The sequence below is a fragment of the Escherichia sp. E13S3 genome, from assembly GCF_004212325.1.
In the GTDB taxonomy this organism is placed as follows: Bacteria; Pseudomonadota; Gammaproteobacteria; order Enterobacterales; family Enterobacteriaceae; genus Escherichia.
Map to the genome: position 1 here is coordinate 173,015 of NZ_RHJR01000004.1, position 115,343 is coordinate 288,357.

A 115,343-nucleotide genomic window follows, 5' to 3' on the forward strand; every position below is an offset into this window, starting at 1 on the left:
CTGGACGTCTCTGTCCAGGCGCAGATTTTACAGCTGTTGCGCGAACTGCAAGGCGAGCTGAATATGGGTATGCTGTTTATTACTCATAACCTCAGCATTGTCAGAAAACTGGCCCACCGCGTGGCGGTAATGCAAAACGGCCGCTGTGTGGAGCAAAATAACGCCGTTACGCTCTTTGCCTCCCCTGAACATCCTTATACGCAAAAGCTACTCAACAGCGAACCGTCAGGCGACCCGGTGCCGTTGCCAGAACCGGCCTCAACGTTGCTTGATGTTGAACAGCTTCAGGTCGCCTTCCCCATTCGCAAAGGGCTCCTGAAGCGCGTCGTCGATCATAATGTGGTGGTGAAAAGCGTCAGTTTTACGCTACGGGCGGGTGAAACGCTGGGTTTAGTGGGCGAGTCCGGTTCCGGCAAAAGCACAACGGGGCTGGCGCTACTGCGGTTGATTAACTCTCAGGGCAGCATCGTCTTTGACGGTCAGCCATTGCAAAATTTAAATCGCCGCCAGCTGTTACCTATTCGTCATCGCATTCAGGTGGTATTTCAGGATCCAAACTCCTCGCTCAACCCACGACTCAACGTTTTGCAGATTATTGAGGAAGGCTTACGGGTTCACCAGCCGACGCTTTCTGCCGCACAACGCGAAGAACAAGTGATAGCAGTGATGCATGAAGTGGGGTTAGATCCTGAAACGCGCCACCGTTATCCGGCGGAGTTCTCGGGTGGTCAGCGGCAACGTATTGCGATTGCCAGGGCATTGATTCTTAAGCCTTCGCTGATCATTCTTGATGAACCAACATCATCGCTCGACAAAACGGTACAGGCGCAAATATTGACGCTATTGAAATCATTGCAACAAAAGCATCAACTGGCCTATTTGTTTATCAGCCATGATTTGCACGTTGTCCGCGCGTTGTGTCATCAGGTTATCGTGCTGCGACAGGGAGAAGTGGTGGAACAAGGACCGTGCGCGCGCGTGTTTGCCGCACCGCAGCAGGAGTATACGCGTCAGCTATTGGCGTTGAGCTGACGCTTAAAATGGATTGTAGTTTGAGAAGGGTTCGGCAATGGCCACACCAAAATTTTTCAATCGGCATGTTGCAGCAAACTCGTCCTGGCGATTTACAAACAGGCACGGCTCACCTTCACACTCCAGCACCGAACATGGAACTTCGATGTCGCTTAACGCCTGGCTTAGTTTGTACATCACCGACCATGCGTTATCGCCATCCGGGCTAAGTAATTTAAGCGCCACCAGGCTGTTGTCGCCGCACTGTCCATTTTGCGGAATCGGTTCAACTTTCGAACCTGCGAAACCTGCAGACCAACGATAGTTCTGCGGCAGTCGATGGACGATTGAGAGTTGTAATGAAGTCACTTATTTTCCCCGGAAGCACATTTACTTCACAATTTATTTACATTAATTTTAACACATCATCAACAATCTGTCCTTCAACAGATCGTAAAGATTGATGCCTCGCCTGCGTGGCCGCTATTGTTCTGATTTAAATGATATCTGCGGGCGTGGTCACGTTTGCGGGGCTATATGTACCCGTTTCTGCGATCTAACTCAACCTTTTTAACTACAATGATGTGACTTTTTACATAAATTGAGTTTACATAAAATAAACATATATCGGGGGAATGATAGATTTGCGGTTGACATGCATCAACAAAGGAAGCCTTTTAGCTTCCCCGTTGTGCAATAGATCACCGTTTTTTCGGTCGACTGGCGTAAAGACAGAAGAGAATGGAACTGGTCGCACAGAAAGCAATGGACCAGATCATTGGCCATGCAGAGTTAAACGTCGCCAGCGAAAGCAGTGCACCAACAATGGCGCCAATACCAAAACGGAAGGTTCCTGCCAGCGACGACGCAGTTCCCGCCATATGGGGGAACTCATCCAGAATGACCGCCATCGCGTTAGAAGACACCATCGATACGCAGCCCACAAACGCCGCAACGCCAACCACCAGCGACCAGAATCCCAGCCCCAGTAGTGCGCTGATAACCATCCACGCCGCCATAATAAATTGTATCCATAACCCCGAGCGGAACATATTTAACGCGCCAATACGGCGAACGAAGCGGCTGTTAAAGATGGTCATCACGAACAGGAAAACAATGTTTAGCGCAAAGTAATAACCAAAGTTTTCCGGTGCAACGTGGTTAATTTCAATGTAGACAAACGGTCCAGCGCTTAAGAACGAGAACATCCCGGCAAAGCTGAAACCACTGGCCAGCATATAACTCAGGACACGCTTATGGCGGAACAGCGCAGCAAAGTTACCGATAGTGGTACGAATGTGGAACGGTTGGCGACGCTCTGGCGGTAACGTTTCTTTGATCAGGAAGAAGATCATTGCCGAAGCCAGAATTGCCGCCACAGCGAGGATCCAGAAGATGTAATGCCAGCTCAACCACACCAGCACCCAACCGCCAACAATCGGTGCCATCAACGGTGCAATGGTGGTCACCAGCATGACAAACGACATCATCCGCGAGAACTCTTCTTTCGGGTAGATATCGCGCATCAAAGCGTTGATAACCACGCTGGCCGCAGCCGCAGCCAGACCGTGGAAGAAACGCATCACAATCAGCTGATCGATGGTTTGCGCCAGCGCGCACGCCACCGCCGCCGCGGCAAACACCAGCGTACCACCGAGGACAACCGGCTTGCGCCCGAAGCTATCCGCCATCGGCCCGTAAATTAACTGCCCCAACGCAAAACCCAGAATATAAGTACTCAGGGTCATCTGTGTGCTGCCCGCTGGCACACCAAACTGCGCTGAAATCACTGGCAGCGCGGGCAGATACATATCAATCGACAGCGGCATTAACATGGCCAAAAGGCCAAGGATAAAGACAATAGCAAACGACGAATGCTGTCGAGTGGTCACAACGGGCTCCTGAATAAAATGAAAGTGTTAACCGACGCTGGCAATTTCTTCTGCAGTTAATGGACGATATTCACCTGGGGCTAAATCTTCATCCAGAGTAATACCGCCAATGCGTTCACGATGCAGTTCAACCACGTGGTTACCCACGGCGGCGAACATGCGTTTCACCTGATGATAACGCCCTTCACTGATGGTCAGACGGACCTGCGTAGGGGTAATCACTTCCAGCACCGCTGGCTTAGTGAGATCTTTTTCGTTATGCAGCTGTACGCCTTTGGCAAATTGCTCTGCCGTATCGTCAGCTACGGGTGATTCCAGCGTCACCAGATAGGTCTTCTCGCAATGATGACGCGGAGAAGTAATGCGATGCGACCACTGACCGTCGTCAGTCATCAGCACCAGACCGGTGGTATCAATATCCAACCGCCCCGCCGCGTGCAGTTTCCACGCCACAGGTTCATCCAGAAAATAGAGCACCGTTGGGTGATCCGGGTCATCAGTTGAGCAAACATAGCCCTGGGGCTTGTTGAGCATGAAATAACGCGGGCCGTGTTGCTGCGCCAGCGGATTGCCATCATAAGCAACATCGTGTTCAGGGAGCAGTTTGAACGCTGCATTGCGGACGATTTCGCCATCAACGGTGACACGATTGCCGCGGATTTCACGCCCGGCAATAGCACGGCTAACACCGAGTTGCTGTGCGATAAATTTATCAAGTCGCATGTGTGTGATTTTGCCTGTAAAAACGGAGGTCGGGCATAGACCCGAAAATCAGAACTGTTGTCTGCCCAGTATAGCGGTCTAATAACTTCCCTCAAGGGAAAAAGATCCGTGGCATACTATTAGCAGATTAATCTACCTACGCTAAACCATGATTTTTACACTTCGTCCATACCAGCAAGAAGCCGTGGATGCCACGCTCAACCATTTTCGTCGTCATAAAACCCCTGCCGTTATCGTGCTGCCTACCGGAGCAGGTAAAAGCCTGGTGATTGCCGAACTGGCACGGCTGGCGCGTGGTCGTGTTCTGGTGCTGGCACACGTCAAAGAACTGGTGGCGCAGAACCATGCTAAATACCAGGCGTTGGGGCTGGAAGCCGATATTTTTGCCGCCGGGCTAAAACGCAAGGAGAGCCACGGTAAAGTGGTATTTGGCAGCGTGCAATCGGTCGCCCGTAATCTTGATGCCTTTCAGGGTGAATTTTCGCTGTTGATTGTCGATGAATGCCACCGTATTGGTGACGACGAAGAGAGCCAGTATCAGCAAATCCTCACTCACCTGACAAAAGTGAATCCCCACTTACGCCTGCTGGGGCTGACTGCCACGCCTTTTCGACTGGGCAAAGGCTGGATTTATCAGTTCCATTATCACGGCATGGTACGCGGCGATGAGAAAGCCCTTTTCCGTGACTGCATTTATGAGCTGCCGCTGCGTTATATGATTAAACACGGCTATCTGACGCCACCAGAACGGCTGGATATGCCGGTAGTGCAATACGATTTCAGCCGCTTGCAGGCACAGAGTAACGGGCTGTTCAGCGAAGCTGATCTCAACCGGGAATTGAAAAAACAGCAACGCATTACACCGCACATCATCAGCCAGATTATGGAGTTCGCCGAAAAGCGTAAAGGGGTGATGATTTTCGCCGCGACGGTTGAACACGCAAAAGAGATTGTCGGTTTGCTACCCGCAGAAGATGCTGCACTGATTACTGGCGACACGCCCGGCGCTGAGCGCGATGTATTAATTGAAAATTTTAAAGCCCAGCGTTTTCGCTATCTGGTCAACGTCGCGGTACTGACCACCGGATTTGACGCCCCGCACGTCGATCTTATCGCCATTCTGCGCCCTACCGAATCAGTGAGCCTTTACCAACAAATTGTCGGGCGCGGTCTGCGTCTGGCGCCGGGTAAAACAGATTGCTTAATTCTCGATTATGCGGGCAATCCTCATGACCTCTACGCACCGGAAGTTGGTACACCGAAAGGCAAAAGTGACAACGTTCCGGTGCAGGTTTTCTGCCCTGCTTGTGGCTTTGCCAACACCTTTTGGGGCAAAACGACCGCCGATGGGACATTGATTGAACACTTTGGTCGCCGCTGTCAGGGATGGTTTGAAGATGACGACGGACATCGCGAACAGTGTGACTTCCGTTTTCGTTTTAAAAATTGTCCGCAATGTAACGCGGAAAACGATATTGCCGCTCGCCGTTGCCGCGAATGTGACACCATTCTGGTTGACCCGGATGATATGTTAAAAGCGGCGCTACGACTGAAAGACGCCCTGGTATTACGCTGTAGCGGCATGTCTTTGCAGCATGGGCACGATGAGAAAGGCGAATGGTTGAAAATCACCTATTACGATGAAGACGGCGCTGATGTGAGTGAGCGTTTCCGTCTGCAAACGCCCGCCCAGCGTACTGCCTTCGAACAGCTTTTTATCCGCCCGCATACGCGTACACCGGGCATCCCTTTGCGTTGGATCACCGCTGCCGATATCCTCGCCCAACAAGCGTTGCTGCGCCATCCTGATTTTGTCGTCGCCCGCATGAAAGGTCAGTACTGGCAAGTACGTGAAAAAATATTCGATTACGAAGGTCGTTTTCGGCGGGCGCACGAATTACGCGGTTAATGGTAGTTTTGATTGATGTATAAGGCGATTGAGTATAGAATCTCGCCCGCTTTTGCATACGCAAAGCAGATCACTTACCTGTTGCTGGGTCGCCTGTAGCAGGAATCATTTAAGAGAGAAAGAAATGTTTACTATCAACGCAGAAGTACGTAAAGAGCAGGGTAAGGGTGCGAGCCGCCGCCTGCGTGCCGCTAACAAGTTCCCGGCAATCATCTACGGTGGCAAAGAAGCGCCGCTGGCTATCGAGCTGGATCACGACAAAGTCATGAACATGCAAGCTAAAGCTGAATTCTACAGCGAAGTTCTGACCATCGTTGTTGACGGTAAAGAAATCAAAGTTAAAGCTCAGGACGTACAGCGTCATCCGTACAAACCGAAGCTGCAGCACATCGACTTCGTTCGCGCTTAATTGCTGAATAAGTTGAACAAAAGAAAACGGCCTTTACGGGCCGTTTTCTTTTTTAGCGACTGACAAATACCTGCACTACTTAATCTTCACATCAAACTGATGGCAGTTGTTGCAATAGAGTGGCTGTGGTTCCTTCTCATGTGACGTATGGCATACCGTACAGCGAATTTCCCCGCCATGAGAGTCATGGAAAGAAGCAACTCGTGTTTTACCCGACTCCGGATACTCTTTTAACACTGAGTTACCTTCTGAATCCTTCTTACCATGATAATAACGCTCACCAGGCGCATGGCAGCTAACGCACGTTGGCGTCATATTCTTGTTGGCTTTAACATCATCAACATGGCAGTTATTACATTCCAGACCAATGGTCTTGTGCATTTTCATGCCAACAATCTCTTGTGCACTGGCAGAAACCATACCGATAACGGTGCACATTACGCCAGCAAGAATGATTGTGACAATGTTCTTCAATAGCTTGTTCATTTGCCACCTCCCTGTGCCTGCATTCTGGTGCTTATAATATGTTTCGCTGCCATACGTCCCGACGTCAACGCAAAGCCAGAAGCCGATCCTTCAAGTACCAAATCATAGGAGCTGTCATACAGACCGCCCATATCCTGCCCGACAACATACAGACCCGGAATAATCTTCTCATTGGTATCGTAGACCTGCAGATCGCTGTTCATTTTCAAACCACCCAGCGTCAGGAAATAAGCCCGAATACCTTTCACGGCGTAATACGGTCCTTTATCCTGAAATTTAAACAGATGCTCTTTCTTGCGCCCCCAGTCAGGATCGAAACCTTCATCCGTATACTTGTTTACTTTCGCAATCGTCGCTTTCAGATTGTCTGCAGGAACATTGATCTGTTTTGCCAGATCGTCCAACGTTTCACCTTTAAACAACCACCCTTCTTTCATGCCGATCTCGATCGCCTGATCCAGCGCCTTCATCGGTTGCCCTGGCAACACAATGGCGTTAAACGGCGTGACCGGCCCTTCGTTAACCATCTTCTGACGCATTGCGTCATCCCAGACGGAATACATGACTCCGCCATTCATGGTGATAGCGTTATAAACGAGGGTAAAACTGGAACCGAGTGACTCATCAAAGAAACGCTCGCCTTGTCGGTTAATCCACAGGAATGGCTGACTTAATGATGTTCTGGCCTGTTTTTGGTAATCAGCGCCATTAAACTGACGGATAGGAGGGTCTTGATCGACATATGGGCTATTGCCAGCAATGGTTTGCATCCCGGCAGTATCAGCGCCAATGTCTTGCCCCATTTTGATACCATCGCCTTCGCGTCCATCAATCAGGGGGCCACGTAGTTTGACCGGCACCATGTTTTTCTGATTCACATCGGTGATGTATTTTTCAATCATGTCACGGTTGTTGGCAAAACCACCGGTCGCCACAATCACACCTTTACCATAGGCAATGATTTTTTCCCCTGTTACGCTATTAACCGCTTCGACGCCAACGACATCACCGCTTTGTTTATCGCGAATAATCTTCTTAACAGGAGTTTCGGTGTAAATTTGACCACCGCCATCAAGGATCTTCTTGTAAAAGCTTTTAGTAACAGATGCACCGTTATGCTTATACATATGCCAGGTCCATAATGAATCTGACTGAGGATAAATGGTGGTTTTTAAGGTCGTAAACTCAACGCCATTACTGGCAACCCAATCAATGGTTTCGCCTGAGTTTTTCATTAATGCGTGCAATGCACTGGCATTGGCTCGCCAGTGATGGAAATCGATCGCCTTACCAAAGGCTTGATTCAGCGTGGCACCTTTCCCCTCTTTTTTCTGCATAAGGGTGCCAATGCCTAAACTGCCTTCAGGATAAACGCCTGCCCCTCCAAGGCTTGGTAGTTTTTCAAAAATAACAACCTTGGCTCCGCCCTGTACTGCAGTCAACCCTGCGGACATGCCAGAAAGCCCACCGCCAATAACAACAACATCTGTTTGGATTATTCTCTCACTAACTGGTTCGACGGATGGATTCGACAGATTGATATGCGGGATCTTATTCATATTTCTGTCAGCATAGGCGCTTAGGGAAAGCGCCGTTAATACCCCAGCTAATAAGAATCCCCTTTTTAGTTTCCTCATAACATGGTCCTTTTGCATAAAAATTTAAATCAACATGAAACCCTTCTTGTTTTTATTTGAAACCAAACAGACATGACATTCATGTATTAATGACTAATGCACTGCTGTTGCAACTGCTGGTAATTTATGTGCAATGCCGGCATGACAATCAATGCATGTTTTCCCCTCTTTAAGAGAAGCCTCATGGAACGGCGCCATAAATTTTTTCTGTAATTTAGAAATATCGTGGCAGTTTCTGCACTCCTGCGAATTATTTGCTTTCATTCTTGCCCATTCCGCTTTTGCCATTTCACCACGATGTGCATCGAATTTTTCAGCCGTATCAATTACGCCTGTCATATGACCCCAAACCTCTTTAACGGCGTGGGCTTTTCTGATCATCTTAGGGACAAATTCATCAGGAATATGGCAATCGGCACAAGCGACCTTCACGCCAGTACGATTACTGCCATGAATGGATTTTTTGAAGCTCTCGGTGAGGATGTTGTCTTTCATTTCATGACAACCCAGGCAAAAGCTGTCAGTGCTGGTGTTGTGAATGACCGTGTTCATGACGACAAATAAACAGCCACTGAATACAATGAGGGTAAAGATAAAACATACCAGTAACTTTCTGGTTAAAGAGAACGTTTTTTTCGGTCGACAACACTTTTTATCTTCAGGATTTTCTTGCTCCATGCGGTGAATCCTTAAAATCATTCATACGATTAATATAATGAGTCAAACACAACGGCAATAATATTGACATTAAAAATATATTTGCATTTTATATAGGCAAAGCAAATAACAAAATATAACGCCAGGAAACTCAATATAATTAAACAGAATGTTTTTTCCAGTGTTACAGCTCACAAAAAACGGCGGAAATAGTTACCAGACCGATTTATTATCGAATAAAGAGGAAGAGAAAAATATTTACTGCAACACTTAATATGATAACAGAGAAAATATTTTCGAATGAAAGGTCAATCAGCAAGTTATCTTACTCACTGATTGACAAGAATTGTGATTACCCCGCAACTGTTTCTCCGAAAAGAAACATTCGCGTTGGAGATTTAGTTCCCGCCAGACGTCCGGCGCTGCAATTGATCGCGCAGATTCGGCGGCGTACCTTTAATGGTCAGCGTATCGGTCGCTGGATCCCAGAAGATGCGTTCACCTAACAGCATCGCATCAAAGTTAATGGTCAAGCCACCGCCGCTACCGGCAAACTTCGTCAATTGACGCAGCGTGCTGCGGTCTGCCGGGAAGCTCTCTTCCAGTTCGTAGCCTTTTTCAGCCGCAAACTCCGTGAAGCTCACTTCGCTGACGCCCGCCAACTCTTTTGACAGCGATTCCAGTTCGATCTCCTCGCCCGCCTGCAATTGCTCATTACAATAGCTATAAACTTGCTGGCGAACGTTCTGCCGTTCTGCTTTATCCAGTTGCGCTTCTGCGGTGAAGTCGTCGACTGCTTGCAACAGACCGCGGTTTTGCGCTTTGGCGTTCAACCCTTCGCTGGCACCGAGGAAATCCATAAAGAAATCGGCGACTTTGCGTCCTACTCGCCCTTTCAGGAAAGTCAGGTAGCGGGTCGATTCCGGATTGGTTTCCCACTCAGTTAAATCAATACGCGCCACAATATCCGCATGATTGATATCAAGATAATGGGTCGGGTTGATGTCGAGATTTTCGTTGACGCGCATACTGCTTAGATTGCTCAGCACGCAAATCAGCAAATACTCAACTGCCAGATAACGATAGTGGCAAAACAGGACGAAACCGCCATCAGCAAAAGGATATTTCGCCAGTTCGTCACGCAGGCGACCGGTTGCCGCGCGGCTAAATGCCAGAAAGTCCTCTTCGCCCTGACGCTGTAAGCGCAGCGTCTGCGCCAGTTCACTCTCTTCGCTGAACAATCCGTAGGCTTTGTTCTTGGCGCTATAGACCCGATGCAGCTCTGCCACCATCTCAACGACGGTTTCCGTCGGTTCCAGCAATGAATCGCGCAACACCAGCTCAAGGTTCTGCTCATCACGCTTGATAAGCTGGTGCAGAGCAATCTGGTTGATATCCAGACTCATGATAAACTCTCCTTTAAGACCGGGCGGTATTCAACCACCACCGGTAAAGCGACGCAATAAAAGATGGCGGCCATTTTACAGAAGGCTGCGTAAGGAGAATGATTGAAAGCATAAAAAAGCAGAAAAAAAACCGTTGCTACGGTAATATGTTGCCCTTTCATCAACTAACTGATTTCGATTTATGCCACAAATTTCCCGCTACAGTGATGAACAGGTTGAACAATTGCTCGCAGAGCTGCTCAACGTACTGGAAAAACATAAGGCTCCGACCGACCTTTCCCTGATGGTGTTAGGCAACATGGTCACTAACCTTATCAATACCAGCATTGCCCCGGCTCAACGCCAGGCAATTGCCAACTCTTTTGCCCGCGCTTTGCAGTCCTCGATCAACGAAGACAAAGCGCACTAAGGGAAACAGATAACAGGTTATGGTAACTCATCGTCAGCGCTACCGTGAAAAAGTCTCCCAGATGGTCAGCTGGGGGCACTGGTTTGCACTGTTCAACATTCTGCTCTCACTTGTCATTGGCAGTCGTTACCTGTTTATCGCCGACTGGCCGACAACGCTTGCGGGTCGTATTTATTCCTATGTAAGCATTATCGGCCACTTCAGCTTTCTGGTGTTCGCCACCTATTTGCTGATCCTCTTCCCGCTGACCTTTATCGTCGGCTCACAGAGGCTAATGAGGTTTTTGTCCGTCATTCTGGCCACTGTGGGAATGACGCTGTTACTGATCGACAGCGAGGTCTTTACCCGTTTCCATCTCCATCTTAATCCCATCGTCTGGCAGTTGGTTATCAATCCGGACGAGAATGAGATGGCGCGCGACTGGCAGCTAATGTTTATCAGCGTGCCAGTTATTTTATTGATTGAACTGGTGTTTGCGACGTGGAGCTGGCAAAAGCTGCGCAGTCTGACGCGTCGTCGACGCTTCGCCCGTCCGCTGGCCGCATTCTTATTTATAGCCTTTATCGCCTCACACATGGTGTATATCTGGGCCGATGCTAACTTCTATCGCCCTATCACCATGCAGCGCGCTAACCTGCCGCTTTCGTACCCGATGACGGCGCGACGTTTTCTTGAGAAGCATGGTCTGCTTGATGCGCAGGAGTATCAACGCCGTCTGATCGAGCAAGGCAATCCAGACGCTGTTTCCGTACAGTATCCGTTAAGCGAATTGCGCTACCGCGATATGGGCACCGGGCAAAATGTGTTGTTGATTACTGTCGATGGCCTGAACTACTCACGCTTTGAGAAGCAAATGCCTGCACTGGCGGGTTTTGCCGAGCAAAATATTTCGTTCACGCGCCATATGAGTTCCGGCAACACCACCGACAACGGTATCTTTGGCTTGTTCTATGGCATCTCGCCAAGCTATATGGACGGTATTCTGTCGACCCGTACGCCTGCGGCGTTAATTACCGCGCTCAACCAGCAAGGCTATCAGTTGGGCTTATTCTCGTCAGATGGCTTTACCAGTCCGCTGTATCGCCAGGCATTGTTGTCAGACTTCTCGATGCCGAGCGTACATACACAATCCGATGAGCAGACCGCCACGCAGTGGATCAACTGGCTTGGCCGCTACGCGCAAGAAGATAACCGCTGGTTCTCGTGGGTATCTTTCAATGGCACCAATATTGATGACAGCAATCAGCAGGCATTTGCCCGGAAATATAGCCGTGCGGCTGGTAATGTCGATGACCAGATCAATCGCGTCCTGAATGCGTTACGTGAATCCGGGAAACTGGACAACACGGTGGTGATTATCACTGCTGGTCGCGGCATTCCGCTGAGCGAAGATGAAGAAACCTTTGACTGGTCACGTGGCCATCTTCAGGTGCCATTAGTCATTCACTGGCCAGGCACACCGGCACAGCGTATTAATGCCTTGACCGATCATACTGATCTTATGACCACGCTGATGCAACGCCTGCTACACGTCAGTACGCCTGCCAGCGAATACTCACAAGGTCAGGACTTGTTCAACCCTGAGCGCCGTCATTACTGGGTAACAGCCGCGGATAACGATACGCTGGCAATTACCACACCGAAAATGACGCTAGTACTGAACAATAACGGTAAATACCGCACTTACAACTTACGTGGTGAAAGAGTGAGAGACGAAAAACCACAGTTGAGTTTGTTATTGCAGGTGCTGACAGACGAGAAGCGTTTTATCGCTAACTGATTAATTATAAATCAGTTAGCAAAATATCTTACTTGCAATCGGTGTGGAAAACGGTAGTATAAGCAGCCACGAGTCGGCACGTAGCGCAGCCTGGTAGCGCACCGTCATGGGGTGTCGGGGGTCGGAGGTTCAAATCCTCTCGTGCCGACCAAAAATCCCAAGAAAACCAACCGCAAAGGTTGGTTTTTTTATATCTACGTCATACCCCTTCTACCCACACTTACAGTTTTCACTACATGCCCATACATAAAATGGGGTAACATTCACGCGCCTGGTAGCGTAACCAACGCTACGCTCAAACATAATGATTCTAATAAAACCTCAGGAGACTACTATGCCTGAAGCAACGCCTTTTCAGGTGCTGATTGTGGATGATCATCCACTTATGCGACGCGGTGTTCGTCAGTTACTGGAGCTTGACCCTGGCTTTGAAGTGGTCGCCGAAGCAGGCGACGGCGCTAGTGCTATCGATCTGGCGAATAGACTGGATATCGACGTGATCTTGCTGGATCTCAATATGAAAGGTATGAGTGGCCTGGATACCCTCAATGCCTTGCGCAGGGATGGCGTTACCGCGCAAATTATAATCCTGACCGTTTCAGATGCCTCCAGCGATATCTTTGCATTGATAGACGCAGGCGCTGACGGTTATCTGTTGAAAGATAGCGATCCGGAAGTGTTGCTGGAAGCGATTCGCGCCGGAGCAAAAGGTAGCAAAGTCTTTAGTGAACGCGTCAGTCAGTACTTACGCGAGCGTGAAATGTTTGGCGCTGAAGAAGACCCCTTCAGCGTGCTAACGGAGCGTGAATTAGATGTTCTGCACGAACTGGCACAAGGACTGTCCAATAAGCAGATCGCTTCGGTACTGAATATTTCTGAGCAGACGGTAAAAGTCCATATCCGCAATCTGCTGCGTAAACTCAACGTCCGCTCACGCGTGGCGGCCACCATTCTGTTCCTGCAACAACGCGGGGCGCAATAAAAAAATAGCCCGATGGCGTCACCATCGGGCTTCTTCTTATTTACTTTCGTGTGGTGATAAATGCTGCATCGCCTGCGCGATACTGCGTTCAATCACCGCACGGCGAGTATCGTTGGCAGGTAAGAGTTTCAACATCATCTCCCACGCAGCAACGGCTTCGCCAAATCGCTGCTGCTCAAAGGCATTAAACGCATACATACTTAACACACGAATATTGCTGTGGTCGCTTCTCACCAGTTGACGCAACAACTCGCCGCCCAGGCGGTTATCGTTGGGGTCAGAAGAACGTGTTAACGCTTCAGCGTAACCCAGTGCGGCATCGCTGTTCTTTGGATCGAGGCGATACGCAGTGGCGTATGCATCGGTCGCGATACTGGCATTCCCCAGCGCCATCCCAATGCGGCCAAGCATAATCCAGCCTTCAATATCTCCCGGATTTTTTTGCAGTTGAGTACGCATTCCAAGTGCAAGGCGCGACATCTCTTCTTCATTGAGCGGATCGGCTTTCGGATCCAGTGCCCTGTCCAGCAATGCCGGAGCCTGCGCCGTGGCCTGCTGCCAGACTTTTACCTGCTGATAATTGCCAGTCTGGTAGTAGCCGACGCCTGCCACGATCAACGCCACAACAATACCCGGCAGGTAAACAGCAAATCCGGCAGGCTTACCTTCCGGCACGCTTTGTTCAGGAAGCGCTTCTGGCACCACGCGTACCCGACGCCGCGAGCGGGCGTAAATGACCCAACCGCCAATGCCAATAGCCACTACCGGAAGCACCCACAGCAGCACGGTCAGCGGCGTTAACGGCGGATCGTAAGTGACGAAGTTGCCGTAACGCGCCACCATATAATCGACAATCTCTTTCTTACTTTTGCCTTCCTGCATCAGTTCATACACTTTCTGGCGCAGATCGGTCGCAATCATCGAGTTAGAATCGGCAATGCTGTTGTTCTGGCATTTCGGGCAGCGGAGTTCTTCAGTGAGCTGACGGAACTGTTGCTCCTGTGCTTCATCTTTAAACTGCAACACGTCGATGGTCGCCAGCGCTGAGCCGGAGATCATCAGCATCAGCACGCCCAATAAAAACCTCATTGTGCGGCCTCCTTACTGTATTTCTCCCACAGCGGCTTGATCTCTTCTTCCCAGACGCGAGGATTGAGATCGCCCGCATGGCGATAGCGAATGATGCCGTTGCCGTCGATGAGGAACGTTTCTGGCGCGCCATAGACACCGAGATCCAGCCCTAACATGCCGTCGCCATCAAACAGGCTTAGCGCGTAAGGATTGCCCAGCTCTTTCAGCCAGCTGATTGCCTTCTGGCGATCGTCTTTATAGTTCATGCCGACCACGCGAATGCCCTGCGCAGAAAGCTGATTCAGATATTGATGTTCCGCACGGCAGGTCGGACACCAGGTCGCCCAGACGTTAAGCAGCACCGGTTTGCCCTGAGTCAGCACATCCGCCTGATAAAACTGCCCCGGATTGTCCAGTGATTCGAGGCGAAATTTCGGCACAGGCTTGCCAATGAGCGCCGATTCCAGATTGGTCGGATCATCCCCTTCGGCATTACGCGCCAGCTGCCACAGCAACGCCGCGGCAATCGCCAGGAAGATAATCAAAGGAATTAACAATACTTTGCGCTTCATACAGCCTCCGGCGCAGTTTTCTGCGGGCTTACGCGCTTACGATAGCGAGGATCAAACAGGCACAGCAGCCCGCCCAACGCCATCATCAGCCCGCCCGCCCAAATCCAGCGAACAAACGGTTTGTAGTAAAGACGCACAGCCCACGCGCCGTTTTCCAGCTCTTCACCGAGCGCGGCGTACAGGTCACGCGTGATGCCGCCATCAATCGCCGCTTCGGTCATCATCGACCCGGCAGTGTTGTAATAACGTTTTTCCGCATACAGCACCGTTTCCGGTTTACCCTCTCGCGTTACGCCGATAGTCGCCACACCGCCGCGCCAGTTCGGACCAGTCACCTCTTTGACATCACGGAAGGTGAAGCGATATTCATGAATATCGACGCTATCGCCGGACTTCATGCGCACATCACGCTCAACGCTATAGTTCTGGCTAAAGGCAATGCCAACAATTGTCACCGCCAGCCCCAGGTGAGCCGCCACCATCCCCCAATAACTGAAGGTGGTTTTCGTGCCGCGTGAAATACGCAGCACAGCTTCCGCAATTGCCAGCACCGCAATCCAGCAGGCCATTGCCAGGCCGAGCACCGTCATCGCCACAACTTTGCTTTCGAACAGCCACGGCAACAGCAGAGACAACACCAGCGTAGAGATGAAGGCGATAATCAACAAATTGCGGATTTTACGCGGTCGGTCGCGCCCCCAACGCACCAGCGGACCAATGCCCAGCACCAGTGCAAATGGCACCATCAGCCAGGTAAACATGCTGTTGAAGAACGGTTCGCCAATCGAAATACTGCCGAGTCCCAGTTGCTTGTGCACCAGCGGCAGCAGCGTCCCCAGCAATACCACCAGCATCGCGGCGACCAGCAAAACGTTGTTCGCTAACAGCAAAGATTCCCGCGACCACAGCGCATTGTTTACGCGTGAGCGAACTTTGTGTCCACGCGCGGCAAACAGCAGCAGCGAACCGCCAATCACCAGCACCATAAAGGCGAGGATAAACATACCGCGCGCCGGATCAGACGCAAACGCGTGTACCGATACCAGCACGCCGGAACGCACGAGGAAGGTCCCCAGCAGACACAGCGAGAAAGCACTGATTGCCAGCAGTAATGTCCACGCTTTGAAGCTGGCGCGTTGTTCAGTGACCGCCAGTGAGTGCATCAGCGCAGTACCCACCAGCCATGGCATAAACGAGGCGTTTTCTACCGGATCCCAGAACCACCAGCCGCCCCAGCCGAGTTCGTAATAGGCCCACGCGGAACCGAGTACGATGCCGAGCGTCAGGAAGATCCACGCTGCCAGCGTCCACGGACGGGTAAAACGCGCGTAAGTGCTGTCCAGACGCCCACTCAGCAAAGAAGCAATAGCAAAAGCAAACGCCACCGAGAAACCAACGTACCCCATATAAAGCAGAGGCGGATGGAAGATCAGCCCCGGATCCTGCAACAACGGGTTAAGGTCGCGCCCTTCAATCGGGAAGTTCGGCAATGTGCGTGAGAACGGGTTAGAGGTAAAGAGAATGAACAGCAAAAAGCCGACGCTGACCATCCCCATTACCGCCAGTACGCGCGCCACAATATCCAGCGGAATACGCTGGCTAAAAATCGCCACCGCAAACGTCCAGCCGCTCATTAGCAGCACCCACAGCAGTAGCGAACCTTCATGCGCCCCCCACGTGGCCGCCACGCGATACCACACCGGAAGCTGGGTATTGGAGTTACTGGCAACATAGGTGACGGTGAAGTCGTTTACCACAAAGGCGTTTACCAGCACCAGAAACGCGCCAGCCACGCACATAAACAGCAGCCAGGCAAACAGCCGGGAGGAGGCCATCATCCGCGCATCTCCACGCGCCACACCCCATAGCGGATAAACAGACAGCAAAAGTGCAATCCCTAACGCCAGGCACAGCAGTCCGTTACCAATTTCTGGCATCATGATGCGGGATCCTTATAAGCACTTGCCGGGCGACGATGGTTAGCATCCATCGCCTTTTCAACTTCTGGCGGCGTGTAGTTTTCGTCGTGTTTCGCCAGTACTTCTTTAGCGAGGATATGATTGCCTTTTTCCAGCTCGCCCTGAACCACAACGCCCTGCCCTTCACGGAACAGGTCCGGCAAAATGCCTTCGTAAGAGACATCAACTGAACCTTCAGCATCGTAAATGGTAAACGTCACTTTCAGTGAGTCAGGATCGCGCTGCACGCTACCCGGCATCACCATCCCGCCCACGCGCAGACGCTGGCCAACTTCCGGCATCTGCTGCGTTTCACGCTTTCCGTAGAGAATTTCTCCCGGTGTATAGAAAAGATCGATATTAGAGCGCAGCGCATACAGCACCAGACCGATGGTCAGCGCCAAACCTGCCAACACGGCGCAGGCAATCCACAAACGATTTTTACGGCGAATATTCATGCGGCCTCCTGCTGTTGCATGGCACGTAACCGCGCCTCACGCGCCCGCTGTTGCGCCACACCACGCAAAATTGCGCGATGCCGCATCACCGAGTGCACGACCAAAGCCACCAGCGGAATCACGGTCATCACCACCGCCAGCCAGACAAAAAAGGCGTAACCGCCCATTGCGAAAAATTCATTCCAGGAAGCAAATGCAGGGGTCATTTACGGCCTCTTTTCAGTATCAGTTCACTCACCCACGGACGGCGTTTTTCCATCAGCAAAATCAAATTGCGCATCCGCATTAGCGTCAGCGTGGCAGAAAGCAGCAGGAAGCCAAAAATCGACCAGCGCAGCGGCGAACGCATTGCCGGATCGATACTTTGCTGCATCCGCGTTGATCCCTGATGTAGGGTGTTCCACCACTCCACGGAATAATGAATAATCGGCAGATTCACCACGCCAATCAGCACCAGAATACCTGCCGCACGGCCCGCCAGACGGCGGTCGTCGAAGGCGTGCCACAGGGCAATCACACCAACATACAAAAACAGCAGCACCAGTTCAGAAGTCAGACGCGCGTCCCACACCCACCAGGTGCCCCACATCGGTTTTCCCCATGCAGAGCCGGTAACCAGGGCAATAAAAGTAAATACCGCGCCAATAGGCGCCATCGCCGCGACCGCCAGGTTAGCCATTTTCATCTGCCAGACAAGACCGATGAACGCCGCTACCGCCATCGAGGCATAAATACCCATCGACCAGATTGCCGCTGGCACATGTAGATAAATAATGCGGTAGCTATTTCCTTGCTGATAATCAGCCGGAGCAAAGCCGAATCCCCAGATCCAGCCGACGGTGAGCACGACCACACTGGCGATTGCCAGCCACGGTATAAACCAGCCACAGATTTGATATAACCGTGGAGGGATCGCCAGTTGATGTAGTGTTTTCCACATAGTTTCGATACCAGACTCGAACAAAAATCAGTAATCCAGCGTTATTGAATGCTGATTCGTAACGCTGCCGCCGTCGCAAAAGGACTTAATGTCGCGGTGCCTGCCAGCAACGCGCCTAAAATTGCCAGATACCCGTCCACAGGCAAATGCATCGAAGCCGCGTCCATCGCAGCGGTGGCAAAGATGAGTAAGGGGATGGTGAGTGGTAACACGAGAATGCTGAGTAGCACTCCACCGCGCTTAAGTCCGACCGTCAGCGCCACGCCTGGCGCACCAAGAAAGCCAAGCGTGGGGGTTCCCAACAACAGCGTTAGCGCCATCACTTGCCAACCGTACACGTCCATTCCCAGTAGCAATGCCACCAGTGGTGAGAGAATGAGCAGAGGCAAACCTGTCACCATCCAGTGCGCCATCACCTTCGCCAGCACAACGGCGGGCAAGGGTAATGGCAACAACATCAGTTGTTCAAGACTGCCGTCCTGCAAATCGTCACGAAACAGTCGCTCCAGCGCCAGCAAAGAGGAAAGCAGCGCCGCCACCCAGATAATGCCTGGTGCAATCCTCGCCAGCAATTGCGGCTCCGGACCGATACTAAGTGGAAAAAGGGTAATAACAATCAGGAAGAACCACAGCGGGTTAGCGATTTCGGCGCTATGGCGAAACGCCACGCGCAGCTCAAGACGGAAAATGCGCCAGAACATCATGCGCCCCTTGTATGCGTCAGAGAAATGCGGCGGATTTTACTTTCAGCAACGTTGAGCGGCTGGTGGGTGGTCAGAATCACAATTCCCCCCTGCTCCGTATGCTGCGCCATGCGCTGGGTCAGACGATCGACGCCGTTGACGTCAATCGCGGTAAAAGGTTCGTCGAGGATCCACAACGTAGCGCGGGTCAGCCATAATCGCGCCAGCGCGACGCGGCGTTGTTGCCCGGCAGAGAGCTGGTTTACGGGAATATCTTCGAATCCGGCAAGCCCGGCCTGCGCCAGAGCGTCCAGACATTGTGCGGTATCACCGTCACGGTGATAGAAGTGCAGATTTTCTAACGCCGTCAGCCGGGTTTTAATCCCCGGCTGATGGCCTATCCATAACAGGTTTTGATGGTAGCTGTCGCGTACCTGATGCAAGGGCTGCCCTTGCCAGAGAACCTCACCGGCGTCAGGGCGAGACAACCCAGTCAGCAGACGAAGAAGCGTTGTCTTCCCCGCACCGTTGCTGCCGGTGATTTGTACCCACTCTCCTGCGTTCAGCGTAAATGACAAACCACTAAACAAGGTTCGTTCATCCCGCTCGCAGAGCAATTCTCTGGCTTCAAGCATCCCCACGCAATGACATCCTGTTAAAAACCTGGTTCGACTTCACGCATATCGGGTAGCTTGTGCGCGATCCCTTTATGGCAGTCAATACAGGTTTGCCCATCTTTCACCGCTTGATCGTGCATCTTCGCGGCAACACCTTTCTGGGCGGTTAAATCCATAAACTCGAAGTTGTGACAGTTACGGCACTCCTGCGAATTGTTGTCCTTCATTCGCCGCCACTCATTCTGTGCCATAGTCAGGCGATGAGCTTCGAATTTCTGCGGCGTGTCAATAACGCCCAGAATTTTACCATACAGCTCTTTACTTGCTTTGAGCTTGCGTATCATTTTCGGCACAAACTCGTGCGGAACGTGACAATCCGGACAGGTCGCACGGACGCCGCTACGGTTGTTGTAATGCACGGAATCCATGTATTCCTGATACACCGTGTTGCGCATTTCGTGGCAGCTAATGCAAAACTCTTCAGTGTTAGCTTTTTCCATCCCGGTGTTAAAGCCGCCCCAGAAGACGATGCCGCCAACAAAGCCGATCAACAGCAGCGTCCCCAGCGCCAGACGGCTGGGGGTACGCCACCATTTCCACAGGCGCTTAATCAGACCAGGCTTACGGTCAGAATTTCCCATAATAACCTCTTATTTCCCGTAACCTTTTGATGGGGTAAAGGTATTCCCCACGATTGGCGCGGTATCGGCCTGCGGTACGTGACATTGCAGACAGAAATAACGACGCGGAGCCACTTCTGCGCCCACTTTGCCGTCGCTGTCCATAAAGTGAGTAGGACTGATGCGCGGTGCGCCAGTGGTGCGATAGCTTTCAACACCGTGGCACTGTAAGCAGCGGTTGGTATTGGTCGTTACCTGATAACCTTCAACGCTATGCGGGATCATTGGCGGCTGATTCACATAGTTCAGCGGCATCCGATCCTGCTCTTTTGGCATCCGAATGGCCCCTTCCTGCGTCCCGGATACTTCCGGCGACTGGCTAAAATCGACGCCATTTGCCGCCCAAACCGCGCCGCTCACCACCAGGGCCAGTATCGCCGTCCATTGACACAGCGCTTTCTTCAGGTCATGGCTTTTCATGATTTCGCTCCCGAACTCCATCGTGTAGTTATTGTAAATACATCCTCAGAACAGACATCCACGCAGCGACCGCACGTCATGCAATCGCGGCTGGTGACCTGCACCGGGCTTTGTTCATCCAGCACCGGGGCACGTAGCACATGCGGTTCCGGGCAAACATGAAAACAATCCATACAGCGGTTACATTTCTGCCGATCGGTGGCCGCAACGGTAATCACACCTTTGCTACCCAACACGCCATACAGCGCGCCGACCGGACAAATATGCCCGCACCAGCCGTGTTCAACGACCAGTAGATCAAATAAAAACAGCGCGAGAATAAGCAGCGCGCCGCTGCCGAATCCCATTACCAGGCTACGCCCCATCAGAGATACGGGGTTGATCCATTCCCAGATGAGCGAGCCAGTTAAGGCGGATCCCACCAGAATGACCACCAACAGCACGTAGCGAATGTGGCGAGGGATCGTCGCAGACTGATTGAGATCAAATCGTCTGCGTAACCAGTTTGCTAAATCGGTAATCGGGTTCAGCGGGCAGACCCAGCTGCAAAATAATCGCTTTCCTGCCAGGGCGTAGAGTACGGTGATAATCACCGCACCGATCAGCGCCACCGTGGCAGGCAGATGACCGCTGGCAAGGCTTTGCAGCGTCATCAGCGGATCGGTCAGCGGAACGGTGTCGAATAACAGGCTACTGCTGTAGTTGCCATGCAAGATCCACACACCAAACCACGGGCCGCTCAAAAACATTCCCAGCACGAAGAACTGACAAAGGCGACGCAACACCAGCCAACGGTGACTGCGCCACCAGCCTTTCTTCGCCAGCGCCTCGCGCCCGGCGTCACGTTTACGATTTGCCATTGTTCCCCTCCAGCCAACCGAAGCGGTAATGGTGACCTAACTCCCCTTTCGCCAGTGACAGCGGTAACACCTTGATTGCCGGTTGTTCCAGCACGCATACTTTTTCGCACTTACCGCAACCGGTACAGGCGTCGCTGTGAACCGTCGGCAGAAAACGGGCGTGCTTACCGGTACGCGTGTTGCGCTCCAGCTCCAGAGTGATTGCCTCATCAATTTTCGGGCATTCGCGATAACAAACATCACAGCGCAGCCCCTGAAAGTTGAGACAGTTTTCCTGGTCCACCAACACCGCCAGCCCCATCCGCGCGTCGTCGATCGATTCGATCTCACGATCCAGCGCGCCGCTGGGGCATACTTTGGCGCACGGAACGTCCTCACACATTTCGCAAGGAATATCCCGCGCGACAAAATATGGCGTACCCGCCGACAGACCAGAGGCCAGCGTCGCCAGTTTTAAGGTGTCGTAAGGGCAAGCCTGAACACACTGACCGCAACGCACACAGGCACTGGCAAAGGCGTTCTCGTTTATGGCTCCGGGCGGGCGCAACCGCACGCCTGATGCGCGTGCGGTTTGCTGTTGTAACCCCAGCGCCACACCCACGGCAGCCAGACCGCCTGCTGTGCGAACAACATCACGCAGAAAGCGGCGGCGACCATTTTGAGGTTTCGCTGACCGGGACATAATGGCTTACACCTTCTCCAGTTTGACCGCGCACTTCTTGAAATCCGTCTCTTTCGAGAGCGGATCGGTCGCGTCCAGCGTCAGTTTGTTAACCAGCTGTGCGGCGTCGAAGAACGGCATGTAAACCAGGCCCTGCGGCGGACGGTTACGACCGCGCGTTTCGACAATCGAGATCACTTCGCCACGGCGAGAAACCACTTTCACTTTGTCGCCACGACGCAGATCGCGCGCTTTCGCATCCAGCGGGTGAATAAACAGGACCGCTTCCGGGAAGGCGCGGTGCAGTTCTGGTACACGGCGAGTCATACTGCCGGTGTGCCAGTGCTCCAGAACGCGTCCGGTAGAGAGCCACAGGTCGTACTCTTCATCCGGTGCTTCCGCCGCCGGTTCGAACGGCAGCGCGAAGATCACCGCTTTGCCATCCGGTTTACCGTAGAACTTATAGCCTTCGCCCGCTTTCACGTACGGGTCGTTACCTTCGCTGTAACGCCACTGCGTTTCTTTACCGTTCACCACCGGCCAGCGCAGACCGCGCGCTTTGTGGTAGTCATCGAACGGCGCGAGATCGTGACCGTGACCGCGACCAAACCATGCGTACTCTTCGAACAGCCCTTTTTGCAGATAGAAGCCCAGCTCGCGGGATTCATCGTTCAGCTGATCTTCCGCCAGTTCGGATACCGGGAATTTGCTCACTTCGGGGGTGGCATACAGAACTTCGTACAGCGTTTTGCCACGCAGTTCCGGTTTCTTCGCCAGCAGCTCTTCCGGCCATACTTCTTCAGTTTTGAAGCGGCGGGAGAACTGGACTAACTGCCAGAGATCCGATTTCGCTTCGCCTGGCGCCTGTACCTGCTGACGCCAGAACTGAGTACGGCGTTCGGCGTTACCGTAAGCGCCCTCTTTCTCTACCCACATTGCGGTCGGCAGGATCAAGTCCGCTGCCAGCGCACTGACTGTCGGATACGGATCGGAGACGATGATGAAGTTGCGCGGATCGCGCCAGCCCGGCATACGCTCTTCATTAATGTTCGGCCCGGCCTGCATGTTGTTGGTACACATGGTCCAGTAAACATTCAGCTTGCCGTCTTTCAGCGCACGGTCTTGTGCCACCGCGTGCAGACCGATTTTCGCCGGAATGGTGCCGCTCGGGATATTCCACTTCTTCTCGCAAATATCACGATGTTTCTCGTTAGTCACCACCATGTCCGCAGGCAGACGGTGAGCAAAGGTGCCCACTTCACGCGCAGTACCACACGCGGAAGGCTGCCCGGTCAGGGAGAACGGACCGCAACCCGGCTGGGAAATTTTGCCGGTCAGCAGGTGCAGGTTGTAGACCAGGTTGTTGGCCCACACGCCACGAGTATGCTGGTTGAAGCCCATCGTCCAGTAGGAGATGACTTTCTTGTTCGGATCGGCATACAGCTGCGCCAGTTGTTCTAACTGGTCTTTCGGCACGCCGGTCATTTCAGCGGTTTTTTCCAGCGTATACTCAGCAACGAAGGCTTTGTAATCTTCAAAGCTCATCGGTTCGGAGGCGTCAGAACCCGGATTCTTCGCTGCTTTTTCCAGCGGATGGGTCGGACGTAAACCGTAGCCGATGTCCGTCGTCCCTTTGCGCAGGTTAACGTGCTTGCTGAAGAAGTCCTGATTTATCGCATTGTTTTGAATGATATAGTTGGCGATGTAGTTCAGGATCACCAGGTCAGATTGCGGCGTAAAGATGATGCCGTTATCCGCCAGCTCGAAGCTACGATGCTGGTAGGTAGAAAGCACCGCCACGGTGACGTTCTGGTTAGAGAGACGACGGTTAGTGATGCGCGACCAGAGGATCGGGTGCATCTCCGCCATGTTCGCGCCCCACAGCACAAACGCGTCAGCCTGTTCGATATCGTCATAGCAGCCCATCGGCTCATCCATACCAAAGGTACGCATAAAGCCAACCACCGCCGACGCCATACAGTGACGCGCGTTCGGGTCGATGTTGTTCGAGCGGAAGCCCGCTTTAAACAGCTTGGACGCAGCATAACCTTCCCAGATAGTCCACTGACCAGAACCGAACATACCGATCGATTCCGGCCCTTTTTCTTTCAGGGCGGTTTTGAATTTCTCTTCCATCACATCGAAGGCCTGATCCCAGGTGATTGGGGTGAATTCGCCTTCTTTGTCATATTTACCGTTTTTCATACGCAGAAGCGGCTGCGTCAAACGGTCTTTACCGTACATGATTTTGGGCAGGAAATAGCCCTTAATGCAGTTCAGACCACGGTTAACCGGTGCATCCGGGTCGCCCTGACAGGCCACCACACGCCCCTGCTGCGTTCCGACCAGAACGCCGCAACCGGTACCGCAGAAACGGCACGGCGCTTTATCCCATTTAATGGCTTCCTGCTGACCAACAACGGCGCGGGCAACGCCCGGCACGCTGAGACCGGCAGCCGCCGCAGCGGCCGCAACGGCGTTAGCTTTCATAAAGCTACGACGACTGAGTTTCATGGTGTTTCCTCACCTTGCTCTTCCTGCTGGTGATAAACCAGCGACACCGCCAGCACGCCCTCTACGTTGCGTACTGACTCAATGGTTTGGATCAGCGTTTCGCTGTCTTCTGCTTCCACCACCACAATCAACTGACCGCTCGGCGCGTCGCTGACAGCAACTTCACAGCCGGGAAAGGCGTTCAGTTGGGTGCTGATGTCTGAAATTCGTTCGCTTTTGGCCTGCACGACCAGGCTGCAAACTTGCCAGTTAGTGTGCATGGAGATACTCCGCAGTTATGGCTGATACCGGACAGCTGGCTGCACATGCTCCACATCCGTTGCAAAGTTGGCTATTAAGTTGCGGCTGGTAGATCCCGGAGAGCGTCGGGCGAAAGATAATTGCCATTGGCTCACAGCTATCCTGACAGCGGCGGCATTCAACTGACTGATACGCCAGGCACGCGTCCCCAATGGTGAACTGCAAATCCCAGGCCCTGGTGTGGCGCGGAGAAAATAGCGATTCGGGGCAAGCCTGCGCGCAGGCGTAACAGAAGCTGCACTCGTTATTTTTGAAATTAACGCTCGGATAGCCACCCGCGCCGCGTTGCAGAATGTTGTTTTCACAAGCATTAATACAGGCATCGCAGCGGGTGCAATGGGTCAGAAAATGAGATTCATCACCGGACCAGGGCGGACGGATACCGTTACTGGCTTTGCGCCAGCGACCAGTGAGTATGCCCCGACGGGATGCATCAATCTTCACATTGACCTTCCATCATTAACGCGCTCTGAAAATTGAGAGCGACCAAAGAAACCGCGTAATTAATAAGCCATCTTTATAGGCGCTAAGATATTAAAGGATGTGTCAAAGATGCATACCCCGATCGGGGTAAAACCTGTAGCAGGATCAAAAGAGTGGCGGGAAGGCTGGCAAAAATGGGCTTTTATTCACATTTCAAACGGTTATAAACAATTTTACATAGCGATAAATTCACCAAAGATATTTATCCAGCCTTCGCCATCCATCAGCATATAACTCCAAAAGAGAAGGTAAAGTTGTCTGAATATTCTATGCATTATTCATAAAGCAAATTAATAAATCTGATGAATATGTTAACCTTCAGCGACATCATCGGTGAAAACCTATAAATGAAGAAGGAAAGCAAAAATGAAGACTATTCTACCTGCAGTATTGTTTGCCGCTTTCGCCACAACTTCAGCCTGGGCGGCAGAAAGCGTCCAGCCACTGGAAAAAATCGCCCCTTATCCGCAAGCTGAAAAAGGGATGAAGCGTCAGGTGATTCAGTTAACTCCGCAAGAAGATGAATCTACCCTGAAAGTAGAACTGTTAATCGGTCAGACGCTGGAAGTTGACTGCAATTTGCATCGTCTCGGCGGGAAACTGGAAAGCAAAACGCTGGAAGGCTGGGGCTATGATTATTATGTCTTTGATAAAGTTAGCTCCCCGGTTTCCACGATGATGGCCTGCCCGGATGGCAAAAAAGAGAAGAAATTTGTCACCGCGTATCTGGGCGATGCCGGAATGCTGCGTTACAACAGCAAGCTGCCGATCGTGGTGTATACGCCAGACAATGTAGATGTGAAGTACCGTATCTGGAAGGCGGAAGAGAAGATTGACAACGCGGTAGTTCGCTAAACACAGCGTAACGCCCGTCGGTCGGATAAGGCGGTTACACCGCACCGACATGCAACGCCCGAGCCGGTTGCCTGATGCGACGCTGGCGCGTCTTATCAGGCCTACGCCGCGGTTAAGTGCTGCAACCGCCAGGTCGGATAAGGCGGTTACGCCGCATCCGACATCCAACGTCCGAGCCGGTTGCCTGATGCGACGCTGACGCGTCTTATCAGGCCTACGCCGCGGTTAAGTGCTGCAACCGCCAGGTCGGATAAGGCGGTTACGCCGCATCCGACATCCAACGTCCGAGCCGGTGCCTGATGCGACGCTGACGCGTCTTATCAGGCCTACGCCACATCCGGCATACCATGCCGGATGTGGTACATCATTACAATGCAATATCCGCGACTTCTTTTTGAACGGGTTGCGGTTTCAACTGCGGTTTCGGCGTACTGTCTGCCGCCTGCGGCTTGTCGTATTTCAGCCCCAGCACTTCGCTGGTGTACTGCAACTCACGTTCTGTTGCCGCCACATCACCATTCAGCTTACGTCCATAGGACGGAACGATCGCTTTCAACGTAGCCTGCCATTGCGGGCTGGAAACGCGATCGCCAAATACTTTTTCCAGCAGATTCAACATAATCGGCGCAGCGGTTGACGCCCCTGGCGATGCCCCCAGCAGCGCGGCAATGGTCCCTTGCTGGTCACTGACCACTTCTGTTCCCAGACGCAGTACGCCACCTTTCTCGGCATCACGCTTGATAATCTGCACACGCTGCCCCGCTTGCCACAAACGCCAGTCCTCTTTTTTCGCCTGCGGATAGTACTCTTTCAACGCTTCAAAACGATCCTCTTCACTCAACATCACCTGACTCACCAGATATTTCACCAGATCGAAATTATCCAGCCCGACGTGCATCATCGGCATCACGTTTGACGTTGTGGTGGAACTCATCAGATCCCACAGCGAACCGTTTTTGAGGAATTTGGTTGAGAAAGTAGCAAATGGTCCAAACAGCACTACGCGTTTACCGTCCAGAACACGGGTATCGATATGCGGAACCGACATCGGCGGCGCACCGACAGATGCTTTACCGTAAACCTTCGCCAGATGGTGATTAACCACGTCAGGGTTTTCCGAGACGAGGAACTGACCGCCCACCGGGAAACCAGCGTACTCTTTCGCTTCCGGGATACCGGATTCTTGCAAAAGCTTCAGCGCCGCACCGCCCGCACCGATAAAGACAAATTTCGCGCGAATGTTCTGTACTGTGCCATTTTTCAGATCGGCAATGGTGACGGTCCAGGTGTTGTCGTCATTACGTTTGAGGCCGCGGACTTCGCTACTGAGTTGCAGCGAGAAGTTAGATTTCTTCTGCAAGGAGGCAATTAACTGGCGAGTGATTTCACCATAGTTCACATCGGTGCCGATTTCTGTACGTGTCGCAGCCACTTTCTGCTGCGGATCGCGTCCTTCCATCACGAGTGGCGCCCACTCTTTGATTTGCGCGTGATCTTCGGAGTAACGCATACCGCGGAACAACGAACTTTGTTGCAAGGCCGCGTAACGGGCGCGCAGGAAATTGACGTTATCTTCGCCCCAGACAAAGCTCATGTGCGGAACGGTATTGATAAATGAACGCGGGGTACGCAGCACGCCGCGCTCGACCTGGTGCGCCCAGAACTGGCGGGAAATCTGGAATGCTTCGTTAATGGCGACTGCTTTTTCGATACTGATGCTACCATCGGCGTTTTGCGGGGTGTAGTTCAGTTCCATCAACGCAGAATGCCCGGTTCCGGCGTTGTTCCAGCCGTTCGAACTCTCCTGCGCAACACCTTCCAGGCGCTCCACCATTGTCATCGACCATTCCGGTTCCAGCTCCCGTAAATAGGTCCCCAACGTGGCGCTCATAATGCCGCCGCCAATCAACAGTACATCAGTTTCCTGCTCCTCGGACGCTTTCGCTTTTGCCGCCATCGAAACGGCATTAAGCCCCACGGCCATCGAGAAGAGCATGGCAGTCACTTTTTTCATCTTGTTAATGCCTTACTTTTAGTCGCTTTATTGCAGGTGAGATTTGCGCGGCATCAACGGTAACACTTAAGTAACAACATTTAAATAATGTTTATAAATTATCTTCTAATTTTATAAACATTATAATTTCGTTGATTAATTATAGGGTTATTAGAAACGAAGGGATTTTTTACCTGACGGCAGCAGTCCGCCAGGTAAGAGTCAAAACATTATGCCGTCCGGGCAACGGCATCACGAGAAGCAGCGTCACGCTCTGCGCCCGTCAGCTCGCTAAGTTGCCCGTTGCGCATTTCCAGCAGGCGGTCGGCGTGGATAAAGTAATGGTCATCATGACTGATGGCGAAAATAGTTTTCCCCATCTCCTGCATCAGCGGCAGCAGCACCTGATAAAACTCACGGCGGAAATGTGGATCCTGATCCGCCGCCCATTCATCCAGCAGAATAATATCGCGTTCTTCTGCCAAAGCCAGCAACAGCGCCACGCGTTTTTTCTGCCCTTTCGATAACTTCAGGTTAACAATACGCCCGTTACTTAACTCAAGCTTATGACCCATTTTCAGCTGCGCCAGCCACTTCTCAACCAGTTGCGGGTTAGCAGGTTTGCCCTCCGGCCCCAGCAGTTGATCAAATAACCAGACATCGGTAAACACTGCCGAAAACAGTTTGCGATAATCTTCCGGTTTTTCACCGCTGACAGGCTTGCCATCCAGCAAGATTTCACCATTTTGTGGCTGATACAACCCCGTCAACAACATCGCCAGCGTCGATTTGCCGCTACCATTGCCACCAATCAGAAACAGCAGTTCGCCACGTTTAATGGTGAGGTTAATCGGCCCAACGGAAAACGCGTTATCCTGATAAGCAAACGTAACATTACGCAGCTCAAGCGTTTGCCAGTTGGGAAACGCCTGCGGACGCGGAAACTCCGCTTTGAAAGGTGCGAGCGCGAATTTGTTCAGCTTGTTAAACGCCACCTGCGCCGTCAGCAGCGTCGGCAATGCGCCAACCGCCGAAAGCAGCGGCGTACGCAGGAATAATAGCGTCAACGAATAGGTCGCGGCAACGTTGGTATCAGCCCAACCGAGGCTATTTGCCATCCAGAACACCAGGCCGATAGCGCCCAGCATCATGATGTTTGACCAGTTCACGGCACTAAGATGGAAGGTGTCTGCGCGGATAATATGATGACGATACTCTTGCGCATCAGGGATGTAGAGGTTGTTAAACACATACTCGGCGCGCTCGCGATTCAGCGTCAGCTCTTTGCGCCCTTCCAGCACGGTTTGAAAATCCGTGTACAGCTTGTCTTCGGTTTCACGCAGGGTCGCCATATGTTTATACACCCGCGCCACCAGTACAAAACCGCCCCAGATGGTGACTGCCATCCAGATAGCCGTTACCAGCAACATTTTGCCCGACAGCATCCAGAGATACGCCGCTGAACCGATAGTGAGAATGATCCCCTGCACCAGTTCCGGCAGACGCACAAACGCAATGGTGATATTGCGCACATCGCTGGTTAACCCCGCCAGCAACGAGGCGCTACCAAGTTGTTCGATACGCTCGACGTGGGTATCCAGTATCCGCTTAATAAATTCGCTACGCAGTCGGTAAACGAAGTGATGCCCCAAAGTGGTGAGCGCCAGTTGCGATCCGAGAGTAACTGCCATCAACAGCAGCAATAAACCCAGAAACTCCGGCAACACCAGCAGACTGGTATCCGCCGTTTCGATAAGGCGCTGATTGATAAAAGCAATTAAGCCAATGCCTAATGCCGCACTGGCGAGGCTTAGCGCCATCACACTGATAAATGGCCAGCGATACTGCCGCCAGACAAGTACAAGAAGTTCCATGCAGAAAACCCGGACAATGAATTACAGCCCGCAGTTTAAACATCTCCGCGCGCACAGCAATAATAATTCTTATTTTTATTCTTTTTTACCTGCCTGACGGAAGGTCAGGTTGTAGCGGCAGTCGGCGGTGAGTGGATGAAACCCAGCTTTTAGTGGTTGAATACCGTGATAAAACAGCCGTGATTCTCCGCCCCACACCACCACATCGCCATGTTCCAGCAACAAACGTTTGAGCGGATCATTTCGTTTCAGGCCGCCAAATTGAAAAATCGCGGGTAAGCCCAGAGAAACAGAAACAATCGGCGCGCGCAGATCCGGTTCGTCTTTATCCTGATGCAGCGACAGTTTCGCGCCCGGGGCGTAGCGGTTGATAAGGCAAGCGTCAGGCTGGAAATCGGGATAGCCCGCTGCCGTGGCCGCACGCCGACATAAATCATAAAAACTTTGCGGCATGGCGGGCCACGGTTGATTTGTTTGCGGATCAATGGGCGAATAGAGATAACCTTGCCGATGGGTCGTCCAGCCCAGATGCCCGCAGCTGGTCATCGCCACCGACATGGTATATCCGCCAGGCGTGACCATCTGGCGAAACGGCGACTGGCTGGCAATGCCACTGATATCGTGCATCAGTTGTTCCGCTACGTTAAAAGCAAAACGGCGCAAAATCACCGCGCCGGAAGCCAGCGATTCGTGCCACGGTTCAGCATCGGCAAACAGATCCAACATTACCTCTCCTCATGTTCAGCTTCGCGGCGCAGCAGTTGCGCTTTACGCGACACGCCCCAGCGGTAACCGGAAAGTGTGCCATCACCACGTACTACCCGATGACAAGGGATAATAATAGCTAATCTATTGGCGGCGCAGGCGCTGGCTACGGCGCGAACGGCTTTCGGTTTGCCAATCGCGTTCGCCAGTTGCTGGTAACTCACCGTTTCACCACAAGGTATAGTGCGTAGCGCCTGCCAGACTTGTTGCTGAAAAGCGGTGCCGCGAATATCCAGCGGTAACGTCAGCGGCGTATCGCGGTTATTGAGGCTGGCAATAACCTCACGTATATGTTGCTGAAATATCGGATCCGCCGGCGCGTTGTCAGCGGCAGGAAACATCTGACGGAGTTCGCTGATTAATGTCGCGTCATCGTCGCCCAGCAGAATCGCGCAAATCCCCCGCTCGCTTTCCGCCACCAGGCAACGCCCCAGCTCACAATCAGCCAGCGCATAACGCACTGCCAGGTTTTCGCCACCGTGACGAAACTGTTTAGCCGTCATGCCCAACGTTTCGTCGGCTTTGCGGTAGTAACTGCTGCTGTCTGGGAATCCGGCGTTAAGAATAGACGTAGTCACGCTCTCCCCTTTCGCTAACGACTCGCGTAAGCGACGAGCGCGCCAGGCCTGTTGCCACGCTTTTGGCGTCATTCCGGTGGTGGCTTTAAATAAACGATGCAGATGGAATGGACTCATCGCCACCTGGTCGGCTAAGGCTTCCAGCGTTACCGGTGTTTCCTGTTCCAGCAGTCGACACGCGTGGGTGATTTTATCCAACCGATGCTGCTGGGCGTTGGCTTTATCAGGTTGGCAGCGTTTGCAGGGGCGAAATCCGGCGGCAAGTGCCTCACTGGCATTTGCGTAGAAGGAGACGTTTTCCCGCAAGGCATGTCTGGCTCGGCAAGACGGGCGGCAAAAGATCCCCGTGGTACGCACGGCGAAAACAAATTCGCCGTCGGCGTGTGGGTCGCGGGCTAAGACGGATTGCCAGCGTTGATCGTCAGTTAAGCGTGTGGCGTTTTTCATAATCAGCTCCCTGGTTAAGGATAGCCTTTAGTCTGCCCGGTCACCATCACGCAAAAACCAACAATCTTGCGCTTTAATTTTTTTCGCTCACCAGGAAGCTTTTAAACTGCGGCGACATCCAGGTTTTAAAACTATCACCTTCTTTGGTGATCATATAAACCGCCAGCCCTTCCCGGCGAACGACTTCTTTGGCTTTCTCTGGCCCGAGCACCATCAGACCTGTATCCCAGGCGTCGGCTTCCAGCGCCGTCGGGGCAATCACCGTCACGGACACCAGATTATGTTCAATGGGACGCCCGATTTGCGGATCGATAACATGGGAAAGGCGTTTGCCGTCCAGTTCGTAATAGTTGCGATAACTGCCGGAGGTGCTGATACCGTGGCCGTTGATATCCACCACCGCCTGAACTGCGTTTTCTTTATCGGTTGGTTTTTGAATCGCCACTCGCCACGGCTGGCCTTCACCGTTCATACCACGGCTGTTCAGCGCGCCCCCCACCGACACCAGATAGCGGGAAATACCTTCCTGCTCCATCAAGCGTGCCAGATGATCGGCTGCATAGCCTTCGCCGACGGTGGAGAGATCGACATATAAATCCGGAAGATCTTTTTGCAGGTACTGCTGATGATACTGATTGATGACCGTCAGGTGCTGTAAGCCGGTTTTGGCTTTCATTGCATCAATTTGTTCCTGGCTCGGAATTTGTACCGGTTGTTGTTCCGGGCCAAAGCCCCACAGATTCACCAGTGGCCCGACAGTAATATCCATCGCGCCATCGGTCTTTGCGCCAATACGTAGCGAGGTGGTGATAATATCAGCCATCGCTTCACTTACCGGCCACGGTATCAGGCTTTGCGAGTCGTTAAAGCGCATCAGCGCAGAGTCTTTTTTATAGGTCGAAAGCAGCTGATCGTCAGCGTCCAGCTGGGTCTGAATCTTCTCTTTGAGCTCGGCACTACGTTTTGCATCAATGCTCGGGATGCTGGCACGCCAGAAGGTTCCCATGGTTTTGCCTTCAAGAACAGTCACTTCAGTAGCGTGGGAGTTGGCGGGTTGTGGTTTTTGATCGCAACCGACAAAGAAGAGCGTGGCAGCCAGCAATGCCATGCGGGTAAAGTTTATTTCCATATGTGATTATCCTCATGCGAACGGTCGCAAGAGTACACCAAAAAAACGCGTTTGTACGCTGAAAACAATGAAAAAAGGGCCCGAAGGCCCTTTGTCGATAGAAATCGAAATTAGAACTGGTAAACCAGACCCAGAGCTACGATGTCATCAGTGTTGATGCCAGCAGCGCGGGTGAACTGGTTGTCGTCCAGCAGGTTGATTTTGTAGTCAACGTAGGTGGACATGTTTTTGTTGAAGTAGTAGGTAGCACCAACATCAACATATTTCAGGATATCTTCGTCGTCGTAGTTACGACCAGCAACGACACCCAGGTTTTTACCTTTAGACTGCAGGTATGCTACAGACGGACGCAGACCGAAGTCGAACTGGTACTGAGCAACAGCTTCGAAGTTCTGTGCTTTGTTCGCCCAACCCAGGGAACCTACGCGAGTTGCGTTGTAGGTCTGGGTGTACTGAGCAGCCAGGTAGATGTTGTTAGCGTCGTATTTCAGACCACCAGTGTAGGTTTCAGCACGGTCGCCGTTACCGATGTAAGCAATGCTGTTCTGATCATCAGTACGTTTGGAGCTGGAAACTGCAGCACCGATACCGAAGCCTTCGTAATCATAAGTGATAGAACCGCCGACACCGTCGCCGTTCTGACGCAGAGCGCCACGACCGTTGTTGGTCATGCCTTCGCCGCTTACGCTACCGTTTTTGCCCTGGTACTGAACTGCAAAGTTCAGGCCGTCAACCAGACCGAAGAAGTCGGTGTTACGGTAGGTCGCGAAGCCGTTACCACGCTGCTGCATGAAGTTGTCAGAACCGTAAGTATCGCCACCGAATTCTGGCAGTACGTCGGTCCAGGAAGTTACGTCGTAAACAACGCCGTAGTTACGACCGTAGTCGAAAGAACCGATGTCCTGGAATTTCAGACCAGCAAATGCCACACGGGTCCAGGAGTTGTTTTCGCTTTCCGGAGCGTTGCCCTGGATCTGATATTCCCACTGGCCGTAACCGGTCAGCTGGTCAGTAACCTGAGTTTCACCTTTGAAGCCAAGACGCATGTAGGTCTGGTCGCCATCTACAGACTTGTCGTCAGAGAAATAGTGCAGGCCGTCTACTTTACCGTACAGATCTAATTTGTTGCCGTCTTTGTTGTAAACTTCAGCAGCATTTGCTGCGCCTGCTACCAGCAGAGCTGGGACCAGGAGGGACAGTACTTTAACTTTCATGTTATTAACCCTCTGTTATATGCCTTTATTTGCTTTTTTATGCCACTGCATACTGATTAACCCTCATTAATCAGTCGGCAGGTCCATTCTCCCCAAAAATGCAGAATAATCCAACACGAATATGATACTAAAACTTTTAAGATGTTTCAAATATCCACATAGGTATTTCAAAATGTAAATGTGATGGAACTTTTTCAAATTCTAATGGTTGAGCAAATAACGCACTAAACATCAAGTAAGATTATTTCGACCTTTAAAACAATAACTTAATCTTAAGTCTTTGACCGCACTGAATGTTAAAACAAATTCTTCACTCGCAACTAAAATATCTCTCGCTATCATCATTAACTTTATTTATTACCGTCATTCATTTCTGAATGTCTGTTTACCCCTATTTCAGCCGGATGCATCGCATCCGGTTTTTTTTACCCTTCTTTACACATCTTTTATTTTCCTGTGCTACCGTAGCAAAATTATAACAATCGTTAACTATTTCGTAAAAAACGACAACAATTACCGACAAAATCTATCTGCGCTATTTTCCTGATAATTTTCTCCATGCCTGTGGGTTATTTGTACATTAACAACGCATTTGTACATTTATTTACCGCAGCGCAAAATGTGAAATATCGTCGGCTAATGCCTTAACATCAATCAGGTAAGAGTCTGGAATTTCACACTGTACCCTTTATACTGCCCTATCACTTTGCGAAGTTTTAACAGGTCATAAACACGAATGCGTCAGAAAGAGACAACGGCCACGACCCGCTTTTCACTCCTACCGGGGAGCATTACCCGCTTCTTTTTACTGCTGATCATCGTGTTACTGGTGACGATGGGTGTAATGGTACAAAGCGCCGTTAACGCCTGGCTGAAAGATAAAAGCTACCAGATCGTTGATATTACCCATGCCATACAAAAGCGTGTCGATACATGGCGTTATGTGACCTGGCAAATCTACGACAACATTGCCGCGACGGCCTCTACCACCTCCAGCGAAGGGTTGCAGGAGACGCGCCTGAAACAGGATGTCTATTATCTGGAAAAACCGCGCCGCAAAACGGAAGCCCTGATCTTTGGTTCCCACGACAACTCAACGCTTGAAATGACCCAAAGAATGTCCACTTATCTGGACACATTATGGGGCGCAGAGAATGTTCCATGGTCGATGTACTATCTGAACGGCCAGGATAACAGCCTGGTTTTGATCTCCACCCTACCGCTAAAAGATCTCACCTCGGGATTTAAAGAGTCGACCGTCAGTGACATTGTTGATTCTCGTCGCGCAGAGATGTTGCAACAGGCCAACGCCCTGGATGAACGCGAAAGTTTTTCTAACCTGCGCCGCCTGGCCTGGCAGAACGGCCATTATTTTACCCTGCGCACCACCTTTAACCAGCCGGGGCATCTGGCGACGGTAGTCGCTTTTGATCTGCCTATTAATGATTTGATCCCGCCGGGGATGCCGCTGGATAGTTTCCGTCTGGAGCCAGACGCGACAGCTGCGGGAACCAATAATAATGAGAAAGAAGCCACGGATAGCGTCAGTATCCACTTTAATAGTTCGAAGATTGAAATCTCTTCGGCGCTAAACTCCACGGATATGCGTCTGGTCTGGCAGGTTCCTTATGGCACATTGCTGCTGGATACGTTGCAAAACATTCTCCTGCCGCTGCTGCTGAACATCGGTTTGCTGGCGCTGGCGCTGTTTGGCTATACCACCTTCCGCCATTTCTCTGGCCGCACCACCGAAAGCGTACCCAGCACGGCAGTGAACAATGAACTGCGCGTTTTGCGGGCCATCAATGAAGAGATCGTGTCACTGCTGCCGCTCGGCCTGCTGGTTCACGATCAGGAATCGAATCGCACAGTAATAAGCAACAAAATTGCCGACCACCTGCTGCCGCATTTGAATCTGCAAAACATCACCACTATGGCAGAACAGCATCAGGGCATCATTCAGGCGACGATCAATAACGAACTGTATGAGATCCGTATGTTCCGCAGCCAGGTCGCGCCGCGTACACAAATCTTCATTATTCGCGATCAAGATCGCGAAGTACTGGTGAACAAGAAACTCAAGCAGGCGCAGCGTCTGTACGAGAAAAATCAGCAAGGCCGGATGGCCTTTATGAAAAATATTGGCGATGCACTAAAAGAACCAGCACGCTCCCTGGCGGCAAGCGCAGCCAAACTCAACACACCGGAAAGCAAACAACTGGCGAATCAGGCTGATGTGCTGGTGCGCCTGGTCGATGAAATCCAGTTAGCAAATATGCTTGCCGACGATAGCTGGAAAAGCGAGAGCGAGCTTTTCTCCGTGCAGGATTTAATTGATGAAGTCGTGCCTTCCGTGTTGCCAGCCATCAAGCGTAAAGGTTTGCAGCTATTGATTAACAATCATCTAAAAGCACACGATATGCGCTGCGGCGATCGCGATGCCCTACGCCGTATTTTGCTGTTACTGATGCAATATGCTGTCACCTCAACGCAAATGGGGAAAATTACCCTTGAGGTTGACCAGGACGAATCTTCCGAAGAACGTCTGACTTTCCGCATTCTGGACACCGGAGATGGCATAAGCATTCATGAAATGGATAATTTGCACTTCCCGTTCATCAACCAGACCCAAAGCGATCGCTACGGTAAGGCGGATCCGTTAGCATTCTGGTTGAGCGATCAACTGGCGCGTAAGCTAGGCGGTCATTTAAACATCAAAACGCGCGACGAGCTTGGTACACGTTATTCCGTGCATATCAAAATGCCCACTGCGGAACCGGAAGTAGAAGAGGAAGAAGAGCGTTTACTGGATGATGTTAGCGTGATGATGGACATAACTTCCGCAGAAATTCGGAATATTGTCACTCGCCAGTTAGAAAATTGGGGGGCAACCTGCATCACACCGGATGAAAGATTAATTAGTCAAGATTATGATATCTTTTTAACGGATAATCCGTCTAATCTTACTGCCTCTGGCTTGCTTTTAAGCGATGATGAGTCTGGCGTACGGGAAATTGGACCTGGTCAATTGTGCGTCAACTTCAATATGAGCAACGCTATGCAGGAAGCGGTCTTACAATTGATCGAAGTGCAACTAGCGCAGGAAGAGGTGACAGAATCGCCTCTGGGCGGAGATGAAAATGCACAACTCCATGCCAGCGGCTATTATGCGCTCTTTGTAGACACAGTACCGGATGATGTTAAGAGGCTATATACTGAGGCAGCAACCAGTGACTTTGCTGCGTTAGCCCAAACGGCTCATCGTCTGAAAGGCGTGTTTGCCATGCTTAATCTGGTACCCGGCAAGCAGTTATGTGAAACGCTGGAACATCTTATTCGCGAGAAGGATGTCCCAGGAATAGAAAAATACATCAGCGACATTGACAGCTATGTCAAGAGCTTGCTGTAGCAAGGTAGCCTATTACATGAACAATATGAACGTAATTATTGCTGATGACCATCCGATAGTCTTGTTCGGTATTCGCAAATCACTTGAGCAAATCGAGTGGGTGAATGTTGTCGGCGAATTTGAGGACTCTACAGCACTGATCAATAACCTGCCGAAGCTGGATGCGCATGTTTTGATTACCGATCTCTCCATGCCAGGCGATAAATACGGCGATGGCATAACCTTAATCAAGTACATCAAGCGCCACTTCCCAAGTTTGTCGATTATTGTTCTGACCATGAACAACAACCCGGCTATTCTTAGCGCGGTACTGGACCTGGATATCGAAGGGATCGTTCTGAAACAAGGCGCGCCGACCGACCTGCCGAAAGCCCTCGCCGCGCTACAAAAAGGTAAGAAATTTACTCCGGAAAGCGTTTCTCGGCTGTTAGAGAAAATCAGTGCTGGCGGTTACGGTGACAAGCGCCTCTCACCAAAAGAGAGTGAAGTTCTGCGCCTGTTTGCCGAAGGCTTCCTGGTTACCGAGATTGCTAAAAAGCTGAACCGAAGCATTAAAACCATCAGTAGCCAGAAAAAATCCGCAATGATGAAGCTGGGTGTCGAGAACGATATCGCTCTGTTGAATTATCTCTCTTCTGTGACGTTAAGTCCGGCGGATAAAGAGTAATCTCCCGACAGGCCAGATAAGCACCGACCGCCGGATGCGGCGTAAACGCCTTATCCGGCCTACAAATTCCATTATTTCAATGGATTACAATAATGTAGGCCAGATAAGACGCGTCAGCGTCGCATCTGGCATTTGCACCGATTACCGGATGCAGCGTAAACGCCTTATCCGGTCTACGATTCCCGCGCTTTCCTGACCCTCTCCGCATACATCGTCAGCGTCTGTTTGATGACATCCAACGTCACTGGCTTAGACAGACAGCTATCCATACCGGACTCCAGACACCGCTGTTTCTCTTCAGCCAACGCATTGGCCGTTACCCCTATTACCGGCAACGTCAGTCCCAACTGGCGGATACGTTGCGTTAACCGGTAACCATCCATATTCGGCATGTTGACATCACTTAGCACTATATCAATGTGATTCTTACTAAGGACATTAAGTGCATCAACACCATCATTCGCCGTCTTACACTGATAGCCCAACGATCCAAGCTGATCGGCCAACAGACGACGGTTAATTGGATGATCGTCCACGACCAGAATCATCATATCGTCGTTATTGCTGACCACTTTGTCGGTCGACGGCAGAGAGTTAGCAGGATCGTCACTCTCCATTTCTATCAGATAGATGCGCGCCAGCAATGCCGGTAGCTCGTGCGGGGCTGCCACACTGTGTACCCATTCACCAGGCGCTTTCTCCAGAGGGATACCGATATGGCGACGACAGAAAGTCACAACCGCCCTGCCCTGCCATTTTTTACTCACCACATCATCGGTGATCAACACATCTTCGGGAGTCGGTTCCTGCCCTTCGTATGTTGCAACGACTATGCCGCTACGCTGCAAACTGGTTTCCAGGAACTGACAGAGCGACGCATTGCGTACCGCCAGCCAGCAACGTTTACCCGTTAATCCTTCGACACCTTTTTTCTGCGGATACTGCGCGCCATACAGTGGAATACGCACCGCAAACTGGCTGCCCATTCCCGGTTCAGAATCCACCGAGATGTCACCGTCCATCATGCTGATCAGTTTTTCACAAATCGCCAGCCCCAGACCAGTACCCTGGAAGTTACGCTGTACGCCCGTCCCTACCTGGAAGAATGGATCAAATAACCGCACCACTTCTTTAGCTGGAATGCCCACCCCGGTATCGCGTACGCGAATAGAAAGATAATCACCATCAACGCGAACATGCAGAACAATGCAGCCGGTATCGGTAAATTTAATAGCATTACTCAACAGGTTGGAGATCACCTGCTGTAAGCGCATTGGGTCGCCATTGAGCGCCATCGGTACATCTGGCTCAATAAAACAGTACAAACCAAGTTGCTTGCGTACCACCAGCGGCAAATAGTTGGCGGTGATGTGGTTCATGACTTCGCGCGGTGAAAACTCGCGTGGTTCGATTTTCAACTGTTCCGATTCAATCTTCGAGAAATCGAGAATGTCGCTAATAATTTTCAATAACAGGCTGGAAGAGTTATTCATTGCCGTCACCAGACGGTCAACACCTTTTGGTAACTCTTTGGTTTGTAATAGATCCAGGTTGCCGATAATGCCATACAGCGGTGTTCGCAGTTCGTGGCTGACGGTTGCAAGGAACATCGATTTTGACTGGCTCGCCTGTTCTGCTGCCTGCGCCATTTCTTGCAGCGACTCTTCCATCTTCACACGTGAAGACACATCGACCAGTACGCAAATTGCCACGTTTTCATTACGATAGCGCGAATGAACAAAGCTGATTTGCAGGTTGGTATTGTTACTGGTAAGGACATCGACAAAATTGACCTGCTGGCCACAAATAATTTGCGTCAGCCGTTGGCGATCCTCATGCGTAAGCATGTTGAGATAGGTATGCGCCAGTTCGTTACTCAAAATATTAACGCCATCGACAGTTCGCAAAATGCAGATCCCCACAGGCGCAGAGGCGACTATCTTGCGGTTAAACTGCTCATGCTCTTCCAGTCGCTGGGCGTCACTTTCCGCCGGAATAAAAATACGTCGCTCATACATCCGTGCGAGGGTAAACAATGCAGCACCCGCAATCACGTTAAGCAAAATCGCGTTAAGTATCAACATGCGAATACGTTCCAGCACCTGATCAACAGGCACGGAATAGACAATACTTAACGAAGACGGCGGTAGATTTTTTTTCAGCACCAGCTCACGGAAACCTGGCGTATAGCCAAACCAGGATCGCTCCTGCATCCAACGCGGTTCGGCTTTAATCTTACTTTCCGGTCCGGTCAGCGAAATCAGGGTATGGCCATTTTCATCAAGAATGGTGACGCCCATCGGCAACGTCCCCGGCAGGAAGAAGTTCTCCATCCGAATTGTCTGTTCTACGCCTAAAAGCGCTTGCAAACGGTTTGCCAGATAAACCGGCGTCAGCGCGTAGAAATATCCCACCCCAGGACGCGGCCCTTCACTGATCCAGAAAAGGTTACTGCCACTGTCATCCTGTGGCGCGTTACGATATTTGTTAATGCGTTCATGCAGGGCTTTCAGAGCGGTGTCACGTTCGACGGGCATATCACGCAGGCCAAAGTTAGCCATACAGAGGTTATCGCTGCCGATTAAAAACACGCGGTTGAGATCGTAAGCCGCAGAGAAATTATCGCGCCAGTAGCGCATAAACCACGCCAGTGACTCCAGGGAGCCTCGCCAGGTGTTGCTCATTGCGGAACAATCGGAATCAGCAAACAACGGTTCGAAAACCGGCACATCCGCTTGCGTTTCACGCCCACGCGGAGAAAGCACGCCGTTTTCCACGGATAAGCGATTTTCAGCAATGTACTTCAGCTCTTTCATGACATCAGAGGTGCGCTGAATAAACCGCTGAGCCTGATCGGAGCTCAGATTAAATTCCTGACGAATCTCAGATTCTCGTTGATGTAAAGCGTTGACGATGTAAAACACTGATGAAAAAGCAATCAATAGCCAGATCAATAACGCCAGCGCTCTGAACATGTAGCGCGAGACTTTCAGGGTTGTGCGAAAAGAAGCAAGGTATTTCAAAGGGGCGAAGCTCCGCCTCAGGTGACCGATGGAGTGTGGTTAAGGTAGCGGTAAAAGCGTGTCACCGCAATGTTCCGTCATCATTGCAACAGTATGTATCGTTTAGAGACCATTGCCTTAACCCCAGAAGCCGGAACAAATAGAAAGATTTCAGAAGACACAATATGAAATGACCATTCTGCCGACACTTGTGAATGGTTATATCCTGGAGTCGGCTGGTCGCCCAGCAGTCTTGTCTGAAAAAAGAGTGCCGGGCTGCGGGGGCATTTTACCAGTCAAAACTTTTCACCAGCGTTAGTTCACCTGCATTACGCATCGGTACAATAAATGTTTCCTGTTTCTCATTGACCGATCCTTCATCGGTAATCAGTGTCAGTTTGGCCGTGGTTAATTCCGTTTCACTGCGCCCGCCGAAGTAGTTGATATACACCTGATAGCGCCCGTGAACTGGCGCTGGCATGGCGAAAATCTCGGGTCCGTATCCCGTCGTGACATCCATATCCAGTGCGCCACTGTTTTTCAGCACGGTGTTACCGTACCAGGCGTGTTCGCCATCGGGTGTAACAACGTGAAGATCGAGGTCAGTATTGTCCGTATCCCACGAGAGAACCAGCCGTAAACGCGCGCGAATTGCTCCAGCGCCCGGCGTTGAGTAAAACTGCATTTTTTGTCGGCTTTGCCCATCTGGGCTGATGACCTGCACGCTGTTGCTGCCCTCCGTGAAAATATAAGGGCGTGCAAATGAACCATCGGATTCAATTCTCTGCGGCATACTGGCACCGTTGACCACCAGTCGCCCCTGCTGGACTTTACCCGCCGCAGCATAATTTTTTATTTTGCCGCGGATTTGCGCAGAGATATTTTGATCATCAGCCATGTTGACAGATGACGCGGGGTAATTGATCGACTGTGAAAAACTGGCATCTTCGCCCTCTGCCGGATGCCAGCCAGAGAGCGGTGCATCAATCTCGACTTCCTGCACACCTTCACTGTGAGCGACAGGCGAAAGCGCCACCAGTAACAACGGAAGAAAAATCTTTCGCATAGCATTAGTCCATTAATAATTGTCGGGTCAGCGTTTCGATATAGTTCTCATCAAGCCCGGTGGGATAACCATCAAAGGCCAGGTGAAGATACTCATGGGTTAAATCAAGACGATCCTGAAGCGTAAAGAAGTTACGAATAAACAGCCGTTTCTGCTGCCGATCGGTAAAGGGGAATCCCGAGGCTAAACGGCAAACCGCAAATACATCTGGTTCGTTGTAACCCGTCTCGCCTTGTAACACGCGTCGCCACTGGGGCATTTTTTTCGCCAGCCAGGCTTTCGCTTTTGGCAAAATCTGGCAAGTGGAGCGTGGGGCTCCCCAGCGACTAAGGCTGTTATCGGGATAAGCAAAGGCGAGTATCTGATCGTAACGTTCACCTTGTACCGCCTGGGCCGTGGCTTTACGCCAGGATAACGTGCCTTCGGCAGCACGGCTGCCGTGATAATGAACCGGATCGCCCGCATAGATGAGATCCTGCGTCCAGGCGGTCATCGTTCGCGCCCCCGTGGTAGCTGGCGAAGCAGAAACACGCTGCGTGGCGCTGCTGTCCGGGATGGTCAGGCAATCGCCTTCCCGATCGGCGTTTTGCTGTAAAAACGTGCGAATCGCCACGGTCATAGCTTTCGCTGCTTCAGGAGGCGTGCTTTTCGCTTCGCGATCCAGAACTCTGGCAACATACTCTTCACGATCGAGATGCGACTGTAATTTCAGTTTGCCCTTCTCCGTAAGTAACGTCGTCTCACCACGGCTAACAAACGTAATGTGGTTACCATTGGCGAACGTCACACGATAACGCCCATTGAGCACACCAGGTTTTACTGCCGTCGAGCTCTTTTCCTCAGTGACTTTTTTCAACGGATAGCGAGCAAACAGATCCACCAGTACACATTGCCCGCTGGCAACTTGCGTCGGCACAGGCAAAACCTGATTAAGTACCGTCGCATAACGGGTTAGTACCGTTTTGCTGGTGCCGCCACCTGCAACCCACAGCGGCGTGCCATCAGTTAACCATCCGGCAAAACCACCCTGCCGGATTTCCTGTTTATCATCGGCAAACCAGCTCCAGGTTTTCACCCGCACACGACTACCGAGCATAGACGCAACACCGATTTTCGCCTCGTCCAACACCACATCCAGTAAGACTTCCTGAGCTTTGTTTTGCGCGGGTAACGTCGCTAATGAATCAAGCAGCGATGTAACGGTTACCGACGTTTCTGGTTTCAGCGTAGAAAGAGATGCTAACCACGCCGGAGCCTGACGCGGTTGCCAGTATTGCCCCCATACATCTGCACTAATGTGCAACCGCTGCGGTGCAAAATAGAGTCCACAGGAGCGTACCAGCGCGGTATCGCGCGTTATGCTCTCCCCCGCCTGGCAACAATAAACCTCTTCCGGGGAGTTTCCGCGACACTGGTAGGGCTGCTCCGGTTGATGGGTATCCTCCAGCCAGGCGTAAACATACAGTTTCCACAAACTCCCTAACGGCGTGGTGAGCGTGTCAGGTAACGTCGAGACATTTGTCACGCCTGACGACGATAACTGATACAGTTGGTCATGCTGCGCGCCCCGCAGCGCCAGTTGTAACGGCGTCTCCTGTGCAAACGTCGGCAGGGTAACCAGCGTTAATAGCCAAACGACTCTGCGCCAGTTCACTTATTTCACCTGCATTCCGGTCCATTCGCGCCCTGCCGCAACACTTTGCTGCGCAGGTGCATAGGAACGCACATAGCGAGCAGGCGGCAGAACGAATTGCCCTTTTTGCGAGAAGCGCAGCAGATGGCGGAAAGTGACCGTTCCCGTCAGTTCTTTCACCGGCACCATATAGGCCAGTTCGCCCATTTCATTTCGCGCTTTTTCCAGCGATTGCCCCTGCTGTTTCGCGGCGTTGGGTTTATTGACCGAAATGCCCCACGTTGTCCGTTCAACATCGGCTCCCGGCGGCAGTGGGACTTCCACCTGACCGTAGCGCAGAGATGCATTCTGCTCGTTAGTAAGGGTGATTTCATCGAGATACAGCGCATCGCTGTTAATCTCATTGCTGGTCACCGGCTGCAACGTAAAACTCATTTCTTCATCACCGGGGATAAGCCGATACAACTGGCGTTCAACGGTCACCGGAATATTACTTTGTTGAGCCGTTTTTGCCGGTTCACGCCAGCGGACCTGCACGTTTTGCGGCGGTAATTCGTCACCAAAAGAGAGAATTTCCGGCACGCCCTGACCAACCCAACGCCAGTATTCGCCCCCTCCGGTTAACTTATGTTTGGCCCATGCACCCGCAGGCGCAGGCAACACAACCGGGGACATCGTCGCCATATATTTCGCCAGCCAGTTCATGGCCAGCGCGCGCTCAATAGTGGATTGCTCAGCGGTCAAACCACTTAAAATAGCGGCCGCCTGGGTGGTGTCGCCACCGCTATTAAGCAGCACAACCGTATGCGCCAGCAGCTGATCGCTGTTTGCCGCTTTATCCCACGCATACTGCTGAACCTGTGGCATCACAGTGGACTTCAACTGCGTTTTTTTCAGCAACGTCATGGTTAAGACGTTTGCCACCGCATCTGCCAGCGGAGATTCCGGTGTATCGAGGATCAAACTGTCATTGATATCGCTGGTGTCTTCCTCAGAGAAATCTTCTGTTTTAGTTCCGCGCCGGGCGATAGCTTCATCCAACCCTTTCAACAACGTTTTGCACGGCAGATTCATCTCCTGCGCCCACGCCAGCACCAGCGCCCGATGCAATAACGGCATGTTATCCGCCTGCTCCGCGTAGCTGTCGAGCATATGTTGCCAGTATTCCGGTTGTTGCGTCACGCCAAGGGCCTGGCTCGCTTGCCAGTCGGCGTACCATGCCCATGCCGTGAGGAATGCATCGCCATTGCCATCTTCACCCCACCAGGTAAAGCGCGCTCCTGGCCCCGCCAGTTGCATCAGCCGCAGACGGTTATCCTGAATCATCTGACGAATGTCTTTAGCGGCGGCACTTTGATGATCGGCAAGCGAACGCCAGGCAAGACTGAGCGGGATCAGACGGCTACCGGTGTTGATCACGCCCCCCCAGGGTTCCTCTATTAACGCATCAAGATTGTTGCGGAAAATCTCCTGCGGCGTTTCGCTACTTTGCAGCCGGATATTGCTCGCCTGCTCGGGCAACATCAGCGCGTTATCGCCACCGCCGAGCATGACGTTTTTCTGCTGTTCAACGGGCCAGCTGTTATCAACAAAAGACAGTTTTGTGCTAATGCTGTCCTGCACTTGCCCATTTTGTTGCAGTTCTGCGCTTAACAAGCCAGATTGCTGAATGTTCTGCGCCAGCGAAATATAGTTCGCCCCCTTATGCAGTGTCAGCGTCTGGCGCATCTCATCGCCCGCAAATTTACTCACCAGCTCTACCGGTTCGTTATCCTGCTGACTGAAGATAAACAGCCCTGCCGCTGGTTTGTCGCCAAGGCGATAGACCGTTGGCATACTCCACTTCATGTAGAGATTTTTTTCCGAACGCAGATAAGCACGCCCCTGCCCGACCAGTCCGTCGCCGTTCATCCCTCGAGCGGTAATGCGCCAGCGCGTTAACGAATCCGGCATCAGGAATGTAAAGTACGCTTTGCCTTGTTTATCCGTGGTTAGCGACGGTATCCATGCCGCGGTATCCACCTCTTCACGCCGTGGACGTTCAAGCATTTTTACTCGCCGCTCGCTGCGGTTAGTCGCGCCAGGCGCAACCGGCTCGCTGGAGAGCGCCTGGTCGTAGCTGATAAATGACAGACTGGAACTGGTGCGTACATTGTTACGTCCCAGCGGATAGAAAAATTTGCCGATACTCGGCGCGATTTCCGGTTGCAGCGCGTAGATCATTTCATCGACCACGCCAACCGTTAGCTGTGCAGAAACAGGTTTACCTTTCAGCGACGAGGTTAATTCGACATTGACCAGTTCACCTGGCTGGTAATGGGTTTTGTCCGTTTTCACCCGGATATCCAGCTGAGGAACGGCAACTTTGATCCCAGCGTTCTGAAAACTGTACTGACCGTTACGGGTATACAGCACCGAAAAAGTGATGTTGGGCGCAAAGGTATTGCTCACCGGAACGCGGGCTTCATACTGGGTATCGTTTAAGCGTTGTAGCGCCAGCCAGTTTGCCGGATGCGATAGCAGCGACTGCTGTTCCACGCGATCGCGTTCCAGCGTCAATAACGCTTCATCAATAGGCTCCGGGAAGGTAATCAGCATCTTCGCGGTTTCGCCTGGCTGGTACAGCGTTTTATCCGCCACGATATCTACCGTACCAGTATGCGCCGTGCTGCCCTTACCGCTGACGGCATGGCTTAACCCGGCGAGAATTAAGCCGTCTTTATCGCGTAATGTCAGATTGTAGTTGCCAGGTTTTTCGAAATTAACGGTGAAGGATTTACCGCCAGACGGTAGATCTCCGCTGTGGCTCGTGCGGTCTTCGAGACGCAACCATTCATACGTAACAGGAACCTGCTTTGAAGATTCCATCGCGGTATAACGGAAAACAACCGACTCGCCGCTATTACTGTATTGTGCGGCGGTGCTTAGAGAGTAATGCGCCAGACCGCGTTCAATGAGGATCTCTTTGGTTGTGGTAACACGATATGCCGCGCCGTCGCTGGCAGAGACGGTCAGTAAATAGCGGCTCGGTTTATCTGCTGCGGGAAGATTTAACGCCACGTGACCGCTGGCGTCTGAAACTGTTTCACTGCCTTCAAGCGACACAGGGAAGCGCCCGGCATAACGCAAATCGTTACCGACCATCGAAAGTTGTTGGGCGCGCAAACTTATCTGCACGCGGGCATTTTTTACCGGCTCGCCATCCGGGTAGAGCAGTTGCAGTTTGCCGCTGACCGCTTCGCCAGTTTTGAAATCTTTTCTGTCGAGAGCTAAACCAATTTCGAAATGTGGTTTGATGTAGTTTGCCACGCGAAAACTGCTGCTATAGACCTGCTTGCGGTAAGCCAGGCGTAACTCATAACCTCCGGCAACGGCATTTTCTGGCAAGCGGAAACTCCCCTGCCCGCCATTGCGCGCATCAAGCGTGACATCGACGGTTTGCAACAGGCTACCGTTGGCGTCCAGCACTGAAAGCTTCGCCGGCGCGCTGACGATAGGGGATGAATGCAACGGATCGTGGAACTCGCGGCCCATCACTTTGACATCAACACGATCGCCTGCGCGGTATAGAGGGCGATCGGTAAAGATATACAAGCGGGTGTTGTAGATTTCGCTTTCGTAGAAGAAGTTCTCGGATACAAAAACGCCGCCTTCAGCATCTTTACCCAGAATGTATGAACGTTCAGGCGATATATGTTGTAACTGCAAGGTGCCGCTGTCATTGGTGACGCCTCGGGTCATCACGCCAAGACCGTCAGTCCACAGGATTTCTGATCCAGGCTTCGCTTCCCCCTGCTTTTTGCCAGCGGTCCACACCAGAAGCTCGTTACCCGACACTTTACTCAACGCCACGGTATTGGAGACAAACACCACCGTTGTTGCCCGATAACCACCCACCATCGCTTCGACGAGATACAGCCCCGGCTCTTGTTTGCCGAGAGGAATATAAATGTTGCCAGGCTGCGGCGAGATGAAGTTACTGGATGCGCCTTCCAGTTTTACCCCTTGCTGCGGCTCAACCGGTTTTGCCTGCCATAGTGGATAACGGAACTGTTCCACCAGTGGATATTTCTTCAGTGGTGAAAACTGGCTGTTTTGTACATAACGGGAAGGTTTGATGATGGCATTGCCGAGCTGCAATTCCGGTAATGCCTGGGTCACATTCTGCCGTGACTGATAAGAGAAAGTACGCTGCATTACACGGCGAGATTTGCCGTACCAGTTATCCCACAGCCAGGTTAGCGTATTGTTCAGACCGTCACCCAGATACTGCGGTTGTACCACAATGCGGTGCAGGTTTTTCTGCTGACGCAGAAATGCCATCGGATCAGGAATACGATACAGGCGAACATCCACGCCGCCGTACTCTTCCATCTGATAACGTTGATAATCGCGCCCCGGCGCTTCCAGTCGCACTTTCGCCTCTTCGCTGCTGCTAAAACTGCTATCAGCGAGCAAAAAGAACGTTCCCCCGGCTGGCGGCGCATAGTTGCTGGAAGGAAGCGAATCGTCAGCATTAACAAGCCCTGTTCCCACAAGAGACAGGCACAGGCAGGCCGCTATTGCGCCAGAAAATTTAAACGATAAATGCCAATGAAATTGGGATTGGAATCGTTGGGTATCCATCGGGTGTCCTTCCATGTCATAAGTTGTTGCAGACTGACTGCGCGCATTCCGTTGTCAGTTTTCGTGGCGCTTCCGGTGTGGTAGATGACGTAACGCCCCATCCAGACCATTAAGTGCTGGGCATCGCCCTGATCGAAAAAAATCATATCGCCAGGCAGTGCCTGGTTTATGTCCTGGCCAATAAACAGGCTGTTGTACTGAATCAAATTAATCGCGGTCACATAGGGTCCGGTTTTCCTGTTCCCCTGGTTCCAGTTTTGTGCCAGTTGCCGCTGTTCAGGCGTTAGCATCATCTCTGGCGGCAAATACTGGTTAGATAAACCGTTACTTTTTAGCCATTTGCTATCGTGAACTTTCAGCGACTCGTTCGCTGCAAAGCGCACCAGGCCTGCGCAATCCTGCTGATACCAACGTGGACTTGGCCCCTGGCGTAGCTGTTCCTGCGCAATGCGCACAAACCAGGCTCGAAATAGTCCCGATTGTTCGACATTCAGCATTTCGCTATGAGCAACAAAACAACACAGCCAGCAAGTCAGTGCCAGCAGTCCACGCCTCATAATGGCTGCCAGTTGATTGGCAACCATTGCCAGGCGGCGCCCGGTTTCATCTGGTCCAGCTTCATGACATAACGAGGCTGTTGCGATAAAGCGTCCAGTTTCGGCATTAATATAGTTTGTGCGGCGTTATAAAAAACCGGTTCGAGATTCTTCGGCAGACTAGTCAGCGTTTCGTTACGCAGCAGTTTCGCCATTCCTTGTGGATTGATATAGACCGGAACGACGCCATCGGTGGGTATCACATCCACCATTGCCGGGCGGGTTTTATTCAGTGTTTGCAGCGCGTTATTAACCAGCGTGTCATCGAGGGAGAAAAGCAGCGTTTTGTTTTGCATCGCCAGCGACACGCGGAAAAAATAATCCGACATTAATTGATCGGGTTGCGCTGACTGTGCTTTCGGATACTGGCCGTATCGGGAACTCACTTCGCGACGCCAGATTTGCGCTTCGCCCTGCTGAGTTTGAGTTACCGGTAATACGCCTTCTGGCGCTTTGCTTTCACGAGCACCAATATTTTGGGTAAACAGTTTCCCTGGCAATTGCGCCTGTTCGTCAGTGCCATCAAACTGACCAACAAACAGTGGGGTTTGCAGTTTTGAATCCTCATACCAGCATAGCCCCGCGGCACCGTCTAACACCCCGTTCAACTTGTCGTTTTCCTGAGCGATTTGTGAGAGCATTTCTTCAGCAATACCGTGCGAGTAAGGCACCGCCACGCAGAAGCTGGCCCCGGCAGGCATACTGCTCCATACCGGCATAAAATCGAAACTGGCATCCACACTAGCGGATTCATCATTTAACGCCAGAAAGCTATGCCAGCCGTCGTTGCTCATTTCGAAACGCACTCCGGCAAAAGAAGGCATTAATCGCTGGTAGCCAAAACCCAGCAACCTGGCGCTGACCACGATGCGTTGGCGTACTGGCGTTTTTTCGGCAGCACGCTCTTCCAGACCGAAGCTGGCTTGCCAGCGTTTTTTACCGCTCAACAAATCACTTGCGATCGCCGTGGCTTCGGTATCCTGCTGGTCATCTTTAAACAGCATATCCGTGCTGGAAAACACCAGCATCTTGTCCTGATATGTCGCGAACATCAGGGCGTTATTGCCGTTATAGCGCAACTGATAAACAGGAATAGTTTCACTATTTAGCTTAATACTACTGATTTCCGTCTTGCTTAATTGGCTGTCGCTGGTAGCAGCAAACAGCAATGGCTCCAGCAACTTGCTCAAGCCACTACGCTGGATAAGCACCATGTAATGTGAAAGATGGCCTTGTTTATCATGCCACAGTGCCGCCTGCGCGGGCTGGTCTAAGAGCGACGAAAAGAGCTTATCTTTCAGCGTGAGATCGTGTTCATAGACAATGCGGCGAATACTGCCTTCAATGCCCAGACGATCGGCATGATTCTGATAATAGAAAACGAAATCTTCACTCAGGACATCGTGGAGAAAAGGAATAGTAAGGACATCTTTGGGAAGCTGGCTTAGAGAGTCGCTATCGAGAAAGAGGTCAGGCTCATTGAGATCGATTTGCAAATTATTGTGCACCACCAGCGGCGACAACGTTTTTTCTGGACCACTGCCAGTGTATTGCAATGCCCAGACGCCCGCGGAAAGGAGCGCAACAACACCGACACCTACAAGGCCATAAAACTGCCAGCCTTTCGCCTTTTTTTCACCGCTCATTGCCACATTCCTTGTGTATAACCGTCATTTTTGACGAACGAACCCGCCCTTTAGCGCGCCCTAATACGACAAAAGCCCAGACTTTGCAGCCTGGACTTTTCATTTCGAAGAAGGGATGTTTACTCCCTTCAGTCATGAAGCGATGAAATTATTCTTCTTCCGGTTCGTCGTCAACGTCCACTTCCGGAGCGATTTCATCGTCCCCTTCCGCGGCACTGCCGTCGATGGTATCCAGATCTTCTTCGTCAACCGGTTCAGCAACACGCTGCAGACCCACTACGTTTTCATCTTCCGCTGTACGGATGAGGATCACGCCCTGGGTGTTACGGCCCACGATGCTGATTTCCGAAACGCGAGTACGTACCAGCGTACCAGCATCGGTGATCATCATGATCTGGTCGCAGTCATCTACCTGCACCGCGCCAACCACTAAACCGTTACGTTCGGTAACCTTGATGGAGATAACCCCTTTCGTCGCACGCGACTTAGTTGGGTATTCCGCCACCGCGGTACGTTTACCGTAACCGTTCTGCGTTGCGGTGAGGATTGCGCCATCGCCACGCGGCACGATTAGAGAGACGACTTTATCGCCTTCGCCTAAACGAATACCGCGAACACCGGTAGTGTTGCAGCCCATCGCACGGACAGAAGACTCTTTAAAGCGCACCACTTTACCTTCGGCGGAGAACAGCATTACTTCATCTTCGCCACTGGTCAGGTCAACGCCGATCAGCTCATCGCCTTCAACCAGTTTGATCGCCACTTTACCGGCGGTACGCAGACGGTTGAATTCGGTGAGGACGGTTTTCTTCACAGTACCGTTAGCGGTCGCCATGAAGACTTTCACGCCTTCTTCAAACTCGGTCACCGGCAGGATCGCGGTGATACGTTCGTCCTGCTCCAGCGGCAGCAGGTTGACGATCGGACGACCGCGCGCGCCACGAGAGGCTTCCGGCAACTGGTAGACCTTCATCGAATAGACGCGACCACGGCTGGAGAAGCACAGAATATGGTCGTGAGTGTTCGCCACCAGCAGTCGGTCGATAAAGTCTTCTTCTTTAATACGTGCGGCAGATTTACCTTTCCCGCCACGACGCTGCGCTTCGTATTCAGAAAGCGGCTGATACTTAACGTAGCCCTGGTGAGAGAGCGTCACTACCACATCTTCCTGAGTGATCAGATCTTCCAGGTTGATGTCTGCACTGTTGGCGGTGATTTCAGTACGACGTTTGTCACCGAACTGTTCACGAACCAGCTCCAGCTCTTCGCGGATCACTTCCATCAGACGATCGGCGCTGCCAAGAATACGCAGCAGTTCCGCGATCTGATCCAGCAGTTCTTTGTATTCGTCGAGCAGTTTTTCGTGCTCAAGGCCAGTCAGTTTCTGCAAACGCAGATCCAGAATCGCCTGGGCTTGCTGTTCGGTCAGATAGTACAGACCATCGCGCACGCCGAACTCTGGCTCCAGCCATTCCGGACGCGCAGCATCGTCGCCAGCACGTTCCAGCATCGCGGCAACGTTGCCCAGCTGCCACGGATTAGCAACCAGCGCGGTTTTCGCTTCTGCAGGCGTCGGCGCATGACGGATCAGTTCGATGATCGGGTCGATGTTCGCCAGCGCCACGGCTAATGCTTCAAGGATATGCGCACGGTCGCGAGCTTTACGCAGTTCGAAAATGGTACGACGGGTCACCACTTCGCGGCGGTGACGAACAAACGCCGCGATGATGTCTTTCAGGTTCATAATCTTCGGCTGACCATGGTGCAATGCCACCATGTTGATACCGAAAGAAACCTGCAACTGGGTCTGGGAGTAGAGGTTGTTGAGCACCACTTCACCGACCGCATCGCGTTTCACTTCAATCACGATGCGCATGCCGTCTTTGTCAGACTCGTCACGCAGCGCGCTGATGCCTTCCACGCGTTTTTCTTTTACCAGTTCCGCAATTTTTTCGATCAGGCGCGCTTTGTTCACCTGATACGGAATTTCGTGGACGATAATGGTTTCACGCCCGGTTTTGGCGTCGACTTCCACTTCTGCACGGGCGCGGATGTACACCTTGCCGCGACCGGTACGGTAAGCTTCTTCAATACCGCGGCGACCGTTAATGATTGCCGCCGTCGGGAAGTCCGGGCCCGGGATGTGTTCCATCAGCCCTTCAATGCTGATGTCTTCATCATCGATATACGCCAGACAACCATTGATGACTTCCGTCAAGTTATGCGGCGGGATGTTGGTTGCCATACCTACGGCGATACCGGAAGAACCGTTCACCAGCAGGTTAGGAATTTTGGTCGGCATGACGTCAGGAATTTTTTCCGTGCCGTCATAGTTATCAACGAAATCGACCGTCTCTTTTTCGAGATCGGCCATCAGTTCATGGGCAATTTTCGCCAGACGGATTTCCGTATAACGCATTGCCGCCGCAGAGTCGCCGTCGATAGAACCGAAGTTACCCTGACCGTCTACCAGCATATAACGCAGCGAGAATGGCTGCGCCATGCGGACGATCGTGTCATAGACCGCCGAGTCACCATGGGGATGGTATTTACCGATTACGTCACCAACGACACGGGCAGATTTTTTATAGGCTTTGTTCCAGTCATTGCCTAGTACGTTCATGGCGTAAAGTACGCGACGGTGTACCGGCTTCAGGCCATCTCGGACATCTGGCAGCGCACGGCCAACAATGACCGACATCGCATAATCCAGATAGGAGCTTTTCAGCTCTTCCTCAATGTTGACCGGTGTAATTTCTCTCGCAAGGTCGCTCATCTAACCGCTATCCCTCTACTGTATCCCGGATTCAAAGGTCGCAAATTATAACACAGCCGCGCAGATTGAGGTAAACCAATACGCTTTATTCACATCCAATGCCTGATATACTCGATTGTCTTGCCAATTACGGAGTAGAAGTGCCAATGAATGCCGAAAAATCGCCGGTAAACCATAACGTAGACCACGAAGAGATCGCTAAATTTGAAGCCGTCGCCTCCCGCTGGTGGGATCTGGAAGGCGAGTTCAAACCACTGCACCGCATTAACCCGCTGCGTCTGGGCTATATTGCCGAGCGTGCTGGCGGTTTATTTGGCAAAAAGGTGCTCGATGTCGGTTGTGGCGGCGGCATTCTGGCCGAGAGTATGGCGCGCGAAGGCGCGACGGTGACTGGTCTGGATATGGGCTTTGAGCCATTGCAGGTGGCAAAGCTGCACGCGCTGGAAAGCGGCATTCAGGTAGAGTACGTACAGGAAACCGTTGAAGAACACGCGGCAAAACATGCCGGGCAGTATGATGTGGTGACCTGCATGGAAATGCTGGAGCACGTCCCCGATCCGCAGTCAGTGGTCAGAGCCTGCGCACAACTGGTAAAACCGGGTGGCGATGTCTTTTTCTCCACGCTTAATCGTAATGGCAAGTCGTGGCTAATGGCGGTGGTCGGCGCTGAATATATTTTGCGCATGGTGCCTAAAGGCACGCACGACGTGAAGAAGTTTATTAAACCGGCAGAATTGCTGGGCTGGGTGGATCAAACCAGTCTAAAAGAGCGCCATATGATCGGGCTGCATTATAACCCGATCACTAATACTTTTAAGCTCGGCCCCGGCGTTGATGTGAACTATATGCTGCACACGCAGAATAAGTAAGGTTGTTGTTTGGATTCATCCGGCAACCGCGCCAATGCCTGATGCGACGCTTGTCGCGTCTTCTCAGGCCTACAAATGCTCCCGTCGGCCGGATAAGGCGTTGACGCCGCATCCGGCAACCGCGCCAATGCCTGATGCGACGCTTGTCGCGTCTTATCAGGCCTACAAATGCTCCCCGTCGGCTGGATAAGGCGTTGACGCCGCATCCGGCAACGATGTCGGGCGGACAGCGACTACCATTTCACCGTCATTGATAGAAACCCTGCCGTCTGGGCAAAATCATCGCTTCCTTTCTGCCACGCCACGCTGCCTCGCAGGGAAACTCGCTGACTGATATTGCCTGTGATCCCCACCTTTATTTCACCACGCTGCTTCGCCGCATCGTCACTGATTTGGCTGCCATCTTCTTCAATTTCCGTCGAATGGGGATCGTGATAATAATTCAGATCTAATGTTGGTGTGACATGAACAGCGGTACGCCATTCACTGTGTAATCCCAGCCGCGTCTGAATATCATCGCCCTGCGATTGTGACACCCGCGCATGGTTAGCGGCGGTAAAATCATCCTGCTGCACGCCCTGATAAATCACCTGCGCCTGCGGTTCAATCACCACACCACGCCCCGGTAACCACTGATACCCCGCTTCCAGCGAAGCAACGATCCCTGATGAGTGGTAATGGTCCGCGCCGTCGTTTTGTTCGCTAACATCATTCGTAAACCACGCGTATTGCAGCCAGCTATCCAGCCAGGCCCCCTGCCTCTGATTACCGTGCTGAAACCAGCTGGACGTCAGTCCAACGGCATAACCGTGGTTCTGGTTATCGGCGCGAGTTCCGGTCATATTCGAGCGGCTGTCCCCCTGGTTATCGCTGTAGCCACCTACAATCCCAAGCATCCACTCGCCATCATCGCCCCAGCGCCCCCTAATCAGGTCACCGCTAAGCTGCACCGTAGAAGTGTCTTCATGCTGAGCCAGTTGCCCTGCCGCCGTGTAATGATTACGTCCGCCGGTAACACGTAAATTCAGCGTTTGACCATCGCCACCAGCGTGATCGCGTCGCTCCATCATAAACGCCTGATTTGCCGCCCGCAGGTTATTAAAATATCCACCAACTTTGGCATTCAACACCGGCTGGTAGGCAGGTGTAGGTTCCGGGTCGGGTGTTGGATCAGGATCCGGCGAGGGATCGGGAGTCGGATCCGGATCGGGTGGTGGCGTCGGAGTGACTTTTTGCGAACGCAGATACCAGTCATTATCATCTTCCACCAACGTATAGTCGTAAGCGCCCATATTGACGTAGCCGCTGCCCGCCAGACTAAACTGCGCATTGTTTTGATATTGCGTGGGATCGGCTGCGAAATCAATCACTTTAATGCCTGTAGATGTCGGCTCACCAATCCCGGTAATGGGGTTAACCACCACGGTCGTGTTGCCAGCAGTATTACCGTTCAACACCAGTTGGTCGCTTGCTGAGTCATCGCCGTTTAATTCGCTATCGAGCAGTAGCGTACCGCCGCCGGTATAATCACCGTTTACCGTCAGCGTATCGCCAGCGACGCCATTTTGCAGGCTAATCGCACCGGACGTATTGGTCAGATCACCATTAACCGTCACGTCTGAAAGATAAGTCAGACTGTCGGTTTCCAGGTTGGTATTAAGCTCACCTGTCAACATCACACCATCGGTGGCATTCACCAACGTACCGTCGCCGTTAAACAGCGAGGCATCCAGTGCGGCGGAAGTATCCTGCCCGGTCAGGCGCAAAACCGTACCATCGCTGATGTCGATAGTGCCGCTGGAAGTAGCATCAATAGACTGAATATCCTGATCCGCGCCAGTCTCGAACGTAGCCCCGTCACCGACCCACAGTGACGAAGCATAAGGAAAGATATCCGCAACATCGCCTTTCAGGGTGCCGTCTTCTACTCTCACCGCCGACTGCGTCGTACCGCTGGTAGTCAGCTCCAGCGTGCCAGCCCCCGTTTTAGTCAATGTGCTACCCAAATCCTGATGCTGCCCGCTGCTGTCAGCCATCAGTGCGCCCCACTGCGTGTCTACACCCGCATCCACCATCACTTCACCATCGGCGCGCATTTCGATATCACGTCCGTGGCCTGCCGCCTCTGAACGCGTGTCAACGTCGGAGGTAATCTCCATCACGCTTTCTTGTTGATTATCAGTAAAGATAACCTGGCGGTTATAGTGGGTATCACCAAGCTGAGAGTTGTCGCTCACCACCAGCGTACCGGAAGCGATTTGTGTTGTGCCGAGGTATTGATTGTCATTTGCCAGGCTGACCTGCCCGTCACCAGCATCCACCACCACATAAACACCATTATTCCCGTCATCGCCAATATGCAGATCATCGCCACCGTAAAGATCGACAACATCCTGCTGACCAATCACCGTACCGCCGCTGCCACTGATTTCCAGACCATCGTTCTCTGACGTACCGCTCTGCCAGGTAGTGAAATCGGAGAGATCCAATACGCCGCCGTTTAACACGATGGACTGCGGATCGTCCTGCATATCCGCAAGGTCCGTGGCGTTACCCGAAAGCGAGAGGATTGCGCCATCTTCCACCACAATATCGCCGGTCAGCGCCATCGACTGCGCCCCCGCCAGCACATAGCTGCCGTTTTCAGCAATCGTGAGTTGCCCGGCACCTTCAATGGTTCCGCTAAAACCGCCTGCATTAACGGTAACATTACCGCCAGCATCAATATTTAAGGTGCCATTCTGAAACCCCGTCAGGGAGTGAACAAAAGTCTGCTGTGTAGCGCCAACGTTCAATTCCGCCTGGTCATCCCGATGGCTGATACTGCCGACCATCAGGCCATAGCAATTTTGCGAATTACTCTGGCAACGGTCATCGCCGACATTCATCAGCGAATTGCTACGCCCCAGCGTCACTTCACCGTTTTCGATCCGCATCTCGCCGGTAAAATTATTATTATCCGCATTGAGCACCAGTTCGCCCGCGCCGGTTTTACTGATACTCCCGGTTCCGGCAATGGAATCGATCGCACCATCGTTACTTACGTTACCGATAACCAGAGTTTTATTGGCAGCGATATCAAACCTTACCTGACTTGAATCGACATACATAAAGCCCCCCGCCGCAGTGGAAGGACCATCCCCATAACCTGCTGCGCTGTTGTTCTCATCCACTAACACGCCGCCGTTCTGGCTATAGCTGTCACCAACAGAAATATCAATAAGATAGGGAGCCGTCGCGCTATTGGTATAAATCGCCCCGCCATAACCTTCGGCAGTGTTATTTGTAAAGACAGTGTTATTTATTATCGTATAACCTGAAGGATGCTTGCTGTCGCTATTATTATCGGTGACATCAATTGCGCCGCCATCACCATCACTGTAACTTGTTGATGTGTATGCCTGGTTATTATCAAAAATATCATCACTTAAATAGACGTCATTATTGATAGTATAAATTGCACCACCTTTGCCGTCATTGGCAATGTTTTTGCTGAACACAGTATTAGCAACACTTATATCTACTGCACCAGGGTCATTGGTCCCAGAAGAGTAGATAGCGCCACCATATCCTCCGGCCACGTTACCCACAAAAATAACATTATCAAGATTCAGCGTTGAGTTTTCTTTGGCAAATATTGCCCCACCATTATTATATTCGCCATTTACGGTATTATTCGCAAACAAGGTCATACCGCTTTCATTTTCTGGCGATAGTAAAAGTCCTGCCCCCTGTTGCAAAAATACTGCCCCTCCGCTGGCGTTATTTGTCATATCCGAAAAAACCAGCCATTGTCCATCAGCGACGCTCCAGTCTTGTGTAATGCCTGAAAGGCTTTGTCTGCTGGCCTGGCAACTGCTGGTTACGTAGCTTCCCTGACATGATTCAAAAGCCTGCGACGAGGCATTTGCGGCTGTTAATGACCCCGCCATTATGGCAGGGATCCCCCATATCATCCCTTTAGCAGAAAAAAGAATCCATTTTTTACTTTGCATGACCTGGTTACCACTTAAATAACATCGGTCTATTAAAAAACAGGTTCTGCCTTTAAATAAAAATTAATTGTAAATCGCAAATAAATTAACCTTATGACATGGCAGTTAATGATAATAAATAGATCTGAAAATTATCTTAAACTCACATTAATTCTTTAATTAACAATACTTAAATGACATTAATTTTATTAAATAATTTATCAACCATGAGAAAAATCAACATTGAGAGTAATTATTTAACATTAACTGAATAAAAAACCACCGTTACCAACCTTACAGCAGGTTACAAATGCTCATATTATGAACAACGAAATAAATGATTGCTCCAGATGCTGTTGTAGGAAAATCAATTTTTGTTGAATTGAATAAAGCGCAACAAATAACCTGGATCAATAATTATCTTAAATTGAACGTTCAAGAAATCACCGAACGGTTATTTTTAACAAATTTTTCTCTTCCCATTGACTTTCCCGAACACCTTGTCTGACCTAAGGTACGCGGAAGTCGCTTTTTCCTTCCTGAGTTATCCACAAAGTTATGCACTTGCAAGAGGGCCGTTTTCACACTATCTTGCAGTGAATCCCAAACATACCCCCTATATATAGTGTTCGTTGCAGCTTTCCTTACTACAGGTAGTTGGCGTGAAACTATTGCGGAAAGAATTCCCAAAACAGGTACGACATACATGAATCAGAATCTGCTGGTGACAAAGCGCGACGGTAGCACAGAGCGCATCAATCTCGACAAAATCCATCGCGTTCTGGACTGGGCGGCAGAAGGACTGCATAACGTTTCGATCTCCCAGGTCGAGCTGCGCTCCCATATTCAGTTTTATGACGGTATCAAGACCTCCGACATCCACGAAACTATTATCAAGGCTGCCGCAGACCTGATCTCCCGTGATGCGCCGGATTATCAGTATCTCGCCGCGCGCCTGGCGATCTTCCACCTGCGTAAAAAAGCCTACGGCCAGTTTGAGCCGCCTGCGCTGTACGACCACGTGGTGAAAATGGTCGAAATGGGCAAATACGATAATCATCTGCTGGAAGACTACACGGAAGAAGAGTTCAAGCAGATGGACACGTTTATCGTTCACGATCGCGATATGACCTTCTCTTATGCTGCCGTTAAGCAGCTGGAAGGCAAATATCTGGTACAGAACCGCGTGACCGGCGAAATCTACGAGAGCGCCCAGTTCCTTTATATTCTGGTTGCCGCGTGCCTGTTCTCGAACTACCCGCGCGAAACGCGTCTGGAATACGTGAAGCGTTTTTACGACGCGGTTTCCACATTTAAAATTTCGCTGCCAACGCCAATCATGTCAGGCGTGCGTACTCCGACTCGCCAGTTCAGCTCCTGCGTGCTGATCGAGTGCGGCGACAGCCTGGATTCCATTAACGCGACCTCCAGCGCGATTGTGAAATACGTTTCCCAGCGTGCGGGGATCGGCATCAACGCCGGGCGTATTCGTGCACTGGGTAGCCCGATTCGTGGCGGTGAAGCGTTCCATACCGGCTGCATCCCGTTCTACAAACATTTCCAGACGGCGGTAAAATCCTGCTCCCAGGGCGGCGTGCGCGGCGGTGCGGCAACGCTGTTCTACCCAATCTGGCATCTGGAAGTGGAAAGTCTGCTGGTGCTGAAAAACAACCGTGGTGTAGAAGGCAACCGCGTGCGTCATATGGACTACGGGGTACAAATCAACAAACTGATGTATACCCGCCTGCTGAAAGGTGAAGATATCACCCTGTTCAGCCCGTCCGACGTACCGGGGCTGTACGACGCGTTCTTCGCCGATCAGGAAGAGTTTGAACGCCTGTACACCAAATATGAGAAAGACGACAGCATCCGCAAACAGCGCGTGAAAGCGGTTGAGCTGTTCTCACTGATGATGCAGGAACGTGCGTCTACTGGTCGTATCTATATTCAGAACGTTGACCACTGCAATACCCATAGCCCGTTTGATCCGGCCATCGCGCCAGTGCGCCAGTCTAACCTGTGCCTGGAAATCGCTCTGCCGACCAAACCGCTGAATGACGTTAACGACGAAAACGGTGAAATCGCGCTGTGTACGCTTTCTGCTTTCAACCTGGGGGCAATTAACAGCCTGGATGAACTGGAAGAGTTGGCCGTTCTGGCGGTACGCGCACTTGACGCGCTGCTGGATTATCAGGATTACCCGATCCCGGCAGCCAAACGCGGGGCGATGGGTCGTCGTACACTGGGTATTGGTGTGATCAACTTCGCTTACTATCTGGCGAAGCACGGTAAACGCTACTCCGACGGCAGCGCCAACAACCTGACGCATAAAACCTTCGAAGCGATTCAGTATTATCTGCTGAAAGCCTCTAATGAGCTGGCGAAAGAGCAAGGCGCATGTCCGTGGTTTAACGAAACCACCTATGCGAAAGGGATCCTGCCGATCGATACCTATAAGAAAGATCTGGATGTCATCGCTAATGAGCCGCTGCATTACGACTGGGAAGCACTGCGTGAGTCAATCAAAACGCACGGTCTACGCAACTCCACGCTTTCTGCTCTGATGCCGTCCGAGACCTCTTCGCAGATCTCTAACGCCACTAACGGTATTGAACCGCCGCGCGGTTACGTTAGCATCAAAGCATCGAAAGACGGTATTTTGCGCCAGGTGGTGCCGGACTATGAACATCTGCACGACGCCTACGAGTTGCTGTGGGAAATGCCGGGTAACGATGGCTACCTGCAACTGGTTGGTATCATGCAGAAATTTATCGATCAGTCGATCTCTGCGAATACTAACTACGATCCGTCACGCTTCCCGTCAGGAAAAGTGCCGATGCAGCAGTTGCTGAAAGACCTGCTCACCGCCTACAAATTCGGGGTCAAAACGCTGTATTATCAGAACACCCGTGACGGCGCAGAAGATGCGCAGGACGATCTGGTGCCGTCAATCCAGGACGATGGCTGCGAAAGCGGCGCATGTAAGATCTGATATTGAGATGCCGGATGTGGCGTAACCCCTTATCCGGCCTACGGTTCGAATTTGTAGGCCTGATAAGACGCGCCAGCGTCGCATCAGGCACAGGATGCGGCGTAAAATGCCTTATCCGGCATTAAAACCACAGGACACATTCATGGCATATACCACCTTTTCACAGACGAAAAATGATCAGCTCAAAGAGCCGATGTTCTTTGGTCAGCCGGTCAACGTGGCCCGCTACGATCAGCAAAAATATGAAATCTTCGAAAAGCTGATCGAAAAGCAGCTCTCTTTCTTCTGGCGTCCGGAAGAAGTTGACGTCTCCCGCGACCGTATCGATTATCAGGCGCTGCCTGAACACGAAAAGCACATTTTTATCAGCAACCTGAAGTACCAGACGTTGCTCGATTCAATTCAGGGTCGTAGTCCGAACGTAGCACTGCTGCCGCTGATCTCGATCCCGGAACTGGAGACCTGGGTCGAAACCTGGGCATTTTCAGAAACAATTCACTCTCGTTCCTATACCCATATCATTCGCAATATCGTTAACGATCCGTCTGTTGTATTCGACGATATAGTCACCAACGAGCAGATCCAGAAACGCGCAGAAGGCATTTCCCGCTATTACGATGAACTGATCGAGATGACCAGCTACTGGCATTTGCTGGGCGAAGGCACCCACACCGTCAACGGCAAAACCGTGACCGTTAGCCTGCGCGAGCTGAAGAAAAAACTTTATCTCTGCCTGATGAGCGTTAACGCGCTGGAAGCCATTCGTTTCTACGTCAGCTTTGCTTGTTCCTTTGCCTTTGCAGAACGCGAACTGATGGAAGGTAACGCCAAGATTATTCGCCTGATTGCCCGTGACGAAGCCCTGCACCTGACCGGTACTCAGCATATGCTGAATCTACTGCGCAGCGGCGCGGATGATCCGGAAATGGCGGAAATAGCCGAAGAGTGTAAGCAGGAGTGCTATGAGCTGTTTGTCCAGGCGGCACAGCAGGAGAAAGACTGGGCGGATTATCTGTTCCGTGACGGTTCGATGATTGGTCTGAACAAGGACATTCTCTGCCAGTACGTCGAGTACATCACCAACATCCGCATGCAGGCAGTTGGTTTGGATCTGCCGTTCCAGACGCGTTCCAACCCGATCCCGTGGATCAACACCTGGCTGGTGTCGGATAACGTACAGGTTGCTCCGCAGGAAGTGGAGGTCAGTTCTTATTTGGTCGGTCAAATTGACTCGGAAGTGGACACCGACGATTTGAGTAACTTCCAGCTCTGATGACCCGCGTTACCTTGCGCATCACTGGCACACAACTGCTGTGCCAGGATGAACACCCTTCCCTTCTGGCGGCGCTGGAATCTCATAATGTGGCGGTTGAGTACCAGTGCCGCGAAGGCTACTGCGGCTCCTGTCGCACACGCCTGGTTGCAGGTCAGGTTGACTGGATTGCCGAACCGTTAGCCTTTATTCAGCCAGGGGAGATTTTGCCCTGTTGTTGCCGGGCAAAAGGCGATATCGAAATCGAGTTGTGATCTGGCACTAGTGCCAGATGCGACGCTGATGCGTCTTATCTGGCCTACAACGATTACATGGCGTAGTAATACGCTTTCACCTGTTCCCAGTCGGCTTTGGGGATCGGCTCCAGATATTTTTCCAACTGGCGGAAGTCATGATTAATCGCTTTATCGCGACGCAAGCGACGGCGGCTTTTCTCCAGATCAAGAAATCCAGCTTCTGCTTTACCTTCTGTTTTCACATAGATATGGCGAACATAACAGCAACCATGCTGCCGATTAACGCTATGCATTTTCTTAAACGCCAGCGCTACCGCTTTTAGCATCCCTTCGCGAACATCATCAGCAAAAGGCGTAATTGCATGTTGCGCATACCAGTCAGCAATGCTGACAAACCCCGCCATATCTTCTGTCACCAGCAACGCACGCCATTCGCCATCAATTTTCACGGCTTCACCAAAAACGATTTTCGGCACAATCACGCCAGCGCGTTCCAGATCTTTTATCACCGCAATCTCCCGCACAATCGTCGGGCGACCAAAGGGATAGCGCAGCGAATGAAAGAGATGCTGAGTCATTCGCTTCACGTAAATTTTTTGCCCGTCTCGTTCAACGCATTGCACCCCACTCATGCCATTGCGGCGGAAATTCGGCTCTTCAACCCAGTCTCCTTCCGTTGCCCACCAGTGATTAAATTCATCGAGTTTTGCTGAAACAACCATACCCTGTCGCCTGTTGTTATTGTTAACGACAACGACTATAGGTGTTCACCTTAAGAAAAACTTAATAAAAAGTGTTTATTAATGGGTTCCTTTTGCCGGAAACAAGTCATCCCGTGCTAAATAACAGAAAGTAAGGATAACTAACAGATTTTATTGAAGAATTAACTATGCCACTATGTGTAGGGGTGTGGATGAAGAGTGGTATCGGATGGCACATAAGTGCCATCCGACACTGAATTTACTCTTTGTTGAGGAATTTTACCGCCTTGTCAGGGAAGTCGGTAAATAACCCATTAACACCGGCTTTATTGTACAGAATGTCATACAACTGATTCACATCGGTGGCATATTCCGGTAGCTTGTCGGCCCGCACGGTATAAGGATGCACCACCAGCTTATTCTGCTGTGCATCTTTTACCATTCCGGTAAGCTTGATATTACCCGGCTGCGATGTCTCATCAATCACCATATGGTAATCCGGGCCAATACCATCAGCATATTCCGCTACCTGTTTCATGGCACCCGGTTTGAACATCCAGTCATAGCTGTAATTAACCCAGCTTCCGTCCGGTTGTTTCTGCTGAGTTTCGTTCCAGTCGGTATAGGCAATCAGCTGTACCAGGTTGAGGTCCATACCCATTTTGGGTTCCAGCTCATTCTTAATACGCTTCAGTTCATCAGCATCAAAGCATTGCAGATAAACCTTATCATCCTTACCGGTGTAGCCATATTTCTTCAGCACTTCCAGGGTTTTTGCCGCAATATCCTTCCCTTCCTGATGATGGAACCACGGCGCTTTAATCTCTGGATAGATACCAATATTTTTCCCGGTCGAATGGTTTAGCCCCTGAACAAATTCAATTTCCTCTTCGAAAGTGTGCACCCGGAAGTCAGATTTACCCATCGGGAAACGCCCGGGAAAAGTCTGCACTTTTTTACCGTTTTCAATATCGAAGCCTTCAGTGAATTTTAAAGACTTAATTTCATCCAGCGTGAAATCTATCGCGTAGTAACGGCCATCTTTACGCGCCCTGTCCGGGAAACGATCGGCAACATCGGTTACCCGGTCAAGATAGTGGTCATGCAGAACGACCAGATGGTCGTCCTTCGTCATCACCAAATCTTGTTCAAGATAATCGGCCCCCTGCGCATACGCCATCGCTTTTGCTGGCAGCGTATGCTCCGGCAAATAACCACTGGCGCCACGATGGGCAATCACTATTTTCTCACTGTTATCCGCCGCCATTGCACTGCTTCCCATGATCATTCCACTCATCATGATAGCCATGCTAAGGTTTTTCAGCGTCAATTTCATGCCATTAGCCTCCGTTGCGTTTTTGCTGTAATTCCTGATGGCGACGTTTTTCGCCAATCATCACGACAATTAACAAGATAACCGCCAGGATGCTGCCGCCAATCATCACCATGAAGCCGCCATCCCAGCCAAAGTAGTCAACGGTGTAGCCGACAATCGCGCTTGCCGCTACGGAGCCACCAAGGTAACCAAACAGTCCGGTAAAGCCCGCCGCCGTACCTGCCGCTTTCTTCGGCGCCAGTTCCAGCGCGTGCAGACCAATCAGCATGACTGGGCCGTAGATCAGGAAGCCGATAACAATCATACAAATCATATCGACGGTTGGGTTGCCTGCCGGGTTCATCCAGTAAACGATGGTGGCGATGGTCACCAGTGTCATAAAGAAGACGCCGGTTGCCCCACGGTTACCGCGGAAGACTTTGTCCGACATCCAGCCGCACAGCAGAGTGCCTGGAATGCCCGCATACTCATAGAAGAAGTAGGCCCAGGAGGATTTATCCAGCGCGAAGTGTTTCACCTCTTTCAGGTAAGTCGGTGACCAGTCGAGGATACCGTAGCGCAGCAGATAGACGAACACGTTGGCGATGGCGATGTACCACAGCAGTTTGTTCGGCAGCACGTACTGCATGAAGATCTGTTTCGCGGTCAGTTCCTGTTCCGCTTTTTCGTTATAGTCGTCCGGGTAATCATTTTTGTACTCTTCGATCGGCGGCAGGCCACATGATTGCGGGGTATCGCGCATCATCGCAAAGGCGAACAGAGCCACCAGAATGGCACAGAAAGCCGGCATATAAAGCGCCGCGTACCAGTCATTGAACCAGGCCATCCCCAGCAGGAACAACAGCGGCGGAATACCACCACCGACGTTATGCGCACAGTTCCACACCGACACAATGCCGCCACGTTCTTTCTGCGACCACCAGTGCACCATAGTACGACCGCACGGCGGCCATCCCATCCCCTGGAACCAACCGCAGAGGAACAGCAGCACAAACATCACCGCAATGCTCGATGTCGCCCACGGAACAAAGCCCATAAAAAGCATAACTGCCGCAGCAAGAATCAGACCTGCTGGCAGGAAAACGCGCGGATTCGAGCGGTCCGACACCGACCCCATGATGAATTTCGAAAATCCGTAGGCAATTGAGATCCCTGAAAGGGCAAAACCTAAATCACCACGTGAGAATCCCTGCTCCACCAGGTAGGGCATCGCGAGAGCAAAGTTCTTACGAACCAAATAGTAAGCGGCATAACCAAAGAATATCCCCAGGAAAATTTGCCAGCGTAATCGACGGTAAGTCGGGTCGATCTCCGCAGCAGGTAAGCGCGCCTTGTGTGGCGCTGGTTTAAAAATACTCAACATTTATAGCCTCCGTGGCCGTGGTCTTATTTATGATTAACAGCCTGATTCAATGGAAGAACCTGCCGTTTCTTGAGTTGCCGCGATGTTAATTAATCATTCATTCCATGAATGTGAATTACCGCACACATTATTAAATAAGATTTACAAAATGTTCAAAATGACGCATGAAATCACGTTTCACTTTCGAATTATGAGCGATTATGCGCGAAATCAAACAATGCATGTTTTTTCTGTGGCTAAATGAGACAAAACGAACTTTTGAGGGATAACAATGAAAACTCGCGATTCGCAAACAAGTGACGTGATTATCATTGGCGGCGGCGCAACGGGAGCCGGGATTGCCCGCGACTGTGCCCTGCGCGGGCTGAAAGTGATTTTGGTTGAACGCCACGACATCGCAACGGGAGCCACCGGGCGTAACCACGGTCTGCTGCACAGCGGCGCACGCTATGCGGTTACCGATGCGGAATCGGCCCGCGAATGTATTAGTGAAAACCAGATTTTAAAACGCATTGCGCGTCACTGTGTCGAACCAACCAACGGCCTGTTTATCACCCTGCCGGAAGATGATCTCTCCTTCCAGGCGACTTTTATTCGTGCTTGCGAAGAGGCTGGAATCAGTGCTGAAGCCATTGATCCGCAGCAAGCACGCATTATAGAACCTTCCGTTAACCCGGCACTGATTGGCGCGGTAAAAGTTCCGGATGGCACCGTTGACCCATTCCGGCTGACCGCAGCGAACATGCTCGATGCAAAAGAACATGGTGCCGTTATCCTTACTGCTCATGAAGTCACGGGACTGATTCGTGAAGGCGCGACGGTGTGCGGTGTTCGTGTACGTAATCATCTCACCGGCGAAACCCAGGCACTTCATGCGCCTGTCGTAGTTAATGCCGCCGGGATCTGGGGGCAACACATTGCCGAATATGCCGATCTGCGCATTCGCATGTTCCCGGCGAAAGGATCGCTGCTGATCATGGACCACCGCATTAATCAGCATGTGATCAACCGCTGCCGTAAACCTTCCGACGCCGATATTCTGGTGCCTGGCGATACCATTTCGCTGATTGGCACCACCTCTTTACGTATTGATTACAACGAGATTGACGATAATCGAGTGACGGCAGAAGAGGTTGATATTCTGCTGCGTGAAGGGGAAAAACTGGCCCCCGTGATGGCGAAAACGCGCATTTTGCGGGCCTACTCTGGCGTGCGCCCGTTGGTTGCCAGCGATGACGACCCGAGCGGCCGTAACGTCAGCCGTGGCATCGTGCTGCTCGACCATGCCGAACGCGATGGTCTGGACGGATTTATCACCATCACCGGCGGCAAACTGATGACCTATCGGCTGATGGCGGAATGGGCTACCGACGCAGTATGCCGCAAGCTGGGCAACACGCGCCCCTGTACGACCGCCGATCTGGCACTTCCTGGTTCACAGGAGCCCGCTGAAGTCACCTTGCGTAAAGTCATCTCTCTGCCTGCCCCGCTGCGCGGTTCTGCGGTTTATCGTCATGGCGATCGCACACCTGCCTGGCTGAGCGAAGGCCGTTTGCACCGCAGCCTTGTTTGTGAGTGTGAAGCCGTTACCGCTGGCGAAGTTCAGTACGCAGTAGAAAATTTAAACGTCAACAGCCTGCTGGATTTACGTCGCCGCACCCGTGTGGGGATGGGGACTTGCCAGGGCGAACTCTGTGCCTGCCGGGCAGCTGGATTGTTGCAACGCTTTAACGTCACCACCTCCGCGCAATCTATCGAACAACTTTCCACCTTCCTTAACGAACGCTGGAAAGGCGTGCAGCCCATTGCATGGGGAGACGCATTGCGCGAAAGCGAATTTACCCGCTGGGTTTATCAGGGACTGTGTGGTCTGGAGAAGGAGCAGAAAGATGCGATTTGATACTGTCATTATGGGCGGCGGCCTCGCCGGATTACTCTGCGGCCTGCGATTGCAAAAACACGGTCTGCGCTGTGCCATTGTCACCCGTGGACAGAGCGCTCTGCATTTCTCATCCGGCTCGCTGGACTTACTGAGCCACCTGCCAGATGGTCAGCCGGTGGCAGACATTCATGCAGGGCTGGAGTCTTTGTGCCATCAGGCACCTGCCCACCCTTACAGTCTTCTCGGCCCACAACGCGTACTGGATCTCGCTTGTCAGGCGCAGGCATTAATTGCGGAAAGTGGCGCGCAATTGCAGGGCAGCGTGGAACTGGCCCATCAGCGCGTTACCCCACTCGGCACTTTGCGTTCGACCTGGTTAAGTTCGCCAGAAGTTCCCGTCTGGCCGCTACCCGCGAAGAAGATATGTGTAGTGGGGATAAGCGGGCTGATGGATTTCCAGGCGCATCTTGCGGCGGCTTCGTTGCGCGAACTGGATCTTTCGGTTGAAACTGCTGAAATTGAACTGCCGGAACTGGATGTGTTACGCAATAACGCCACCGAGTTTCGCGCGGTGAATATCGCCCGTTTCCTTGATAACGAAGAAAACTGGCCGCTGTTAATTGATGCGCTAATCCCTGTCGCCAATACCTGTGAAATGATCCTGATGCCCGCCTGCTTCGGCCTGGCCGATGACAAACTGTGGCGTTGGTTGAATGAAAAACTACCTTGCTCACTTATGCTTTTGCCAACGCTGCCGCCTTCCGTGCTGGGCATTCGTCTGCAAAACCAGTTACAGCGCCAGTTTGTGCGCCAGGGCGGCGTATGGATGCCGGGCGATGAAGTGAAAAGTGTGACCTGCAAAAATGGCGTGGTGAGCGAAATCTGGACCCGCAATCACGCCGATATCCCGCTGCGTCCGCGTTTTGCTGTGCTTGCGAGCGGCAGTTTCTTTAGCGGCGGGCTGGTGGCAGAACGCGAAGGCATTCGTGAGCCGATTCTCGGCCTTGATGTACTGCAAACCGCCACGCGGGGTGAGTGGTATAGAAGTGACTTTTTTGCTGCGCAACCGTGGCAACAGTTCGGCGTGACCACTGACGAGGCGCTACGCCCGTCACAGGCTGGTCAAACAGTAGACAACCTGTTTGCCATCGGTTCGGTGCTGGGCGGATTTGATCCCATCGCCCAGGGATGCGGCGGCGGTGTTTGTGCCGTCAGTGCTTTACATGCCGCTCAACAGATTGCCCAACGCGCAGGAGGCCAACAATGAACGACACCAGCTTCGAAAATTGCATTAAGTGTACCGTCTGCACCACCGCCTGCCCGGTGAGCCGGGTGAATCCGAGCTATCCAGGGCCAAAACAAGCCGGGCCGGATGGCGAGCGTCTGCGTCTGAAAGATGGCGCACTGTATGACGAGGCGCTGAAATATTGCATCAACTGCAAACGTTGTGAAGTCGCCTGCCCGTCCGATGTGAAGATTGGCGATATTATCCAGCGCGCGCGGGCGAAATATGACACCACGCGCCCGTCGCTGCGTAACTTCGTTTTAAGCCATACCGACCTGATGGGCAGCGTTTCCACGCCGTTCGCACCAATCGTCAATACCGCTACCTCACTGAAACCAGTACGGCAACTGCTTGATGCGGCGTTAAAAATCGATCATCGCCGCACGCTACCGAAATACTCCTTCGGTACATTTCGTCGCTGGTATCGCAGCGTGGCAGCCCAGCAAGCGCAATATAAAGACCAGGTCGCTTTCTTTCACGGCTGCTTCGTTAACTACAACCATCCGCAGTTAGGTAAAGATTTAATTAAAGTGCTCAACGCAATGGGTACCGGTGTACAACTGCTCAGCAAAGAAAAATGCTGCGGCGTACCGCTGATCGCCAACGGTTTTACCGATAAAGCACGCAAACAGGCAATTACGAATGTAGAGTCGATCCGCGAAGCTGTGGGAGTAAAAGGCATTCCGGTGATTGCCACTTCATCTACCTGTACATTTGCCCTGCGCGACGAATACCCGGAAGTGCTGAATGTCGACAACAAAGGCTTACGCGATCATATCGAACTGGCGACCCGCTGGCTGTGGCGCCAGCTGGACGAAGGCAAAACGTTACCGCTGAAACCGCTGCCGCTGAAAGTGGTTTATCACACTCCGTGCCATATGGAAAAAATGGGCTGGACGCTCTACACCCTGGAACTGTTGCGTAAGATCCCAGGGCTTGAGCTGACAGTGCTGGATTCCCAGTGCTGCGGTATTGCGGGTACTTACGGTTTCAAAAAAGAGAACTACCCCACCTCACAAGCCATCGGCGCACCACTGTTCCGCCAGATAGAAGAGAGCGGCGCGGATCTGGTCGTTACCGACTGCGAAACCTGCAAATGGCAGATTGAGATGTCCACAAGCCTTCGCTGCGAACATCCGATTACGCTGCTGGCCCAGGCGCTGGCTTAAACTCCTTTCTGATGCCCGGTAAGCATGTTGTTACCGGGCATTTTTGCGTGCACGGTTCCGTACCCAATGTATGCGTTGCATCGCAGTAAAAATACTTATGAAAACGTCTCGCAAAGGCTAAAACTGGCAGATGTCAAAGGCCTGGGATAACCGTAATGTCGCGTCATCATAAATATCAGGTGACGGACAACCATGACCGAATCAACAACATCCTCCCCGCATGATGCGGTGTTTAAAACCTTTATGTTCACACCCGAAACCGCACGGGATTTTCTGGAAATACACCTGCCGGAACCGCTACGTAAGCTTTGCAACCTGCAAACCTTACGCCTGGAACCCACTAGTTTTATTGAAAAAAGTTTACGCGCTTACTACTCGGATGTTTTGTGGTCGGTAGAAACCACCGACGGCGAAGGTTATATCTACTGCGTGATTGAGCATCAGAGTACTGCGGAAAAAAACATGGCCTTCCGACTGATGCGCTATGCCACTGCCGCCATGCAGCGTCACCTGGACAAAGGCTATGACAGAGTCCCGCTGGTGGTGCCGTTGCTGTTTTATCATGGCGAAACCTCGCCCTACCCGTACTCACTCAACTGGCTGGATGAGTTTGACGACCCGCAGCTTGCCCGGCAGTTGTACACCGAAGCTTTTCCGTTGGTGGATATCACCATCGTACCTGACGATGAGATCATGCAACATCGGCGTATAGCTCTGCTGGAACTGATTCAAAAGCATATTCGCGACCGCGATTTAATCGGTATGGTCGACAGGATCACCACGCTTTTGGTTAGGGGCTTCACTAATGACAGCCAGGTGCAAACGCTGTTTAATTATCTACTGCAATGCGGCGATACCTCCCGTTTCACCCGCTTTATTGAGGAAATTGCCGAACGTTCACCACTACAAAAGGAGAGATTGATGACTATTGCTGAACGGCTACGGCAGGAAGGACACCAGATTGGCTGGCAGGAGGGTAAGATTGAAGGCTGGCAAGAAGGTAAATTAGAAGGCTGGCAAGAAGGTAAATTAGAAGGTTTGCAGGAAGGCATGCATGAACAAGCCATTAAAATTGCCTTGCGCATGCTGGAGCAGGGCTTTGAACGTGAGATTGTATTGGTAACAACCCAACTCACTGATGCTGATATTCCACCTAACTGTCATTAAAAGGAGAGATTGATGACTATTGCTGAACGGCTGCGGCAGGAAGGACACCAAATTGGCTGGCAGGAGGGTAAGATTGAAGGCTGGCAGGATGGGAAATTAGAAGGTTTGCAGGAAGGTATGCATGAACAAGCCATTAAAATTGCTTTGCGCATGCTGGAACAGGGCATTGATCGTGACCTGGTGCTCGCAGCCACCCAGCTAAGCGAAGCCGATCTGGCAGCGAATAACCACTAATTAACACAGGCCCACAGCCGATCCCCATGGGCCTTTGATATCAATAACTACCTTTTATGCGTGGCCCATTTTTGCCTGATTTAAACATCGCCAGTCGTTGATCCAGGGCATCGCTATAGAGCATCGTGTCAACGCCAACAGCGACAAAGTTCGCTCCCCACGCCAGGCATTGCTGCGCTTTATCAGGAACCACAGCCAGAAAACCAGCCGCTTTACCCGCAGCGCGGATCCGCCGAATGCTTAAGTTCGTCAAGCAGCAGATAGGCCGTGCTTTTCGGGATCCCCAATGTGTCAATGATCGTTGCAGCACTACAAGGTCCAATGCGGGCAATCAGATTGAGAATATCAATAGCCCGTGTCAGGGCGGGTACTTTGCTTGATTCCAACATACTGGACTCCAGTCTTAGATACTGGAATCAGTCTCGTCGCTCAGGGTGAGTAAAATTGTGAAGCGCATCAAATCCCGTTTCTCGTCCAGCGGACTGGAGAAATTACGCACAAATTTGTGAATCAGCGCACGGATTTTTTCTTATTGAGTACAACAGGTTGGACAAATTTGCGGGAGGGGAATGTGCCGGTGCAGTAAACCGGCACAGCGTGACTGAATCAGACGGATAAGGTCATGGACTCAACAACCTCAATCCAGCCGTGCTCGCTGGCGATGTCCTGACTGTTCAGCCAACGGCGCAGCATATTCAACGCCATCATTGCACACACTTCCTGACGAATAGCCAGACTGTAGCGCGTAGTACTGAAATGTACGCGCAGAGCATAAGTGCCGTCCGGCGTGGCTAGCGCAAAGTTGAGATATTCGTTCTCGAACCCCGAAACAGCCAGTGCCAGCCCGGCAAAATGGTTGGCCCGCCGTTCTGTAATCCAGTGCGCGGTTTGCGCCAGAGTCTCTTCCTGTGAAGGAACCACTTCACACGCCAGCAATGGCGCACCTGCGCGAGAAAGTTGCAAAGCCAATAAACCACCGGTGAATTGCTCGCTCAACGTCAGGCTGAACTGGCGGTTTTGCAATTCGCGACTGATCTGCGCGGGCAGTCCTTCGGTGCCTTCGTAAATCACGCTCTGTCCGGCAACACGTTTAACGTCCAGCCACAGTTTTTCCATCGCCTGTTGCTCGCTTGCCGGTCCGGTCAGCTTCAGTTCAATTATCGGCATCGAGGAGCGATAGCCCATTGTTACGCCCGGCGGCAGTTGTAGAGTGTCCAGGCTTTGTGCCAGATCGCTTTCCGAACGACCAAAGGTAGTCAAACGCAGACAAACCGGCGGCTGCGGTAAAGAAAAACGCTCGCGCAGGCGCGGCAGGATTTCGTGCTCGACCATCACCTTAAATTCTGACGGTACGCCGGGGGTAAAGAACATCAGGCAACGATTAAGCTGCACGGCAAAACCACAGGCGGTGCCTACGGGGTTATTGATGAACTCGGCACTCGCTGGCAATTCTGCCTGTTTACGGTTGCTCGGCGCCATCACGCGACCACGTTCGCGGAAATAATGTTCCATCTCTTTAAGCCAGGCTTCATGTAGCACCAGACCTTCACCTTTTGCTGTCGCAGCAGCGAGCGCGCTTAAATCATCGCTGGTTGGCCCCAGTCCGCCGTTGACGATCAGCACATCGGCGTGCTGACTGCGCTCACGAAGAATGGTGACTAAATCTTCAAGGTTATCGCCAACCGTATTACGGCGAGATAGCGGCAAGCCCTGATGAAAGAAAAAGTCGGCCAGCCAGGCTGCATTCGTGTCAACGATTTGCCCGTGTAACACCTCATCCCCGGTGGATAGCATTTCCACTTTTAACATGGTTATCTCCTGCTTTTGTTATCGAATCACTATAACGCAAAGGGAGATAAGGCGTAGTAAGAAACTGAATGGCGCGACAGAACGCCGCGCCGGAAGGTATCAGAAGCTGGCGTTAACCCCGACATAAGGGCCGTCGGCCACGGCATTATCGCGATTGCCGTCTTTCCCCGACAGGTTCAGATAACGGTAGCCTGCCTCAATACTGACTGGACGCATAATGGTATAACGCGCGCCAGCATTCGCTTCTTCATAACTTTGAATACCGCTGGAGAGCGAATCCGGAGAGTAATAATACTCGCCAAACAGACGGAAGCTGTCACCAATTTGCCACTGTAAACCACCACCGACTGCCGCCGCATAACCTTCATCGCCGTAATTCGGATTGGTATAAACACCTTTCCCACCTACAGTTGCCATTAACGGCCCCAGAGGAAGATTCAGGCCCAGCCCCACGCCCGCGACATCACCGTCGTCGTCGTTATGTGTCCAGTTACCGCTTAACGCCAGTCCCGTAGACTCGGTCCCGAAACCGACGCCAATATTGGTATATTCTTTTCCCGCCTGACCACTAATGCTTATCGCATTTGCCGATGCAGAAACCAACAGCATTCCAGCCAGAACTGGTAGCGCAAATTTTTTCATTTTTACCTTTTTCCGCAAGAAGATAATCAACATTCCCCAAAGCTGCGGGATTGTACTGCCTGACGCAGAGGATTCAATGCGCGAAAAAAGTGATCTGCTAACTTATTGTAACTAAATACGTCTCAAATAATTTAACGCCGAAAAAATAAACATGATTTACGTTATAAACCAAAATAATAATCAGCGCAGTTATCATCGCAAAAGAGACTAATGTCACTTTCGCATATTTATGAGTTGCCGTATTCTCTTGGTTTATTTTCGATTATAAGGAACATCCCTGTGCGACAACGGACTATTGTTTGCCCTTTGATTCAAAATGATGGTGCTTATCTGCTATGCAAAATGGCTGACGATCGCGGCGTTTTCCCGGGTCAATGGGCGCTTTCGGGTGGTGGCGTGGAACCTGGCGAACGTATTGAAGAAGCATTACGCCGTGAAATCAGAGAAGAGTTAGGCGAGCAACTGATTCTTACTGACATAACTCCGTGGACTTTCAGCGATGACATTCGCACTAAGACGTATGCAGATGGTCGTAAGGAAGAGATTTATATGATTTACCTGATCTTTGACTGCGTTTCTGCCAACCGTGAAGTGAAAATAAACGAAGAGTTTCAGGAATACGCGTGGGTAAAACCAGAAGATCTGGCGCAATACGATTTAAATGTCGCTACCCAGAAAACATTACGTTTGAAGGGTCTTCTGTGATAGTGATGACAGCCATTACTGGCTGTCAGATTCAAAGATCAGTGATTGACAAATTCCCCATCCAGTAAAACTTTACCGTTTTCCACATGCATCACCAGTCCATCCAGATAATCTGGTTTAAATGTCACGTTACGTTTATCTTTCGCGATATACGTCAGACAGTGGTTGTGGGTGAAGATAACAATATTTTTATCAGGCGCTTTACTTTGTAAGTCTTTAATTGCGCTATAAATCTCATTACCACATTGTAACAGTCGTTTATCTACCGTCAGTTTTTTGCCCGCAGAAAACCAGGTTGCCGACTGAATAGTCCGAACGGTATTACTGGAATAAAGATCGAAATCAGGGATATCTGCGCTGAAGGCTTTGCCCAGTTCACGCGCATCCTGAGAGCCATTTACCGTAATACCTGTTTTGTCTGACAAGCATTGATTGGAGGAACGATCGCAGCGTTCTCCATGGCGAAACAGAACCACCACCGGGTGCTGCTGCGCCAGCCTGGCCAACGTTTTATTGTCGATTCGTGGCAACCCATTGCTACTCCAGGCAGCATGACTACCCAACCCGGCAATTACAGCAAGCACCAGTAAAATGAAGATATATTTTTTAGACTTCATCGAAGTCCGACAAAAAGCTAACACCTAAGCTCCACCTATAGACACGCGTAGCCAGCTAAATGACCGTGAAAACAAATAATATTTTCACCGGCAAATAGGGGCTGGGGATAGTATTAAAACATTACGATGCCCGCAAAATGCCTTAAATCTTGTCAAATGAAAAGCCCAAATAAGCTAAAAAAACGAAAAAAAATAATATTTAAGTACTATATTAGTTCCTTAAGGTTAAATTAATATTCTACCCTTAGAATTTCACTCCAAATGGCAAAATACATATAACGCTCCCTATAACAAATATTAGTGAATAGATGGGAAAAGTATTCAATGGCCGAAGGAATAATAATGTCAGATTTTTTGCCCTTTTCACGTCCGGCAATGGGTGTGGAAGAACTCTCTGCAGTTAAAGATGTTCTCGAATCTGGATGGATCACCACAGGTCCGAAGAATCAGGCGCTTGAACAAGCCTTTTGCCAGTTGACGGGAAATCAACATGCCATCGCGGTCAGTTCAGCCACAGCCGGAATGCATATCACGCTGATGGCGCTGGAGATAGGTGCTGGCGATGAAGTGATCACGCCTTCTCTGACCTGGGTATCAACCCTCAATATGATTTCTTTGTTGGGCGCTACGCCGGTAATGGTAGATGTCGACAGCGATATGCTGATGGTCACGCCTGAAGCGATCGAAGCAGCCATTACGCCGCGTACCAAAGCCATCATTCCAGTGCATTATGCCGGTGCGCCAGCAGATATTGACGCCATTCGCGCCATTGGCGAACGTTACGGCATCGCAGTTATCGAAGATGCCGCCCATGCCGTCGGTACGTATTACAAAGGTCGACATATTGGCGCGAAAGGTACCGCTATTTTTTCGTTTCACGCCATCAAAAATATTACCTGTGCAGAAGGCGGCCTGATTGTTACTGATAATGAAAACCTCGCCCGCCAGCTACGGATGCTGAAATTTCACGGTCTGGGTGTCGATGCATATGACAGACAAACCTGGGGCCGCGCACCGCAGGCAGAAGTATTAACGCCGGGCTATAAGTACAATCTGACCGATATTAACGCCGCGATTGCCCTGACACAGTTAGCCAAATTAGAGCAACTCAACACCCGTCGTCGGGAAATTGCCCTGCAATATCAGCAAGCACTGGCAGCTCTCCCCTTTCAGCCATTAAGCCTTCCCGCTTGGCCGCACGTTCACGCCTGGCATCTGTTTATTATTCGTGTCGATGAACAACGTTGTGGTATCAGTCGCGATGCGTTGATGGAAGCGTTAAAAGAAAGAGGCATTGGCACCGGGTTACATTTCCGCGCTGCTCACACGCAAAAATATTATCGCGAGCGTTTTCCCACGCTGTCGTTACCGAATACCGAATGGAACAGCGAACGCATCTGTTCGTTGCCGCTTTTTCCAGATATGACCACCGCCGATGCCGACCGCGTCATCGCTGCCCTTCAGCAACTCGCAGGACATTAAGCCATGTTTGAAATCCACCCTGTTAAGAAAGTCTCGGTGGTTATTCCCGTTTATAACGAGCAGGAAAGCTTACCGGAATTAATCAGGCGCACCACCGCAGCCTGCGAAACGCTGGGGAAAGAGTATGAGATCCTGCTGATTGATGACGGCAGTAGCGATAATTCCGCACAAATGCTCGTCGATGCCTCACAAGCAGAGGGCAGCCACATCGTGTCTATTTTGCTTAATCGTAATTACGGACAGCATTCGGCGATCATGGCAGGTTTCAGCCACGTTACCGGCGACTTAATTATCACCCTCGATGCCGATCTCCAGAATCCGCCAGAGGAGATCCCCCGTCTGGTAGAAAAAGCCGATGAAGGTTACGACGTAGTGGGTACTGTGCGCCAGAATCGCCAGGATACCTGGTTTCGTAAAACCGCTTCGAAGATGATTAACCGACTTATTCAGCGCACCACCGGCAAAGCGATGGGCGACTATGGCTGTATGTTACGCGCCTATCGCCGTCATATTATCGATGCCATGTTGCACTGCCATGAACGCAGCACCTTTATCCCGATTCTGGCGAATATCTTCGCTCGCCGCGCCATTGAAATTCCGGTGCATCATGCCGAGCGTGAGTATGGCGAATCTAAATACAGTTTTATGCGCCTGATTAATTTGATGTACGACCTGGTGACCTGCCTCACGACCACACCGCTACGTATGCTGAGTCTTCTCGGCAGCGTGATTGCGATTGGGGGTTTCAGCATTGCGGTACTGCTGGTGATTTTACGCCTGACCTTCGGGCCACAATGGGCCGCGGAAGGCGTCTTTATGCTATTTGCCGTGCTGTTTACTTTTATTGGCGCTCAGTTTATCGGCATGGGATTGCTCGGTGAATATATTGGCAGGATCTACACCGATGTCCGCGCCCGCCCCCGCTATTTTGTTCAGCAAGTTATCCGTCCATCCAGCAAGGAAAATGAATAATGAAAACCGTCGTTTTTGCCTACCACGATATGGGATGCCTCGGTATTGAAGCCCTGCTGGCTGCCGGTTACGAAATTAGCGCCATTTTTACCCATACTGATAATCCTGGCGAAAAAGCCTTTTATGGTTCAGTCGCTCGCCTGGCGGCGGAAAGAGGCATTCCGGTTTACGCGCCGGATAACATTAATCATCCGCTGTGGGTGGAACGCATTGCCCAACTGTCACCAGAGGTAATTTTCTCTTTTTATTATCGCCATCTCATTAGCGATGAGATTTTACAGCTCGCTCCCGCAGGTGCATTTAATCTGCATGGTTCGCTGTTACCAAAATATCGTGGTCGCGCGCCGCTGAACTGGGTGCTGGTGAACGGTGAAACGGAAACGGGCGTTACATTGCACCGAATGGTTAAACGTGCCGATGCCGGGGCCATTGTTGCCCAACTGCGCGTTGCCATTGCGCCAGATGATATCGCCATTACGCTGCATCATAAATTGTGCCATGCCGCGCGTCAGTTGCTGGAACAGACGTTACCCGCCATTAAACACGGTAAGATTCTGGAAATAGCCCAACGCGAGAACGAAGCCACCTGTTTTGGTCGCAGAACACCAGAAGACAGCTTCCTCGAGTGGCACAAACCGGCAGCCGTATTGCATAACATGGTCCGCGCCGTCGCCGATCCGTGGCCTGGCGCCTTCAGCTATGTTGGTAATCAGAAATTTACCGTCTGGTCGTCACGCGTACATCCTCATACGTCCGCAGCACAGCCGGGAAGCGTGATTTCTGTTGCACCGTTGCTGATTGCCTGTGGCGATGGCGCGCTGGAAATCGTCACCGGACAGGCGGGCGACGGCATTACTATGCAGGGCTCACAATTAGCCCAGACGCTGGGGCTGGTGCAAGGTTCACGCTTGAATAGCCAGCCTGCCTGCGCCGCCCGACGCCGTACCCGGGTGTTGATCCTCGGGGTAAATGGTTTTATCGGTAACCATTTGACAGAACGCCTGCTGCGCGAAGATCACTATGAAGTTTACGGTCTGGATATTGGCAGCGACGCGATAAGCCGTTTTCTGAATCATCCGCATTTTCATTTTGTTGAAGGCGATATCAGCATTCATTCCGAATGGATTGAGTATCACGTCAAAAAATGTGATGTCGTCTTGCCGCTGGTGGCGATAGCCACGCCGATTGAATATACCCGCAACCCGCTACGCGTATTTGAACTCGATTTTGAAGAGAATCTGCGCATTATCCGTTATTGCGTGAAGTACCGTAAGCGAATCATCTTCCCGTCGACTTCAGAAGTTTATGGGATGTGTAGCGATAAATACTTCGATGAAGACCATTCTAATTTAATCGTCGGCCCGGTGAATAAACCACGCTGGATTTATTCAGTATCAAAACAATTACTTGATCGGGTCATCTGGGCCTATGGCGAAAAAGAGGGGTTGCAGTTCACCCTCTTCCGCCCGTTTAACTGGATGGGGCCACGACTGGATAACCTTAATGCGGCGCGAATTGGTAGCTCACGCGCGATTACGCAACTCATTCTCAATCTGGTGGAAGGTTCACCGATTAAGCTGATTGATGGCGGAAAACAAAAACGCTGCTTTACTGATATTCGGGATGGTATCGAAGCGTTATACCGCATTATCGAAAATGCGGGAAATCGCTGCGACGGCGAAATTATCAACATTGGCAATCCTGATAACGAAGCGAGTATTGAAGAGCTCGGCGAGATGCTGCTGGCGAGCTTCGAAAAACATCCGCTGCGCCATCACTTCCCACCGTTTGCGGGCTTTCGCGTGGTAGAAAGTAGCAGCTACTACGGCAAAGGATATCAGGACGTAGAGCATCGTAAACCGAGCATCCGCAATGCCCGCCGTTGCCTCGGCTGGGAACCGAAAATTGATATGCAGGAAACCATCGATGAAACGCTGGATTTCTTCCTGCGCACTGTCGATCTTACGGATAAGTCATCATGACCAAAGTAGGTTTACGTATTGATGTCGATACTTTTCGTGGCACCCGCGAAGGGGTGCCACGTCTGCTGGAAACCTTAAGTAAGTATAATATTCAGGCCAGCATTTTTTTCAGCGTCGGCCCGGACAATATGGGCCGCCATCTCTGGCGACTGGTGAAGCCACAGTTTTTGTGGAAGATGCTGCGCTCAAACGCGGCATCGCTTTATGGCTGGGATATTTTACTGGCAGGTACGGCATGGCCAGGAAAAGAGATTGGTCATGCCAATGCCGATATCATTCGTGAAGCGGCTAAATACCACGAAGTCGGCCTGCACGCCTGGGATCATCACGCCTGGCAGGCCCATAGCGCTAACTGGGATCGGCAAACGATGGTCGACGATATCGCACGCGGCCTTCGTACCCTGGAAGAGATTATCGGCCAACCGATAACCTGCTCCGCTGCCGCTGGCTGGCGTGCCGACCAACAGGTGATCGAAGCAAAAGAAGCGTTCCATTTGCGTTACAACAGCGATTGTCGTGGGGCGATGCCGTTTCGTCCACTGCTCGAATCAGGAAAACCTGGCACTGCACAAATTCCAGTGACATTACCTACCTGGGATGAAGTGATTGGCCGGGATGTGAAAGCGCAAGATTTTAACGGCTGGCTACTCAACCGCATCCTGCGAGATAAAGGGACGCCGGTTTATACCATCCATGCTGAAGTTGAAGGTTGTGCTTATCATCCTGATTTTGTTGATCTCCTGAAGCGTGCCGCCCGTGAAGGCATTACGTTTTGTCCATTAGGCGAGCTGCTGCCGGAGACGTTGCCGCTCGGACATGTGGTGCGTGGAAGAATCGCTGGACGTGAAGGCTGGCTGGGTTGCCAACAAGTTGCGGGAACTCGTCCATGAAATCCATTCGCTATTACGCAGCATTCTTTGCGTTTATTACCGTCTATTATCTCTTGCCGATTAATTATCGCCTGCTCTGGCAACCTGATGAAACGCGTTATGCGGAAATCAGTCGGGAAATGCTGGCTTCCGGCGACTGGATTGTACCCCATCTGTTAGGGCTACGTTATTTCGAAAAACCCATTGCCGGATACTGGATTAACAGCATTGGGCAATGGCTATTTGGCGCGAATAACTTTGGTGTTCGGGCAGGCGTTATCTTTGCGACCCTGTTAACCGCCGCGCTGGTGACCTGGTTTACTCTACGCTTATGGCGCGATAAACGTCTGGCACTACTCGCCGCTGTGATTTATCTCTCGCTGCTTATTGTCTACGCCATCGGCACTTACGCCGTGCTCGATCCGTTTATTGCATTCTGGCTGGTGGCGGGAATGTGTAGCTTCTGGTTGGCAATGGATGCGCAAACGTGGAAAGGCAAAAGCGCGGGATTTTTACTGCTGGGAATCACCTGCGGTATGGGGGTAATGACCAAAGGTTTTCTCGCCCTCGCCGTGCCGGTATTCAGCGTGCTGCCGTGGGTGGCGATGCAAAAACGCTGGAGAGATTTCTTTATTTACGGCTGGCTGGCAATCATCAGTTGTGTACTGACGGTTCTCCCCTGGGGGTTAGCAATAGCGCAACGGGAGCCTGATTTCTGGCACTATTTTTTCTGGATTGAGCATATTCAACGCTTTGCGATGGATGATGCCCAACATAAAGCCCCGTTCTGGTACTACTTGCCTATCATCATTGCCGGTAGCCTGCCATGGCTGGGATTACTCCCCGGTGCGCTGCGTTCTGGCTGGAAAAACCGCAACCATTCCGCAACCGTCTATCTCTTGAGTTGGACGGTGATGCCACTGCTGTTTTTCTCCGTCGCCAAAGGTAAATTACCCACCTATATTCTCTCCTGCTTTGCACCTTTAGCGATGTTGATGGCGTATTACGCGTTGCAGGCAGCAAAAACTAATCCTCTGGCGTTGCGAATTAATGGCTGGATTAACATCGCATTTGGCGTTACTGGCATTATTGCCACGTTTGTTGTCTCTCCCTGGGGACCAATGAGTACGCCAGTCTGGCAAACTTTCGAAATCTATAAAGTCTTTTGCGCATGGTCGATTTTTTCACTATGGGCATTTTTCGGCTGGTACACATTAACGAACATTGAAAAAAACTGGCCTTTTGCGGCACTTTGCCCGTTGGGGCTGGCATTGCTCGTGGGTATTGCGATCCCCGATAGAGTCATGGAAGGAAAACATCCGCAGTTTTTTGTTGAGATGACACAAGAGTCACTCCAGCCGAGCCGCTATATTCTTACTGATAGCGTCGGCGTTGCCGCAGGTCTGGCATGGAGTCTGCAACGCAATGACATCATCATGTATCGTCAGACGGGTGAGTTGAAATATGGCCTTAACTACCCGGATGCGAAAGGCAGGTTTGTCAGCGGTGATGATTTCGCCAACTGGCTTAATAAGCATCGTCAGGAGGGGATTATTACTCTCGTACTTTCGATTGACCGCGATGAGGATATCAACAGCCTTGCCATTCCACCTGCAGATGCTATCGATCATCAGGGGCGTCTGGTGCTCATTCAGTATCGGCCCAAATGATCTGGCTGATTTTAGTCTTTGCTAGCCTGCTTAGCGTAGCCGGGCAGCTCTGCCAGAAACAGGCAACTCGCTTTGTGGCGGTAAGTAAACGGCGCAAACATATTGCACTGTGGCTGGCGCTGGCATTGGTGTGTCTGGGGCTGGCAATGGTGCTCTGGCTGCTGGTATTACAGAACGTGCCGGTAGGCATTGCCTATCCAATGTTGAGCCTGAATTTTGTCTGGGTGACGCTGGCAGCAGTAAAACTGTGGCATGAACCCGTGTCTTTTCGTCACTGGTGTGGGGTGGCATTCATTATTGGTGGCATTGTTATTCTCGGGAGCACGGTGTAATGGGCCTGATGTGGGGATTATTCAGCGTCATTATTGCTTCTGCTGCGCAATTAAGCCTCGGTTTTGCAGCAAGTCATCTACCGCCGATGACGCAGTTGTGGGATTTTATCGCTGCGCTTTTGGCTTTTGGCCTGGATGTCCGGATGCTGGTGATCGGGCTACTGGGTTATCTGCTTTCCGTTTTTTGTTGGTACAAAACACTTCATCAACTCACACTCAGCAAAGCCTATACTTTGCTGAGTGTGAGTTATGTACTGGTATGGATTGCATCAATAGTACTTCCCGGCTGGGAAGGGACTTTTTCTGTGAAGGCACTGCTTGGAGTGGCCTGTATTATGGGTGGATTAACGCTGATTTTCCTGCCAGTTCGAAATAAAAATCACTGACGACTTCTGGCCATTTTGCGTACATTCTCCCACTCTTCGCCACTGTAGCTTCGGGCATCAATAACTTTAATTGTGCGTTGTGTATCCCGGTTAATACAGTACATAGCATCCTGTAGCGGTGAGAGTAAATCACCTGGCTGAACAATGACATCATTGCACACTTCGGCAATCATTTTGAGAGCACCACTGGTATCACTAAGGACCAATACATGACGATTTTTCGCCACGCCGCAACACGTCTTTTTTACTAACCACTCCATTGTACCTCCCTGTCAGATAAGAATTTTCACATTAATTTACAGATTAACATATAAACTCATTATCAATGGCAATGGAATGGTAAAAATGAGAAGTGAAACGGATGGTTAATTATTGCAGGCGTGCACCCACTCTTTTAGCGCCTGACGTGAAATCTTAATGCCTCCGTTTTTCAGTTCAGGCGGCAGCGTTAGCCAACGCACCGGTTGTTGAAAACGGGCCAGCTTATCTTTCACCCATTCGCTAAGATCAACGCTTTGCTGGTCATACTCCACCACCGCTACCGGACGATGGCCAAACTCGTGGTCGGCAACGGGGACGATAAACACTTGCAAAACCGCAGGATGTGCGGCAATCACACGTTCGACTTCTTCTGGCTGAATGCCTTCGCCACCACTGAAGAACAGATTGTCTAAACGTCCGACAATGGTCAGCTTGCCATTATGCATCTCACCGCGATCGCGCGTGGCGTACCAGCCTTCGTCATTCACCAGCGGCACCAGTTGCCCGTTACGCCAGTAGCCTTCTGCCATACTGGCAGCCCGCAGCCACACTTCATCGTTAACGATTTTCACTTCCCGACCGGGCAGCGGCGAGCCTACGTCAGCCAGGCCGTCCGCTTCTTTCGCGCAAACCGTGGAAGCGAACTCCGTCAGACCATAGCCACAAAAGCAGCGAATCCCCTGCTCGCGCGCCTGTTCCGTCAACTCGACCGGGATCGCTGCGCCGCCAAGCAACACCGCTTTCAGGGAAACTGAACTACGGTTAACCAGCAAACGCCAGAGCTGCGTCGGCACCAACGATGCGTGAGTACAACCTGCCAGCATTTGCTCCAGCGGTTGTTTATCGCGTACCGTCATCCGCGCACCAGCGTATAACCAGCGCCACATAATTCCCTGACCGGAGACGTGAAACAACGGCAAAGAGAGCAGCCAGTCATCGTGATCGCCAAATGGAATCAGCGATAACACCCCTTCGGCGCTGGCAAGATGAGCCTGATAAGTATGAACTGCGGCTTTTGGCAAGCCAGTGGAGCCGGAGGTCAATGTCATTGAGCACAGACGTGTCGGCTGCCACACGGCGGCATGTACGCCTTCGACCGCCTGAATATGCAGCGATGTTAACGCCGGAAACGTGTTTTCCCCTTCCGGCACCAGCGCAAATTGCAGAGTGAGATTTGGCAGCAATTCCTCAAGCAACGGTTGCGGCAGTTGTGGATTCACGGGCAGCACCCGCGCCCCACATTGCAGTAACGCCAGCCAGGCCAGCAGCGTTTGCGGCGTATTCCACGCCCGCAACATTACGCCGCTGCCCTCAACCACACCCTGCGCCGCAAAGCCGGAGGCTAATTCATCGACGCGAGCACAAAGCTTGCGCCAGTTGAGTTGCTCGTCATTAAGACGTAAGGCGATGGCTTCTCCCCGCACCTGCCGCCAGTGACGCCACGGCCAGTCAGAGAAGATCATAACAGCCGCTCCAGTGCATCAACTTCCACTAATGGCAGCGGGCTACCCGGCCAGCGACGAACCTGCTGCGCCTGCATCAGATCCAGCGTATCCAGCCCCGGAATGGTGTCTGGCGTTAACCAGGCAGCAATCCGCGCCAGTTGCGTTAAGCCTAAGCTCGACTCGATGGAAGAACTGATCACCGCCGTCAGCCCCAGCGCGTGCGCCGCCTGCACCTGCTCGCGGACTTTCTCCAGGCTGCCCGTGAGCGTGGGTTTGATCACCACCGCACGCACGCCCTCTTCCGCCACAAAGGCAAAATCCGGCTCGCGCACGCTTTCATCCCAGGCAATGGCAATGCCGGTTTCACGGGCAAACGCACGCGAATCATCGCGGGTTTTGCACGGCTCTTCGAGAAACGCGATGCGGTGGCGATAATCCGGGTTAACGTATTTGGCAAACTGCTGGCCTTTCAGCGGCGTCCAGGCGCGGTTTGCGTCAAGACGCAAATGCAGATCCGGAATTGCCTCCAGCAAAAGATTGACCACCATGCCGTCGCGCACGGCTTCGTACAATCCCACTTTGACCTTCGCCACTTTCTCGCCAGGCATATCGGCAAGTTTGAGGATCAGATCGTCCGGATCGCCATTACACAACGGTGCAGCACGGTAATTTGCTGCCTGCGGGAGCGTATTTGCCAGTTCAGCCAGCGCGCAGCTCACGCCAAAGGCGACGGAAGGCGTCTGTGGTAGCTCGCAATCGCCAGCCAGCCAGTTATTTACCCAGGCAAGCAGCACACTTTGCGCCTCTTCCTGGGTTTCCCGACTGAAGCCCGGCAGTGGGGAGATCTCCCCCCACCCTTCGCGCTCGCCCTCGCGCAGGCAAACATACAGCCCGTCGCGGGTTTTTAACCGCCTGTCGCGCAGAACCACCCCCGCGTCCATGGGGATCTGCCAGCGGTATACCTGCGCGCTACGCATTACGGATTCCGTTTAAATTTGCTGAAGTCAGGCTGACGTTTCTGGTTAAAGGCGTTGCGACCTTCCTGACCTTCTTCCGTCATGTAGAACAGCATGGTGGCGTTACCCGCCAGTTCCTGCAGACCCGCCTGACCGTCACAGTCGGCGTTCAGTGCAGCTTTCAGGCAACGCAGCGCCATCGGGCTGTTTTGCAGCATTTCGCGGCACCAGCGGACAGTCTCTTTTTCCAGATCGGCCAGCGGCACCACGGTGTTCACAAGGCCCATATCCAGCGCCTGTTTTGCATCATACTGACGGCACAGGAACCAGATTTCACGCGCTTTTTTCTGCCCGACGATGCGAGCCATGTAGGAAGCGCCCCAGCCGCCGTCGAAGGAACCGACTTTCGGGCCAGTCTGACCGAAGATGGCATTATCTGCCGCGATAGTCAGGTCGCACATCATGTGCAGAACATGACCGCCGCCGATGGAGTAGCCAGCCACCATCGCGACAACCGGTTTCGGACAGGTACGGATCTGACGCTGGAAGTCCAGCACGTTGAGGTGATGTACGCCGGAATCATCTTTATAGCCGCCGTAGTCGCCACGTACTTTCTGGTCACCGCCGGAGCAGAACGCTTTATCGCCCGCGCCAGTCAGAATGATCACGCCGATGTTGTCGTCATAACGGGCATCCGCCAGCGCCTGGATCATCTCTTTTACCGTCAGAGGACGGAAGGCATTGCGCACCTGCGGACGATTAATGGTGATTTTTGCGATACCGTCGGTGGATTTTTCATAACGAATGTCCTCGAAACCTTCGGAGCAGTCGTGCCATTCAACCGGTGCGTAAAGCATTGCTTCATCAGGATAAATCATATTGTGTCCTTTAGTCAGAAACGCAAGATCTGCGCCAGACTTGCGATTACGCCAGCGGGATTTTCCCGATGCGCGTTATGTCCGGCGCGAGGAATGACATGGCAGTCGGCAGCCAGTTCCGCCGCCAGAGCGCGGAATTTGCTGTCACGTTCACCACATAAATAATAAAACGCAAATGTGCGGGCGCTAAGGTTAGCACGTAAATCGGGCTGGACGGCGAGAGAAGTCGCCTCCAGCATGGCGGCAAGCGTTGCGCCATTATTGTTGCTGCGCAGCGCCACCAGCTCCCGGCGTTGATCGTCATTGAGCGAGGCAAAAACAGGCTGTTGATACCAGTCGGCAAATACCGCGGTTAATGGTTCGGAACGAAAACGCTGCGCCCAGCGATGATCGGAAAGCTGACGTTCCGTGCGTTGTTCAGCATGTTGCAGCCCAGGATGCCCACCTTCGACAATCACACCACAAAGCCCCGGCATCCCCTGACAAGCCGCCATCATCGCCACCCGTCCGCCGAGCGAGTACCCCACCAGCCAGAAGTTAAGGATGTTGTAACTAACAAGGGTTTTACGCAGTACGTCGGTGACATCATCAAATCCATCGACGCTAATTGCCGCGGAATCGCCGTGACCGGGGAGATCAACATACAACCGCGAGTAGTCGGTAAACGCCTCGCCCACTTTTTGCCATTCATGGCAATCGCCGGAAAAACCGTGCAAAAACACCAGCCAGGGTAAACCTGGTTTGCCGTGTTTTGCCTGCGCTTGCAGGATCATAAATGGCTTACCTGCGCCAGCAGTTGCTGGAGGGTTTGCGCGCCGTCGGTGTCGTTAACCACCATTTCAATTACCGTGGTGGTCGGAGTGCGCCAGGCGTCGGCAAGTGCCGTTTCAAGTTCCTGCCAGTTTTGCGGACGATGATATTTCAGCTCAAACATCGCGGCAGCGTGCTCAAAATGGACGTTTTGCGGCATCAGATAGAAACGCTCGCGCTCGCTTTTCGGTGTCGGCAGCAGCGAGAAAATTTGTCCGCCGTTGTTGTTCACCACAATTAATACCAGCGGCGCGGAAACCTGACGCAATAGCGCCAGCGCGTTGAGATCGTAAAGAGCAGAGAGATCGCCCACAATCGCCAGCGTCGGTTTACCACTCGCCCGCTGAACGCCTACGGCGGTAGAGAGCAGCCCATCAATTCCGCTGGCCCCACGGTTGCTGTACACCGGGTAACCTGCCGGAAGTTGCGAAAGCGCATCAATCAGACGCACCACCAGGCTGTTACCGACAAACAATTGCCCCTGTTCCGGCAGATAGTCGCTGATGCGATGCGCCAGTTGTGCTTCGCCAAACGAATCGCGACGGGCAACAACTGCCTGCATCGCCTGTTCGGCCAGACGCGGGATTTCAACGCACCAGGGCTGGCGTTTTTCTGCCGGATGCAGTTCCAGCCAGTCGGCGATATTAGCAATCAGCCGACGTCCACGATGGTGCGCCGGGTCGAGTCGCCCTTCGATATTATCAACAATCCAGTACTCTTCCGGCTCACAACTTGCCTGCCATTGCAGTAACCGTTTGCCGGTCAGGCTGCTCCCCAGTTGCACGACAATCTGTGCCTGCTGTAACTCACTCACCGCTTTGGCATTGCCTAACCAGAGATCGGCACACGGCAGCGGCTGCCCGGTTTGCGACAGCACGTCGCCAATCAGCGGCCAGCCAAGAGTTTGCGCCCACAATGCAACTTTTTTGCCCTCTTCCGCACTCATGCGCCCGGCAACCACCACGCCGCACTTTTGCCGCCAGAAGAACCAGTCGCGCTGTTTTTCGCTCTCAAGACGAGGCGCTTCACGCAGCCACGGTTTGTCGCCCTGCCACCAGTCGCCAAGACGTTGTTGCCAGCTAAGTCCGGTATCGTCCATCTCGCCATAAAGCGGTTCGGCAAACGGGCAGTTGATATGGACTCCACCCGCATGCAGCGTGCCTAAAGCATGGTCGATAGTAGAAACCAGCCAACGGGCGGGAATATCCTGCGTCGGGCGCGGTAGTGAAATGCTATGCGTAGGATGAGAGGCGAACATGCCCGGCTGACGAATTGCCTGATTTGCGCCGCAGTCAATCAATTCCGGAGGACGATCGGCGGTTAACAGGATCAGTTTTTCTCCGGTTAACCCAGCTTCAATCAGTGCCGGATAGAGATTCGCTACCGCCGTGCCGGAAGTCACTATCACCGCCACTGGCTGTTTGCTGACCTTTGCCAGCCCCAGCGCCAGATGCCCCAGCCCACGCTCATCAAAATGAGTGTGATGAATGAAAGCGGAATTTTCCGCCGCCGCCAGAGTTAATGGCGTAGAACGAGAGCCAGGGGCGATGCAGACGTGTCTGACGCCGTGACGTGTTAATGCTTCCAGAATGACCGCCGCCCAGCGTCGGTTAAATGCGCTTACTGACATGAGTTTGTCCGGTATCAATATTGCGGCTAAGTATAAGGAGCTACAAAAATAGATTATTGATATGAATCGGTAATGATGCGACTCATTACTATTCCAATTGTAATAAAGTGCGCAGTCCTGCCGCTTTGTTGTCGATTTCCTGCCACTCCAGTTCGGGGTCTGAGCCTCGGACAATACCCGCTCCGGCATACAATCGCACGACATTGCCACTGATTCTCGCCGAGCGCAGGGAAACGCAGAATTCGCTTTGTTGTAATGAGAGATAGCCCGCAGAACCCGCATACCATTCACGGGTAAACGGTTCGTGCCGGGCGATGAACTGCCGTGCCAAATCGCGCGGTAAACCTGCCACCGCTGCCGTTGGCTGCAACTGATGCAGACAAACCACATCATCTGCCGTATTAAGCGAGGTCCAGATACAGCGACGCAGATGCTGCACTTTACGCAGACGAAGCACCTGCGGCGGTAAAACATCCAGCGCCTGGGTGTCGCTCTGTAATCGCTGGCAGATATCTTCCACCACCAGCATATTCTCGCGCTGGTTTTTATCATCCGCCATCAGCCACTCGCCCAGTTGCTGCGCCTGTTTATCATCAGGATGATTCGCCACCGTTCCCGCCAGTGCTTCAGTACGCAACGCTTTGTCACGCCGCCGCCAAAGCCGCTCAGGAGATGAACCCAGGAACGCGCTTTCGCCATCAAAAGCCATGTAGAAATGGTAGCAGTTCAGGTTCAACCGACGACTGGCAGCCATCATTGCCGCCGCGTTAACTGAATCGGAGAAATGCAGATCGGTCGCCCGCGCCAACACCACTTTATCCAGTTCACCTTCAGCAATGGTGTCAGTCGCCAGTTTAATTAACCCCGTCCAGGCTGGTTTGTCCGGCCAGTGATTTTCTTGGATGATGGTTAAATGCAGAGCTGGCAACGGTTTAATGTTTGCCAGAGCAGCAATGTATTCCTTTGCCTGATATGCGTCATGCTGAAGGGAGTTTTCGCTGAAAAGGGTCAGTCGAAGGGTCGCTTTGCCTGCACAGCGTCGCCATTCCAACCGCGGGAGGAGTAAATTGCCCTGGGAAGGGTCAAACGCATTCAGCCCCCAGATACGTAAGTCGGTGTGATCCGGGTGTTGTCGGAGAAAACACTGCGCCTGCGCCAGCGACGAAAAGCTGGCTATTGTACCCAGCACGGCAGCCTCTTCATCACCATTGCGTTGTTGCCAGTAAAATTGCGGATACATTTTCTGGCTGGCCAGCCAGCTTAAGGCATCAAAGGCGTCATTTAATGGGAAAGGAACATCAAAAACCCGAATGCCGGGCGTCGCTGGAAACTCTTGCGACAGATGGCGCAATAGATTTTCCAGCGCCGTAGTGAGTGATTGCACGCGGACCTCTCCCTGTTAAAAGCCTCACATTATACGGGGTACTGCAAAAAAAATGCAGTACCCCAGTGTAGGGAGGTTTTAACGGCGTGCCAGCAACAGTCCTAATACCAAACCAACCGCAGCGCCAACGCCAATCCCCTGCCACGGTTTTTCATGAACGTAGTCATCGGCACGATAAACCGCTTGCTTCGCCCGATAGTAATAGCTGTCTGAAGCCTGACTGACTCTTTTTTTCACATCATCCAGCGCCTTCTCTGCTCGCGCCTTCAGCTCAACATATTTCTGATCGGCGGGATCGCCAGAGGAGCGCAGCACTTCTTCCAGTGTTTCACTCAGCAACGTCAGGTCGTCATCGATGCGTGTATCACCAAATTGATTAGACATTCTCGTTCTCCATTTGCTTAAAACCTGCCACTAACTATAGACAACGGTTATCAATTACGCCTGAATGACTTCGCGCGCCATCCCGATGTGGGGAATACCATCTTCCTCGTAAATGTCGGTCACAGGGATAAAGCCAAAACTGCGGTAAAAGTTTTGTAAGTGCGCCTGCGCTCCCAGATAAATCGCCTTGTCCGGCCAGTGGCGCGTACATGATTCCAGCACCTTACTCATCAGTTGCTGCCCCACTTTTTCGCCCCGCAACGCTTCGCTGACAATCACCCGACCAATCACCACCGGTTCGAGATCATCATCACTTTTCAGAATCCTCGCATACGCGACCAGTTTTCCGTTTTGCCAGCCGAGAATATGACGATTTTCACCTACCAGATCGTCACCATCGACATCCTGATAAGGACAGTTTTGTTCGACAACGAATACCGCACAACGCAGTTGTAATAAGGCATAAAGCTGAGAAACCGATAATTCAGAGTGATGAAGATCCTGCCAGTCGATCATGATGCGCTCCTTTTGGTTGTATGCCTTATACTAGCCGGATTATTTTTAGAAATGTGATGGTCTTATGGAATTAATTTTCTTAGGTACTTCGGCGGGAGTTCCGACCCGGGCGCGTAATGTCACGGCGATATTGCTCAATCTGCAACATCCGACCCAGGCCGGACTTTGGTTATTTGACTGTGGCGAAGGCACTCAACACCAAATGCTGCACACGGTGTTTAATCCCGGCAAACTGGACAGGATTTTTATTAGCCATCTTCACGGCGATCATCTTTTCGGTCTGCCCGGTTTGCTGTGCAGTCGTTCCATGTCAGGTATTGTGCAACCCTTAACCATTTATGGTCCGAAAGGTATCCGTGAATTTGTTGAGACAGCGTTACGCATTAGTGGCTCGTGGACCGATTATCCACTGGAGATTATTGAAATTAGCGCAGGCGAAATTCTTGATGATGGCTTGCGTAAAGTGACAGCTTATCCGATGGAACATCCGCTGGAATGTTACGGCTATCGCGTAGAAGAACATGATAAGCCTGGTGCGCTGAATGCCCCGGCATTAAAGGCCGCAGGCGTACCGCCAGGCCCATTGTTTCAGGATTTGAAAGCCGGAAAAACTGTCACACTGGAAGACGGTCGGCAGATTAACGGCGCTGATTACTTAGCCGCGCCTACACCAGGAAAAGCGATCGCCATTTTCGGCGATACGGGTCCTTGCGATGCCGCGCTGGCGCTGGCTAAAGGTGTCGACGTAATGGTTCACGAAGCAACTCTGGATTTGGCGATGGAGGCCAAAGCCAACAGTCGCGGCCACAGCTCCACACGCCAGGCGGCGGCACTGGCCCGTGAGGCTGGTGTCGGTAAGCTAATCATTACCCATGTTAGTTCGCGCTATGATGATAAAGGCTGTCAGCACTTGTTACACGAGTGCCGGACGATTTTCCCGGCAACTGAACTGGCGAGCGATTTCGCGGTGTTTAGCATTTAAGTCGAAAGCGGTGGTTAGTTGGCAGATTAATTTAATGATGCCAACGCACTTATTTTTCATCTGTTTGCCGAATACGCTTGATGTCGATATCCGGCAAACAGATTTATCATTTTTAGTTTTGGGAATTGTTCAGACCTTCCGCCAGCCCAATCAGGCGAATAAATTCCGCTCTGTAGCCTTGTTTATCCTGTCCTTTCGCTTGCCGCGCCCACTGTTCGATCTGCTGCCAGGATGTGTTATTCAGGTATTCAGAACCGCGCAATTTTTGCCCAAACGCAGAGACTGCTGCGCGAAAACGCATATCTTCTGAAGGTGCGTTTATTGTGGGTGCCAACGGGAATTCAACTAACTGACTTTCTTTTCCCTGCGGGTATTTCCAACGAATCTTTAACCAGGCCAGTTCTTTCGCTTTATCCGATTTTGCTGATTTGTTATCCGGGACATAGCGTAACTTATCAATTGATGCTTTGTGCCCATTCAGCGTTAGCTGCCGGTGTCGACGTCAAGGCTAAACGTCGCCAACGGGTTTTGCGCTACCTGCTTAACCGGATTATCATCGAACTGCTGATAGCGAGCGGTTCCTGGATTTGCGATACGTGTAGCATTTGCTTTAGCCGCTCTTTCAAATGTTGGCGCTTCCTGTAATCGCCCCTGCAAAGCCTGTTTGTCTGAGGATTGTTGCGCTTCATGCTGGGCTAAGGTTTTTGCTTTAGCGGCGGCGGCGCTTTGCTCAGCCACTTTTGTTGCCGCTTGTTGCGCGGCAAGCACTTGCTGGTCAGTGGGTGTAGTAGATTGTTGTTGCTGACTTTCCTTATCATCAGATTCCGGTCCACATCCTGACAAAATAAAACCACTAATAAGCAACATGATTATATTTTTATTTCGCATATAAAGTCCTTTTAAATAAACTCAGCTACCAGACATAAAATAGACTCTTTGTATAATCCGACCAATCTTAATAAAATACAATCTCGAAACCCATAACAAATAATGATTCAACAACGAAACCTATTAAGAATTTGTATATGAAAAAAATAACCTTTTCCTTTTTTATATTATTCCTGCTTTCACTTCCTCTAATTGTTTTTTATCAGCCCTGGGTCAATGCATTACCGCCAACGCCCCAGCACGCAAGTCCCGAGCAATTAGAAAAAACAGTTCGTTATTTTACAAAAACTGTGCATCCACGTAGTGCAGACAATATTGATAATCTGAATAGAACCGCAGAGTATATAAAAGAGGTCTTTGTCAGTAGCGGTGCCAGAGTTACCGTGCAGGACGTCCCCATTACGGGTGGCCCCTACAAAAACATTGTTGCTGATTATGGTCCTGCCGATGGACCGCTGATTATTATTGGTGCGCACTATGACTCTGCCAGCAGTTACGAAAACGATCAATTAACCTATACGCCGGGCGCGGATGATAACGCCAGCGGTGTGGCAGGATTACTCGAACTGGCACGTTTGTTACAGCAGCAAGCGCCGAAAATAGGTGTGCAACTGGTCGCCTATGCGTCGGAAGAACCGCCCTTCTTTCGTAGCGATGAAATGGGGAGCGCGGTACACGCCGCTTCGCTTGAGCGTCCGGTGAAATTAATGATAGCACTGGAGATGATAGGTTATTACGACTCCGCACCAGGGAGTCAGGATTACCCTTACTCTGTCATGTCCTGGCTTTATCCCGACCATGGTGATTTTATTGCTGTCGTCGGCAGAGTGCAGGATATCAGTGCTGTGCGTCAGGTAAAATCTGCGTTGTTATCAGCAAAAGAGTTGCCTGTTTATTCTATTAATGCACCTGGTTTTATTCCCGGTATCGATTTCTCCGACCACCTTAATTATTGGCAACACGATATTCCCGCCGTAATGATTACTGACACCGCTTTTTATCGTAATAAACAATATCACTTACCTGGCGATACCGCAGACAGACTCAATTATCAGAAAATGGCTCAGGTGGTGGATGGCGTTATAACCTTGTTGCAAAACAGTAAATAATAAAAATTTCTCGAGGAAGATCCAGAAAAAGCAACATGCGCATTTTATTTTCCCTCGTCTGTTTTAAGATGCGAAAAATTAAATTCAACGGAGGAAAAACAAATGGGAATGATTGGCTATTTTGCAGAAATTGACTCAGAAAGAATTAACCGACTGCTTGAGTCTACTGAAAAAACCTTAATGGACAATATTCATGACACGCTTTCAGGTTTACGGCGACTGGATATTGATAAACGCTGGGATTTTTTACATTTTGGCCTAACGGGTACCTCTGCTTTTGATCCAGCGAAGAATGATCCGCTGAGTCGTGCCGTGCTTGGTGAACACAGCCTCGAAGATGGCATAGATGGTTTCCTGGGATTGACCTGGAATCAGGAGTTAGCCGCGACAATCGACCGCCTGGAAGCTCTGGATCGAAGTGAGCTGCGTAAACAGTTTTCCATTCAGCGACTCAATGAAATGGAGATTTATCCGGGAGTGACCTTTTCAGAAGAGTTAGAGGGGCAACTCTTTGCTTCGATCATGCTTGATATGGAAAAGCTGATTAGCGCGTATCGACGTATGCTGCGACAAGGGAATCATGCGCTGACGGTTATTGTTGGGTGATGGTGTCAAAGGCACCATAAAAAAACCGCCGAACATGTCGGCGGCTTTCTGACTTACAAACTAACAGATTACATCAGCGGCATTGCTAACCGCACAATACTAATCAGCGGTTGTGGCCATACACCCAGCACCAGTACCAACAGTGCAGAGATGAGCACCACGATACCGCCTGCGCTGTACTGCCAGTTTGACGGTGCATCGCGACCCGGTTGTTCCGGGGCGTGCAGGTATAAGCTCACCGCCACGCGCAGGTAGTAGTAAAGGCCGATTGCCGAACCGACAACCACGGCACCCACCAGCCACCACAAGTGTGCCTGGACACCGACCGCCAGCACGTAGAACTTACCGATAAAGCCCAGCGTCATCGGGATACCGGCCAGAGACAGCATCATCACCGTCATCACCGCCGCGAGGATCGGACGATGCCAGAACAGTCCGCGGTAAGAGAACAGGGAATCAGCATCCGGGCCACGATACGGGCTGGACATCAGGCTGACCACGCCAAACGCCCCGAGGCTGCTGAACAGATAACCGGCCAAGTAAACCCCTACCGCTTCCATCGACATCTCGCCAGTTTGCAGCGCAATCAGCGCCACCAGCAGATAGCCGAGGTGAGAGATAGATGAGTAACCGAGCAGACGTTTGATGTTGGTCTGGCTCAGCGCCATCAGGTTACCGAAGATGATGGAGGCAAAGGCGATAATCGCCAGCACCACGCGAATCGCTTCGCTGTCACCCACTGGTGCGTAAAGGAACAGACGCATCACCACACCGAAGATAGCGATTTTGCTCGCCGTCGCCAGGAAAGTGGAAACCGGCGCAGGCGCGCCCTGGTATACGTCTGGCGTCCACAGGTGGAACGGCACCAGAGAGAGTTTGAAGCCGAGGCCAACAATCATCAGGCCGAAACCTGCCAGCAACAGCGGCTCGTTGAGCATACCGTCGCCGAGGTTTTTACCCAGCGCGACAAACGACAGGTCGCCAGACTGCGCATACACCAGCGCCATACCGAACAGCAGGAAAGAAGATGCTGCGGCAGAAAGGATAGTGTATTTGATACTGGCTTCCAGCGAACGTTTCTGGCGGAAAGCGTAACCGACCAGGCCAAACAGCGGCAAAGAGATCAGTTCGATACCGAGGAACAGAGACGCCAGATGGTTGGCATTCGCCAGCAGGATCCCGCCCAGCGCGGCAATTAACACCAACAGGTAGAACTCGTCCTTGTTGTCGTTATAGCCTTCAAGCCACGGGTAGGCGAAAGTACAGGTGGCGAGGCTCGCCAACAATACCAGCCCGGTGTAAAGCATGGCGAAACCATCAACGCGCATCAGCGGCGTAACGTCCATAGCGCCCGCCTGGCCGACAAACCAGAGCGAAACCAGCGCCGCGTTAAGCCCAATAACCGAGAGCGTAGCGTTGAGGAAATGATTGCGTCGCCACGCAATGGAGAGCATCACAACCACCACCGTCAAGCCGACGATCAGCAACGGTAGCAGTGCGATCAGGTTTTGTGGAGTTATTGTCATGGCGATTTACGGCCTTGTAGTAGTAACGGAATTAACAAACCACTGCTGGATATTGCCAATCGCGGAATGCGAGGTATCCAGAATCGGCTGCGGATAGAAGCCCAGCAGTACCAGCAGCACCACCAGCAACAGGATCATAAACAGCTCACGCAGCGACATCCCTGGCAGTTCCTGGCTGGCAATCTCGCTTTTCGCTTTACCGAAGTAAGCGCGATGTAACATCGCCAGCGAATAAACGGATGCAAAGACCAGCCCAAAGGTAGAGATAACGGTAATCACCGGGACAACCTGGAAGCTGCCGAACAGAATCATAAATTCGCCGACGAAGTTACCGGTGCCTGGCATCCCAAGCGTTGCCACCGCAAAGAACAGCGACAGTGCTGGCAGCCATTTCATCTTGCTCCACAGACCGCCCATCATGCGCATGTCGCGGGTATGGATACGTTCATAGAGCTGACCGCAGAGAATAAACAGACCCGCCGCCGACAAGCCGTGCGCAATCATCTGGATTACCGCGCCCTGGTAGGCCAACTGGCTGCCGGTGTAGATAGCAATCAGCACGAAGCCCATGTGGGAAACCGAGGTGTAGGCGATCAGACGTTTGATGTCGGTCTGGGCGAAGGCCATCCACGCACCGTAGAAGATGCCGATAACACCCAGCCACATAGCGATTGGCGCAAACTCTGCCGACGCGTTCGGGAACAGCGGCAGGGAGAAACGCAGCAGACCGTAAGCGGCGGTTTTCAGCAAGATCCCTGCGAGGTCCACGGAACCAGCGGTCGGTGCCTGGGAGTGCGCATCTGGCAGCCAGCCATGCAGCGGAACCACCGGCATTTTCACCGCGAAGGCGATGAAGAAGCCCAGCATCAGCAGGTATTCCACGCCGTTAGACATCGGCGTATTCAGCAGCTCTTCATAGTTGAAGGTCCAGACGCCAGTCGCATTGTAGTGAACAAAAACCAGCGCCAGGATGGCGATCAACATCACCAGACCACTCGCCTGGGTGTAAATGAAGAACTTGGTTGCCGCCGTGATACGCGTTTTACCGTCAGAAGCTTTATGCCCCCACAGTGCGATCAGGAAGTACATCGGCACCAACATCATTTCCCAGAAGAAGAAGAACAGGAACATGTCGATGGCAAGGAACACGCCGATAACGCCGCCCAGGATCCACATCAGGTTGAGGTGGAAGAAGCCCTGATATTTTTCGATCTCGTTCCACGAACAGAGTACGGCCAGCACGCCGAGCAGACCGGTCAGCACGACCATCAGCAGTGACAAACCATCAATGGCGAGATGGATAGAGATACCAAAACGCGGGATCCACGGCATGTCGAATTCAGACTGCCACTGCGGAATTCCGGCGGATTGCGTCAGTGAATAACCGCCCTGCAACCACAGTTGCAGCGACAGCGCCAGCGTCAATCCCATGGTGATCAGCGCGATCCAGCGCGGCACCTTGACGCCAAAGCGTTCGGTCTGCCAGCACAGGAAGCCGCCAATAAAGGGAATTAATATTAGCCAGGGTAGTAACATGGCGATCTTTATTCCTTGTAAAAGTCCCGTCAGGACCGGATTTTCAACGAATTCTCACGACAGAAAATTCTCTTCGGATTGTGGTTGTAGTGTCGGATGCGCCGCGAAGACGGCTTATCCGACCTACGTTCTTATATGCCCAGGGGCAAGCCCACAATCCTTAACTCAACGCAGTACCATCAACAGTGCCAGCACCACGACCGCACCGATGCTCATGGATGCCACATACCAGCGCAGATAACCGTTCTCGCTTAACAGCAGGCCTTTACCTGCAAAGCGGGAAAGAACCGCCGGAATGTTCATCATTGAGTTCAGCGGATCGCGTTTCAGCAACCAGGCAATACCCAGGAACGGCTTGACGAACACTTTGTCGTACAGCCAGTCAAAGCCCCAGGCGTTGTACCACCAGGTACTCAGCAGGCGGCCCGGCGCACTGTTGGCGATAGAGGTCACCAGAGTACGTTTACCCAGCCACAGCCAGGCTGCCAGCAGAATGCCGACCACCGCGACCACGCCAGAGGTAATTTCCAGGGTCAACATGCTGCCGTGCGCCAGCTCCGTCGTTTGCGGAAGCACGCCCTGCAGCGGCGGTACAATCAGTGCGCCAACGAAGGTGGAAAGGATCAGCAGCACAATCAGCGGCAGGCTGTGAGTTACCCCTTTCACGGCGTGAGCGTGAATTTGTTCTTTTCCGTGGAAGACGATGAAAATCATACGGAAGGTGTAGAGCGAGGTCATAAACGCACCGACCAGACCTGCCACCATCAGATTGATATGACCATTCGCCATCGCACCTGCGAGGATCTCATCCTTACTGAAGAAGCCCGCAGTGACCAGCGGCAGTGCCGACAGTGCTGCGCCGCCCACCAGGAAGCAGAGATAAACCAGCGGAATAGATTTACGCAGACCGCCCATCTTGAAGATGTTCTGTTCGTGATGGCAGGCCAGAATGACGGAACCGGATGCCAGGAACAGCAGCGCTTTAAAGAACGCGTGAGTCATCAAGTGGAAAATCGCCGCATCCCATGCCTGCACGCCAAGCGCGAGGAACATGTAGCCAATCTGGCTCATGGTAGAGTAAGCGAGAACACGTTTGATATCGGTCTGTACCAGCGCGGCAAAACCGGCCAGCAGCAGCGTAACCGCCCCAACAATGCCCACCAGATGCAGAATTTCCGGCGTCATCAGGAACAGGCCGTGGGTACGGGCGATCAGGTAGACACCCGCGGTTACCATCGTTGCGGCGTGGATCAGCGCGGAGACAGGCGTCGGGCCCGCCATCGCGTCGGCAAGCCATGTCTGCAACGGCAACTGCGCGGATTTACCGACCGCACCGCCCAGCAGCATCAGCGTCGCCCACATCAGCATGTTATTGCCGTCAGCAAAGTGCGCAGGCGCCAGTTCCACCATTTCGCGGAAGTTCAGCGTACCCAGCTCGTTGTAGAGAATGAACAGCGCGAAAGCGAGGAACACGTCACCCACACGGGTCACGACGAACGCTTTCATTGCCGCTGCGCCATTCTTCGGATCGGTGTAATAGAAACCGATCAGCAGATAGGAGCACAGGCCCACGCCTTCCCAGCCGAGGTACATCAACAGCAGGTTATCAGCGAGAACCAGAACTACCATGCTGGCGATGAACAGGTTGGTGTAAGCGAAGAAGCGAGAGTAGCCCTCTTCACCACGCATATACCAGGAGGCGTACATGTGGATCAGGAAACCCACACCAGTGACCACCGAGAGCATGGTCAGCGACAGGCCGTCCAGCACCAGGTTAAAACCGATGTTAAAGTCGCCTACCGACATCCACGTCCACAGCGGCTGGCTGTATGCCTGTTCGCCGTTAGCGAAGAAGTCGACGCCAATAAAGGCAGTTACCAGCGCCGCCAGGCCCACAGAGCCAACGCCGACGATCGCCGAGACGTTTTCAGACCAGCGCCCACGGGAGAACGCCAGCAGGACGAAGCCAATAAATGGCAAAATAATGGTTAAGGCAAGCATGTTCATCCGCGCATCTCACTTACTGAATCGATGTTCAGGTTCTGGCGACGACGGTGAAGCTGCAGCAGCAGCGCAAGGCCGATACTCGCTTCTGCTGCCGCGAGGCTGATGGCGAGAATGTACATCACCTGACCGTCGGTCTGGCCCCAGTAGCTTCCGGCGACCACAAAGGCCAGCGCGGAGGCGTTAATCATGATTTCCAGACCAATCAGCATAAACAGCAGATTGCGACGGATAACCAGACCGGTTAAGCCAAGAACGAATAAGATTGCCGCGAGGATCAGTCCATGTTGTAAGGGGATCATGCGTGCTCCTCCGTTTTTCTTTTCGCGCTGTCGTCTTTACGATTGCTCAGCACTTCACCCGCACGCTCTTCACGACCGACGTGGAAGGCCACAACCAGACCCGCGAGCAGCAGCATAGAAGCCAGTTCCACCGCCAGTACGTAAGGCCCGAACAGCGTAATACCCACTGCTTTAGCACTGATTGGCGTACCGTCGATACCCTGATCGTTAACACCGAGAATGGCGTAAACAATCACCACCAGCATGATGGCCGACAAAATTGCCGGACCAATCCACACCTGCGGTTTCAGCCACTGGCGTTCCTGTTCGATTTCCGAACCGCCCAGGTTGAGCATCATCACCACGAACACGAACAGCACCATAATGGCACCCGCGTAGACGATAATTTCCAGCGCACCGGCGAAGTAAGCGCCCAGTGAGAAGAACACCCCGGAAATCGCCAGCAGCGAAATAATCAGGTACAGCAGTGCGTGTACCGGATTGGTATGGGTGATCACTCGCAAGGTCGCAAGTATGGCTATCAGGCCACAGATATAAAAAGCGAACTCCATTGCCCCTCTCCTTACGGTAACAGGCTCTTGACGTCGATAGGCTTGGCTTCGTTCTCTGCTTCGCCCTTATCTTTGCCGTCGATTGCCATACCTGCCATCCGGTAGAAGTTATATTCCGGGTATTTGCCCGGACCGGAGATCAGCAGATCCTCTTTCTCGTAAACCAGATCCTGGCGCTTGTATTCCCCCATTTCGAAATCCGGGGTTAACTGAATCGCCGTGGTCGGACAGGCTTCTTCGCACAGACCACAGAAAATGCAGCGTGAGAAGTTGATGCGGAAAAATTCCGGATACCAGCGACCGTCTTTGGTTTCTGCTTTTTGCAGCGAGATACAGCCGACCGGGCAGGCTACCGCGCAGAGGTTACAGGCTACGCAACGCTCTTCGCCGTCCGGGTCGCGGGTCAGAACGATACGACCACGATAACGGGGCGGCAGATAGACCGGCTCTTCCGGGTACATTCGCGTTTCGCGTTTGGCGAACGCGTGCAGGCCGATCATCCAGATACTACGAACCTGGGTGCCGAAACCTACTAACAATTCTTTTAAGGTCATGGTCTTATTGCCCCTTATTGCGCCTGCCAGAGAATGACAGCCGCCGTTACCAGCAAGTTGATCAGCGTCAGCGGCAGGCAGATTTTCCAGCCGAAGGACATTACCTGGTCATAACGCGGACGCGGTAACGACGCACGAATCAAAATGAACATCATCATAAAGAACGCGGTTTTCAGCGCGAACCAGATGAATGGCGGTAACAACGGGCCTTGCCAGCCACCGAAGAACAGCGTCACCATCAGTGCAGAGATGGTCACAATCCCGATGTACTCACCCACGAAGAACAGACCGAACTTCATGCCGGAATATTCAATGTGGTAACCATCCGCCAGTTCCTGCTCGGCTTCCGGCTGGTCAAACGGGTGACGGTGACACACCGCCACGCCCGCGATGGCAAAGGTAATAAAACCAAAGAATTGCGGGATGACGTTCCACACATGCGCCTGGCTGTTGACGATGTCGGTCATGTTGAATGAACCGGCCTGCGCCACCACGCCCATCAGGGAAAGCCCGAGGAACACTTCGTAGCTCAGGGTCTGCGCAGAAGCACGCATCGCACCCAGCAGCGAGTATTTGTTGTTACTTGACCAGCCCGCAAACAGCACTGCGTAAACCGCCAGACCTGCCATCATCAGGAAGAACAAAATCCCGATGTTCAGGTCGGCAACCACCCAACCTGGGCTGACTGGCACAATTGCAAAGGCCAGCAGCAGCGAGGTAAAGGCAATCATCGGTGCCAGGGTAAAGATGACGCGATCCGAGAATTTCGGGATCCAGTCTTCTTTAAAGAACATTTTGATCATGTCCGCGACCAGCTGGAGCGAACCGCCCCAGCCAACACGGTTAGGTCCGTAACGGTTCTGGAACAGACCCAGCAGGCGACGTTCGCCAAAGCTCATGAATGCCCCACAGGTGACAACCACCAGCAGGATCACCACCGCTTTGAGGATGGTCAGCAGGATCTCAATCAGTTCCGGTGATAACCAACTCATTGTTGTGCCTCCTTGAGATCCTCAAGATGCGCGCCAGCCAGCACCGGAGCAATGCCGGACATACCCATCGGCAAGCCCACCTGCCCTGCCGTCAGCCCTTCGGCGATTTCAACCGGCAGCGTGACCGTGTTGCCATCGTAACTAAAGGAGACACTTGTCCCCGCATTCACGCCCAACTTCGCGGCATCCGCTGGGTTGAGTTTGATGTACGGTTGCGGCATACGGCTCTGGAAGACCGGAGCACGCTGTGACAATTCATCGCTGCCAAACAGGTGGTAGTACGGCGCGATACGCCATTTCCCGTCCTGCGGCTGGAAGCGTGCCGGTACACCGGTGAAGTAATCCAGACCATTTTCGCTGGTTTCAAACAGACGCACGCCCGGATCGCCAAAGCGCAGTTTGCCGCCCACTTCGTCCTGGAATTTGTTCCACGCCTGCGGGGAGTTCCAGCCCGGTGCCCAGGCAAACGGCACTTGCGAACGGTGCGCGGTCGGCTGGTTGTTACCTTCCATCGAGAAGGTGAACATGGTGTCAATATCCTGCGGCTGACGCGGCTCATGAACGCTGATATTGGCGCGCATGGCGGTACGACCGCTGTAACGGTGCGGTTCACGGGCCAGTTTCTGCCCACGAATACGGAATGTCGCATCCGGCGCAGCATCTTTGATACCTGCCAGTTCCGGGATTTTCGCCACAACGGCGTCAATCACGTGGTCGAGCTGCGTCCAGTCCACTTCACGGCTCAGCAGGGTGCTGTGCAACGAGTGCAGCCAGCGCCAGCTTTCCAGCATGACAGTTTTGCTGTCGTAATAGGACGGGTCGTAAACCTGGAAGAAACGTTGGGCGCGGCCTTCATTATTAATTACCGTACCGTCGCTTTCAGCAAAGCTGGCGGCGGAAAGCACCAGATGGGCGTTTTCCATGATCGCTGTGCGTTGATGGTCAACCACCATCACCAGCGGCGCTTTAGCCAGCGCAGCATTCACGCGGGTAGCGGAAGCGTGACGATGCAGATCGTTCTCCAGCACCACCACCGCGTCGGCACGTCCGGTTTCCAGTTCGGTTAACGCTTCTTCAAGCGAACCGCCGCCCATAATGCCCAGCCCCATGCTGTTGACGGAACGGGCAATCATGGTGATACCGACGTCAGCGCCGCGACCTTTCAGGGCTTTTGCGACGTTAGCCGCCGCCTGAATCACTTCAGCGCTACCGGCGTTCGTCCCGGAGATAATCAACGGTTTCTTCGCACCAGCCAGTGCCTGCACGATGACGTCGATTTTGCTTTGCAGCTCAGGCTCAATACCGTCAACCACTGGCGCGGAGTTATCCAGCGCATGAGCGATGGCAAAACCTAAACGCGCCTGATCTTCAACCGGTGCGCGGTAAGTCCACGCAGCGATATCATCCAGACGGGTGTCATCAACGTTGGTAACAAACAGCGGATGCTTCGCACGCTGACCGATGTTGAGGATTGCCGCAATCTGCCAGTCAGCCACTTTCTGTGCTGCCGCCATTTCGCGCGCTTTACCTTTCACCGCCTGACGAACTGCCAGCGCGACGCGCGCGCCGGTCTGGGTAACGTCTTCGCCCAGCACCAGTACCGCATCATAAGATTCGATTTCGCGCAGTGCCGGAGTATAAATGCCGCCTTCACGCAGCACTTTCAGTGCCAGTTGCAGACGTTCCTGCTCACCGTGAGCGATACCGGTGTAGAAGTTTTCTTCGCCCACCAGCTCACGCAGCGCAAAGTTGCTTTCCACGCTGGCGCGCGGAGAACCAATACCGATCACTTTCTTCGACTGACGCAGAATATCTGCCGCGCCCTGCATTGCCTGTTCGGCGTTGAGGGTAATGAAATCATCGCCACGACGCTGTACTGGCTGACGCGGACGATCTTTCAGGTTGACGTAGCCGTAACCGAAACGACCACGGTCGCAGAGGAAGTAGTGGTTTACCGTACCGTTGTAACGGTTTTCGATACGACGCAGTTCGCCATAACGCTCGCCGGGGCTGATGTTACAGCCGATGGAACATTGCTGGCAGATGCTCGGCGCAAACTGCATATCCCATTTACGGTTGTAACGCTCGGAGTGCGTTTTGTCGGTAAATACGCCGGTCGGGCAAATTTCGACCAGGTTACCGGAAAATTCGCTTTCCAGCGTGCCGTCTTCCGGGCGACCGAAGTAGACGTTGTCATGCGCGCCATAAACGCCCAGATCTGTACCGTCAGCGTAATCTTTGTAGTAACGCACGCAGCGGTAGCAGGCGATGCAGCGGTTCATTTCGTGAGAGATGAACGGCCCCAGGTCCTGATTGCGGTGGGTACGTTTGGTGAAACGGTAGCGACGGAAGGTATGCCCGGTCATCACGGTCATATCCTGAAGATGGCAGTTACCGCCTTCTTCACATACCGGACAGTCGTGCGGGTGGTTGGTCATTAACCACTCGACCACACTTTCACGGAACTGTTTCGCTTCTTCGTCGTCAATGGAAATAAATGTGCCATCGGAAGCCGGTGTCATACAGGACATCACCAGGCGACCACGCGTGTCTTCCGCGTTTTGGTATTGCTTCACCGCACACTGGCGGCAAGCACCGACGCTTCCCAGCGCCGGATGCCAGCAAAAGTAAGGAATATCAAGGCCCAGAGACAGACAAGCTTCCAGCAAGTTGTCCGCTCCGTTGACCTCGTATTCTTTGCCGTCTACATGAATTGTAGCCATTAGCATGCTTCCAGTTTTCTCGGTCAGGGACCGAGCGTTAATCGAAATTCGGTTACCAGCGCTCTTTCAGCAGGTTCGGCTGAATCCCATTAATCAAATGGGTATTGCTGAACGGCTGTTTGATTCCCGCCTCAAATTCTTCGCGGAAATATTTGATGGCGCTCTGTAACGGCTCCACTGCACCAGGTGCGTGGGCACAGAAAGTTTTACCCGGGCCTAAGAATCGACACAGTTGCTCAAGTGTTTCGATATCGCCCGGCTGACCTTCACCACGCTCCAGCGCACGCAGAATTTTCACGCTCCACGGCAGACCGTCGCGGCACGGCGTACACCAGCCGCAGGACTCACGGGCGAAAAACTCTTCCAGGTTACGCACCAGCGACACCATGTTGATCTCGTGGTCAACCGCCATCGCCAGCGCCGTACCCAGACGGCTGCCTGCTTTACCGATACTTTCGAATTCCATCGGCAGGTCAAGGTGCGCTTCAGTCAGGAAGTCAGTCCCCGCGCCGCCTGGCTGCCAGGCTTTGAATTTCAGACCGTCACGCATACCACCGGCGTAATCTTCGAGGATCTCGCGTGCGGTGGTGCCAAACGGCAGTTCCCACAGGCCCGGATTTTTCACCCGACCGGAGAAGCCCATCAGCTTGGTGCCAGCATCTTTACTTTTCGAGATGTTCTGATACCACTCCACGCCGTTAGCGAGGATCGCCGGAACGTTACACAGGGTTTCTACGTTGTTGACACAGGTCGGTTTGCCCCATGCACCGGAGGTTGCCGGGAAGGGTGGCTTCGAGCGCGGGTTAGCGCGACGCCCTTCCAGGGAGTTGATTAACGCTGTTTCTTCGCCGCAGATGTAGCGCCCTGCCCCGGTATGGACGAACAGTTCGAAATCGAAACCTGTTCCCATAATGTTTTTGCCAAGCAGCCCTGCTTCGGTGGCTTCGGCAATGGCACGGCGCAGATTCACTGCCGCTTCGATATACTCGCCACGCAGGAAGATGTAGCCACGGTAAGCTTTCAGCGCAAACGCGGAGATGAGCATACCTTCCACCAGCAGGTGCGGCAGTTGCTCCATCAGCAGGCGGTCTTTATAGGTGCCCGGCTCCATTTCATCAGCGTTACACAGCAGGTAACGGATGTTCATGGATTCGTCTTTCGGCATCAGGCTCCATTTCAGGCCAGTCGAGAAGCCCGCGCCGCCGCGCCCTTTCAGACCAGCGTCTTTTACCTGATTAACGATTTCGTCCGGAGACAGCCCGGTCAGCGCCTTACGCGCGCCTTCGTAACCGTTTTTGCTGCGGTATTCGTCCAGCCACACTGGCTGTTTGTCATCGCGCAGACGCCAGGTCAGCGGATGCGTTTCGGGAGTACGGATAATGTTTTTCATTTATACCGCTCCAGCAGTTCAGGGATCGCTTCCGGGGTCAGATGCGCGTGAGTGTCCTCATCGATCATCATGTTTGGCCCTTTATCACAGTTCCCCAGGCAGCAAGTTGGCAGCAACGTGAAGCGACCGTCAAATGTCGTTTGCCCTGGTTTGATGTTCAGTTTTTTCTCCAGCGCCGCCTGAATGCCCTGGTAACCGTTGATGTGACAAACCACGCTGTCGCAATAACGGATCACATGGCGGCCTACTGGCTGACGGAAGATCTGGCTGTAGAACGTTGCCACACCTTCGACATCGCTCGCCGGAATACCCAGCACATCGGCGATCGCGTGGATCGCGCCATCCGGCACCCAGCCACGCTGCTTCTGAACGATTTTCAGCGCTTCAATGGACGCCGCACGCGGGTCTTCGTAGTGGTGCATCTCGTGCTCAATCGCTTCACGCTCTGCCGCACTCAGCTCAAAAGCCTCGGTTTGTGGTTGTTGATTCTCGTGCATAATTAGCGGTCCACATCTGACATAACAAAATCGATACTGCCCAGATAAACAATCAGGTCAGACACCAGGCTGCCGCGGATCGCCGCCGGAATTTGCTGCAAATGCGCATAACTCGGCGTGCGGATACGAGTGCGATAACTCATGGTGCTACCGTCGCTGGTCAGGTAGTAACTGTTGATCCCCTTGGTCGCCTCAATCATCTGGAAAGATTCATTGGCAGGCATCACCGGACCCCACGACACTTGCAGGAAGTGGGTGATCAGGGTTTCGATATGTTGCAGCGTGCGCTCTTTCGGCGGCGGCGTGGTCAGCGGGTGATCCGCTTTGAACGGGCCTTCCGGCATGTTGTTGAGGCACTGCTCAAGAATGCGCAGACTCTGGCGCAGCTCTTCCACTTTAAGCATTACGCGGGTGTAGCAGTCAGAAACACCACCACCCACCGGGATTTCAAAGTCGAAGTTTTCATAGCCAGAATAAGGACGCGCCTTACGCACGTCGAAGTCGATCCCGGTAGCACGCAGGCCCGCGCCAGTGGTGCCCCACTCCAGTGCCTCTTTCGCGCCATAGGCGGCAACGCCCTGGGAACGACCTTTCAGAATGGTGTTTTGCAGCGCCGCTTTCTCGTAAGACGCCAGACGTTTCGGCATCCAGTCGAGGAACTCCCGCAGCAGGCGATCCCAGCCGCGCGGCAGGTCGTGCGCTACGCCGCCAATACGGAACCACGCCGGGTGCATACGGAAACCCGTGATTGCTTCCACCAGATCGTAAATTTTCTGACGATCGGTAAAGGCAAAGAACACGGGCGTCATTGCGCCGACGTCCTGAATAAAGGTCGAGATATACAGCAGGTGACTGTTGATGCGGAACAGTTCGGAGAGCATTACGCGAATGACGTTAACGCGATCCGGCACGGTGATCCCGGCCAGTTTCTCTACCGCCAGCACGTAAGGCATTTCGTTAACGCAGCCGCCGAGGTATTCGATACGGTCGGTATACGGAATGTAGCTGTGCCAGGACTGGCGCTCGCCCATTTTCTCTGCACCACGGTGGTGGTAGCCGATGTCTGGTACGCAGTCGACAATCTCTTCGCCGTCGAGTTGCAAAACGATACGGAAAGCCCCGTGCGCCGACGGGTGGTTCGGGCCGAGGTTGAGGAACATGAAGTCCTCGTTTTCGGTGCCGCGCTTCATCCCCCACTCTTCCGGTTTGAAGGTCAGGGCTTCCATCTCCAGATCCTGTTTGGCTTTGGTCAGCTCAAACGGCGAGAATTCGGTTGCGCGCGCCGGGTAATCTTTACGCAGCGGGTGACCTTTCCAGGTTTGCGGCATCATGATGCGACGCAGGTTCGGGTGACCGTCGAAAGTAATGCCAAACAGATCCCAGGTTTCACGCTCATACCAGTTAGCGTTCGGAAACAGTTTGGTGAAGGTCGGTACGTGCAGGTCGTTTTCTGCCAGCGCCACCTTCAGCATGATGTCGCGGTTACGATCGATAGAAATCAGATGGTAGAAAACGGAAAAATCCGCGGCAGGTAACCCTTCGCGGTGTGTGCGCAGACGTTCGTCCATGCCGTGTAAGTCAAACAGCATGACGTAAGGTTTCGGCAGTTTCTTTAAGAAATCGCCCACTTCCAGTAATTGTTCACGCTTGATCCACACAACGGGAACCCCGGTGCGAGTCGCCTGAACAGTAAAGGCATCCGGCCCAAAACGGTTGCGCAGTTCGCCAATCACCGGATCATCAAGATGATCGCGGGTCTGCCAGGCGGGTTCTTGCGCGGTTAAGTCGGTCATATTGTTCACCATTGCAAATGGTCCGTGGTGACTGTCGGCGCAGTAAGCTTCGCGAAATAGATTTAGGAATAAGCGAAGAAAAATCCCTTTGCCGACAGGCGCAAATTAAATCTCGTCAGGTGTACGCAGGTTGGTTACGGCAATGCGTTCACCGCGCTTGCGTTCGCGCTCTGATTGCATATTGGCGCGATAAACGCCTTGATCGCCAACCACCCAGGAGAGCGGACGACGTTCTTTGCCGATAGATTCCTGCAACAGCATCAGTGCCTGCATGTACGCTTCAGGACGCGGCGGGCAGCCCGGGATATACACATCAACCGGGATGAATTTATCGACGCCCTGCACAACGGAATAAATATCGTACATACCGCCGGAGTTGGCACAGGCACCCATTGAGATAACCCATTTTGGTTCCAGCATCTGGTCATACAGACGCTGAATAACCGGTGCCATTTTGGTAAAGCAGGTTCCTGCAACCACCATCAGGTCAGCCTGACGCGGCGAAGCACGCAATACTTCTGCGCCAAAACGCGCCACGTCATGCACCGCGGTAAACGAAGTCACCATCTCAACGTAACAGCAGGAAAGACCGAAGTTATACGGCCAAATTGAGTTTTTACGACCCCAGTTAACCATGTCATTGAGCTTGCCCATAAACACGTTTTTGTTAACTTCTTGCTCCAGAGGGTCGGTTACGATCTCCTGCTTTTGCAGGGGGTAACGGTCGTTCTCACCGTTGGGATCTATGCGGGTGAGCGTATAATCCATCTTAATGCCTCGCGGTTAGCGTTGACGATTAGCGATACTGTTCGTTTCCGGGTTCATACGCTCGCGGCGTGAACGCGCGGGCGTCCAGTCCAGCGCGCCAATACGCACCAGATAAACCAGACCTGCCAGTAACACAAAAATAAAAATTGCAGCTTCCACAAAGCCTACCCAGCCGCTTTCGCGGATAGAGGTTGACCATGCGAACAGATACAGCGCTTCAACGTCGAAGATAACGAAGAACATGGCCACCAGATAAAACTTGGCGGACAGGCGTAAGCGGGCGGAGCCGACCGAGTCGATACCGGATTCAAACGGCACGTTTTTCGACCTCGCGCGTGCGCGACCGCCTAAAAACCAACCGCCTACCAGCATCAGGCAACACAGGCCAATGGCAACGATAAGAAAGATAGCGAATGCCCAGTGATGAGCGATGACTTCAGTGGATGTTGACATACTCATTGCTTACTCATCAAAAGTAGCGCCAGATTCACTGCTCTTCACGGCAGATGGACGCCACATCGATTCATGGGGAGGAATAAAAAAAACCTTACAACTACTGTAGTAACAATTTTATACAGTGAATTGATGTGGTCTTTTACCCCTTTCTATAACCTTTTGTCAACTTTAACAAAAGTTTCTTCACATTAATTTACATAATACCAACAACTTTTGCATTTAATGCTCTTCATCCCAGATCATTGACGACTCCAGGAAAATTAGATGTTGTTGAATCGTGTCCGTTGTGAAGCAATGGAAAAAATACGGGTCTATTTTGACAGGAATTTGTGTCGATTCCTCCCCCTAAAAGAGAGTATTTTCTTGATCTGTGACACGCTTTTGTTAATCCATAACAAAAATACAGCAACAAATTCACGTATTTTTTAACATCATTGTAGCAGGAGATTTTTATTCGGCGATTTTTTGTTCGCGCGTATAGAGAATGGCGGACGGTTGAAAAATGAACACTTTTATTCAATATCCAGAAAAGTCGTTATCATTTATTGTAAAAAAAAGCCACTGACGTTCAAAAAAACATCAGCGGCTTGTTTTTACAAATGTGGTTATCTGGTACCAGACAATTATTCGTAATCGCCTTCAATTAACAGAGAATCATCCCCTTCATGGGCTCCTGTCGTGCTGAACTGCCATGGATTCTGATAACTCTCCATTGCCTGGTATATCACCTGGGCCAGTTCATTACCGCTGGACGGATCATAGCAGAGCAAATATTCGGTATCTGGCAGTGGTGGTAAACCGTCCACAGCACTCAAGACGCGCAGGTCCGGACTCATCATCTCAACCGGCCTGGCCGTTACACCCAATCCCGCTTTCACGGCAGCACGGACCGCCGGCAACGTGGAGGCGACATAAGCCAGACGCCATGGAATATCTGCTTTATCGAGTGTTGCCAGAACCATATCGCGGAACGGACTAGGATCATCCAGCAACACCAGAGGGATCGGCTCGCCTTTTTGCAATACATATTCCGCAGCGCAATACCAGTGCGTTGGAGAAGTTCTCAGGTTCAACGCATTAAAGGTACCAGGACGATTTGTGGTAACCATTAAATCCACTTCCTGGGACTTCAGCATATCTGCCATATAGGCATTACGCTTAACGCGGACATCCAGCGCAAGTTTCGGATAAACCGAACTCACGCGATTAAGCAGGAAAGGTAAGATCGTATCAGCAGATTCATCTGAAGCGCCGATTGTTAACACGCCCTGAAGATTACTGAACATCAATGATGAGCAAGCTTCATCATTAAAACGCAGGATCTTCCTGGCATAGCCAAGAAGCTGAATGCCATGTTCAGTTAACAGTTTGTTACGACCATGCCGAGCGAACAGTTCTTTCCCAACGAGTTGTTCAAGACGTTGCATTTGCTGACTAACAGCGGACTGAGTACGACACACGGCGGCAGCTGCGGCAGCAAAAGTGTTCAGATCGGCAACAGCAACAAATGTTCTCAGCAGATCGAGGTCGAGGTTAATTATCGGACGATTTGCACTTATCATATATTATCACTTACTGGCGGCTCATACTGAGCTGGTTAATGCTGTGCACACACAAACAAGCAATTCCATTTGTAATGTGCCTCCCTGGCAGTTTCATCCGGAAGTCTGGATGAAAGTTAAAATGCATATGAGTTGCACTAATAAGAACGACTCACATTGTTCCGTTATAATGCCTGAAGTAGTTCACAGAATATATCTTCAGGAATCGCATATCTATTAAGTTACTCACTCTTTTCTATTTATGACATGCGAGTGTTTGTGTAAATGTAAATGTTGTTCCTTGTTCCACTACTAGCAAAGCGGCGCCAACCCAGCGTGAACACGCATAAGCGGCGATGATTTGTCTGCATCAAAAGTGGGGCTTCCGTCATTTAAGCGAGCATTTTACCCTAAAACCCATTTATTTATAAGGGCCATTGCGAATTATCTGATGCAAAGTTATGTTATGTTAGGCAAAGTAATCTTCTATTATTAATAAGCACAACAAAACCTTTTTGAATATTAAATAATAATTAATTAGCACACCCTGCATTCATTAATTCCGCTTAACAATAGTTTCGCACGTCATCACCTAAACGACACTTCGGCGATCACTACTCTCTTAATGTTTCACTTATAATGAAAATATCATGAATATGTTATGTTCGCGATTTCTTAAATCAAAGGAAATTCGCACATTTATCTACCAGACAAAAAACTATGCATTAGATTAATGCTTAGAATAAATCACTACAAAACACAAATCATTAAGCATATGCATCTCAATATTTAATGATTATTAAGTTATTAACAGCACATTCCCTCCTTTTACTCTCGCAAAATCTTGTTCTGCAGAACTTCAAAACACCGCCTCGGGGGAGTACATTGTTCTAAGCTGACTTCCACGGCAGGGAGTGGCGATAACAGCAAAAAAGGTCAAGATTCATGTCACCCATTGAAAAATCCAGCAAGTTAGAGAATGTCTGTTATGACATCCGTGGTCCGGTGCTGAAAGAAGCAAAACGCCTGGAAGAAGAAGGTAACAAGGTATTGAAACTGAACATCGGCAACCCTGCCCCGTTCGGTTTTGACGCTCCTGATGAGATCCTGGTTGACGTGATACGCAACCTCCCGACCGCTCAGGGCTATTGTGATTCAAAAGGCCTCTACTCTGCGCGTAAGGCCATCATGCAGCACTATCAGGCGCGAGGCATGCGTGATGTTACCGTGGAAGACATTTACATCGGCAATGGTGTATCGGAGCTTATCGTTCAGGCAATGCAGGCCTTGCTGAACAGCGGGGATGAAATGTTGGTTCCTGCACCTGATTACCCACTATGGACAGCGGCGGTTTCGCTCTCCAGCGGTAAAGCGGTGCACTACCTTTGTGACGAGTCCTCTGACTGGTTCCCGGACCTTGATGATATTCGCGCTAAAATTACGCCTCGTACGCGCGGTATCGTTATTATCAACCCGAACAACCCTACCGGCGCGGTTTATTCCAAAGAGCTTTTAATGGAAATTGTGGAGATTGCGCGTCAGCATAATCTCATTATCTTCGCCGATGAAATTTACGACAAAATTCTCTACGACGACGCCGAGCATCACTCGATTGCGGCGATGGCGCCTGACCTGCTGACCATTACCTTTAACGGTCTGTCGAAAACGTATCGTGTGGCAGGCTTCCGTCAGGGCTGGATGGTGCTGAACGGGCCGAAAAAACACGCCAAAGGCTACATCGAAGGTCTGGAGATGCTGGCCTCAATGCGACTTTGCGCCAACGTTCCCGCACAACACGCGATTCAGACCGCTTTGGGCGGCTATCAGAGTATCAGTGAATTTATCTTACCAGGCGGGCGTCTTTACGAGCAGCGTAATCGCGCATGGGAATTGATTAACGACATTCCAGGCGTGTCCTGCGTGAAGCCACGCGGCGCGCTGTACATGTTCCCAAAAATCGACGCCAAACGTTTTAATATTCACGACGACCAGAAGATGGTGCTGGACTTCCTGTTACAGGAAAAAGTTCTGCTGGTTCAGGGGACGGCTTTTAACTGGCCGTGGCCGGATCACTTCCGCATAGTTACGCTGCCGCGCGTTGATGATATCGAACTGTCATTAAGTAAATTCGCTCGTTTCCTTTCTGGCTATCATCAGCTGTAATCTTAAATTCACTGCCGGAGATTGCATCCGGCAGTGTTATCCCCCCACAATGATCTCATGAAGTCATCACACGCAAGGTCGTTATGAAGCAGAGCCATTTTTTTGCCCATCTCTCCCGTCTGAAACTCATTAACCGCTGGCCGTTAATGCGCAATGTACGGACAGAAAATGTGTCTGAGCACAGTTTGCAGGTGGCGATGGTCGCCCATGCGCTGGCAGCCATTAAAAACCGTAAGTTTGGCGGAAATGTCAACGCTGAACGCATCGCTCTGCTGGCGATGTACCACGATGCCTCTGAAGTGCTCACCGGCGATCTCCCTACCCCAGTGAAATATTTCAACTCGCAAATCGCTCAGGAATACAAAGCCATTGAAAAAATCGCCCAACAAAAGCTGGTCGATATGGTTCCGGAGGAGTTGCGGGATATTTTCGCGCCATTAATCGATGAAAATGCGTATAGCGATGAAGAAAAGTCACTGGTGAAACAGGCTGATGCACTTTGTGCCTATCTGAAATGTCTGGAAGAGCTCGCAGCCGGAAATAATGAATTTTTGCTGGCAAAAACGCGGCTGGAAGCGACGCTTGAAGCGCGCCGCAGCCAGGAGATGGACTACTTCATTGAGGTCTTTGTTCCCAGCTTCCATCTTTCGCTCGATGAGATTAGCCAGGATTCGCCACTGTAAGCAGACAGATACCAGCCGACGCAGCCTGATAAGACGCGCCAGCGTCTTATCAGGCTCTCGTTAAAACGGAAACAGCATCGGAATCATCACCACGCAAACCGCCATCACAATAACGGTGAACGGTACTCCCAGCTTCACAAAATCACTAAAGCTGTAATTTCCCGGCCCTAAAACCAACGTGTTAACCGGTGAGGAAACTGGTGTCATAAAGGCGGCGGATGCTGCCATCGCCACCACCATAGCAAATGGATACGGCGAGACGCCCATTGTTTTA

At 51.9% G+C, this 115,343-nt stretch carries 97 protein-coding genes, 1 tRNA gene and 4 pseudogenes (2 of these 102 running past the window's edge); 33 read left to right on the forward strand and 69 right to left on the reverse strand.

Translation table 11 applies throughout. The features are described from left to right. Positions 1 to 1,032 carry the 3' portion of a microcin C ABC transporter ATP-binding protein YejF gene (gene yejF / locus D9597_RS06120; RefSeq protein WP_130221891.1) on the forward strand. The gene continues 558 nt to the left of window position 1, outside the view, so the window shows 1,032 of its 1,590 coding nt (coding positions 559–1,590); its start codon lies beyond the left edge, outside the window; the stop codon is at positions 1,030 to 1,032. Between the two features lie 3 nt (positions 1,033 to 1,035). On the opposite strand, the gene D9597_RS06125 is transcribed toward yejF, so the two are convergent. From D9597_RS06125 to rsuA, 3 genes are all read right to left on the reverse strand, one after another. Further along, a complete protein-coding gene (locus tag D9597_RS06125; RefSeq protein ID WP_064526789.1) occupies positions 1,036 to 1,380 on the reverse strand; it encodes a YejG family protein in 345 nt (114 codons plus the stop codon). Between the two features lie 332 nt (positions 1,381 to 1,712). Further along, on the reverse strand, positions 1,713 to 2,903 hold the full coding sequence (gene bcr, locus D9597_RS06135; protein WP_000213385.1) for a multidrug efflux MFS transporter Bcr: 1,191 nt from the start codon (positions 2,901 to 2,903) through the stop codon (positions 1,713 to 1,715). Between the two features lie 27 nt (positions 2,904 to 2,930). Next, entirely contained in the window at positions 2,931 to 3,626 is a 696-nt protein-coding gene (rsuA, locus tag D9597_RS06140; protein WP_130207114.1) for a 16S rRNA pseudouridine(516) synthase RsuA, read from the reverse strand. Between the two features lie 148 nt (positions 3,627 to 3,774). Between rsuA and D9597_RS06145 the strand changes: the two genes are divergently transcribed. Next, on the forward strand, positions 3,775 to 5,535 hold the full coding sequence (locus D9597_RS06145) for a DEAD/DEAH box helicase (RefSeq protein ID WP_130221892.1): 1,761 nt from the start codon (positions 3,775 to 3,777) through the stop codon (positions 5,533 to 5,535). Between the two features lie 124 nt (positions 5,536 to 5,659). Further along, entirely contained in the window at positions 5,660 to 5,944 is a 285-nt protein-coding gene (gene rplY, locus D9597_RS06150; protein WP_000494183.1) for a 50S ribosomal protein L25, read from the forward strand. Between the two features lie 75 nt (positions 5,945 to 6,019). Here the strand turns inward: rplY and D9597_RS06155 are convergent, their stop codons facing one another. The 4 genes from D9597_RS06155 to yejK form a co-directional block, all read right to left on the reverse strand. Continuing rightward, entirely contained in the window at positions 6,020 to 6,430 is a 411-nt protein-coding gene (locus D9597_RS06155) for a cytochrome c3 family protein (RefSeq protein WP_130221893.1), read from the reverse strand. Further along, positions 6,427 to 8,067: an FAD-dependent oxidoreductase gene (locus tag D9597_RS06160; protein ID WP_240725519.1), complete on the reverse strand. Its 1,641-nt coding sequence runs from the start codon at positions 8,065 to 8,067 to the stop codon at positions 6,427 to 6,429. Before D9597_RS06160 ends, D9597_RS06155 begins: the two co-directional genes overlap by 4 nt. Before the next feature lie 93 nt (positions 8,068 to 8,160). Next, on the reverse strand, positions 8,161 to 8,745 hold the full coding sequence (locus tag D9597_RS06165; protein WP_130221894.1) for a NapC/NirT family cytochrome c: 585 nt from the start codon (positions 8,743 to 8,745) through the stop codon (positions 8,161 to 8,163). 377 nt (positions 8,746 to 9,122) lie between these two features. After that, complete coding sequence (yejK, locus tag D9597_RS06170; protein WP_130207118.1) at positions 9,123 to 10,130, reverse strand: nucleoid-associated protein YejK; 1,008 nt, start codon at positions 10,128 to 10,130, stop codon at positions 9,123 to 9,125. A 181-nt stretch (positions 10,131 to 10,311) separates the two neighbouring features. Between yejK and D9597_RS06175 the strand changes: the two genes are divergently transcribed. The 4 genes from D9597_RS06175 (at position 10,312) to narP (ending at position 13,301) form a co-directional block, all read left to right on the forward strand. Then, on the forward strand, positions 10,312 to 10,539 hold the full coding sequence (locus D9597_RS06175; RefSeq protein ID WP_001135667.1) for a YejL family protein: 228 nt from the start codon (positions 10,312 to 10,314) through the stop codon (positions 10,537 to 10,539). Between the two features lie 19 nt (positions 10,540 to 10,558). Then, positions 10,559 to 12,319 carry an LPS biosynthesis-modulating metalloenzyme YejM gene (gene yejM, locus D9597_RS06180; protein ID WP_130221895.1) on the forward strand — a complete coding sequence of 587 codons (1,761 nt, stop codon included), beginning with the start codon at positions 10,559 to 10,561 and terminating at the stop codon, positions 12,317 to 12,319. Positions 12,320 to 12,393: 74 nt separating this feature from the next. Then, a tRNA-Pro gene (locus D9597_RS06185) sits at positions 12,394 to 12,470 on the forward strand. Positions 12,471 to 12,653: 183 nt separating this feature from the next. Then, positions 12,654 to 13,301 carry a nitrate/nitrite response regulator protein NarP gene (gene narP / locus D9597_RS06190; protein ID WP_064526779.1) on the forward strand — a complete coding sequence of 216 codons (648 nt, stop codon included), beginning with the start codon at positions 12,654 to 12,656 and terminating at the stop codon, positions 13,299 to 13,301. A gap of 36 nt (positions 13,302 to 13,337) precedes the next feature. Here narP and ccmH read toward each other — a convergent pair whose 3' ends face one another. The 15 genes from ccmH to napF are packed head-to-tail and all read right to left on the reverse strand — an operon-like array spanning position 13,338 to position 25,479. Further along, positions 13,338 to 14,390: a cytochrome c-type biogenesis thiol:disulfide oxidoreductase CcmH gene (gene ccmH / locus D9597_RS06195; RefSeq protein WP_130221896.1), complete on the reverse strand. Its 1,053-nt coding sequence runs from the start codon at positions 14,388 to 14,390 to the stop codon at positions 13,338 to 13,340. Continuing rightward, on the reverse strand, positions 14,387 to 14,944 hold the full coding sequence (gene dsbE / locus D9597_RS06200; RefSeq protein WP_000824439.1) for a thiol:disulfide interchange protein DsbE: 558 nt from the start codon (positions 14,942 to 14,944) through the stop codon (positions 14,387 to 14,389). Before dsbE ends, ccmH begins: the two co-directional genes overlap by 4 nt. Further along, on the reverse strand, positions 14,941 to 16,884 hold the full coding sequence (gene ccmF / locus D9597_RS06205) for a cytochrome c-type biogenesis heme lyase CcmF (RefSeq protein ID WP_130221897.1): 1,944 nt from the start codon (positions 16,882 to 16,884) through the stop codon (positions 14,941 to 14,943). The genes dsbE and ccmF overlap by 4 nt, the downstream gene beginning before the upstream one ends. Then, positions 16,881 to 17,360, reverse strand: a complete 480-nt coding sequence (ccmE, locus tag D9597_RS06210) for a cytochrome c maturation protein CcmE (RefSeq protein WP_130221898.1) — start codon at positions 17,358 to 17,360, stop codon at positions 16,881 to 16,883. The genes ccmF and ccmE overlap by 4 nt, the downstream gene beginning before the upstream one ends. Beyond that, the gene (gene ccmD / locus D9597_RS06215) at positions 17,357 to 17,566 is read right to left on the reverse strand and encodes a heme exporter protein CcmD (protein ID WP_130217080.1); all 210 of its coding nucleotides are present in this window, start codon (positions 17,564 to 17,566) and stop codon (positions 17,357 to 17,359) included. The genes ccmE and ccmD overlap by 4 nt, the downstream gene beginning before the upstream one ends. Continuing rightward, on the reverse strand, positions 17,563 to 18,300 hold the full coding sequence (gene ccmC / locus D9597_RS06220) for a heme exporter protein CcmC (RefSeq protein ID WP_001295447.1): 738 nt from the start codon (positions 18,298 to 18,300) through the stop codon (positions 17,563 to 17,565). Before ccmC ends, ccmD begins: the two co-directional genes overlap by 4 nt. 41 nt (positions 18,301 to 18,341) lie before the next feature. Further along, positions 18,342 to 19,004: a heme exporter protein CcmB gene (ccmB, locus tag D9597_RS06225; protein ID WP_000971724.1), complete on the reverse strand. Its 663-nt coding sequence runs from the start codon at positions 19,002 to 19,004 to the stop codon at positions 18,342 to 18,344. Then, entirely contained in the window at positions 19,001 to 19,624 is a 624-nt protein-coding gene (ccmA, locus tag D9597_RS06230; protein ID WP_214678548.1) for a cytochrome c biogenesis heme-transporting ATPase CcmA, read from the reverse strand. Before ccmA ends, ccmB begins: the two co-directional genes overlap by 4 nt. Positions 19,625 to 19,638: 14 nt before the next feature. Then, a complete protein-coding gene (gene napC, locus D9597_RS06235) occupies positions 19,639 to 20,241 on the reverse strand; it encodes a cytochrome c-type protein NapC (RefSeq protein WP_130207128.1) in 603 nt (200 codons plus the stop codon). A 9-nt stretch (positions 20,242 to 20,250) separates the two neighbouring features. Further along, positions 20,251 to 20,700, reverse strand: coding sequence for a nitrate reductase cytochrome c-type subunit (gene napB, locus D9597_RS06240; protein WP_130221899.1), 450 nt, complete (start codon positions 20,698 to 20,700; stop codon positions 20,251 to 20,253). Further along, positions 20,697 to 21,560 (reverse strand): quinol dehydrogenase ferredoxin subunit NapH, encoded by an 864-nt coding sequence (gene napH / locus D9597_RS06245; protein ID WP_130221900.1) that lies wholly within the window; start codon positions 21,558 to 21,560, stop codon positions 20,697 to 20,699. The genes napB and napH overlap by 4 nt, the downstream gene beginning before the upstream one ends. Next, positions 21,547 to 22,242 carry a ferredoxin-type protein NapG gene (gene napG / locus D9597_RS06250; protein WP_000091300.1) on the reverse strand — a complete coding sequence of 232 codons (696 nt, stop codon included), beginning with the start codon at positions 22,240 to 22,242 and terminating at the stop codon, positions 21,547 to 21,549. Before napG ends, napH begins: the two co-directional genes overlap by 14 nt. 6 nt (positions 22,243 to 22,248) lie before the next feature. Further along, the gene (gene napA, locus D9597_RS06255; RefSeq protein WP_112914122.1) at positions 22,249 to 24,735 is read right to left on the reverse strand and encodes a periplasmic nitrate reductase subunit alpha; all 2,487 of its coding nucleotides are present in this window, start codon (positions 24,733 to 24,735) and stop codon (positions 22,249 to 22,251) included. After that, positions 24,732 to 24,995, reverse strand: coding sequence for a chaperone NapD (gene napD / locus D9597_RS06260; RefSeq protein WP_000557378.1), 264 nt, complete (start codon positions 24,993 to 24,995; stop codon positions 24,732 to 24,734). Before napD ends, napA begins: the two co-directional genes overlap by 4 nt. Beyond that, a complete protein-coding gene (gene napF, locus D9597_RS06265; protein WP_000686723.1) occupies positions 24,985 to 25,479 on the reverse strand; it encodes a ferredoxin-type protein NapF in 495 nt (164 codons plus the stop codon). The genes napD and napF overlap by 11 nt, the downstream gene beginning before the upstream one ends. Positions 25,480 to 25,587: 108 nt before the next feature. Here napF and D9597_RS23510 point away from each other — a divergent pair, with 108 nt between their 5' ends. Both D9597_RS23510 and eco read left to right on the forward strand, forming a co-directional pair. Continuing rightward, complete coding sequence (locus D9597_RS23510) at positions 25,588 to 25,752, forward strand: hypothetical protein (RefSeq protein ID WP_276319961.1); 165 nt, start codon at positions 25,588 to 25,590, stop codon at positions 25,750 to 25,752. A 132-nt stretch (positions 25,753 to 25,884) separates the two neighbouring features. Beyond that, a complete protein-coding gene (gene eco, locus D9597_RS06270; RefSeq protein WP_000849212.1) occupies positions 25,885 to 26,373 on the forward strand; it encodes a serine protease inhibitor ecotin in 489 nt (162 codons plus the stop codon). 367 nt (positions 26,374 to 26,740) lie between these two features. On the opposite strand, the gene mqo is transcribed toward eco, so the two are convergent. From mqo to ompC, 6 genes are all read right to left on the reverse strand, one after another. Continuing rightward, entirely contained in the window at positions 26,741 to 28,387 is a 1,647-nt protein-coding gene (gene mqo / locus D9597_RS06275) for a malate dehydrogenase (quinone) (RefSeq protein WP_130221901.1), read from the reverse strand. A gap of 209 nt (positions 28,388 to 28,596) precedes the next feature. After that, entirely contained in the window at positions 28,597 to 30,240 is a 1,644-nt protein-coding gene (gene yojI, locus D9597_RS06280) for a microcin J25 efflux ABC transporter YojI (protein WP_130221902.1), read from the reverse strand. A gap of 75 nt (positions 30,241 to 30,315) precedes the next feature. Beyond that, a complete protein-coding gene (alkB, locus tag D9597_RS06285; protein WP_130221903.1) occupies positions 30,316 to 30,966 on the reverse strand; it encodes a DNA oxidative demethylase AlkB in 651 nt (216 codons plus the stop codon). Next, positions 30,966 to 32,030, reverse strand: coding sequence for a bifunctional DNA-binding transcriptional regulator/O6-methylguanine-DNA methyltransferase Ada (gene ada, locus D9597_RS06290; RefSeq protein ID WP_130221904.1), 1,065 nt, complete (start codon positions 32,028 to 32,030; stop codon positions 30,966 to 30,968). The genes alkB and ada overlap by 1 nt, the downstream gene beginning before the upstream one ends. A gap of 73 nt (positions 32,031 to 32,103) precedes the next feature. After that, complete coding sequence (apbE, locus tag D9597_RS06295; RefSeq protein ID WP_130221905.1) at positions 32,104 to 33,159, reverse strand: FAD:protein FMN transferase ApbE; 1,056 nt, start codon at positions 33,157 to 33,159, stop codon at positions 32,104 to 32,106. A gap of 110 nt (positions 33,160 to 33,269) precedes the next feature. Then, positions 33,270 to 34,373: a porin OmpC gene (gene ompC, locus D9597_RS06300; RefSeq protein WP_130207146.1), complete on the reverse strand. Its 1,104-nt coding sequence runs from the start codon at positions 34,371 to 34,373 to the stop codon at positions 33,270 to 33,272. Between the two features lie 736 nt (positions 34,374 to 35,109). On the opposite strand from ompC, the gene rcsD reads away from it, so the two are divergent. Continuing rightward, entirely contained in the window at positions 35,110 to 37,782 is a 2,673-nt protein-coding gene (gene rcsD, locus D9597_RS06305) for a phosphotransferase RcsD (protein ID WP_130217062.1), read from the forward strand. Positions 37,783 to 37,798: 16 nt separating this feature from the next. After that, the gene (rcsB, locus tag D9597_RS06310) at positions 37,799 to 38,449 is read left to right on the forward strand and encodes a response regulator transcription factor RcsB (RefSeq protein ID WP_042290573.1); all 651 of its coding nucleotides are present in this window, start codon (positions 37,799 to 37,801) and stop codon (positions 38,447 to 38,449) included. A gap of 173 nt (positions 38,450 to 38,622) precedes the next feature. Here rcsB and rcsC read toward each other — a convergent pair whose 3' ends face one another. The 7 genes from rcsC to gyrA all read right to left on the reverse strand — a co-directional run bounded on the left by rcsC (position 38,623) and on the right by gyrA (position 53,794). Beyond that, the gene (gene rcsC, locus D9597_RS06315; RefSeq protein WP_130221906.1) at positions 38,623 to 41,472 is read right to left on the reverse strand and encodes a two-component system sensor histidine kinase RcsC; all 2,850 of its coding nucleotides are present in this window, start codon (positions 41,470 to 41,472) and stop codon (positions 38,623 to 38,625) included. Between the two features lie 268 nt (positions 41,473 to 41,740). Then, positions 41,741 to 42,517 (reverse strand): YfaP family protein, encoded by a 777-nt coding sequence (locus D9597_RS06320; protein WP_130221907.1) that lies wholly within the window; start codon positions 42,515 to 42,517, stop codon positions 41,741 to 41,743. A gap of 4 nt (positions 42,518 to 42,521) precedes the next feature. Next, on the reverse strand, positions 42,522 to 44,171 hold the full coding sequence (locus D9597_RS06325) for a YfaQ family protein (protein WP_130221908.1): 1,650 nt from the start codon (positions 44,169 to 44,171) through the stop codon (positions 42,522 to 42,524). Beyond that, positions 44,172 to 48,686, reverse strand: coding sequence for an alpha-2-macroglobulin (locus tag D9597_RS06330; RefSeq protein ID WP_205712906.1), 4,515 nt, complete (start codon positions 48,684 to 48,686; stop codon positions 44,172 to 44,174). It abuts the gene before it with no gap. 23 nt (positions 48,687 to 48,709) lie between these two features. After that, on the reverse strand, positions 48,710 to 49,333 hold the full coding sequence (locus D9597_RS06335) for a DUF1175 domain-containing protein (RefSeq protein ID WP_130221909.1): 624 nt from the start codon (positions 49,331 to 49,333) through the stop codon (positions 48,710 to 48,712). Then, positions 49,330 to 51,018, reverse strand: coding sequence for a DUF2138 domain-containing protein (locus D9597_RS06340; RefSeq protein ID WP_130221910.1), 1,689 nt, complete (start codon positions 51,016 to 51,018; stop codon positions 49,330 to 49,332). The genes D9597_RS06335 and D9597_RS06340 overlap by 4 nt, the downstream gene beginning before the upstream one ends. Before the next feature lie 148 nt (positions 51,019 to 51,166). Beyond that, positions 51,167 to 53,794 carry a DNA topoisomerase (ATP-hydrolyzing) subunit A gene (gene gyrA, locus D9597_RS06345; RefSeq protein WP_001281237.1) on the reverse strand — a complete coding sequence of 876 codons (2,628 nt, stop codon included), beginning with the start codon at positions 53,792 to 53,794 and terminating at the stop codon, positions 51,167 to 51,169. A 146-nt stretch (positions 53,795 to 53,940) separates the two neighbouring features. Here gyrA and ubiG point away from each other — a divergent pair, with 146 nt between their 5' ends. Then, positions 53,941 to 54,663 (forward strand): bifunctional 2-polyprenyl-6-hydroxyphenol methylase/3-demethylubiquinol 3-O-methyltransferase UbiG, encoded by a 723-nt coding sequence (gene ubiG / locus D9597_RS06350; RefSeq protein WP_130207157.1) that lies wholly within the window; start codon positions 53,941 to 53,943, stop codon positions 54,661 to 54,663. A 233-nt stretch (positions 54,664 to 54,896) separates the two neighbouring features. Here the strand turns inward: ubiG and yfaL are convergent, their stop codons facing one another. Continuing rightward, the gene (gene yfaL / locus D9597_RS06355) at positions 54,897 to 58,658 is read right to left on the reverse strand and encodes an AIDA-I family autotransporter adhesin YfaL/EhaC (RefSeq protein WP_130221911.1); all 3,762 of its coding nucleotides are present in this window, start codon (positions 58,656 to 58,658) and stop codon (positions 54,897 to 54,899) included. Between the two features lie 685 nt (positions 58,659 to 59,343). On the opposite strand from yfaL, the gene nrdA reads away from it, so the two are divergent. The 3 genes from nrdA to yfaE all read left to right on the forward strand — a co-directional run bounded on the left by nrdA (position 59,344) and on the right by yfaE (position 63,156). After that, positions 59,344 to 61,629 carry a class 1a ribonucleoside-diphosphate reductase subunit alpha gene (gene nrdA, locus D9597_RS06360; protein WP_130221912.1) on the forward strand — a complete coding sequence of 762 codons (2,286 nt, stop codon included), beginning with the start codon at positions 59,344 to 59,346 and terminating at the stop codon, positions 61,627 to 61,629. 142 nt (positions 61,630 to 61,771) lie between these two features. Beyond that, positions 61,772 to 62,902 (forward strand): class Ia ribonucleoside-diphosphate reductase subunit beta, encoded by a 1,131-nt coding sequence (gene nrdB, locus D9597_RS06365; RefSeq protein ID WP_130207160.1) that lies wholly within the window; start codon positions 61,772 to 61,774, stop codon positions 62,900 to 62,902. Next, positions 62,902 to 63,156 (forward strand): ferredoxin-like diferric-tyrosyl radical cofactor maintenance protein YfaE, encoded by a 255-nt coding sequence (gene yfaE, locus D9597_RS06370; protein ID WP_130207161.1) that lies wholly within the window; start codon positions 62,902 to 62,904, stop codon positions 63,154 to 63,156. Before nrdB ends, yfaE begins: the two co-directional genes overlap by 1 nt. A 53-nt stretch (positions 63,157 to 63,209) precedes the next feature. Here the strand turns inward: yfaE and inaA are convergent, their stop codons facing one another. The 3 genes from inaA to glpT form a co-directional block, all read right to left on the reverse strand. Continuing rightward, complete coding sequence (gene inaA, locus D9597_RS06375) at positions 63,210 to 63,860, reverse strand: lipopolysaccharide kinase InaA (RefSeq protein ID WP_130221913.1); 651 nt, start codon at positions 63,858 to 63,860, stop codon at positions 63,210 to 63,212. 238 nt (positions 63,861 to 64,098) lie between these two features. Continuing rightward, the gene (gene glpQ, locus D9597_RS06380) at positions 64,099 to 65,175 is read right to left on the reverse strand and encodes a glycerophosphodiester phosphodiesterase (RefSeq protein WP_130217028.1); all 1,077 of its coding nucleotides are present in this window, start codon (positions 65,173 to 65,175) and stop codon (positions 64,099 to 64,101) included. Positions 65,176 to 65,179: 4 nt separating this feature from the next. Then, complete coding sequence (gene glpT / locus D9597_RS06385; protein WP_130221914.1) at positions 65,180 to 66,538, reverse strand: glycerol-3-phosphate transporter; 1,359 nt, start codon at positions 66,536 to 66,538, stop codon at positions 65,180 to 65,182. Between the two features lie 271 nt (positions 66,539 to 66,809). On the opposite strand from glpT, the gene glpA reads away from it, so the two are divergent. The 5 genes and pseudogenes from glpA to D9597_RS06410 form a co-directional block, all read left to right on the forward strand. Next, a complete protein-coding gene (glpA, locus tag D9597_RS06390) occupies positions 66,810 to 68,438 on the forward strand; it encodes an anaerobic glycerol-3-phosphate dehydrogenase subunit A (RefSeq protein WP_130221915.1) in 1,629 nt (542 codons plus the stop codon). Further along, complete coding sequence (gene glpB, locus D9597_RS06395; RefSeq protein WP_130221916.1) at positions 68,428 to 69,687, forward strand: glycerol-3-phosphate dehydrogenase subunit GlpB; 1,260 nt, start codon at positions 68,428 to 68,430, stop codon at positions 69,685 to 69,687. Before glpA ends, glpB begins: the two co-directional genes overlap by 11 nt. After that, positions 69,684 to 70,874: an anaerobic glycerol-3-phosphate dehydrogenase subunit GlpC gene (gene glpC, locus D9597_RS06400; protein ID WP_130221917.1), complete on the forward strand. Its 1,191-nt coding sequence runs from the start codon at positions 69,684 to 69,686 to the stop codon at positions 70,872 to 70,874. Before glpB ends, glpC begins: the two co-directional genes overlap by 4 nt. Before the next feature lie 192 nt (positions 70,875 to 71,066). Then, on the forward strand, positions 71,067 to 72,041 hold the full coding sequence (locus D9597_RS06405) for an ISNCY family transposase (RefSeq protein WP_130221918.1): 975 nt from the start codon (positions 71,067 to 71,069) through the stop codon (positions 72,039 to 72,041). Further along, positions 72,042 to 72,275 (forward strand): annotated as a pseudogene (locus tag D9597_RS06410) (hypothetical protein); the annotation flags it as partial. A 40-nt stretch (positions 72,276 to 72,315) separates the two neighbouring features. Here D9597_RS06410 and D9597_RS06415 read toward each other — a convergent pair. The 4 genes and pseudogenes from D9597_RS06415 to D9597_RS06430 all read right to left on the reverse strand — a co-directional run. Further along, positions 72,316 to 72,516: pseudogene (locus D9597_RS06415) on the reverse strand (aldolase/citrate lyase family protein); the annotation flags it as partial. Continuing rightward, a pseudogene (locus D9597_RS06420) lies at positions 72,515 to 72,664 on the reverse strand (helix-turn-helix domain-containing protein); the annotation flags it as partial. The pseudogenes D9597_RS06415 and D9597_RS06420, both read right to left, overlap by 2 nt. A gap of 217 nt (positions 72,665 to 72,881) precedes the next feature. Then, on the reverse strand, positions 72,882 to 74,084 hold the full coding sequence (locus D9597_RS06425; RefSeq protein WP_130221920.1) for a nicotinamide mononucleotide deamidase-related protein YfaY: 1,203 nt from the start codon (positions 74,082 to 74,084) through the stop codon (positions 72,882 to 72,884). Positions 74,085 to 74,183: 99 nt separating this feature from the next. Beyond that, on the reverse strand, positions 74,184 to 74,726 hold the full coding sequence (locus D9597_RS06430; protein WP_130207171.1) for a YfaZ family outer membrane protein: 543 nt from the start codon (positions 74,724 to 74,726) through the stop codon (positions 74,184 to 74,186). 279 nt (positions 74,727 to 75,005) lie between these two features. On the opposite strand from D9597_RS06430, the gene nudI reads away from it, so the two are divergent. Next, positions 75,006 to 75,431, forward strand: a complete 426-nt coding sequence (gene nudI / locus D9597_RS06435) for a nucleoside triphosphatase NudI (RefSeq protein ID WP_130221921.1) — start codon at positions 75,006 to 75,008, stop codon at positions 75,429 to 75,431. A gap of 38 nt (positions 75,432 to 75,469) precedes the next feature. Here the strand turns inward: nudI and ais are convergent, their stop codons facing one another. Then, positions 75,470 to 76,072, reverse strand: coding sequence for a lipopolysaccharide core heptose(II)-phosphate phosphatase Ais (gene ais / locus D9597_RS06440; protein ID WP_130217014.1), 603 nt, complete (start codon positions 76,070 to 76,072; stop codon positions 75,470 to 75,472). A gap of 318 nt (positions 76,073 to 76,390) precedes the next feature. Here ais and arnB point away from each other — a divergent pair, with 318 nt between their 5' ends. The 7 genes from arnB to arnF are packed head-to-tail and all read left to right on the forward strand — an operon-like array spanning position 76,391 to position 83,741. Next, positions 76,391 to 77,530: a UDP-4-amino-4-deoxy-L-arabinose aminotransferase gene (gene arnB, locus D9597_RS06445; RefSeq protein ID WP_130221922.1), complete on the forward strand. Its 1,140-nt coding sequence runs from the start codon at positions 76,391 to 76,393 to the stop codon at positions 77,528 to 77,530. 3 nt (positions 77,531 to 77,533) lie between these two features. Then, on the forward strand, positions 77,534 to 78,502 hold the full coding sequence (gene arnC / locus D9597_RS06450) for an undecaprenyl-phosphate 4-deoxy-4-formamido-L-arabinose transferase (RefSeq protein ID WP_130221923.1): 969 nt from the start codon (positions 77,534 to 77,536) through the stop codon (positions 78,500 to 78,502). Continuing rightward, a complete protein-coding gene (gene arnA / locus D9597_RS06455; RefSeq protein ID WP_130207176.1) occupies positions 78,502 to 80,484 on the forward strand; it encodes a bifunctional UDP-4-amino-4-deoxy-L-arabinose formyltransferase/UDP-glucuronic acid oxidase ArnA in 1,983 nt (660 codons plus the stop codon). The genes arnC and arnA overlap by 1 nt, the downstream gene beginning before the upstream one ends. Beyond that, positions 80,481 to 81,374: a 4-deoxy-4-formamido-L-arabinose-phosphoundecaprenol deformylase gene (gene arnD, locus D9597_RS06460; RefSeq protein WP_130221924.1), complete on the forward strand. Its 894-nt coding sequence runs from the start codon at positions 80,481 to 80,483 to the stop codon at positions 81,372 to 81,374. The genes arnA and arnD overlap by 4 nt, the downstream gene beginning before the upstream one ends. Next, the gene (arnT, locus tag D9597_RS06465) at positions 81,371 to 83,023 is read left to right on the forward strand and encodes a lipid IV(A) 4-amino-4-deoxy-L-arabinosyltransferase (RefSeq protein ID WP_130221925.1); all 1,653 of its coding nucleotides are present in this window, start codon (positions 81,371 to 81,373) and stop codon (positions 83,021 to 83,023) included. Before arnD ends, arnT begins: the two co-directional genes overlap by 4 nt. After that, positions 83,020 to 83,355, forward strand: coding sequence for a 4-amino-4-deoxy-L-arabinose-phosphoundecaprenol flippase subunit ArnE (gene arnE / locus D9597_RS06470; RefSeq protein WP_130221926.1), 336 nt, complete (start codon positions 83,020 to 83,022; stop codon positions 83,353 to 83,355). The genes arnT and arnE overlap by 4 nt, the downstream gene beginning before the upstream one ends. Continuing rightward, the gene (arnF, locus tag D9597_RS06475; RefSeq protein WP_130221927.1) at positions 83,355 to 83,741 is read left to right on the forward strand and encodes a 4-amino-4-deoxy-L-arabinose-phosphoundecaprenol flippase subunit ArnF; all 387 of its coding nucleotides are present in this window, start codon (positions 83,355 to 83,357) and stop codon (positions 83,739 to 83,741) included. The genes arnE and arnF overlap by 1 nt, the downstream gene beginning before the upstream one ends. On the opposite strand, the gene pmrD is transcribed toward arnF, so the two are convergent. From pmrD to D9597_RS06520, 9 genes are all read right to left on the reverse strand, one after another. Continuing rightward, a complete protein-coding gene (pmrD, locus tag D9597_RS06480; RefSeq protein ID WP_130221928.1) occupies positions 83,735 to 84,001 on the reverse strand; it encodes a signal transduction protein PmrD in 267 nt (88 codons plus the stop codon). The two genes, arnF and pmrD, sit on opposite strands and share 7 nt — an antisense overlap. Before the next feature lie 105 nt (positions 84,002 to 84,106). Further along, the gene (gene menE / locus D9597_RS06485; RefSeq protein WP_130221929.1) at positions 84,107 to 85,465 is read right to left on the reverse strand and encodes an o-succinylbenzoate--CoA ligase; all 1,359 of its coding nucleotides are present in this window, start codon (positions 85,463 to 85,465) and stop codon (positions 84,107 to 84,109) included. Continuing rightward, entirely contained in the window at positions 85,462 to 86,424 is a 963-nt protein-coding gene (gene menC, locus D9597_RS06490) for an o-succinylbenzoate synthase (protein ID WP_130221930.1), read from the reverse strand. Before menC ends, menE begins: the two co-directional genes overlap by 4 nt. Beyond that, the gene (gene menB / locus D9597_RS06495) at positions 86,424 to 87,281 is read right to left on the reverse strand and encodes a 1,4-dihydroxy-2-naphthoyl-CoA synthase (RefSeq protein ID WP_000639996.1); all 858 of its coding nucleotides are present in this window, start codon (positions 87,279 to 87,281) and stop codon (positions 86,424 to 86,426) included. Before menB ends, menC begins: the two co-directional genes overlap by 1 nt. Before the next feature lie 14 nt (positions 87,282 to 87,295). After that, the gene (gene menH, locus D9597_RS06500; protein WP_130221931.1) at positions 87,296 to 88,054 is read right to left on the reverse strand and encodes a 2-succinyl-6-hydroxy-2,4-cyclohexadiene-1-carboxylate synthase; all 759 of its coding nucleotides are present in this window, start codon (positions 88,052 to 88,054) and stop codon (positions 87,296 to 87,298) included. Further along, positions 88,051 to 89,721, reverse strand: coding sequence for a 2-succinyl-5-enolpyruvyl-6-hydroxy-3-cyclohexene-1-carboxylic-acid synthase (gene menD, locus D9597_RS06505; RefSeq protein ID WP_130221932.1), 1,671 nt, complete (start codon positions 89,719 to 89,721; stop codon positions 88,051 to 88,053). Before menD ends, menH begins: the two co-directional genes overlap by 4 nt. 88 nt (positions 89,722 to 89,809) lie before the next feature. Beyond that, positions 89,810 to 91,105: an isochorismate synthase MenF gene (menF, locus tag D9597_RS06510; RefSeq protein ID WP_130221933.1), complete on the reverse strand. Its 1,296-nt coding sequence runs from the start codon at positions 91,103 to 91,105 to the stop codon at positions 89,810 to 89,812. A 78-nt stretch (positions 91,106 to 91,183) separates the two neighbouring features. Next, on the reverse strand, positions 91,184 to 91,489 hold the full coding sequence (gene elaB / locus D9597_RS06515; RefSeq protein ID WP_000070621.1) for a stress response protein ElaB: 306 nt from the start codon (positions 91,487 to 91,489) through the stop codon (positions 91,184 to 91,186). 54 nt (positions 91,490 to 91,543) lie between these two features. Beyond that, the gene (locus tag D9597_RS06520; RefSeq protein WP_130221934.1) at positions 91,544 to 92,005 is read right to left on the reverse strand and encodes a GNAT family N-acetyltransferase; all 462 of its coding nucleotides are present in this window, start codon (positions 92,003 to 92,005) and stop codon (positions 91,544 to 91,546) included. Between the two features lie 64 nt (positions 92,006 to 92,069). Between D9597_RS06520 and rbn the strand changes: the two genes are divergently transcribed. Then, the gene (gene rbn, locus D9597_RS06525) at positions 92,070 to 92,987 is read left to right on the forward strand and encodes a ribonuclease BN (protein WP_130221935.1); all 918 of its coding nucleotides are present in this window, start codon (positions 92,070 to 92,072) and stop codon (positions 92,985 to 92,987) included. Between the two features lie 112 nt (positions 92,988 to 93,099). Here the strand turns inward: rbn and D9597_RS06530 are convergent. Continuing rightward, positions 93,100 to 93,875, reverse strand: a pseudogene (locus D9597_RS06530) (von Willebrand factor type A domain-containing protein). Between the two features lie 137 nt (positions 93,876 to 94,012). Between D9597_RS06530 and D9597_RS06535 the strand changes: the two are divergent. Next, on the forward strand, positions 94,013 to 94,984 hold the full coding sequence (locus tag D9597_RS06535; protein WP_130221936.1) for a M28 family metallopeptidase: 972 nt from the start codon (positions 94,013 to 94,015) through the stop codon (positions 94,982 to 94,984). 102 nt (positions 94,985 to 95,086) lie between these two features. Further along, positions 95,087 to 95,590: a YfbM family protein gene (locus tag D9597_RS06540; RefSeq protein ID WP_130221937.1), complete on the forward strand. Its 504-nt coding sequence runs from the start codon at positions 95,087 to 95,089 to the stop codon at positions 95,588 to 95,590. Between the two features lie 68 nt (positions 95,591 to 95,658). On the opposite strand, the gene nuoN is transcribed toward D9597_RS06540, so the two are convergent. The 14 genes from nuoN to lrhA form a co-directional block, all read right to left on the reverse strand. Next, positions 95,659 to 97,116 (reverse strand): NADH-quinone oxidoreductase subunit NuoN, encoded by a 1,458-nt coding sequence (gene nuoN / locus D9597_RS06545; protein ID WP_000156701.1) that lies wholly within the window; start codon positions 97,114 to 97,116, stop codon positions 95,659 to 95,661. Between the two features lie 6 nt (positions 97,117 to 97,122). Beyond that, a complete protein-coding gene (nuoM, locus tag D9597_RS06550; protein ID WP_130221938.1) occupies positions 97,123 to 98,652 on the reverse strand; it encodes an NADH-quinone oxidoreductase subunit M in 1,530 nt (509 codons plus the stop codon). A 165-nt stretch (positions 98,653 to 98,817) separates the two neighbouring features. After that, entirely contained in the window at positions 98,818 to 100,659 is a 1,842-nt protein-coding gene (gene nuoL, locus D9597_RS06555; protein WP_130221939.1) for an NADH-quinone oxidoreductase subunit L, read from the reverse strand. Beyond that, positions 100,656 to 100,958 (reverse strand): NADH-quinone oxidoreductase subunit NuoK, encoded by a 303-nt coding sequence (gene nuoK, locus D9597_RS06560; protein ID WP_000612644.1) that lies wholly within the window; start codon positions 100,956 to 100,958, stop codon positions 100,656 to 100,658. Before nuoK ends, nuoL begins: the two co-directional genes overlap by 4 nt. Beyond that, the gene (nuoJ, locus tag D9597_RS06565; protein WP_000393511.1) at positions 100,955 to 101,509 is read right to left on the reverse strand and encodes an NADH-quinone oxidoreductase subunit J; all 555 of its coding nucleotides are present in this window, start codon (positions 101,507 to 101,509) and stop codon (positions 100,955 to 100,957) included. The genes nuoK and nuoJ overlap by 4 nt, the downstream gene beginning before the upstream one ends. Positions 101,510 to 101,520: 11 nt before the next feature. Continuing rightward, complete coding sequence (gene nuoI, locus D9597_RS06570) at positions 101,521 to 102,063, reverse strand: NADH-quinone oxidoreductase subunit NuoI (RefSeq protein ID WP_000172749.1); 543 nt, start codon at positions 102,061 to 102,063, stop codon at positions 101,521 to 101,523. Positions 102,064 to 102,077: 14 nt separating this feature from the next. Beyond that, a complete protein-coding gene (gene nuoH / locus D9597_RS06575; RefSeq protein ID WP_000118685.1) occupies positions 102,078 to 103,055 on the reverse strand; it encodes an NADH-quinone oxidoreductase subunit NuoH in 978 nt (325 codons plus the stop codon). Further along, positions 103,052 to 105,778 (reverse strand): NADH-quinone oxidoreductase subunit NuoG, encoded by a 2,727-nt coding sequence (nuoG, locus tag D9597_RS06580; protein WP_130221940.1) that lies wholly within the window; start codon positions 105,776 to 105,778, stop codon positions 103,052 to 103,054. Before nuoG ends, nuoH begins: the two co-directional genes overlap by 4 nt. 52 nt (positions 105,779 to 105,830) lie before the next feature. Further along, positions 105,831 to 107,168 carry an NADH-quinone oxidoreductase subunit NuoF gene (gene nuoF, locus D9597_RS06585; protein WP_000789500.1) on the reverse strand — a complete coding sequence of 446 codons (1,338 nt, stop codon included), beginning with the start codon at positions 107,166 to 107,168 and terminating at the stop codon, positions 105,831 to 105,833. Further along, a complete protein-coding gene (gene nuoE / locus D9597_RS06590; protein ID WP_000545042.1) occupies positions 107,165 to 107,665 on the reverse strand; it encodes an NADH-quinone oxidoreductase subunit NuoE in 501 nt (166 codons plus the stop codon). The genes nuoF and nuoE overlap by 4 nt, the downstream gene beginning before the upstream one ends. Before the next feature lie 2 nt (positions 107,666 to 107,667). Continuing rightward, positions 107,668 to 109,470 (reverse strand): NADH-quinone oxidoreductase subunit C/D, encoded by a 1,803-nt coding sequence (gene nuoC, locus D9597_RS06595; RefSeq protein ID WP_000247878.1) that lies wholly within the window; start codon positions 109,468 to 109,470, stop codon positions 107,668 to 107,670. A gap of 93 nt (positions 109,471 to 109,563) precedes the next feature. Next, a complete protein-coding gene (gene nuoB, locus D9597_RS06600) occupies positions 109,564 to 110,226 on the reverse strand; it encodes an NADH-quinone oxidoreductase subunit NuoB (RefSeq protein WP_000386733.1) in 663 nt (220 codons plus the stop codon). Positions 110,227 to 110,241: 15 nt separating this feature from the next. Continuing rightward, entirely contained in the window at positions 110,242 to 110,685 is a 444-nt protein-coding gene (gene nuoA / locus D9597_RS06605) for an NADH-quinone oxidoreductase subunit NuoA (protein ID WP_000062997.1), read from the reverse strand. A gap of 620 nt (positions 110,686 to 111,305) precedes the next feature. Continuing rightward, positions 111,306 to 112,244: a transcriptional regulator LrhA gene (gene lrhA, locus D9597_RS06610; RefSeq protein ID WP_130221941.1), complete on the reverse strand. Its 939-nt coding sequence runs from the start codon at positions 112,242 to 112,244 to the stop codon at positions 111,306 to 111,308. 924 nt (positions 112,245 to 113,168) lie between these two features. Between lrhA and alaA the strand changes: the two genes are divergently transcribed. Together alaA and yfbR are read left to right on the forward strand one after the other, a co-directional pair. Further along, a complete protein-coding gene (alaA, locus tag D9597_RS06615) occupies positions 113,169 to 114,386 on the forward strand; it encodes an alanine transaminase AlaA (RefSeq protein ID WP_064526608.1) in 1,218 nt (405 codons plus the stop codon). A gap of 83 nt (positions 114,387 to 114,469) precedes the next feature. Then, positions 114,470 to 115,069, forward strand: a complete 600-nt coding sequence (gene yfbR, locus D9597_RS06620) for a 5'-deoxynucleotidase (protein ID WP_130221942.1) — start codon at positions 114,470 to 114,472, stop codon at positions 115,067 to 115,069. Positions 115,070 to 115,129: 60 nt separating this feature from the next. Here the strand turns inward: yfbR and D9597_RS06625 are convergent, their stop codons facing one another. Further along, on the reverse strand, positions 115,130 to 115,343 hold the end of the coding sequence (locus D9597_RS06625) for an SLC13 family permease (RefSeq protein ID WP_130221943.1). Its footprint extends 1,619 nt past the window's final position; 214 of the gene's 1,833 nt are visible here — the last part of the coding sequence; its start codon lies beyond the right edge, outside the window; its stop codon occupies positions 115,130 to 115,132.

Coding starts and splice junctions, on each gene's coding strand:
- arnA (WP_130207176.1), top strand. CDS start 78,502: ATGAAAACCGTCGTTTTTGCCTACCACGATATGGGATGCCTCGGTATT.
- eco (WP_000849212.1), top strand. CDS start 25,885: ATGAAGACTATTCTACCTGCAGTATTGTTTGCCGCTTTCGCCACAACT.
- nuoG (WP_130221940.1), bottom strand. CDS start 105,778: ATGGCTACAATTCATGTAGACGGCAAAGAATACGAGGTCAACGGAGCG.
- rplY (WP_000494183.1), top strand. CDS start 5,660: ATGTTTACTATCAACGCAGAAGTACGTAAAGAGCAGGGTAAGGGTGCG.
- D9597_RS06165 (WP_130221894.1), bottom strand. CDS start 8,745: ATGGAGCAAGAAAATCCTGAAGATAAAAAGTGTTGTCGACCGAAAAAA.
- ccmE (WP_130221898.1), bottom strand. CDS start 17,360: ATGAATATTCGCCGTAAAAATCGTTTGTGGATTGCCTGCGCCGTGTTG.
- glpC (WP_130221917.1), top strand. CDS start 69,684: ATGAACGACACCAGCTTCGAAAATTGCATTAAGTGTACCGTCTGCACC.
- arnC (WP_130221923.1), top strand. CDS start 77,534: ATGTTTGAAATCCACCCTGTTAAGAAAGTCTCGGTGGTTATTCCCGTT.
- rbn (WP_130221935.1), top strand. CDS start 92,070: ATGGAATTAATTTTCTTAGGTACTTCGGCGGGAGTTCCGACCCGGGCG.
- rcsB (WP_042290573.1), top strand. CDS start 37,799: ATGAACAATATGAACGTAATTATTGCTGATGACCATCCGATAGTCTTG.
- mqo (WP_130221901.1), bottom strand. CDS start 28,387: ATGAAAAAAGTGACTGCCATGCTCTTCTCGATGGCCGTGGGGCTTAAT.
- D9597_RS06335 (WP_130221909.1), bottom strand. CDS start 49,333: ATGAGGCGTGGACTGCTGGCACTGACTTGCTGGCTGTGTTGTTTTGTT.
- lrhA (WP_130221941.1), bottom strand. CDS start 112,244: ATGATAAGTGCAAATCGTCCGATAATTAACCTCGACCTCGATCTGCTG.
- nuoK (WP_000612644.1), bottom strand. CDS start 100,958: ATGATCCCCTTACAACATGGACTGATCCTCGCGGCAATCTTATTCGTT.
- alkB (WP_130221903.1), bottom strand. CDS start 30,966: ATGTTGGATCTGTTTGCCGATGCTGAACCGTGGCACGAATCGCTGGCT.
- nrdB (WP_130207160.1), top strand. CDS start 61,772: ATGGCATATACCACCTTTTCACAGACGAAAAATGATCAGCTCAAAGAG.
- menE (WP_130221929.1), bottom strand. CDS start 85,465: ATGATCTTCTCTGACTGGCCGTGGCGTCACTGGCGGCAGGTGCGGGGA.
- menB (WP_000639996.1), bottom strand. CDS start 87,281: ATGATTTATCCTGATGAAGCAATGCTTTACGCACCGGTTGAATGGCAC.
- ompC (WP_130207146.1), bottom strand. CDS start 34,373: ATGAAAGTTAAAGTACTGTCCCTCCTGGTCCCAGCTCTGCTGGTAGCA.
- nuoL (WP_130221939.1), bottom strand. CDS start 100,659: ATGAACATGCTTGCCTTAACCATTATTTTGCCATTTATTGGCTTCGTC.
- napH (WP_130221900.1), bottom strand. CDS start 21,560: ATGGCAAATCGTAAACGTGACGCCGGGCGCGAGGCGCTGGCGAAGAAA.
- D9597_RS06425 (WP_130221920.1), bottom strand. CDS start 74,084: ATGTTAAAAGTGGAAATGCTATCCACCGGGGATGAGGTGTTACACGGG.
- dsbE (WP_000824439.1), bottom strand. CDS start 14,944: ATGAAGCGCAAAGTATTGTTAATTCCTTTGATTATCTTCCTGGCGATT.
- glpT (WP_130221914.1), bottom strand. CDS start 66,538: ATGTTGAGTATTTTTAAACCAGCGCCACACAAGGCGCGCTTACCTGCT.
- yfbR (WP_130221942.1), top strand. CDS start 114,470: ATGAAGCAGAGCCATTTTTTTGCCCATCTCTCCCGTCTGAAACTCATT.
- glpB (WP_130221916.1), top strand. CDS start 68,428: ATGCGATTTGATACTGTCATTATGGGCGGCGGCCTCGCCGGATTACTC.
- nuoC (WP_000247878.1), bottom strand. CDS start 109,470: ATGGTGAACAATATGACCGACTTAACCGCGCAAGAACCCGCCTGGCAG.
- nuoN (WP_000156701.1), bottom strand. CDS start 97,116: ATGACAATAACTCCACAAAACCTGATCGCACTGCTACCGTTGCTGATC.
- gyrA (WP_001281237.1), bottom strand. CDS start 53,794: ATGAGCGACCTTGCGAGAGAAATTACACCGGTCAACATTGAGGAAGAG.
- D9597_RS06540 (WP_130221937.1), top strand. CDS start 95,087: ATGGGAATGATTGGCTATTTTGCAGAAATTGACTCAGAAAGAATTAAC.
- pmrD (WP_130221928.1), bottom strand. CDS start 84,001: ATGGAGTGGTTAGTAAAAAAGACGTGTTGCGGCGTGGCGAAAAATCGT.
- D9597_RS06340 (WP_130221910.1), bottom strand. CDS start 51,018: ATGAGCGGTGAAAAAAAGGCGAAAGGCTGGCAGTTTTATGGCCTTGTA.
- yejM (WP_130221895.1), top strand. CDS start 10,559: ATGGTAACTCATCGTCAGCGCTACCGTGAAAAAGTCTCCCAGATGGTC.
- napG (WP_000091300.1), bottom strand. CDS start 22,242: ATGTCCCGGTCAGCGAAACCTCAAAATGGTCGCCGCCGCTTTCTGCGT.
- nrdA (WP_130221912.1), top strand. CDS start 59,344: ATGAATCAGAATCTGCTGGTGACAAAGCGCGACGGTAGCACAGAGCGC.
- nuoF (WP_000789500.1), bottom strand. CDS start 107,168: ATGAAAAACATTATCCGTACTCCCGAAACGCATCCGCTGACCTGGCGT.
- inaA (WP_130221913.1), bottom strand. CDS start 63,860: ATGGTTGTTTCAGCAAAACTCGATGAATTTAATCACTGGTGGGCAACG.
- menD (WP_130221932.1), bottom strand. CDS start 89,721: ATGTCAGTAAGCGCATTTAACCGACGCTGGGCGGCGGTCATTCTGGAA.
- yfaE (WP_130207161.1), top strand. CDS start 62,902: ATGACCCGCGTTACCTTGCGCATCACTGGCACACAACTGCTGTGCCAG.
- nuoA (WP_000062997.1), bottom strand. CDS start 110,685: ATGAGTATGTCAACATCCACTGAAGTCATCGCTCATCACTGGGCATTC.
- glpA (WP_130221915.1), top strand. CDS start 66,810: ATGAAAACTCGCGATTCGCAAACAAGTGACGTGATTATCATTGGCGGC.
- nuoI (WP_000172749.1), bottom strand. CDS start 102,063: ATGACCTTAAAAGAATTGTTAGTAGGTTTCGGCACCCAGGTTCGTAGT.
- ccmD (WP_130217080.1), bottom strand. CDS start 17,566: ATGACCCCTGCATTTGCTTCCTGGAATGAATTTTTCGCAATGGGCGGT.
- elaB (WP_000070621.1), bottom strand. CDS start 91,489: ATGTCTAATCAATTTGGTGATACACGCATCGATGACGACCTGACGTTG.
- D9597_RS06405 (WP_130221918.1), top strand. CDS start 71,067: ATGACCGAATCAACAACATCCTCCCCGCATGATGCGGTGTTTAAAACC.
- napC (WP_130207128.1), bottom strand. CDS start 20,241: ATGGGAAATTCTGACCGTAAGCCTGGTCTGATTAAGCGCCTGTGGAAA.
- arnE (WP_130221926.1), top strand. CDS start 83,020: ATGATCTGGCTGATTTTAGTCTTTGCTAGCCTGCTTAGCGTAGCCGGG.
- napB (WP_130221899.1), bottom strand. CDS start 20,700: ATGAAAAGCCATGACCTGAAGAAAGCGCTGTGTCAATGGACGGCGATA.
- menC (WP_130221930.1), bottom strand. CDS start 86,424: ATGCGTAGCGCGCAGGTATACCGCTGGCAGATCCCCATGGACGCGGGG.
- ccmC (WP_001295447.1), bottom strand. CDS start 18,300: ATGTGGAAAACACTACATCAACTGGCGATCCCTCCACGGTTATATCAA.
- D9597_RS06145 (WP_130221892.1), top strand. CDS start 3,775: ATGATTTTTACACTTCGTCCATACCAGCAAGAAGCCGTGGATGCCACG.
- ada (WP_130221904.1), bottom strand. CDS start 32,030: ATGAAAAACGCCACACGCTTAACTGACGATCAACGCTGGCAATCCGTC.
- arnF (WP_130221927.1), top strand. CDS start 83,355: ATGGGCCTGATGTGGGGATTATTCAGCGTCATTATTGCTTCTGCTGCG.
- rsuA (WP_130207114.1), bottom strand. CDS start 3,626: ATGCGACTTGATAAATTTATCGCACAGCAACTCGGTGTTAGCCGTGCT.
- menH (WP_130221931.1), bottom strand. CDS start 88,054: ATGATCCTGCAAGCGCAGGCAAAACACGGCAAACCAGGTTTACCCTGG.
- D9597_RS06175 (WP_001135667.1), top strand. CDS start 10,312: ATGCCACAAATTTCCCGCTACAGTGATGAACAGGTTGAACAATTGCTC.
- rcsD (WP_130217062.1), top strand. CDS start 35,110: ATGCGTCAGAAAGAGACAACGGCCACGACCCGCTTTTCACTCCTACCG.
- ccmH (WP_130221896.1), bottom strand. CDS start 14,390: ATGAGGTTTTTATTGGGCGTGCTGATGCTGATGATCTCCGGCTCAGCG.
- ccmB (WP_000971724.1), bottom strand. CDS start 19,004: ATGATGTTCTGGCGCATTTTCCGTCTTGAGCTGCGCGTGGCGTTTCGC.
- narP (WP_064526779.1), top strand. CDS start 12,654: ATGCCTGAAGCAACGCCTTTTCAGGTGCTGATTGTGGATGATCATCCA.
- napA (WP_112914122.1), bottom strand. CDS start 24,735: ATGAAACTCAGTCGTCGTAGCTTTATGAAAGCTAACGCCGTTGCGGCC.
- nuoJ (WP_000393511.1), bottom strand. CDS start 101,509: ATGGAGTTCGCTTTTTATATCTGTGGCCTGATAGCCATACTTGCGACC.
- arnD (WP_130221924.1), top strand. CDS start 80,481: ATGACCAAAGTAGGTTTACGTATTGATGTCGATACTTTTCGTGGCACC.
- nuoM (WP_130221938.1), bottom strand. CDS start 98,652: ATGTTACTACCCTGGCTAATATTAATTCCCTTTATTGGCGGCTTCCTG.
- alaA (WP_064526608.1), top strand. CDS start 113,169: ATGTCACCCATTGAAAAATCCAGCAAGTTAGAGAATGTCTGTTATGAC.
- D9597_RS06320 (WP_130221907.1), bottom strand. CDS start 42,517: ATGCGAAAGATTTTTCTTCCGTTGTTACTGGTGGCGCTTTCGCCTGTC.
- nuoH (WP_000118685.1), bottom strand. CDS start 103,055: ATGAGTTGGTTATCACCGGAACTGATTGAGATCCTGCTGACCATCCTC.
- D9597_RS23510 (WP_276319961.1), top strand. CDS start 25,588: ATGCATACCCCGATCGGGGTAAAACCTGTAGCAGGATCAAAAGAGTGG.
- nuoE (WP_000545042.1), bottom strand. CDS start 107,665: ATGCACGAGAATCAACAACCACAAACCGAGGCTTTTGAGCTGAGTGCG.
- D9597_RS06520 (WP_130221934.1), bottom strand. CDS start 92,005: ATGATCGACTGGCAGGATCTTCATCACTCTGAATTATCGGTTTCTCAG.
- nuoB (WP_000386733.1), bottom strand. CDS start 110,226: ATGGATTATACGCTCACCCGCATAGATCCCAACGGTGAGAACGACCGT.
- D9597_RS06155 (WP_130221893.1), bottom strand. CDS start 6,430: ATGAACAAGCTATTGAAGAACATTGTCACAATCATTCTTGCTGGCGTA.
- arnT (WP_130221925.1), top strand. CDS start 81,371: ATGAAATCCATTCGCTATTACGCAGCATTCTTTGCGTTTATTACCGTC.
- glpQ (WP_130217028.1), bottom strand. CDS start 65,175: ATGAAATTGACGCTGAAAAACCTTAGCATGGCTATCATGATGAGTGGA.
- yejK (WP_130207118.1), bottom strand. CDS start 10,130: ATGAGTCTGGATATCAACCAGATTGCTCTGCACCAGCTTATCAAGCGT.
- napD (WP_000557378.1), bottom strand. CDS start 24,995: ATGCACACTAACTGGCAAGTTTGCAGCCTGGTCGTGCAGGCCAAAAGC.
- ccmF (WP_130221897.1), bottom strand. CDS start 16,884: ATGATGCCAGAAATTGGTAACGGACTGCTGTGCCTGGCGTTAGGGATT.
- apbE (WP_130221905.1), bottom strand. CDS start 33,159: ATGGAAATAAACTTTACCCGCATGGCATTGCTGGCTGCCACGCTCTTC.
- D9597_RS06160 (WP_240725519.1), bottom strand. CDS start 8,067: ATGAGGAAACTAAAAAGGGGATTCTTATTAGCTGGGGTATTAACGGCG.
- yojI (WP_130221902.1), bottom strand. CDS start 30,240: ATGGAACTTCTTGTACTTGTCTGGCGGCAGTATCGCTGGCCATTTATC.
- arnB (WP_130221922.1), top strand. CDS start 76,391: ATGTCAGATTTTTTGCCCTTTTCACGTCCGGCAATGGGTGTGGAAGAA.
- D9597_RS06535 (WP_130221936.1), top strand. CDS start 94,013: ATGAAAAAAATAACCTTTTCCTTTTTTATATTATTCCTGCTTTCACTT.
- ubiG (WP_130207157.1), top strand. CDS start 53,941: ATGAATGCCGAAAAATCGCCGGTAAACCATAACGTAGACCACGAAGAG.
- yfaL (WP_130221911.1), bottom strand. CDS start 58,658: ATGCAAAGTAAAAAATGGATTCTTTTTTCTGCTAAAGGGATGATATGG.
- D9597_RS06430 (WP_130207171.1), bottom strand. CDS start 74,726: ATGAAAAAATTTGCGCTACCAGTTCTGGCTGGAATGCTGTTGGTTTCT.